Origin of the sequence: Psychrobacillus sp. NPDC058041 (assembly GCF_042885655.1) — a bacterium.
Taxonomy (GTDB): Bacteria; Bacillota; Bacilli; order Bacillales_A; family Planococcaceae; genus Psychrobacillus.
The window spans coordinates 400,425-515,388 of sequence record NZ_JBHVRO010000003.1 but is presented as its reverse complement, the minus strand read 5'-3'; the positions used below and the strand labels follow the sequence as shown (position 1 = coordinate 515,388).

Genomic DNA, 114,964 nt, shown 5'->3' with positions numbered 1-114,964 from the left:
AAGCAAATTAAAGATAGTGATCCATTCAACGAGTTGTTGCTTTCCGTTCCGGCGCTCGCTTTCCGCGGGCATGGCTTGAGCCTCCTCGTTCGCTTCGCTACCTGCTGGGTCTCAAGGCTCATGCACCTGCCGCTTCGCTTTCGATGCAGAAAAACATCTGCTATTCCCGCAGGAGTCGAGCACCTGCACTCCAAGCAACAATGAACACTAAAAAAGGGGACTTATCAATAATCACCTTTTAAATAAATTACTTTATTTGGATTTTCTCTCCTGCGCAAAGCTCGTCGCAGAAATTAATTTCTTTACGCTCAGTCCAGGGTCTTGATTTGCTTGCTAATCCCCTAGGAGTCGCCGCCTTCCGCTTCAATCAGCGGGGTAAATAAGAAAGGGAATATGCTTTGTATAAATAATGAAATGGTACTTTCTTTTGTTTATCAATTGGGCTAGTGGAAGTAGAGAAAAATAGGAAGAAGCAATTGATAAAGAAGCGAAGCCGCGTCCGAAATTGTATCTTCGGACGCCTTTAAAGAGTAGGAAAGAGTTTTATCTCTCATTATCAAAATCTAATACACCATGTGCATTCATATTCCAAGAAAGCGACGGACAAACATTTGCCGCAAGATTACCGAAAAAATGGATCGTGAAGTGACGCAGTCACTTCACGATCCACTACTCTAACGATAATGATGTAGCCTATGTTTCGTCCAAAGCTTTCTGGAAACAGTAAAGACAAGATGCACTTGAAGTAAGCGTCCGCCTGCAGTGGAAATCAACCTTTTATTAATATAGTATCTTATTCTAAAAAAAAACACCTTATTCTACGGGGAATGGTAGAATAAGGTGTTTATACTTCACTTCCTTGTTATCGCTCAAGGGTTTTGTTTTTATTTAGATCGCCGTAAAAATCCTTCTACTTCTTTGTGCTTCGTTTTAATTGTTACTGTTTTAATCGCTCTTTGTTTGGTTCCCCGAATCTAATTCTGAAGTTTTCTGAACTTACTTCCTTCTAAGCTCGTTCATCAACTTTAAATAATATTTATTTGTTAATGTAATAATAATTCACTTAAATGAGAATACACATAGAGTTTTATTAGAAATTGATGAGAGTTTTTATTCCCATGTAACGGAAAGAATTTTGCCTGAAATAGCATGCACTTGAATAGTAGCTTTACTTTTCTTTGTTTTGGAAGCTTCTTTGGAATCAGTTTCTGGTAAAGATGCTTTCATAACGACTAAATAGTAACCACCTTCATTTGTTTTAACAAATGAACTATTTTCTACTGTACCTTTGACCTGTTGGATAGCGGTTTTAATTGCTTGTTCTTCTGTAATTAGAATAGTTGATGTTTTTTCGTTTTTTGATTCAGTATCTGTTTTCTTTGTATCAGATTGAATTGTTAACGTTTTGGCAGGTGGTGTTTGTGATTCTTCTACTTTTACTTCATCGGTTTTGGATGATTCTATTTGTGTAGATTCTTCTTTAACAGATTCTGTTTTAACAGTTTCTGTTTTTGCTACCTCACCCTTAGCCACTTCTTCTTTTGGCTTTTCTTCTTTCGTTTTATCCGTTTTTGTTTCTTCTGCCTTAGATTGTTCTAATTTTAATACATCTTTAATAGCAAATTTTATAATTTCTTTAATTTGCTTTTCATCCTTATCATCAGCTGTTTTCTCTTCCAATTTTGATTGTATAGATTTTAATCCTTTAGGAGAGACAACTACAGTAGATTTTGTTGTTTTAGTCGTATCTGATTCTATACTTAAGTTTTGTGGTTTCTCGGTAATAATGATTTTCGCTGGAGGTTTTACAATTTCTACTATAGCTGTGGTTTTAATTTCATCATTAGTTTCCAATAACGGTTGTTCCGAAATTTCTAGTGTATTTTCCTCGTCAACCTTTGCCGACTTTTCTGTTTTGTTACTTGGTTTATCGTCGACAAATTCATCTGTCTGTTCTAGTGAATATACATCTCCAGTGACTGGATTCATTTCTACTAAATAATATACTCCACTCTTTGTAATAACAGCCTTGTAAACATCTTGTTTCATCGTTACACCAGCAACTTCGGCATCATACATTTGCTCGAGGTGGGAGCGAAAATCATTTTCAGATATCGACTGAGGATTATGTGTAATATTCAATACAATTCCAATTACCAATGCAACGATTATTACAATAAAAATTGAAAGAATTCCTTTTTGTTTGAAAAATTTCATTCACGCTTTCCCTCCCCCAAAAACATCATACTTCACGAACATTAAAAATTGCTGAGAATTTGATTATTTGGAATAAAAATGTGGATGGTTGTGCCAAATCCCACTACACTTTCAATTGAGAGCTCTACAGATATTCTATTCGCTATATCTTTAGCTATTGCCATACCAAGGCCAGTCCCACCTGTTTTTCTATTTCTATCTTCATCTACTCGGTAGAAACGATCATAGATATGTTCCAAATCTTTTTTAGGTATTCCATTTCCGTAATCCATAATAGATATTTTTGTTCCATTTTCATTTTCTAAAATGGTCGCTTTAATTTCTTTGTCACTGTATTTTCGAGCATTATCCAATACGATGAAAAGTAATTGTCTTAATTGTTCTAAATCTGTTTTTGCAAGGATGGGGCCTTCTCCTTTTAATAAGAACTTTCTATTATATGCAGTGCGCATTGATTGCAAAGTAGTTTCCACCAGTTCAAATACATCCACTTGCTCAGTGGGTCGAATAGATTGTTCATTACTCTTAGCTAATAGAAGCATTTGAGAAATCATTTCTTTCATTCTACTAGTTTCGCTAATAATTGCTTGAACAGATTCTTTAGCAATTTCTGTATGACTAAATCCATGTCGAGAAAGTAATTTCGCATAACTTTCAATAACAGTTAATGGCGTTTTTAATTCGTGGGAAGCATCCGAAACAAATTGTTCTTGTTTGTTATAGTTTTGTTCCAGTTTCTCCATCATTTCATTAAAAGCAATTCCCATTTGTGTCATTTCATCTTTTCTTTTTGCTGGTACGTTTATTTTTTTGTATTTCCCGGAAAGTCGACTTTGAGACATTGTATTTATTAGCTTTTTAATTGGTCCAGTTATGATTTTGCCAAGCATAATACTAGATATTGTCATAAGGAACATTCCTATTAATGTAACACCAATTAATATAAGTCTGAGAAAATTTAGATTTTTGTCCACTTCAACAAGAAGTTTCATTGTCTCCACTTCATTAACTTCCCCATCAGCCCAAATGACAGGTTTACTTATTGATAATATAGGCATCCCTTGAATAGTTCCTATTGAATACCGCTCGTCCTCATTAAACTTTGGCAGATAATCATTCACATCTTCTATCGACTGAACAAATAATTTCAATTCCCCCTTACTATTATTTACCCTTATAGCGCCTTTAGAAGGAATATACGTCCGTAGAATGGTAGCAGCATCATCTTCTAAATCCATTTTACTTAATGCCTTAATTAACTCATCGGTTTCAGTATTTAGTTGGTTATATTCTGTATCATATGCCATTTTTTCAAAAATAAAATAAACACCAATATTCATCAAGCTTAAAATAAGAAAGGAAAGAAAGGTTGAGAATAGGTGAATTTTCGTTTTAAGCTTCATTCCTCTGCTCCTTCAAAACATAACCAACCCCTCGGATAGTTTGTATAAGAGAAGTTTTCTGATTTTCTTCAATTTTTTTCCGAACATATCGTATGTATACATCCACTACATTTGTATCCCCATAATAATCAAATCCCCATACAGCATCTAATAGCTGTTCCCTCGTTAATACCTGGTTAGGGTGTTTCATTAAATAAAGCAATAAGTCATACTCGCGTGGAGTTAAATTAATCGATTGCCCATCCCTACGTATCTCCCGTGTTTGCTCATTTAACATGAGAGATTCGAAAATATGCACTTTTTCATCCTTCGTTACAAGAATTGGAGTGGATTTAGCAAACCGAATAGAAGAACGAACACGTGCGAGAAGCTCCTCAATTTCAAATGGTTTCGTCACATAATCATTCGCACCAAGATCGAGTCCTATTACCTTATCTTCTAAATCACTTTTAGCAGTCAACAAAATAACAGGCGTATCAGATTCTGTCGCCCTAATTCTTCTTAAAACATCCAGTCCATTAAGACCAGGTAGCATCAAATCTAACAATATCAAATCCCACTTCTTTTCCCGATATTTAATGAGGCCATCTGTACCGGTGTATGCAATTTCCACATCGTATCCTTCGAACTCCAGCTCCAGTTGCAATACGCGAGCAATATTCTCCTCATCTTCAATTATTAAAACCTGCTCCTTCATCCGAATCCCCCTCTTTTCTCCTATTCTATCACACAAACAACGACTAGCTTATATCGAAAATCGCAACTAGTGATTGTTAAAAGAATGGTTATTGGGGGGTCTTGGAGCCTTAGAGACTCTCAGACTCAGAGTCTTTTTCTTGGTTCGACAAGTTAGTACAAATTTTTGAGTTTCAAAATTTTATTTTGAGTGTTTTTTACATTGTAGAATTGTCTTTTGGAGCGTATTTGATTATCAAAAGTAAATTTTCGCAGGTAAATGCAAATTGTGACAATTGTGCTATTTTTACTTTTGTTATATGGTGAATGAAATATGTTGGAGGTGTAGTTAAAATGGGGAGAATGAGAAGGATTTGGCAACCTGAAATTTTTTATCATGTGACACTGAGAGGTAATAACCGCCAAAATATATTTTTAAATGATAGTGATTTTGCTTTGTTTTTCCGTGCACTTCATTATACTTATTCAAAGCATTCTTTTACTATGATTGCTTACTGCATTATGAATAATCATTATCACCTTTTACTCCGCTCACCAGAAATTCCTTTGTCAAATATAATGGTGTTAGTAAACAAAAGATATTCAGAGTATTTTAAAAGAAAATATAATTATTATGGGCAACTTTATGAGCCTCGTTATTTTGCAAGCATGGTTTCGGACCCAATTAGTCTCCTTAATGTGAGTAGCTATATTCACCAAAATCCAATTAATACTTCTAGTTTCATTGCCGATAAAATGGAGAACTATAGTTTTAGTTCTTATTCATACTATTTTCAACAAATTAAATCACCACATCCATTCCTTGATACAAATTTTCTTCCTTCTATCATTAAGACTTATCCTGAAATAAAAGAAAGGGATTACTGCACTTACTGCCAAAACTACCGTATGCAAACTGAAGAAGAAAGGTCCTCCCATTGTCAAATAGTCTTGACATAAGAGAGGACCATATTTTTAAATTATGATTTCGGAATTTTCCATAATAGAAAGAACTCGATTAGCTACTTTACATTCTTCCACAAAAGCATTGAAAATCGGACGGATAGTTGCTATCGGCCCTTCCATCATTTCCGGATGCCATTGTACAGCTATGACAAAGCGTTCTTCTTCCCATTCAATCGCTTCAACAATCCCATCTGGAGCTGTCATAGTCGCCTTAAATCCTTTGCCTAACTCCTTGACTGCTTGATGGTGAAAGCTGTTTACGCCAATTTCATCCGTTTTGTATATATTGAAGAGCGTAGATTCTTTCTCAACTTTAACAGGATGAAACGGATAATGTCTTAGCGCTTTAGGTACAGAATGATTAATTCCTTCAGGCTTTTGGGACTCTAAATCTTGATAAAGAGTTCCACCTGTTGCAACGTTTAGCAATTGCATTCCTCGACATATTCCAAGGACAGGTAATGCTGTTTCAAATAAAACTTTTTTAGCAAGCTTTAATTCATGATCGTCGCGTCTTGGCTCAATTAATCCTAAACCAAATCGAGGGTATTCACCGTAATAATTTGGATCAATATCCGAACCACCAGAAAATAAAATACCGTCTAACTTTTGCAAAAGTGGTGTTAATGTTTCTATATCCTCGGTTATCGGTAGAATTACTGGCACCCCTCCAGCACGTTCTATTGCAACTATATAATCATCAGCAAGTAATTGCCATTCCTGCTGCACCGCTCCAATTCCTACTTCCATGCCTATTGCATCGTCCGATAAATAATTTGCACATATACCGATAAGCGGTTTCATTTTCCATTCCCCCAAAATTACTATGTTTTAAGCACACTATTACTAAATCCATCACTCACTATTTGTGAGCACTGCTAAAGAATATCAGAAGTCTATATTCCAATCAAATTAATTGCCGATTGCGAATAATGACGGCAATATTGAGAAATTTACACAAGAGCTTGTTCAAAAAAATATTAGATATTCAAATGATCAATACCTCATAACCTAATGACTCAAGTAACCTTTATAGCTCAACTACCCATCCGAATGGATCTGGTAAAGTTCCCTTTTGAATACCAGTTAATGTATTATAAAGCTTCTTGGATAGCTCTCCAGTTTCACCGTTGTTCACGTAAAATAATTCGCCTTTCCAGTTAAATTCACCAATCGGAGAAATAACTGCAGCAGTACCTGTTCCAAAAGCTTCATTTAACTTTCCTGTACGATAGGCTTCTCGTATTTCTTCCATTGAAACTTTCCGCTCCGTTATCGTAACATCCCAATGTTTCAACAATTGAATAATAGATTTACGAGTAATTCCATCTAAAATACTACCATTTAAAGCTGGAGTAACTACTTCCCCATCAATTTTGAAGAACACATTCATGCTTCCTACTTCTTCAATATATTTACGTTCAATACCGTCTAACCATAAAACTTGAGCGTACCCTTCGTGATCCGCAGTTTCCTGTGCTTTTAAGCTTGAAGCGTAGTTACCAGCGGTTTTTGCAGTACCAGTACCTCCTGCAACAGCACGAACATAATTGCTTTCCACAAGAATCTTTACAGGATGAATACCTTCTTTATAGTAAGATCCAACTGGTGACATTATTATGATGAAACTATAAGTAAGAGCGGTTGAAACACCTAAATGTGCCTCAGTTGCAATCATGAACGGTCGAATATATAAAGAGGTACCAGGTTCAGCAGGAATCCATTCTTTATCCACTTCTATTAAAGCTTTCAACGCTTCAAGTGCTTTTTCCTCATCTATTTTTGGCATGCTCATACGTTCGCATGAATTATTCATTCGCTTCATATTCTCTTCTGGGCGAAATAAACGAACGATGCCTTCATCTGATAAATAAGCTTTCATTCCTTCAAAAACAGTTTGCCCATAATGCAAAATAGTTGCAGATGGATCTAGCGTTATCGGTTGATAAGGGACAATTCGTTGATCATGCCAGCCTATCCCTTCCGTATAATCTGCTATAAACATATGATCGGTAAAAGTTCTTCCAAATATTAATTGCTCTGCTGGCAGTTTTTCTTTTTTATTTTCGCTTTTTGTAATTTGAATTTTTAGACTATTCATGACGTACTTTTCCCCTATCAATAAATATTATTATTGCAGCTTATTTTGTGTGCAATATATTATATGCAATTATACTACTTTTTAAAAAATTAGAAATACCTTTTCCAAATTATTTTGATAAAATTTAGGTTCTTTTTTGGAACGAAATGGATTTCTCATTTCTCGAAACTATTATAAAATCCGACTTTAGTAATAAGAGAATTCTCATATTTTTATAACAATTGGCCGTTTTCTACCGATATACCAAGTATATAGAAAAATACCATTAGATAGGAGGCACTTTATTTGTTTAAGTATTCAACATACATACTAACCATTATTGTATTATTGTTCACAAGCTTCTCCGTTTCTACTCCCGCAAATGCTTCTACGATAGTAAATGGAATGTTCGTGGATGTTACTTATGAAGAAGTTGTGCAAAGTGACAAAACAACCGAAAAAAAATTAGCAAAAATTACGTTGTTAAATGATAATGGTAAAACTATTACATTAAATATTGATAAATATACGCCACTTTTTATTAATTCTACTTCTACAACTATCGATGCATTTAAAGAAGGAATGTGGGTACAAGCATCGGTTGATTTACGAAAAGTAACAGAACTTCGTGGGTTTGCAGACATTGCACAAGGAAATTCAAATGCAATAGGGGAAAATATAACTGGAACTGTAAATGAAATTGATAGTAATGGTAAGTTTATCGCGATTAATTTAAAGGATAAGCAATCGAAGAGATTTTATTTGGACCAAGATACTCAAGTTTTTAAAGATACAAAACTTGTAGATTTAAGCGTATTGTTTGTAGGAGATCGCGTTAAACTTAATCTTACAGATTACGATTCTGATACACTTTCATCCATTGAAGTAATTGTTGAAGGGATTCAAGTGGAACATATATACAAAGGAACAATTCAACAAATTGATGCGACTCAAAAAAAGCTCGTTTTAAAAGATGAGAAAGTTTTTCAAAATTGGGACTGGCAACTGGTAAATCCAGTTTCAAAGGGAATTACGTCGAAACCATTTACAGCTAAAACTCCTATTTATGTAGGTAATAAAATAATCGATCCCTCTCAATTACGTTCTTATGTAAACAATGAAGTTTACTATGTAACGATTAAACAACTAGGTATAGAAGTAATTCAAAAAATAATTATTAAGCAATCGAACGAACGAACCATCCATGATAAATTAAATTCGGTTGATACATCTGCACAAAAGATTAGACTTTCTAGTAATGGAAGTATTTCTTATCATAAAGGTACTATCATTATTCGCAATGGTCGTTTAGTTGATCCTAGTGCACTAGCACAAAGTGGTGATGCATATGTAATCACGAACGGCGGAAGTTCATCTCAATTTGCAAATATTATTCAAATCACAAATGACGGATTCCAAAGTCCTAGCTTGTCGAACCATGAAGTATTCTTTGGACAGATTAGTAACGTTGGTACTAACCGAATATTACTCACGAATGCAAGCAGATTATTAAATAATTATTGGTACTCTGCTCCAAATTCTACTATATTAAATATTAGTAATGATACTGTGGTTGTCGAGGATTATAATAGTTCCACTCAGAACTTTACGTATAGCACGAACAAATATGCTTATTTCTATGTGAAGGATAATCATGTGGTAGCTGCTCACATTATTGGAAGTGGTAGTCCAGCTCCTTTTGTTTCAGTTGGACGTCTACAATCTAAGGCATATTCCTCTATTTATTTGAAAGATGCTAGTCAATGGAATAACGGAAATTGGACAAATAATAATCCAACAAATTATTTCGACGTTAGCCAAGCTACTTTTATTAAAGAAGGTAAAGTAATTTCTATTGATATGGTAAATAATAATGATCGACTATTTATTATTCACGAATCATATTCAACAGCTCGTATTATTTTAGTAGATTAATTTAAAATGTGGGCATGTGAATAATTCGTTTACATGCCCTTCATTATTATAATAAAAACAGAAAGAGGTTAAGACTACCCAAATGAATATTTTATTTAAAGACTATATAAAAAGACTTTCTATATTAATAGCAACTATTTTATTAGTAATTACTCTTGTAACTCCATCCGCATATGCGAAAGTACCTGATTTTAATGGTGGAATTCTAGATGAATATATGTACGAAGAAGTATTTTTTCTAGCAGGCTATCCTGTTAAATTTACAGGTAAAGCGACAATCACAGAAAAAGAAAACAAAAATCAATTGACATCTACTTATAAATTTACATTAACAAGTGAAACAGGAGATAAACTAACACGCAACGTTGTATACGTTTCAGACTTAAAAAATTATGAAAAAAAAGGACAAACAACTTCTAACACAGTCGTAAAAAGTTATACAGAAAAAGTAACGATGGCTGATAAAAGTACATATACACTAGATGACTATCAATTTTCACAAGGCTCTGTTATCGATAATCGACCTGCTACTGATTACTATTCTGGCAATGTAATTGCTCGTAAGATTTATCTTAAAAATTACAAAGATGGTAAGACAACAAAAACTGACAAAATTACTGTTTATATGGCTGGTCGAGATGTTGGATATAAAAACTTTTGGGGTTCTACCGACACTCAGTTTGTAGATTATGAAATACAAACTCCAGAAGGAACTGCATTTGTAACGAGTAAAGTATCTGACAGTAAATCTAGAGTGTTAGAATATGAACCTCATACTCCATCCCTTTCTAGCTTTGTTGGTGGACATGCAGTAATCAGCTCTTCCAATATGATTTCGGAATATACGTATAACATTCCTTTCCGTAATCTCCATGATTATGGCCCGACTATTGGAAACTTTTATTTAAATAAAGAAAAAACACCTAAAATAGAGCGTCTCATATTTCCAAAATTCCGTGACATAGCGAATCACTGGTCAAAACCTAATATAGAAAAACTATATTCACTTGGAATTTTCGATGAATCAAGCAACTTCTTTTCACCTGACGCAGCAATGAAAAAAGATCAGTTTACGATAAGTGTTGCACGAGCAGTTGATTTACGTGTACTAGAAGAAAAACCAACTAAGAAAAATACTGTGAAAAAAGCGTTATTTGAAGACCTAGATCCAAAAGACCCTAACTATGTATATATTGAAAGTGCATTAAACAAAGGCATTGTCAGCCCAGTCAATGCAAAGAAATTTGGTGCAAAAGATTCCATCACACGAGCACAAGCTGCAACTATTATAGTTCGTTCTTTAGGATTAGAGGGTCGTGCTCCAAGTCCTGGATACAAAACAAAATTTATCGATGATAACAAAATTCCGAAAGAAGCAAAAGATAGCATCTATGTCGCAAGTGAGCTTGGACTAATTGAGCCTGACAAGAAGAACCGTATTAACGCAAACGAAGTATTAACTAGAGGAAAAGCTTCACAACTTCTTGTGCGTTACTTAAACTTCTTAGAATCAGACCTAAAACAAAACTACCGCGATGACATGCTATACTTCGACTAAAACAAAATCACCTCCGATACCCAAAAAGTATCGGAGGTGATTTTTTATGTTACAGAATCGTTACTCTAAGATAGATTTCATTATTTCCTTCGTCCTCAAACGTAAATAATATGCAGCATTATCAATGGATTCTTCTTGTGAAATAGTACTATCTGCAACACTCACAAGCTTATAAAAGTAAGGAGATAATTGCGGAATACTCTCTTGCTCAATGAAACCTGATATTAAAATAACTGGAATGCCTTGGTCTTTTGCAGCATTTGCGATTCCGATAGGGGCCTTGCCAGAAAGTGTTTGAAAATCTGACTTCCCTTCCCCTGTAAAAATGAAATCTGCATCTATTATTTGTCTGTGAAAGTCGATTGCTTCCATGACAACTTCAATACCTGGTTTTAATTCAACCGGAAAAAATGCTAGAAAAGCCCCGCCTAACCCTCCTGCTGCACCTGCTCCAGGTTGATTATGAAGCGAAATACCAGTTAGACTTTCCACTTTATTTGCTAAATTTAGTAGATTTCGATCTAACTTTTCTACTAAATCAGGCGTGACTCCTTTTTGTGGTCCGAAAATAGCAGTAGCACCTGTTGGTCCGATAAACGGATTGTCCACATCACAAGCGATTATAAAATGCGATTCCAGTAACCGATTATCAAAATTTTTGAGGTCAATCTCTACTAAATCTTTTAATGCATCTGCCCCTTTTGCAATTTCTTCTCCAAATTCGTTTCGAAATTTCATTCCCAACGCTTGAAGCATACCTGTTCCACCATCATTCGTTGCACTCCCACCAATACCAACGACAAACTTACGATACCCATTATCCAATGCATGTGTAATTAGCTCACCAGTTCCAAATGTAGATGCAACTAGCGGATTTTTTTCATGTTCCTTTAACAGCGTTAAGCCAGATGCTTTCGCTATCTCAATGACACATGTTTCTCCATCCCCAAGAACACCGTACTCCACACGTATTTTCCGACCGACTGGATCATGCACATCGAGATATACTGTTTGTCCATTTGTAGCACTAATAAGTGGCTCGAGTGTACCTTCTCCACCATCTGCTACCGGTAATAGTAAAGTCTCAATCGTGGAGTCAATTTCTTTAATTCCTGCAGAAATTTCTTGAGCTGCCTCTGTTGCTGTTAATGAACCTTTGAAAGAATCAGGACTAACAATGATTTTCACGTAAACACCTCCTTTAAGTTAAGCGCTTACATATAAGTATAGTGATTATTTTAAAAATTTACATTATACTTAATGTATAAAAGCACTGTATTAAGTAGTCCTGTAGAAAATTCTCATGTTGCGAAGAGCTTAACATTGATCAAAGTTATTGAAAAGTTGAAAGATTATAAAAAACCGTTTCAGCACAATGCCGAAACGGTTTTATCATTTAAATTTATTTTCTTGCTACAGCTACTTTTGCTACTTTTTTAGCTCCAACATATTTTGAACCCCAGTAATATGGGTCATTTAATTTATCAACTCTAACACCTTTTGATGTAGAAGCATGAATAAATTTTCCACTGCCTATGTACATTCCAACATGGGATACGCCTTTACCTGTTGTGTTAAAGAAAACTAAGTCTCCCACGGCTAAATTAGATTTTTTCACGGATGTTCCTGTGCTGTACATTCCAGCTGCTGTTCTTGGTAAATAAACTCCGTGTTGTTTGTAAACATACCCTACGAATCCTGAACAGTCAAATCCTGCCTTCGTTGTTCCACCAGTACGATAATTAATTCCTACTAGACTTTTCGCACTCGATACGATTTGAGTCGATGCTACAGAGCTTGCTGCTTCTGTATTTCCTGCAAATGTTCCCGCGGCTAAAATTACAGTTAAACTAAAGATAGTAATGATTTTTTTAAACAAAGAAGTCAAATCTCATGTTCCTCCAAAAGCTTTAAATTCGAAAAACGTTCTTACAAAAATTGTTTGAAAATTTCTCTACACCCATACTAACACGAACTAAACCGAAGTGATTTTACAGTTGTGTAACAATTCTATTACATAAAACGTCTAATACCACTACAGAAATGTTACTGGTGCCAGGCACCAAAACTAACGTGAATGTTTAAACAATCGTGTTTGTTTGTACAAAAGAGAAAATTTCTACTAGACATATAGTTTCGGTGCCTGGTATCTATAAAAGCTCTATAGATCTATGGAAATAAAAAAGAATTTATTAAAACAAAAAAGGACCTCATCTCAGTCAAAAGTGACTTTAGAAAAGATCCTGTTCTATTAATGTATGCCATGTGAGACCATGGCATCTGCTACTTTTAAAAATCCAGCAATATTTGCACCTACTACTAGATTTCCTGGATATCCAAAACTATTTGCCGCATCATGGCAACTTGCATAAATATTCTTCATAATACTCTTTAACTTTTCATCTACTTCTTCTACCGTCCAAGAAAGACGCATACTGTTCTGTGACATTTCCATTGCTGAAACTGCCACTCCCCCTGCATTCGCTGCTTTTGCTGGACCAAATAATACTCCATTTGTTTGAAACGCAAGAACCGCTTCCTCGGTACAGGGCATATTTGCTCCTTCCCCGACAGCCTTTACTCCATTTCCAATAAGCAATGCAGCATCTTTCTCATCTAGTTCATTTTGCGTTGCACAAGGTAAAGCAATATCACAAGGGATGGTCCAAATGCCTGTGCAGCCTTCATGATACGTGGATTGTTTATGAAATTTTGTATACTCCTGAATTCTTTTATTATCTAATTCTTTCAACTGAATAACAGTTTGGACGTCAATTCCGTTTGGATCATAAATATATCCGTTAGAATCACTACAAGCCAATACTTTTGAACCGAGCTCAATTGCTTTTTCCATAGCATAAGTAGCCACATTACCCGAGCCTGAAACAATAACTGTTTTTCCTGCGAAGCTACTACCTGCTTCCTTCAGCATTTCTTCCACAAAATAAACACACCCATATCCAGTCGCTTCTTTTCTTCCTAAGCTACCTCCATGATTTGGATCTTTACCTGTGAATACTCCCGCCTCATAACCACCTTTTAACCGGTTATACTGCCCAAACATATAGCCGATTTCTCTCTTACCAACACCAATATCCCCTGCCGGAACGTCCATATCAGCACCAATATATTTACTCAATTCTGTTATAAAACTTTGTGTAAAACGCATAATCTCGCGCTCCGACTTACCTTTAGGATCGAAATCGGAGCCACCCTTTCCTCCACCAATTGGCTGACCGGTCAAGGCATTTTTAAATGTCTGTTCAAAAGCAAGAAACTTTACAATACTGCTATTTACAGTAGGATGAAAACGAATTCCACCTTTATATGGGCCAAGACTATTATTAAATTGAACACGGAAACCACGGTTCACTTGTACTTTCCCAGTATCATCTTCCCAAGCTACACGAAAAGTAATCACTCGGTCGGGCTCCGTAATACGTTCTAAAATTCCGTTATGAATAAATGTAGGATGTTTTAAAAATACTGGACGAAGGGAATCAAAAATTTCACGAGTCGCCTGCAAAAATTCTTTCTCGCCTGGATTGCGTTTCTTCACCAATTCATAGACTTCATGCACATAATCATTTGCTCTGTTTCTTTGTTCCATATCTCTTTGCGATTTCATCTTTATTCTCCCCCCATCTTTTTAAATACCGAAAAAGTAGCATTCTAATCATAAGCTAATCAGTAGTAGCTCCTGCGCAAGCTAGTCGCAGGAAAAGACGTTGCTCCTGCGGTTACTCGTCGCAGGAAAAGACGTTGCTCCTGCGCAGGCTCGTCGCAGAAGAGATGCGCTCCTCAGATTTAGTAAATTGTTACTAGTAAAAAGCATGAATGTAGAATTACCTAGCCCTCTAATCTTAATAACTTTATCCATTATCTCGAAAATTCAAAAAACTTTCAACATAAATATAAAAAGTTTGTTATAAATATGCACTACTAACAATAAATATTCTTTCCTTCACAAAAAAGACAACCTTCCATAAAAGAAACAATTATTACAGTTGTGTTACTGGTGCCAGGCACCAATAACACAACTGTAATAATCCCATCGGGTATTTTTATAATATATTTCTAAATATAAAAAAGTGACTCCAAACGTTTTCGCTTTGGAGTCACTTTTTTCATTAATATAGGCTTTTGATTAGTGTTTCTAGCATGACAGGCAATTCGACGAATGCGCTGTCAACATGTAGACGTTCTGTTCTTTGGTGTGCATCTTTTCCGAATGGTCCAACATTTAATACTGGTCCTTTTAACTGGGCCATATCTTCAAATGGAATGCTGTATGTGTCGCCCCATACTGGTGTGTTACTTTCGAATGCAGTCCATCCATTGCCTTCGTCTTCGTAATTGACATAACTTAAATCACAAATACCATTAAAATAGTGAATTTGTTTAACTGTATTGTCGAACGATTGTGCAGATTGTTTCATTAATTCTACCGCTTCTATTACAAGCGGATGGTTGGATGTATTCACTGCTGGGTAATATGGTGGCGCAAATAGGATTACAGTTGCTGGTGCTAGCTCTTGGCACTGAATCATTAGATCATCGACGATTCGTAGAGATTTTTCACGATCGTCCCAATCTTCTTGCTGAAGTGCTGCTTGTTTCAAGCGTTCTACTTCTTCAGTTCCTAATTTTTTATTTGCATATGCAAGTAGTTGTTCGTAGCGAAGAACCTTTACTTGTCCTACACCATTAACTTGTTCGCGTTCACAAATCACTTGATAGTTCTTATTCAACTCATCCATTGCTTCTGTTGCAACTTGTTCGAAAAGATCCATTACTTCATTTGCCGTACGCTTCAACAAAAACACATTATATAGAGCCACTGCACGATAAGGAGTTTGTGTTGAATACGACATTTTTAAATCTTTTTGTTGCAATGAAACAGGAAGTGGCGTACTTTCACCAAGATCCGTCTCGCGGAATAAAGTATTCCACTCCATACGCTGTGTCAAATAAGATGCAATATAGTTCGCCGTCATCCCTTTCATCGGCTCTCCAACATGCGTTTCTTTTCCGTAAAATAAAGCAGCCGGCATAATCTTCCCAATAGTTCCGGAATAGATATATTCATCAATATCCGTTGGACTTTGTGAGAAACATGGCTCGCTATTTAAGAATAATTTATAGGTTAAACCAAATTCCTCGCGTAAACGAACTAGCTGCGTAACTGCTGCGCGCATTCCTGCTGAGTTCACTTCCTCATCCGGCACAGTTGTTAGAATAAGATTGATTGGCCATTGTTCTACACTAGCTCTTTCAACTAGCTGCATATGAAGTGCTAATCCCATTTTCATATCCATAGTACCACGGCCAAATAAATACTTTCCTGTTTCCAAATCGATTCGAGCAGACTCAGGTAAATCATCTGGATTTTCTAAAAGTTTTTTCGTCAATTCCTCTGGAAAATATGCAAGCGGTTCTAAAACACCGTACTCTTCTGTTTGAACTGTATCAAAATGACTAATAAGTACGACGGTCTCCGTCGCCTCAGGATGTTTATATAAAGCAGTGACAGCATGTCTTCCAAGACCTGCATCATGCAACTGCAAGTGGCTCGGATGCTCACTAAAATATTTTAACTCTTTTAATTTATCGATCACTTTCGGAGCAAACTTTGTTTCACCTTCCGTTAGTGTAATACTATCCCAACTAACGAGTTCACATAATAATGCTCGAAGTTTTTCAGGCGTTTCCCAAAATAATTGATTCATGTTGAATTTCTCCCTCACAAAGTTCTAGTGCCAGACACTGACACTGTTCTTAACTATCGTAGTTGAGTCCGATTTGTGTCGCGCCTGGCACCTATATATTTCTTATACTGACTTATTATTCTTTTTTCCTAATCTCAACTTATAGAATAGCATACACGCTATAAAAAACCCTACTCCATAGTAAAGTCCTATTCTTTGTTCTGGATCGAAAGCTAAAAATACTAAAATCATTAAACAAAATCCTATACACACAATTGGTACTAAAGGATAAAATGGAACCTTATATTTTAATTCTTCTAATTTTCCACCAGCTTTTATAAATTTTTTGCGGAACATTAACTGAGAAGTAGCAATGCCCATCCAAGAAATAGTAACAGCAATACCTGCGATAGACATTAATAATACGAATACTGCATCCGCTTCCATAACACTAGTTAATAAAGAAAATAAAGAGAATACCATAGTGAAAATTAACGCATTTAATGGTACTTTTCGTTTAGAAAGTTTACCAAATAATTTTGGTGCCATTCCTTCTTTTGCCATCGACCATAATAGTCGAGTAGATGCATATAAACATGAATTCCCAACTGACAAAATTGCCGTTAAAATTACAAAGTTCATAATGCTACCTGCAAACGGAATTCCTGCTAAATTCATTAAAGTAACAAATGGGCTTTCTAGCAAACCAAGTTCCGAAGCCGGAAAAATTGCAGACAATACGATAATTGATGCAATATAAAACACGACGATTCTTATTAAAATTGTGCGAATAGCTTTTGGAATATTCTTTTGAGGATCTTCGGTTTCCCCTGCAGCAATCCCTACCATCTCCGAACCTTGGTAAGAGAAGATAACGTTCATCATCGTCACAAAAACGATTGCAATTCCCGCTGGAAACAATCCAGAAGGTGCCAAGTTGGTAAGTGCTGGTGTCGCTCTATCTTCCAGTGGAATAAGACCGAAAATAGCTCCCACTCCAATTATGATAAACAAAATTACCGCAACTACTTTAATACCTGCTAACCAAAACTCTGTTTCCGCAAACGCTTTTGTCGATAGAGCATTTAACGAAAATAATAAAACCATAAACAAAGCACACCATATCCAAACAGGAACATCAGGAAACCAATGCTTCATGAGTATCCCGGCGGCAGTAAACTCTACCCCTGCAGTAGCAGCAGAACCGACAAAGTACATCCATCCAAGTGAAAATCCTGCAGACGGACTAATAAAACGAGTTGCATATGTTTGGAAAGAGCCAGTTACTGGCATATAAACGGCAAGTTCTCCCAAACAAATCATAACCATATATAAGATTAATCCTCCAAATAAGTAACCAACTATGGCACCACCTGGACCCGCTTGATTAATCGTATATCCTGCATTTAAAAATAGGCCAGTCCCAATTACTCCTCCAAGAGAAAGCATAAATAAATGGCGGCTCTTCATCGATCTTTTTAATAAATCTCCTTGCACTACTTGATCCCCAATATTTGACATAACACTTTCCCCCATCTATCCCAGGCACCTACAAACAATATTCAGAATAGTCTCGAATTTGTGTGGGTGCCTGGCACCTGTAATATATTAGAATCTTAGTGACAAGCAGCTTAGGCCGCCGTCTTGTTTTCGAACTTCAGACATATCTAATTCGATTGTTTCAAAGCCAGCTTCATTGATTTTGCGTTTCGTTTCGCTATATCCTTGTGGAATAATTACATAGTCGTTCACACGGATACAGTTTGCAGAGTACTCATCTTCTTTGCCAATAACAATTTTTTCGTATGAATCAAAAGCAGGATGATCTACAAATTCGCCTGCAACTACCATTTTATTGTTACCTAAATAAGCAATACCTGTTTTTAAGTGGAAGAATTTTTTAAGTGGAATAATTGTTGCTTCAAATCCTTCGCTTTCAAGAATTTCTTTTAGTTGACGAGCGCCTTCTTCATTTGTACGTTCAGAAATTCCAATATAGAAACAATCTTCTGCTTGAAGAATATCTCCTCCATCAAGTGTTCCAGGTGCTTTAATATAGTGAAACTTCTTATAAAAGTCTTTTAAAACGCTTTCAATTTCAACAATTTCACCGTTACGAGAGTCTGCGCCAGGATTTGTAATAACAGCAAAATCAGATGTAAGAACCGCTGCATCTTCTACAAATGTGGAATCTGGAAACTCTTCACTTGGAGAAAGTAGCGTTACTTCTACTCCACATTTTTTCAAAGTTTCAACGTATGCCTCGTGTTGCACTAATAATTTATCGTAATCTGGTGTCCCTAAATCTGATGTAGTTAACCCTCCTACATAGCTCTTTCCTGGTGTTTTTGCGATAACATTTTTAAATATACTCATTTTCATTTTCCTCCTTTAGTTTCTTACAACTGGACATGTTAAGCATGTTGGTCCACCTGTACCTAATACACTGATTTCTTGACCTTTATATTCATAAACTGTCGCTCCAGCCTCTAGCAGCTGTTGCTTAGTTGAATCATTTCCCTCAACGATGACACAAACTCGTGGTGAAAGCGCTAACACATTACATCCAAGCGTGTCATACTCTGCCTTTGGTACTTCAACTAATTGAATTCCTCGTTCGATTAATAATTGGCGGAAGAATACTGGCATTAATGGTGAATGTACTACTGCCAAATCTTTATCAACCATGCTAATGAAAGACATAAGATGTAGACATTCTGCCTCGCCTTGATCGTGTGGAAGTTGCACAACGATAAACTCATCTACATATGGTGCTGTTATTTCTTTTAATTGGCGAATCGCTTCGTCATTTGTACGATAACCGCGGCCAACTACAAGTGTTTTATCATCTAACCAAACGATATCTCCACCGTCAGATACTGCTTCACCCGTTAACTCTCCAATAACTGGAATCTCTTTTTCTTGTAAAAACTCTTTATAAACCAAAGCTTCAGGTTGTCTTAACTTTTTGCCAGATTTTAAAATGATGGCTCCGGCTGGTGTGAATTTAACTGGGTCATGCGCGTAGATAGAATCTAATCCGACAGTATCTGCCGCTGGAAGATAATCAATTTGAGGTACATGCTTTTCTAAAATCTCGATGAATCCTTTATACTCACGAACCGCCTCGTCAAAATTGGGTTCTTGTAAGTAGTTAAATACTTTCCATTGATCAGACAAATGTGCTTGACTAATAAAAGCTTCATTTGGATGTTTGACAATTACTCGGTCTAACTTTTTAAACATAGATGAATTATATGTCATTTCAATTCTCCTTTTCCGTTGAGTGGAAAACGTTTCCGAATATCGGAAAGTCTATATGTAAAATATAATTGCAATGTGTTACAATGTCAATATATTTAGAATCTTATTTTTTAATTATATCAAAATAGTAAATTAACTTTCCATTTGATAAAAGGAGGCCTATTAGATGCAATCTATCATCCGAGCGATGACTGTTGCGAAAGTGTTAGCAACACATGCGACAGAAAAAGGTGTAACAATTTCAGATCTTTCTAAACTGTGTGAACTTCCACTCAGCACAATGCACAGATTACTTCAAGCAATGATAAAACAAGGAATGGTAGAACAAGATGAACAAACGAAAACTTACAAACTAGGTGTAATTTGGTTGGAGTATGGTCTACAAGTATATGATTCGGTGGATTATATTAGCAAAATTAGACCGGAGATTGAACTATTGTCTAAAGAAGTGGAGGAAAGCGTTTATTTAAGTAAGCCTCTAGGGACGGAATCAATTATTGTAGAAAGAATTGATAGTCTGAACAACCCAATTCGAATTTATGACCAGATGGGTTTACGCATACCAATGAATATTGGAGCTGCCAATAAATCGATGCTAGCAGCTATGCCATCAGCCAAAGCAGAAGGCATACTGTCACAACTCATATCAGCAGACCAAATAACTGAAATGAAAAAAACATTCGATCAAATAAAAAGACAAGGATACGCAACAAGCCACTCCGAAAGAACAGAAGGCACATCCTCAGTAGCAGTGTCTATCAAAGATAGCTTCGGTCAAGTAATTGGAGCTATAAGTATAGGAGTCGTTAGCTTCAACCTATCCGAAGAAAGACTAGAGTTTCTAGCTAAAAAAGCTATAGAAACAGGAAACCGAATCTCACAAAAACTAGTATCCAGCCATTAACAAAAGCCCTTTGACACAACTCAAAGGGCTTTTCTCTACAAAAAAAGTGTTACAAATATATTACCGGTGCCTGGCACCTGTAACATATTTGTAACACTGATTTATGAAATCTTCATGGAAGTTATTTCCCTACGCTAGCCCATTCTTTTTCTAACCAGTCGATGCCTCTTTCGCCTTCGTATGCATCGTACACGTCGATTCGCATTCTTTTTAATTTTGTTGCGAATTCTTCAAATGTATGGTCTTTCGGTAAACTCTTCTTCACTCGTAAGAAAACTTTATTAGCCCCTTTAACGACTTCGAATTTTTTTTGAGCTGGTAATTGAACATTTTCTCCAAACTCTATAAGAATGCGATATGCAGCTTCTTGAATTTTGTAAACAGGATCATTTGCTAATCTTGTTTTCAAAATATCAATTACTTGGCTTGTATTATAACTTCCAAGCTCTTCCACAGCTTCATAACGAGCTCTCCAGCTTGCTGTGCGGTTTACCGCTTTTTTAAGTTCCTCATAATTCTCTGGCAGTTCATCTTTAATAATTTTTTTACTCAAAAATTCCAAACTCCTTTTACTTCAATTTATATGAGATGATCGATTTATCAATTTAGTTGGTTTATCTGTAGAAATCATTTCTTCTCTTTCTACATTATATACTACAAACCTCATATCTCCTATTTTGTATAGGTCATTTCCATTAGAGTTATGGCTCTTGCTACGGATGTTTGTCCCTCTCCCTCTGGAACTATTTGAAGTCAAGGTGTTTTTGGTTTTGATAATGAAAGATAATATCCTGTCCTACTCTTTTAAAAGCGGACGAAGATACAATTTCGTCCGCTGCTTCGCTTCTTTATCCATCGATACGAAACAACTTGTCATTCTTATTTGTCCAGTTGATTGGAGCGAAAGGCGGCGGGCTCCTAGGGGATTAGCCAGCAAGATGCTTCCACTTTCGAAAGTTTCGATATCAGTGGAAATCAACCTCTTCATGGTATAGAAATTTATATAATTTCTGGTCATTAAAATAATACTATTTTCTTACACTACCCCTATACTCATTTCAGCATAGATTTGATTAGAGTTTGTCTTTTTGAACTGAATGAAAACTGGTGTTTTTTGAATTCTTTGGTGATTCTTCAAATACTCGAAAAGTTCACTATATTTTACGGGGAACTGCACTTCAAAGTCATCAATTACTCTAACCATAAGTAAGTTATCTACACTAAAATAACTTTGAAAATTTATTTCCTCTTCTTTTGGTAAAGAAAAATAATTTTCATCAATTGGTAAAAACAATTCAACGGACATAACTTCATCTTTTGGATCACTAATAGAAAAGAAAATTGAACCTGTAGGATGATAACCATTACTAGTTAAGATCATATGGAAACTTTTAATCGCACTATCAATTTCCTTGGGTAATAAGGCATAAAGTTTGGATGCAACATTTCGATAGGAGATTTGATGGTTTTTTGCAATCATTATTCATCACCCTGTTCTTTAATAGGAACATAAAAATCAGCAATATAATCATCGTAAACTTCTAGTAAAACGCAATAGTACTTCTTATCCAGCTCTATTTGATGAAAGTTAGCATAATTTTCAAACGTTTCATAAGCACTATAAAAATCTATATCTTGTTGTCTCAGAAGTAGTGCTCTTTCTAGGATTAAGGAATCTTGAAAGCTAAAGTTACTTTCCTCTGTAAGATGAAGTGTGCTATTTATTGGTAAGTAGTATGTAAACTTCCCTGTTTTTCCTTCTGCTGAATTTGGAGAAAAAGAAAAAAATAGCGGTCCATTCTTGTATACATCTTTATTTACAATAGTATCCTCCATTATAGTAATACCTTCTTGCCAATCCTCTTTCTTCTGAACGACTTCATATGTTAAAACGTTATTAAAAACCAAAGAACACATATCTATTCCCATCTTCAAACTCACCCTTTCTAAAGTGATTTCTTTCTATATAAGTATCTAAGCTTGTTTAAAGAGTTTTTAAAACAAATTTAATTATGCAAATATCACTAGTACCCTGCACAATCCAATAAAACTAAAATGTAATTATAACCAATTACTACCTTATATGATTTTATATTTCAAAAGCTCAATTTCGAACAAGGTAGAAAACGATATATAATCCAAAATCTACAGCTTCTAGTAAATAGCTTTACATTCATTATCTAGATGTATTTGAAAACTATATTTCAAATTAAATCTTTTCTAAATTTACACCCGAGAAAAATATGGAAATAAAACTTCCTAACTTTTCCTTATATTAATACATAACATGACCACCTCTCCTCGTCAAAAAAAGAAGGTAATGAAGAAATAAATCTCAGTACTATTAACCCACGGACTATTGTCACTTTCTTAAAATACCTAAAACTATCTAATATATTTTTTACTTAAAAAATTGAAACCCTCTCATTTATATCAAAAAAATATAATAAAAAAAATAAAACCATTTATTTAGATTCATTTTTTTCGAAATATCCCTCATAAACATCTTGGTATAAAGATACTTGAAATCACTATAAACATCTCGTTCTTTCTACCTCTCTATTAAATGAACATTTCAGGTGCCTGACACCAGTAACACTTTTGACATATAAATATCTGACAATAAAAAAATACCTTCCACAGATTTCTCTATGTAAAGGTACGAGTCCAATACTATTTTTTTTGAATACCTGTAAAATAGATCTCAACTAGCACTTCTGCTAAATCAACTGGTTTACTTTTTTTCGTCAAAATCTCATTTAACGTTAATCGTTCAATAGAACCAACAAGGCTTTCTGCTACTAAGTCCATTGGATACGCATCAGAAAAATAGCCCATCCTTTGCTCCTCTTTTAAATTTTCCGTAATTTGTTTCACCATATTTTCTTTCAATTCTTTAGCTGAATCAGCTTCAACAAATCCAATTTTCGTTAACAAGGGATTCTCCTCAAAAAAAGTAAAAATACGAGTTAATCCTAAACATATTTGAAGTTTAAGCGAATGTGTTTCTAAGTTTTCCTCTAAAAGACTAGCTGAAGTTAAATTTATTAACTGCAATTGAAAAAACTCTGTTATTTCTAGAAAAATAGCCTCTTTACTTTCAAAATACAAATAAAAAGTAGGCTGCGTTACCTTAGCTTTATTGACAATATCACTAATCTTTGTAGAGTGATATCCACACTCCGCAAACTGCTCAACCGCTTTCTCTAATAGCAATTGCTTAGTCACTTCTCCGTCAGAGTCCACTTTCCTACCTCTTGGCATATCTATCAAACACCTCTACTTACCCCATAATGTCACAAACTATAACACAAGTATAAAATACCGAAAGAATAATGTATATTACCTTCACAACCAACCTATTACAAAAGTGTTTCAGGTGCCTGGCACCAGTAACACTTTTGTAATATTCAACTTCATAGCACAATTTTAATTCCCTCAGAAAAAATGCCCCAACACCCATAAGTGCTGGAACAAGTGCATTTCTCTAGTTATCTGTTCTTTCATCAGATGGTGAAATGTCGTCAAAAGAATACAAATCATCTGTCGCTGAGATATTATAGCCTTTATTCAAAGCCCCGTCTCTCCCCGAATTCGTAACCACCATTACGTTCCTTAGAAGAAAACCTATTACAAGAATTATGGAAATCAGGAAACAAAGAGCAACAACATGCACTAGCACATATGTTAGTAAACATGGTTAGTGAATAAATCTTATCAATACAATAAGAACCGCACCTTCAGTGAAGGAGCGGTTCTTTTTTTCAATTTATTTACTTAATATATTCTTTTCCAAACTATCAATAGCATGTTTCACACTACCAAATGTATGAAACGAAGTAAAGTCTATCCCAGCTCGAACAATTACCATTGAAAGATTTGGACGAATACCTGTAAACATAACATGAATTCCTAGCAATTCAAGTACATTATGAATAGTAAAAATGTGTTGAGCAATTTCCGTATCAATCATAAGTATTCCAGAAAAATCAATAATTAAATGATCGATTTCAAAATCAGGCATCGTTGGTACGACATAATCTAACAAATGTTGGACTCGCTCATAATTTATATCGCCAACTAATGGTAAAATCGCTATTCCCTTTTGTATTGGAACAATAGGTGCTGATAATTTGTTTATTTCTTTCTTCCGTTCACTCATTAATTCATCTCGATAAGTCTCGTAAGCAATCATCGTTTCTGCCATACTTACATCCATCAAGTAACAAATTCGATTATTTATTTTGACAACTTCCTCGGTTGAGAGACCAAGTTCTATCGATATTTTTGTAATATATTCTAAATACATTAAACGATTTTTGGCATATGGTTTAATTATTTTAGAGAACTGAGTAAAAACAGCTGCTTGTTGTTCACCGTTTTTTTTACTCCATTTAATTAATTCCTCTGCAGCAGTATCATTTGTTTCATTAAATGAATTTGCGAGTAGTTCTAAAAAATCTACATTATTTTTAATAGATTGCTCAAGCATTTCATTCGTAACTTGATAGTTAACATGCTCGATTGCTAAATCAATCATTTCACGGGCAATTTTCTCTGCATTTTCAATTAAATATTGTCCTACTTTTTTTATTCCATCCACTTTTTCTCCCCCTAGAAAGATTCCACAGCTTTTGTTAGATCTTTTTTTGTAATTTTCCAATGAGATGCATTCCAAACCGCTTTCCCATTCGAAATCAAAAATGCTTGAGGTGATTCATGCTTTATACCTAAATCCGTTCCAACTTCATTAGACACCGCTCTACTTTCAATTACTTTTACTAAAAAGGTTTTAATCGGAGAATCAAAAGAACTGAACTCTCCGTATGCATGCGCACTCACCGGACAAGTTGTACTATGTTTAAACACCAAAATTGGCTCTTTATTCGATTGTTCCAAAATATCCTTCCATTGACTAACTGATGTTATCTCTTCATAAACTGTCATCCAAAAACCCCTCCTAAATAATCTACTTTAAATCTATATACCCTATTATACCTTATATACCATCCCCATATATTATTACAAGATTATTACTGGTGCCAGGCACCAGTAATAATCTTGTAATAAAAAGCCCTCACAAGTCATGAGACTTATGAGGGGTGGAATTTTTCCTTGCTTTTCTTTCATCATTTTCTATTTTGGCAGAAACTAAACCAATCGCTATGCCTAGAAGGGCACCTGCTCCTACTTCAACCGGTTGATGACCCAGTAGTTCTTCCAATTCCTCTTCATTCTTAACGTATTCCAAACTTGGAAATTCACCTGAGAGTTTTGTTATCTTATCTTCTAAATCATTCACCAGGTGAGCAATTTCACCAGTATGCCTTCTAATACCTTGCGCATCGTACATGACGATTGTACCGAACACTACAGCAAGTGCGGTTTCAGTGTGGCGTGTTCCTCTTTTTGCCGCTACATAAGAGGCAATTGCCGCAACGCCTGCAGAGTGCGAGCTTGGCATCCCACCTGTTGTTAACGCTTGTTTTACATCCCAATTACCTGTTAATTTTTTATACGTCAAAATTTTTAGGCCTTGAGCAATCCCTATTGCAGACAATGCCGTTACGATCCCTCTATTCATCCTCTTCATGCGACATCCTCCAGTAGAAAAAGGTATTTTCTTATATACGATGCCCCTTTGAAGAGATAATTAATCGGAAAAGACCGAAAAGAATTTAAACCTTTTTATTTAATAAAACAGGAGCAAAAATATAGTCCCCTCTTTGGACAGGCTCTCCAATTTGAACTGGTATCCTCTCCGTAAAAATTGGTCCATCGACAATTACCGTATGAAATTCCCCGCTTTCTCCACACGAATCAATGCCTTCTGCTTCTAGTTCTTCAATTAACGCTCTTGTAAAACGTTTACCTACGTATTTTGCCGGCATCATCTTTGTATTCACCACAACAATCCAAGCCTCAAATCCAGCATCCAATAATTCTTCTACAATTGCCCGACGAGGTATTTTCCACAAAGGATGTACAGAAACGATATCCGATTTTTCACAAGTAGTCTTTACCCACTCTAAATGATCCTCGATGTCAATATCTCCGAATACTCCATGCGTAATCCCTTCTTCCCTACACTCATTCATCGCTTCGTTAAACTGAACCTCATATGTACTCCAACTCGCCTCTTTTATTAATAAAGGCATACCAAGTCGTTCTGCTTGTGCCTTCACTACCTCTAGAGGAAGGGCATGCGATTTGGAAACCTCTCCATCTTCTTCAAACATCGTCAACAACTTTTTAGGAATCATCCCTAATTTCAATGCACGGTAATAAGCCATCGCTGAATCCTTCCCACCACTCCAAGAAGAAACGAATGAAACATTTTTCAAGATTGATCACACTCCTTTTTAAAATCCTATAAAATATTCACCTTACTTCAAAATTAACATGAATGAAAAACAAAAGATATGTAAAAGCTAGCTGATAGCCAGGTTATACCATTTTTTTGTAATTTAAATATACCTTCATTAATTGAAAACTCTATACAAATATTGATTTAACTATTATCCCAGACTGTTCGGACGATACCATATTAAAGTTGATTCCACATTTTGATTTTATAAGGTTTTATAAATTGGATGACAACTATTAGCAATTAAAACAGGAAGTACCTAATAAGATAAGGAGGACCAATTATGCACGGCCAATTTAGAAAAAGATATACTAAAACAACAATGGAACAGAAAGTGTATGCAGTAAAAGAAGTTATTGATAATGGACGTGGACGCAAAGAGTTAGCTCACGAATTAAATGTGAGTGTTAATTCAATCACAACTTGGATAAGAAAGTATAAGGAATGCGGAGTAAATGGTTTCTCCTCTTTCTCAAGGGATGAAATAGAACGATTAAAAGAAATTGAATTAAAATATTATGAACAATTAAAAGAAATGGAAAATCTCAAAAACCCTCCAACCTTTACCCACCTAAGAAAATTATCTTAGAGGTAATATTAGCAAAACTCTCTATGTCAACTTAATGACTTAGGGAGTTTTTCTATCCAAAAGAATAAATCCCCTACAAACTACGTATAATCCAACAACTATTTCTGCATACTGTAACAGTCACTAAAATGAAAGGAAGTTCAAATCATAGAAACAAAGCAAATACTTTTTTCATATACAAAACCAACTAAAGCAGCTACAATTCTTCTAATTTTAGCCATCCTCGATAGCATCTTCACGGACTTCGGCATCCGAAACAATCACATCACTGAAGCAAACCCCATCATGCGAGTTATATACGAATCTAGCATACTCGGATTTTATGCAATAAAAATCTTCCTACCACTTCTTTTAATATACATTACAACAAAACTACATCTAAAAAAAATCATACAATTGCTAATCGGCGCAACCCTACTCATCTACACATATTTACTCGCACAGCATATTTACTGGCTTTCACTCATTATAAGCAAATAAAATAAAACTATATGACAAAGTTGTTACTGGTGCCAGGCACCGGTAACAACTTTGTAACAATCCATTAACTTCCTTTTTTCTCTTCCTGCTCCCATCGTTTCAATGAAGAGAAAGGGTCGTATGCCCATTCAATTCTTCCGTTAAATTTGTACATTCCGTAATGTAAGTGAGGTGGAAATTTTCCTGCAGTTCCTTTTTTTCCATAACCCGAACTTCCAACGTAGCCAATTATCGCTCCAGGTGCCAGAATATCTCCTTCTTTAATCCCTTTTTTATAACTGGATAAGTGGGCATAATAATGATAGGTATTATGAATGTCGCGAATACCAATTCGCCATCCCCCGTAATCGTTCCAACCCATTGTTTCTACAATCCCATAGGATGTTGACTTCACTGGAACTCCGTAAGAGGCAAATAAATCTGTTCCTTCGTGTATTCTGCGTCCACCCCAGCCTCTTGACTCGCCCCAAGTACTTTTATAACTAAAATCACGGAGAATATCTAAAGGAAAAGCGTGCTTATCCAAATTTATTGTTTCAAATTGTTTATAGATTTTAGCAATTGTTATGATCTGATTAACAGCTTCATCCCGCTGGTAATACTCTTTTAACGCCCTTTTGAAATCTTTTTCAGTAGGACCGAAGCTACTTAAATACTCTGACATGGTATACATGACATCATCATCATTTTTGCGATCAGCAAATCCGTCTTCATTTCCATCGGCTCCATTTCCCTCAAAGAAGACGATGGAAATTAAATTGGTATCATCATTTTTAGGATTAAGTAAGCCTGTCCAATAATTATCGGAAAATTGGACGGCAACCACACCGTCCCTCTTAGGAATATCATTACGTACTTGTTGAATATTTCGTTCGTATTGATCGACAGCAGCCAGGTAATACCAAGGTAGCGTAATACCTGAGTATTTTAAATAGTAATCCATTCGCTTTTCTAAAACCTGTTCTCTCGAAGGTTCCTCAGCGGCGGAAACGTTTGAGCAAACAAGAAAGAAAAATGCACTAATGAAGCAAATGAGTGATATCAAACGCCGCATTCAAAATGCCTCCTTTTTTTAATACTTAAAGTAGCTTTCCCATTTAAATTTGTTTCATGAATTAAAATTTTTTAATTAACTTCTAAAGATTTTAAAAAAAAAAGGCTGAATGAGATTATTTAAACACAAACCGAGACCATATAAAAAAACGACTGCTAATTAACAGTCGCTTCTAACTATAAACATCAAATTCAATTATTTAAAGGCAAGCATCTATAAATGCCCTAAAAATAGCAGCTGATTCCGAATCCTTTTTTAATAACAAATATTCGGGATGCCATTGCACTCCCAAAACAAACCTATGTTTCTTACTTTCAATTGCCTCGACAATGCCATCACTTGATACAGCACTTACTTCAAAATCATTCGGAACTCCTCGATTTGCCTGATGATGATAGCTATTTACTTTGAATTGTTTAGTTTGTACAATTTCATGTAAAATGGAGCCCTTCGTTACTTGAACATAGTGCGAAGCATGCCAACGCGGAGCTTTTTGGCTATGTTGTAAAAGTTTACATTTAATTTGCGAATAAATATCTTGAAACATATCACCACCAACGGCAATATTTAGAATTTGTGCACCCCTACATATTCCTAAAATCGGTTTATTCAGCTCCAACATTTTTAGTATCAAAGCTATTTCAAAAGCATCTCGCTCAGGTGTGATTTCCCCAAGACCTTGTTGTGGCTCTTCTCCGAATAAAGTAGGATCTATATCCCCGCCACCAGTTAAAAGCAACCCATCTATCATTTCAGCAATTCTATCAATTCCATCGTACACCATATTGGGGAGCACAAGAGGTACTCCTCCAAATTTCGCAATCGCACGCATATTCTCCGTTGGAACAGTCAGAACATCCTCTTTCAAACTGGAAGAAACACCAATAATCGGTCGCAAACAAATCCCCCTATCCTATCCCATCTATTACAGTCATATTACAAATTTGTTACTGGTGCCAGGCACCTGTAATATACTTCACCACGAACAACATATTTATCTTCAGAAATTTCGCTCTTTCCATAATTCCATTGGATTTGACATTCCTTCTTCAATTTCCATATGACGCATCTGGAATATTCGATCGCCTGCTGGTTTTTGCAGTTCCTCATAAATCGTTGCTGACTTTCCGAGCCCAGCTGCTTTTGCATCTTCCAAGGTTGCACAGTAATAAGCTTTTTCAATTCCAGCAAACATCATTGCACTGTAGCACATTGCACAAGGTGCACCACTCGCATATATTATAGATCCAGATAAATCATTAGTTCGTAATTTTTCCTGTGCTCGACGAATCGCAAGCAACTCAGCATGTCCGCTTACGTCATGCTTAATGTGCAACTCATTTACACCCTCTGAGACAACTTCCCCATCTTTCACTAGTACCGCTCCAAATGGTTGGCCTCCACTTTGTACATTTTCGACCGCTAATTCAACCGCTCTTTTCATAAATTTATCCATAATCAGCATTCCTCCTCTTTGAAAATATTTTAGCATATACGAGTATGCAATCGATAATCTAATAAAATGAGCGAACCATTATTAAAATATGGACTACCAAGAATACCATTCATGAAACACCGAATCATTTATCCATAAAATAGCAGTTCAAGACCAATTAAAGTGAACCCGCAATCAATTTACTTGAACCCGAGACTAAATCACCCAATTCCGCAATCAATTCTACTGAACCCGAGACCAAATGCTAAAAATTATTTCAGTTCCAAATAAAAAAGCCAAGAACCACCTGAATTTATAAAAATCCAATTAGTTCTTAGCCATCTATATTTACTTATTCTGCGTTGCGCATTTCATCCAACACTCGGTTAACACGTTTTTCTAGCATTTTCATACCGCTTCCGCCAGCTTGGAAATGGCGGAGTTGTCCGTCTTTATCGAAAACGTAATAAGCTGGAACGTATTGATTTTCAAAAACGTCTGTTAGCTTTAACTCGCTATCAACAAAAATTGGTTGTGTAATATTATGTTCCGCAGCTACTTTTTTAATTTCCTCAAGATCTACATCTTTTTCAGAACGTGGCATATGAACAGCGACAACATTTAGTTCGTCTTTATACTGGTCACGGAACTCGTTCACATTTGGCATTGCTTCTTTACAAAGTCCACAGCTGATTGACCAGAAATGAATTAATGTTGGTTTTTCGCCGACTAGCTCACTAGTGGTTACTTCTCCATTTAACCAGGCAGTAGCGCCAGTTAATTCAGGCATTGGTGTACGTAATTTCATTTCAGAACTTCTCCTTTTCCATATGTAAAAAATTCTCCATGAACTAGTAAATACATGGAGAACTTTTTAAATTCAATTCAAATAAAACTGAGCATATTTATGTTCGAGATTTTATGCTTGATAGCTTCTTAATAAAATCTGCGGTATCTGCTGTAAGTATATTATATTAATCAAATTCAAGTACCTTGATTAAATTATAGTGTTTTTTGACCTGGACGCCAGTTCGCTGGGCACAGACCACCTGTTTGAAGTGCTTGAAGTACGCGAAGTGTTTCATCTACGTCGCGACCGATGTTATTATGGAATACTGTTTGGTACTGCATTTCGCCTTCAGGATTGATGATGAAAAGTCCGCGAAGTGCGATCCCTTCTTCTTCGATTAACACACCATATTCACGTGCAACTGCATGATTTGTATCAGCAGCTAGAGGATATTTTAATTCGCCTAAACCATTGTCTTGGCGAGCTGTGTTAATCCAAGCTAAATGCGTATGAATTGTATCTGTAGATACCCCAATAACTTCTGCATCTAAATCTTCAAACTCATCATAACGATCAGACATCGCCGTGATTTCAGTTGGACAAACAAAAGTAAAATCCATTGGATAAAAGAATAAAACTGTCCATTTATCTTCATTCATTATTTCTTCTAAACTTACTTTACCAAATGACTTGTCCGCTAAAACTGCGTCCATTGTAAAACGTGGTGCTTGTTTACCTACCATGCGCTCTGCCATGTATAATCCCTCCAAAATGATAATTAGTATTATTTACTCACAATTTAAAGGATAGCAAAATCTCCCTTACAAATCAATTTATCCAACTCGAATTTTGTCGCAAATTGCCGTCATATGTCAAGGTAATCATTACATAAATATTACTGGTGCCAGGCACCTGTAATACAACTGCAATAATAGAAGACTCTACTCTCTACTAAAAAATCACGGACGAAGATGCAATTCAGCCCTATTACCACACATCGAATAAATTTAATTATAATCTCATATATTAAAAGATCGCCTTTGTATGGGAGGAATAGTGATGGGTTATTACGTAAAAGTAGAAAAAGGTGTGAATATTTACGTCGAGGATATTAATCCAGCTTCGACTAAAACAATTTTCTTCATACATGGATGGCCCGCAAACCATCAGATGTTCGAGTATCAGTTCGATCATCTCCCCGCAAAGGGCTATCGTTGCATAGGGATAGATATTCGTGGATTTGGCAAATCAAATCGACCTTGGGATGGATATTCTTATGACCGATTGGCAGATGATATCCGCATCATTATTGATACATTAGGATTAGAGAATATTACGCTTGCAGGACACTCAATGGGTGGTGCTATATCTATACGATATATGGCTCGTCATAATGGATACAAAGTTGCAAAACTTGCGCTTATTGGGGCAGCAGCGCCTATTTTCACACAGCGACCAAATTTTCCATACGGATTAACAATAGGAGAAGTCAATAAACTAATTGAAGCTACTTACTCCGATCGCCCTAAAATGTTAAGCGATTTTGGAGATACTTTTTTCGCTCGCTATTTATCCAAAAGCTTTATCGATTGGTTCCATGGGCTTGGGTTAATCGCATCAGGTAACGCTACTGCAAAGTGTTTAGTTTCCTTGCGTGACGAGGATCTCCGAAACGATTTACCCCAAATACAAGTTCCTACAGCTATTATGCATGGAAAACAGGATAAAATATGTCCGTTTATTTTAGGAGAATTAATGCATCAAAGTATACAAAACTCCATTTTAATACCTTTTGAATACAGCGGCCATGGGTTATTTTATTGCGAGAAAGACAAGTTTAATCAAGAACTCGTAAGTTTTATTGGCTAAAAAAACATTACAAGATTATTACTGGTGCCAGGCACCAGTAATAATCTTGTAACATAGAAAAATCCGCTCAGCTTATACGCTTTGGCGGCTATTTTTTATATGAATTGTGAATTTAAGTTATTTTAACTTCTTCTAATATATCTTCGATTAGCACTGGCAGATATTCATTCAAATCTTTAAATTTAAAACCTAAGTTTCTTGCTCGTTTATTGCTAATTAACCACGTCTGAGAAATGTTGTACGGCGAAGCATTGTTTTCATTCGATGTAGCAGTAATTATCGCAGATGTTTGCGCCTTCTCTTCTATTGTAGCAATCATGTCCCCAATTTTTACTTTTCCGTCAGATGTCGCATTAATAGGGCCCGTGAATTCGGAAAGTCCAATCCATGCTAGGAAATGCCCTGCTTCTTCTTCCGATATGAAATCCATACTGGCTTCTGGATTTACTAAATGGATTTCCTCATTATTCACTATTTTCTCTATATGAAATTTAAGACGTTCGGTATAATCATTTAAACCTAAAACAATTGGAAATCTAACTGCTACTACTGGAAATGGAGCTTTCTGAAAAAATACTGCTTCTGCTTGTCGTTTTCCTTCCATATACGAAAATTCCTCTTTTGGTCCTTCAATGATTGGATAGTTGGTTGGAATAAAGTCATCTTCCACATATCCTACTTCTCCATTTCCTTCGTCGTATACAGACTTAGAAGAAGTAAAAACGTATTTCAACGTCTTATCCTTGAACACTTCAATTGCATCTATTGCTTCCTTTGAAGAATAACAGATTTGGTCAAAGATAATATCCCATTTTTCGTTTTTAAAGCGTTCCTTACTTTCAACTAAATTTAATCGATCACATACGATTCTATTCACTCTTGTTGAAAAAGAATCCACTGTTTTTCCTCTTGTGGCAATCGTTACCTCAAATCCTTTATCCAATAATGCTTCCACTAGATGCACGCCAAAAAATCTTGTTCCCCCTAAAACTAAAGCTTTTCTCATTTCTTCATCTCCTTTTATTAATCATAAAAGATAAAACAATAATACGCTATTTTTTCCCAATGCTATTTGTTTAGAACATTATTTTTAGTTCAATAAAAAAGGAACCGCCTACTTAAGACAGCCCCCAACTCCATTTACATAAAAACACACTCAATCGTGAGTTTCTACTTTAATACCTATTAATCTGATCTGCTGTATTTATTTTCAATGTTAATCCGTATTCATTCGTAACTCCTTCAACTGATTCAATACTCAATGCTCCAGAGAGCTTTCCATCTTTCCCTTTATTAAGCATTATTCCTGAGCCAAACCTTATATTAAATCCATTTTTCACTGTTGTGAAATACGTATCATTTTGACTGTTTGTGAATTTGACTTTTGTTCCATCGGAATCTTTTAATACAATAGAAGCTTGCTTCGAAATTATTGCTTGATCTTGTGTCAAAATCGACCCATTATTATATTTTAATGGGGCAATTGTAAATGTAATTTCTTCATTTGATAAATTCTCATCTTTACTCATGCCGTCACTAATCCAAGCAATCTCAAATGGTCCTTCAATTACCCTTAGCGTTATAGCATTGCCGCTATTATAAGGGGGCATAGATATACCGGCGATTTGTTGAACAATCGAATAGTCTGTCAATGTATTTGCATCTACGTTTGTCGTAAATGTCCAAGTTCCGTTCGTATTCACCTTTGTTTTTCCTAGTGAAACTCCTGCATTTTTGAAGAAGAATAGATCATAATTTGGTTGCCCTGTTCCGAACAACTCGATTTTACTGCCATTCATTCGATACCCCATAGTTCCCGGTTTATAAGTAAACTTGGAATTCAGGTTAATAGACGATATATTCATATTATAGAAGATATTAAAGGAAGAAGTAGAGGTTGGATGGTATGTTCCGTTGATAATGTTTCCTATGTTTAGAGTAGCTTTAAATGAATCAAATGAAATTGGAGTTCCATCAATTTGATAAACATCTCCGTAACCTTTCAATTTGTATTTTATTCCATCAGTCGTTACGAAGTAGCCAAAATTTGAGTCTATAAAGCGCACATTTTTATTAGAAAATAAACCTGCATTTGCGGGTACATAGAAATTGAAAGAACTAGAAGTTTGAGTTTCTACTACTTTATTTTTCTCCATTTTATTAAAGGTAATCAATTTATCAAGTGCAGGGCTAGTTAGATCTTTTGCTGTGAATACAATTGTTACCATACCATTCTTGTCAGGTGTCACATTAACAGAGTTTGCTCCTGCTGTATTATTTGCCGCTCCATTCACCGAAACTAACTTTAATCCCACGGGAATATCAACACGAACTGTAGCAGTAGATGGCTTGCCATTCGACTCTTTAAATATAGCCGCTAATGTAATTACTTCAGATGTTTCTCTATGTTGAACAGTCCTATCTCCAACATAGATTGGGATAACATTCCCTGGAATAGTAAAAGAGAAGGTGTTTGTTTTATATTTCAACGTATAAGTCGTGCCAGGTATTTGAATAGAAGTCGTTAAAGTGATAGTTAATCCATCTTTACTTAAAGTAGCATTCGTAACAGTCAAACCATTATTAATGGAGAAATCAGAAGTTTTAATTGAAGAAACGGGTTTATTCAGCTTTATCGTCAATGTCGTGTTATTAACTATAGAACTCGATACAATTTGAAAAGGTAAAGATGTATTTACATTTTCTATTCTAAATTGAAGTGCCTTACCCCAGATCAATACATTTGACCTCAGAATCGCTTGTGCTTCGTATACTTTCTTTGCTGCCTCCGTATAATTTCCCCTTCTAACATCTTCCTCTGCCCCCTTCGCCAACATATGAACAGTTACATCGTTTTTTAATTCATTTATTAACTTCTCTGCTGGTCCTTTTACAGCATTTCGAATTCTATCACGTGTAGATTGGCCGTACACTCTATCTAATAATATCGTTTGTTTACGAAACTCCGCAGTCATTTCGTGATAAGCCTTTTCCACTTGATCTAAGTTATTTGAATAGACTGCCGCAGAAAGAGAATTTGTTTTTGCATGGATTTTTGAACTAGCGGTAATCGCATCCAGATACCCTTGAGCCCTTTGTATTTGAACTTTTGGATCAACGAGTCTTGCTTCGTACTTCAACTTATCTGAGAAATTCACTCCACTTAATCCTGCTTCGACTTTTGCAATTGCCATTTTTGCATCATTAAATTGCTCCCATGGCTGCGTCACCCCGTCCGCTGAACCCTCGACAGAAATTGCCCATTTTAATACGTTACTAGCATTTTGAGCATCGACCATTAATTGCTCCATATTTGAAGCAGCATCACCTTTTTTACTTGGTGAAACAGCTACAAATGCAGATGTCGCAATAATGGATGAAACCGCTATTTTAATAACTTTATTCTTCATTCGAAATCCATTCCTCCTTCTTAACAAGCTCACCATTCTCAATATATGCCTTTTTTAATCATTTATATGAGCAGTCTGCTTATTATTGAAGTAGCCAATGCAATTTGGCTGAATTGGTCATGAAGATATAAACTCACTTAATTTAAGAACAATCTTTTTTATCTAATCAAACTAGAAAACATGCTTCCTCCAACAAGGGTTTAATTCAGGAAAATAATGTGTGAAATTGATACCAGTTTATATTCCATTAATTCATTTTCTTTTAATAGAATAGAGCCACAAAAAAATGCTCCTAGCATGATTAACATGTCTAGGAGCATTTTTTTATTTTTTGAAGAGTACTACGTTTGAATCTTGTACAATATATTCTTTGTCGCTAACTTGGTACATACCTGGAACATAGCGATACACTCTATATTGTTCACCTTTTTTCAAGACTCTTGGTAGTTTAGTTGTTTTATCAATTGATTGCCAAATGACTGTATCTTTTAGAATAGTCACTTTTCCAATTTGACCTGGAGTTAACTCTAGGCCTTTCCAAATTTGTATTGGACGTTTGTTGGCTGGCAATTGGTTTTTAGCAAGCATTTCTTTAGATGGTGTTTCGTATAAAATTGCTGCTGTTCGTTCCAACCAGATGTCTCCACCTAGCCCAAGCATTGGAGAAATGACTTGTTTAACCGGTAAATTTTGTCCTTTTACTGCTTCTCCTACTTTTTTCAAGCGGTTATTTTCTAATACATATACTGGAGTTGTCTTGTTCACTTGAAGACAGCCAGATTTAGCATTCTCGTCGCATAAATTCGGTTGAACTGGTGGTGTTGGCGTTGTTGTTGGTGGTGTATATCCTCCACCGCTACCAGGACCTGGATCTACTGCAGGTTCTGTCACTTTTATATTTACCGTCACTTCATTTCCACCGTAAGAAATTGTAACTTTCGTTGAGCCTTTTGCTTTAGCTGTTATTAAGCCGTTCGTAACAGATGCAACGTTATCATCTTTCACTACATACGTAGCTTTATTTGTTACATCTTCTTCTGTCATTTTACTTTGTTTTGGAGTTGTTACTGCTTTAACTTTCATTTGGCTTGTCGTTCCTTTTGTTAGAGAATAGTCCAGTTTGTCTGTAGAAAGTGTAACTTCTGATTCCGAGACACCAAAAGCTTTTATAACAGTTTGATCTATGCGATTCCCTAAATCATCCCATGCGCTCGCACGAAGAGAGACAAAGGTTCCACTCTTACTAGCGTTGCTAATGTTGGCTCTCCAGCCTTCCCCTTCACGAACCAATTCTGCCTTTTCCCAAGTCTTTCCTTCGTTAAACGAAACTTCAAGTGAAGCACCTACAATTTTTCCATTTCCAGATGCATAATCTATCTGCGACGCACTCAGTCCCAGTTTAATCGTGTCCCCTGCGACTGCATTCCCTTTCATGTCCGTATCCACTTTGTAATCAAGTGAAATCATTGGAAGGAATGATTCGAATTCTTCTTGCATTTCAGTCCAAATCGTCCACTCAGTATGTGTGCTAACTGATGTGTTCCATCGCTCCGGATCGCGAGTTACATCATTCACCAAACGAAATTTAGTGTTTTCTTCCGGAGCATCCCACAATACAATAATCTGATCGCTTGACGTTTCAACTAAGTCAGACTCTTGATAAAGTTTCAGTGTTTGCTTTCCAGTACTGGAAAGATCCCACCCCGTGTTTCCATCGCCTGAATCAGCCCAAGAAGGAACATTGAAAATCAGGTCATTTTCAAAACGGACAGGCACCCAAAAACCTTCACCGAAGCGAGGACGTACAACTGGTGCAAACCATTTCTCATCCAAGCGTTGACCCTGCTGATAAATCATCGCTGGTTGCCGCACTTCCCATTCGTTAACCACTCGGGCCTGATGGTACCAAATTGTTTCTTCTGGAGCTGACACCCACTCTATGCGAACAGATGGGAGTGACAATTGATAATTGAAACCTACTCCATTTTCGCTGTAGGATGGAATATCCCAGCGGAATTCTTCTCCTGACGCCGAACGATCCGAGTAGTATTGTGCATTGATTTTCACTAGCTCATTCGCTGTAGGAGAATAGCTTAAATCCTCTGGAATGGCGTTATGATGGTTATCGATTAGATCATATACGTATGGTGTGTTTGGTGTCCCTTCAATGTTTAAAATTAAATTCCCATTTTTGGCAAGTTTGATAAGCTCTATCCCTTCTGTTCCACTAACAGAAGCGACAGCTATAGGATTACTATCCAAAAAGTCTTCTATTCCAACCCATTCTAGAAACTCTGTAGGTTTATCGTTCACTACAATTAATAGTTTTGCACCTGCTGCATATGCTGCTGCAGCGCGTTCAGAACCATTGATCACATTACTGCGCTGTACAATCACTGCCTTATCTTTCACATCTAGGTTTTTATAATCTTCCGGAGTCCCTTGTACTGCGTAAACAGCAGTCAACTGATGCTTTCCTTCTAACGGCTCACTTCCTGGCAGAGTTAGGGTATCTAGCTCCAGTTCATCGACGTTAATGGACAATACAGGTTTGATCAGGCGCCAGCGTGTGTTCAAATGAAATTCACCAGTTTTAACGGTTTCTGTTGGTTCCGCATACATTTTATCTATCCATTCTGGTAACAAATACCTTCCAGTTATAGTATTTGTTTCACTGAAACTGCGGTAATATTCCAGTTTCCTAAACTTCGCTTCGGTCTTTTCCGGAACGCTCGCTGTAATTTCTACTGCATTCCGTGCATCAAGTTCGACAATTTCTGGACCATCAACAATAACTACTTCAGGGTTACCTAGCATTGCTACTCCTGCGTGATCCGTGTCTGTATCAACATCCATCATACTCATAACTGAATAAGTTCCCGGTGGAAGTCGTAATTCCGTTGTCCCTTGCACATTCAAGAATCCTGGATAGTTGTTCGGACCAACTATCGAAACAACAGTTTCTGCTGGATTTCCATCACGATTTGTTGCATTGATTGTGAGAGAAAACCTCTCTTCTTCCTTGCCCATGACCATTGCCGTATGAGCAACTATTTGTCCGTCCACCATGGCAGTAAGTTGTCCTTGATAACGACTTCCTACTGCAGCTTCTTTCGGGTCAACTGTTACTGTAACTTCAGCACTTTCATTAGCAGGTACGGTAACTTGATCCGCTGAAAGCTGTAAAAGTTCTTCCGATGCTATACCATTATTATCTATAAAGGTTGCTGAGAGATCCAACGTAACAGGTTGATCACTTACATTGGTATATGAAACAGTCTTCTCAACAAGAGTTTCCTCATCATGCGGCCATTGGAAGAAACCAAAGTCTAAGGAACCTTTCGCATATATAGTACTGGATATGGCAGCTGCGACATCTAGACGACCCGCCCCACCCTCATACGGTTTAATATAGTCAAGCATCTTCGTCGTACTCATTAGGGCACTTTTCAGTTGATCTCCTGTCCAATCTGGATAGCGCTGTGCAAGAATGGCCGCTGCTCCCGCTACATGGGGAGTAGCCATAGAAGTACCGCTAAGACTAAGATATGAACCGTCTCCTTGACTTGCATATTGAGAACGGGCCGCTATTATATCTGAGCCGGGTGCGACAAGATCAGGTTTTAATCCTGAATCCATAAAACGGGGTCCCTTTGTAGAAAACCAAGAAAGACTATCAGATTTGTCAACAGATCCTACTGTAAGTGCTGCATCTGCAGCTCCTGGTGAACCAATGCCTTCCATACCAGAGTTTCCAGCGGCGATAACAAACAATGCACCGGTCTCTTCACTCAAATTATTTACAGCCTGAGACAGCGGGTCTGTTCCATCACTTGGCTTAGGGTCACCTAAACTCATATTAACCACCTTCGCATTTTCGGCAGCCCACTCCATCCCATCGATTATCCAGGAATCTTGACCATAACCAGATGAACTAAGAACTTTCCCTACAATTAGGTGTGCCCCTGGAGCCACCCCCTTATTAAGTCCATTAGAAGCAGCACCTGTTCCAAGTACTGTGGATGCCACATGTGTACCATGACCATGATAGTCGCGTGCATCTTCTTCTGGAACGAAGCTCTCAATCTTATCAATCTGGTTAACTAGATCGGGATGGTCTGAATCGATGCCGGTATCGAGAACAGCTACCGTTATACCCTCTCCATCAAAACCTGATTCCCATGCATCTGGTGCACCAACCTGTGGTACACTTTCAGCGAGGTTCACTTCGACACGACCATCCAGCCAAACTTTTTTAATACCGCCAGTCTTTCGAGAATCTGCAGCTGCATTCTCCGTAATATCATCCCAGAATGCTCTAGTCTGTTCTTTCTCTGTTGATACTGCAACCCCGTCAATACTTTCCAAAATATGCGTCCGTTCAGATCCTGCAAGAGTAGCAGGTAGAGCTAACTCAAAACGAGCATTTTTTGGAGTATACTGTACGATCACTGGTAAGGTGGATTGATTTTCATCATTGTAACCGTACTCAAGGAGAGCTGTGATGTTGAACAAATCTTTATCCAAAAAATCCGAAACTACATATGACATCGCCTCATCAGGAATAACATACGTATCCTTGCCAAGAGTCATAATACTTGTTCCACCACCGGCTCCATTGGCAGGTTCGACACTAATAACGCTCTTTCCACCTTCAATATATGTCACTGTTACAACATCGCCTGTAATCAGCGTAATGACATGGTTTCCTGAACTAGTCTTAGAGCTTTCGCCTATATATTTTGAATCTATTACATCGAATGCTTTTTGATTGTCCGAAAATGGATCGTTTGCAAAAGCTTGAAGCGTAGGAAAGGTTAACATTGCAGTTGCCATCAATGTGGCTATTAACTTCTTAAATTTATAATTTCCCATCAATTATTCTCCTATTCAATTTTAATATGAATATAAGTACATGATTATTGCGAATTTAGGTATAGTCTTTGAGTGATGTCCTTGTTGTAAATAACTTCGATTTTATTAAGGATACTTATATAAAAATAGAAATGACTTAATTTACTTCACCTCCTTGAAATTTGGTTTAACTACTTTTTAAATAAAAAAGTGAATATTCACAAATAATTGTCAATTATTTGTGATAATCTTAGAGTAGCTTTCTCTATCTTTACTGACAATTGGGGTTTTATCATGATCACAAGTCAAATCAACCTAGTAGAAAATTGAAAAAAAAACGAACAAAAACACGTTTTTTGTTGATTTTTTTTATAAAGTTCAATCAAATAGAAATTAGAGTTGGGGTCAACGTTTGTCATGTGGGATAAGAGAATACTATTGCGGAAATGCCAAGGAGCTGGTTACTATTATTCAAGGAAAAATCATTAAATTTCACCGAGAGATTCAAGGCTTAAGCCAATCGGATTTAGGAGAAGGCATTTGTTCTAAAACGCATATAAGCAAAATTGAGCGAGGCATTACAGAAGTTTCAAAGGATACAATAGAGGTATTAGCTAAGAGGCTTTGTATAGACATGCAGGCAGAAATTGAAACCTACTTGAGCTTAGAGGGGCTATTAAAAGAATGGCATGAGTCTATTATTTTAAAACTAAACTCAAAAGCTAAAAGAATAAAGGAGCAATTGGAGGGCATTATTCTATTGCAAATACCTGATTTCTATCGATCTAATACATTAATACTTACCAGGTATTATTTATTAATTGGGGAAGGTACTCTTGCTGAGGTACTCATCAAAGAAATCGATAGTTGGCAAGACCTTACTCCGTACGATAAAAACATGCTATTACATATTAAAGGAGAATTTTTCATCAACTATCACCAGGAACATTATAAAGCAATTTCATATTTAAAATTAATAGATATTACCTATTACAACAATCCTGAATATTATTACCATTTAGCTGTAGCCTATCATTGCATGGATTCTCGTGTTTTAGCCTATTATTACGCTAATAAAGCACTTACTTTTTTTACAAAAACACATAGTTTTACTCGAATAATTGAAACAGAGATGTTAATGCTGATTCAAGTTGAACAAGAGGAACATTTTGACCCAAAAGATTCAGGGTACCCTAGATTAATTGAGATGGCGGACAATTATGGGTTAACCGAACAAAAAGCCAAGCTACTTTACAATTATGCCTACCAGCAATTTCGCAACGGCTCTTATGACAAAGCTTTAGAGTATTATAGACAGTCCTTGGAAATACGTAAACCAACTAATTCACAATATTTAATGTCTCTTGAGGGATATTTAAATGCCTCCACAAAACTAGGGTTGGCATCTGACAAGGAACTGCTACATTTAGCCAAAAAAGGTTATTCTCTAGCGAATAAACTAAACGAACCAATGCTAAAACACTTTTTTCAGTTGCATATATTTAAGATTAAAAATCACAGAGAACAGTATTACCACTACCTAGAGACTAAGGTTTACCCGATTTTCAAGGATATGGGCTATGGACTTGCAGCGGAGGTTTATGAGATAAAATTATTTGATTATTATATGGAAAAAGGAGATATGGAATTAGCAAATAAATACGCATTACCTATTCTGGAAAAGTACCGAAAAAACAACGAACTTGTTTAAATGCCGAAAGTCATTCACTCAATTTAGACGAAATTATAAAAACCTCTTAAATCTCGAAAGATTTAAGAGGTTTTTTTCATGCTACTCAATTGTCAGAATTGTGTGGGTGCCTGGCACCATTATTATTTTTTGAAGAGGACTACGTTTGAATCTTGTACAATATATTCTTTGTCGCTAACTTGGTACATACCTGGAACATAGCGATACACTCTATATTGTTCACCTTTTTTCAAGACTCTTGGTAGTTTAGTTGTTTTATCAATTGATTGCCAAATGACTGTGTCTTTTAGAATAGTCACTTTTCCAATTTGACCTGGAGTTAACTCTAGGCCTTTCCAAATTTGTATTGGACGTTTGTTGGCTGGCAATTCGTTTTTAGCAAGCATTTCTTTAGATGGTGTTTCGTAAGAAACTGCTGCTGTTCGTTCTAACCAGACGTCTCCACCTAGACCAAGCATTGGAGAAATAGCTTGTTTAACAGGTAAATTTTGACCTTTTACTGCTTCTCCTACTTTTTTCAAGCGGTTATTTTCTAATACATACACTGGAGTTGTCTTATTCACTTGAAGACAATCCGCTTTACTTACACATGAATTTTGTGCAAAATACTTCGCTGCGCCCTCCAGGTACAAGACTGTAAAAGTAGAGAATTTATTGACTGTAAATTGAACACCTTGTGTCCCTTTGTCAAATGCTCCTAACTTTCCTTGTACAACTTCTTTAGTTCCATCGCTATGTTCTATGAAAATAGCTAAGTTATTTATTTGCTCTTGTGTTGCATTTGTTGGAATTGGTAATGTGATTGTGACCGAACGATTTTGCATATTTGTATCAATTTCCATCGGACGACCTAACACAGTTACTTTTTTATTCCCAGTGATTTGGGTTACTAATTTTTCTTTTTTAGCTCGTCCCTCAACTTCATTTTTCTGTACTTGCTCTTTTAATGGAACAACATGGAAGAATAGGTCTGCTCCAAAATTTTGCATCGAAGTTTGTGGAATAAACAGATGCAAATTATCCGAAAAGATTTCTAGATTTGTTTTTCCGTTAGCTAGTGTACCCACTGCTTCTTTTGGAACAGTTACACTTACTTCGCTGACTTTGTCTTCCTTATCTGGAATAACCATTCTTGCAGTATCTTGATGTTGTTCTTTTAATTTTGCTACTGTTTCTTTCACAGTATCCGTTGTTAAAGTTAATTCATCTTTTACAGTACCATTAGGTTCTGTAGTACGCTTAATCGGCGTTTGTGGGAAAGATGTTCCACTGTCTTTATCCACTTTGATATCTTCTACTTTTCCATTACCTTGATTTCCATTACCTTGATTTCCACCACCTTGGTTTCCACCACCTTGATTTCCACCACCAGGATTTTTCACTGTAACACTAACAACTACCTCTTTTTGTTCAAATGCAATGGTAATGTTAGTTGTTCCTTGTACTTTTGCAGTCACTAATCCCTTTGTAACAGAAGCGACATTTGCTTTTTCTACTGTATATATTGCTTCATTTGTTACGTCTTTTTCAGTTGATTTTCCATCATTTGTTGTAGTGATTTGTTTAACATGAAGTTGAACTGTATCACCTTTTGTCATTTCAATTGATTTTTTATCAACACTTATTTCTACTACTGGATTACCATTGTCCGTTCCAGGAGTCGCTTTCAACTCTTTCGTATCTCGGACACGAATTCGTGAGCCACCTGAAAACTCCCCAGATAAGCCTACAGCCTCTAAAGTGTCGCCAACGTTCAATTGGGGCACAGGAATTCCTTGATTTTCAATGTATCCATCTGTAAAGACTAATAAATTACCTGTTCCATCATTGATTACATAAGAAGTGTCATCATATTTCGAAGTCACTTTTCCTTTTACTTTAACAAGCAGACCTTGATTCGCTGCTGACGTCGCTGTTCCAGTTGTTACATCTTTCGGAGCAACTGCAGCACCTGTTCCTGTCTTAATAACATCAATATCAAATTTACCAAACTCAATTTCTTTGTTATTTTCAAATGTTTTAATATGACCGTAAATACGAACTGTATCACCTAATTTTAATGAGCCTGCAGGAACTTCATTGAAGGCCATGATACCACCAGTTGCATCTTGAACATAGAACGCATCGAAGAATACACCTGCTGCGGTTGTCACTGTTCCTTCAATAACAACTGGCGTCTCGTCTGCAAGTTTTCGAGCATCTTCAATTTTCGTGGTTTTCGTATCACGATGAGCTAGCCAGTTAACTGCATTCAAGATAAACTGAGGATTTCCTTTTGGCTCAAATGATTCATCCATTTGTTTATCATTGAACGTATTCATACCTGACACAATAATACGTCCCTTAGCACCAATTTCATCAGAAACGATTAATGGAATAGCTGAACCTCCGTGATCATCAGACACATCGTCGTATACGAAGCTACCATTTTTCACATTTCCTTGATACGTTGTTTCATTTCCTGTAACTAGAAACTTCAGCTTCCCACTTTTTGTTAATGCTGTATTTCCTGCTCCTTGTAAGCTTGATCCACTGTAGTAATCAATAAACGGCACACGGTCCGTCACATAGTTATCTACAAGCCCTGGATAAGCGCGAACTGCATAAGGACTTACAGCAGGGTCACTCCAAAAGTTCCCTTTCTTACTTAAATCGAACACACCGTCATGACTCATTCTGATTTGTGTACCGATTTCTGTAAGCGTCCCATTATGAAGTGTTGAGTCTGTTGAACCGTTGTTACTTTTTCCAGCAAATAAGACAGAGCCACCTGCTTTCACAAAATCGCCTACTACTTTTTGCTCATCAGCTGTTAAAGCCGTTTTTGGTTGAGTGATGACTAGAATTGTTACGTCTGACAATACATCAGATGTAATGACTGCTTTATTTTGCTCGACTTTATATCCTTCTTTTTGAAGTAATAGAGTAAAGGCTTTTAAATTATCTCCGTATGTGGAGGTATCACCTGTTGAGTTTTCATTGCCATGCTTTGCATCAATTAGTACTTTTAAACCCAATGGTTGCTTAACTTTTACTGGTAATATTAATGATACATCTCCTAGATTTGCACCATCTTTGGATGTAACGCTCGCGATTAACTGGTGGTCACCTGTAACCGGTTTGTCCCATTTAATAGATGCTACTCCTGTTCCTTTTGAAAGAATGGAGTTGATAACCGCTGAACCTAGTTTATGTGCTTCATCTTGTACATCAACATAAAGGTCGACATTCAAATTGTTGACTGTTTGTGTACCGAAGTTTCCAACTGTAACTTTTGCAGTAGCTGGGTTACCATCGATTACAACATCTCCAACAATATCAATGCTATTCACTTTTACATCGACTGATTCTTCTTTTGACCAAATTGGAGCTGAATAAATACGTTCCCCATCAGCTTGTGTAACACGGACAACAAACCATTGCTGACCACTTGTAACTGTGTAAGATGGTTTCCACGTAAAATCTACCGTCATTGGAGAATACGAAGCTACCACTTTTCCACCATTTGAAATAAGTTCAACATTCTTTACACGATCATCCGATTTGTAAGTGTTGGATAAATAATCGTAACCATTTGTTTTAGATTCTGCCACTGGATCTTTACCATTTATTGTGAAGTTCAATGTTTTACTATCCACAGTAGAACCCATATAGAATCCGTTTGCCAATACATCTAATTGGAAATTAGGATCTTCTGACATGTACACTCGCATATTCGCCATTGAATGTAATAATGACTCTTGCGTTAAATCATCTGCAACAATTACAGTACGTGCATTCGTTTTACCCCATGTACCATCATGATTATCTTCTCCGTACGTTGGAGCTACATGCCAACCTAAATCAAGTGCAGAGAATAATTTCCCTTCTGCATTTGCATAGCCGTAACTACCAGAACCATTTCCTACTTCTAGCATCGTAAATAACTTATCTACGTTTTTATCGTATGGCTTAAAGTTATTAAACGCATCTTTTGACATATCCGGGTGGTTAAACTGGGCTACAATATCGTCATATGTTAATACCCATGCATAATACTTGCTTAGATCTTGATATTGTTTACCGTTAATATTACGATCGATGAAATTATCTGTTCCAAATACATTCGAGTGCCCCCATGTAGTAGAAGTCATTTCAAACGCTGGGAATACAACATATTCACCGTCTTTTGTATATTGTTTCGCTAAATCCTTCGTTAGCTTCCAATCGTCCCCACCTTTACGTTCTTGTTGCCCTTTATGATCGACCGTATCTTGACCTAATAATTCAGGGTCAATGTCATGTGAGTGATCAGAAAATGCGAAGTAATCATAGCCGTATTTCTTTCCAGCTTTTAATGCATCTTCTGGGCTACCTTTAGCATCATGTGAAATAACTGTGTGGTTATGCGTTGTACCACGGTAGTGATGACCACCTGTGAAACGAGGTACGACTTCGAACGTCCATTCTTTCGAGCTAACGTTTCCTTTCGTATCAGCTGCTGTTACTTTTACCGTATGGATACCTAAATCTAAGTCATTAGTCGGTGTGTATTTTACTTGTGTGTTTGATACAGTTGCATCTTTAGTTACGTCTTGATTATCTACTAAGATCTTAATAGATTTATTATCTACTCCACTTGGATCTTCCATAACAACTGAAATTTCAGGACGTGGACTTTCAACTTTTGCTGTATTAGAAGGTATTTCTGCTGCGAATGTTGGACCTTCTGCATCATCAACAAATACTACTTTAAAAGGCACATCACTTGAGCCTGCAAATCTAATATTTTCTCCCGCTTTTGCTTCGATGTAATACTCGAAATCTGTATTGTTTAACGTACTTGAAAGGAGTGACGCTGTATATCTTCCTTGTCCGTCACCAGCCATTGGTAACTGAGTATACTCGGTGCTCCCAACATTTCGGTAATAAAGCGTAACGGATTCAGCTCCATCTGCGAATGCTTCAAACGAAATAGTTGTATCTTTGAAAGCCTCTTTCATTTGATTGTGTGATATTCCAAGAATTGAAGCAATATCCTTTACATCACGAATGTTTAATTGATAGCCATTTTTTGGATTTACATTAGTTGAATATTGACCAACAATGCCTGTGAATGAATAGCTTTTATTCACGACAATATCTTTTTCCATATCGATTTTCGTAGTGGTCATAACACGCAACAATGTTGTTTTTGCGTTTTCATCTGCAACCGTGACATTGTAGCCAGCACCAGATAAAGATGAGCTCGTTACTTTCCCACTGATCGTAGCTAAGCTACCTTCCAATGGCTCGATTGTTGCGAAATCATTCATATCTGTAACGGTAATATTTTTCGGAGTAGGAAGTGTTTCGCCTTCTGATAGTTTTTCAACATTAGTCGGTTCAAACTCCGTTAAACCGTTGTACTCAAGGACTTTTCCAGAAACGCGTAGCTTATCTCCACGTTTAATGTTTAATTTATGGTCAAAGCTTCCGAAAATATTAATCCCTGCAGTTGCATCTTGAATATAATAGTTATTCTTTTGCGTACCTAGGATTCCGTTATCAATCGTCATAATTCCTTCAATCGTAAAATATTTATTCAGATTGATGGGATGACCGTTTGAGTCGGATTGACGAACTGTGCTAATATCGGTAATTATTTCATTTGATGGCTTTGTAACAGAGGCCGTCGCACTTTCAAGCATAATTCCTTTAGCAGTATAGTTTTGTTGCGTTACGTAAACTGTGTCTGGAGCATTATTGACTGACACTGTAAAGTTTCCTTTTGAGTCTGCAATAACTGGTTGTGCACTCAACCGATTTGTTTTATCACTATCCGCATAAACGAAAATTCTTGCATTTGAAAGTGCAGCGGTTGTTCCGTTTACCGTACCAACTTTACTCTTGTCCACATTGTAGCTTAATTTATCTTGCATAAGTGCTGCAGTTGGTTTCGCTACATCGACCGCTGAAGCTGCGCTTTCTGGCTTATCAGCATCTGTTGCTGTTATATATAAAGTAGGAAGTGAAACTAATGCATCGAATGTCGTTACAAACGAGCCATCTGCTTTCGCTGTTGTTGTACCAAGAGCACCTACTCCTGTCGTTGAAGTTCCATAAAATGTGACAACTGCATTATTTGGAACTGTTCCTTCAGTAGCCATCACTGTAACGTTTGTTCCTGATTGTTGATAGAAAACTCGGTCAACAATTGGTTGTACACTTTCGTTCAACTCGAACTTTTCAGTTGGACTTGCTGAGTTGCGTGGAGTTGGAGCTGTGTTTACAAAGTCCTTACTATTATCATCAGAATCCCAACCATTTCCTTTTCCAGGGCTAGGGACCATACCTGCATATGGACGACGTTGAGCACTTAGTGTTGCACTAAGATCTGCACCTGTTGAACCTGTTCCTTCAAATGCATTGGCTGCCTTTCCGTATCCAACAAAATCTACAACGTTTGCCGGTTTGCTCCCACTAAGTGGACTAGTTGTGTTTGCTAAGGCTACTTTTCCAGCTGCCGCAGCCATAGCTATTCCACCAATTACGTCACCATCTGGTAAAGCTTTACCATTTGCTCCACCTGCTTCATGAATCAAATAATATCCATGTGCCTTAATAGTTCCGGATAATTCTGTTACAGAGGTACCAAAATTTCCTGTAGAACTTGCATACTGAACAGACCAGTTATCTAAAGAGACATCCTCATCCGTCGGATTGTATAATTCTATAAAATCGTTTAAGAATACTGCCCCAGTATTCCCTCCAGCACCATACACTTGACTAATAACAACATGTCCAGCAATTTGTGCTTCTGCCTTTTGTATTAAACTAGAAGGTAAAATCGTACTTAAAAGAAGTACGATGATTAATAAAATGCTTGTAGTGCGTTTTTTTCCCTTCATTCTCGTTTGCATAAATCTCCTCTTTCCCCTTTTTGCTGGATTTATTGTGCTTGAACTTTATCAAGCTATTGCTATTTTACAACGCTTTTTAGTCTTTGAAAAGTGATTATTGTCAGAAGTCCGACTTTTAATAATCTTTACAAAAAGTTAATAAATTCATGGATTTTCAAATGATATAAAAACTGTTAGGATAAAAAAGTCTACTTTATTCTTGAATAGCACTAGGAGGAATTATTTTGATAATAAAAACTGGTACAAGTAGTCGAAAAAAGCTTACATTTTTTTCACTCATCATTTTTCTATTATTCATGACTGTAGCACCACTTTCTACATTCGCCCATCCGTATAGTGCTAGCTATACAGATTTGAAAATAACCGCTGAGAAAACGGAAATGACGTTTATTATCGATACGCAGTCGATCATTGAACTAATGGAAGATGTAGATTTAAACAAAGACGGCAAACTAGAAAAAAGTGAACTGGATGAAAACGAGCACCATTTAGAAGAACTTGTTACCGAATCACTTGCACTTGATAAGGGTGCACATGAAATGACACCTACTCTTGAAAAGATGGAGCTAGTGGAAAAAGATAATAAGCAATTTCTTAAATTGACTTTTACATTTGAAGGCTTCTTGTCAGGGGATACAATTATTTTAACGGACGGCTTTTATGTGAATGATTCGAATACAAACTACGTTAACCTTGTAACAGTTGCATTTGGAGACCAAAAAACAGAAGCTGTTTTACAAGGTAGTGAACGAAGTTGGACAATGCTCCTTGCTGAGGAACAAATTCCACAGGGCGAAGGAAATGTAAGTACACCTACTCCTGTTCACAAATCTAATTCTTCTTGGTTTTCATTTTTCAAATTAGGAATGCTTCACATACTAACAGGTTACGATCATCTTTTATTTTTAATTGCATTACTTTTAAGAAAACAAACATTGAAGCAATATATTGGAATTGTCACTGCATTCACGGTTGCGCATAGTATTACACTAAGCTTATCGGTGTTGGATATCGTAAATCTACCATCATTATTTGTAGAATCTGTCATTGCATTAAGTATTGTTTATGTCGCATTGGAAAACATCTTCCGCAAGAAAATTCAACACCGTTGGGGTATTACCTTCGCGTTTGGGCTAATTCACGGTTTAGGATTTGCAGATTTATTAAAAGAAATGGCTTTACCAAAAAGTCACTTAGCAATTGCTCTAGTTAGTTTCAATGTTGGTATTGAAGTCATTCAACTTTCAATTGTCTTGATATGCCTACCTATACTATTCTATTTACACAAACAGAAAAACTCGTTGAAATTGGTACAAGTTCTTTCTGCGGTAATTGTAATAGCCGGTGCATACTTCTTAGTTAACCAATTACTTTAATTGAAAACCGTTTTTCTACAAAAAATCTCCTTCAGGCTCAAACGAGCTGAAGGAGATTTTTTAATTCTATAAATAGCATTATTAAATATTACCAATATATTACGGTGCCTGGCACAAGTAATGTATTGGTAATAAAAAGGCGCTCCTAGGTCAATTAATTTCGCTAGGAACGCCTCTTTTAATGATAATAATTTTATTTATTTTTTGATTAGTACTACGTTTGAATCTTGCACGATATATTGATTGTCAGTTGTTTGGTACATACCTGGAACAAAGCGATATACACGGTATTGTTCACCTTTTTTCAAGATTCTTGGTAGTTTTGTTGTTTTGTCAATGGATTCCCAAATAACTGTGTCTTCTAAAACAGTAACTTTACCAACTTGACCTGGAGCTAGCTCGAGGCCTTTCCACATTTGTTTTGGACGTTTGTTCTCTGGTAATTGGTTTTTAGCAAGCATTTCTTTTGATGGTGTTTCATAAGAAATTGCCGCTGTTCTTTCCACCCAGATGTTTCCTCCTAATCCAAGCATCGGAGAAATTTCTTGTTTAATAGAAGCATTTTGTCCTTTTACTACTTCTCCTACTTTTTTCAAGCGATTATTTTCTAATACGTACAAAGGTGTTGTTTTGTTCACTTGAAGACAGCTCGTTTTACTGTCGTCACATGAAATTGGTTGAGCTGGAGTTGTTGGGTTAGTTGGTGCTGGACCAACTGAACCTGATCCAGAATCTGAACCACCACCGCCACCTGGATTAACAACCACTACTTTTGTCTTTTTAATAGTAATAGTTTGTGAAGAAATATGACCAACTAAATCTTCCACTTCAAAAGTAAATTCATTATCGCCATCTACAAGGGCAAGATCAAGATCTAAGTTTTTATTAAATCCGTTCATCGCATAAGGCTCAGAAAGTTCACGAGAGTATCTTTCATCTCCATTCACTAACAAACGAATTTGATCGAAGTTATCCCCAATATTTACACTAACTTTCACAGTGTCTTTTGTTGTACTACTTGGGTAATTATTCTTAACAGAAATGGTTGGAACTTGAGTATCGACAAATATTTTACGTGTAATCTGCATTTCATTACCAAATTCGTCGATTGCTGCTACTCTTATATCTTTCACTCCGTCTTCTAAAGTCAAAGTATGAGAGAAGTTCACTCCATCAAATTCTGCTTCTTCACCGTTTACTGTAACAGAAACAATATTTGAATCGTCTTCTATATAACCGTTTACTTCAACTTCACTCGTATTATAAGCATCATGGAACTCTGGGCTCGTGATAAAAATGACAGGATGCGTTGTTTCTTCTTCTCCACTTGTAATTGCAAACTTATAATCGGTAGAGTTTTGTGCTGCGTCCACAACTTTTACTGTAACACGGTCTTTATTTATTAAAGGTGTATCAATCACAAATTCATTTGTGTCAACAGAAAGTGTACTTGATATTAATTGTCCATTAACATATACTTCCCAATAATCTGCTCCAGTACCGCCTTCATTATCTTTAAAGTCAGAAACTGATACTTTATTTGTTTCTTGGTCAAATGTAACTTCAGCTGTTGGTGCAATAGTATCTACTTTTACTGGGAATTTGATAGATTGCCAGTTGGCACCTTCAAAATCAATTACAGCACTTACTTGGATGAAGTAATCCCCATCAGCAGCAAGTTTGTTATTAATCTTTCCATCCCAAGCATAATTTGAACTATACGTGTAAGGTGGAATTTTTGCAGAATCAATATAGTGTTTTGTACGATCTTTTGCGGTACGTATTGTACGAACCACTTTTCCTGTACTATCTAATACTTGTACTTTTAACTCTTTCGCATTACGGAATAGGGAGAATACTGGGATAGCTTTGTCACGAACTCCATCCCCGTTTGGAGAGAAACCAAAACGAGTTGAGTCAAAATTTCCTCCACCATCAATAAAGTTTCCTTGTTCATCTGCTAATGCAGTGTATCCCCAATATGACATGTCGTCCCATGCAAAGTAATCAAAGATTGGAGCTTCATCCCATTTGCCGTTGAATCCGAAGAACGGAACAGTTAATGGAACGTTGCCAGTAATAGCTTCATTCGAATCAGTCAATGTAACAAAACCGTCAACGAAGAAACCGTTTGTGAAATATTCCTTTAGCTCTTCAAGGTCTGCTATATCAATTTCTACATCAAATGTCTTGGTACTATTTGCTGGAATTACTAATTTATCTAATGTTTTTATTGAAACATCGTTAGTTACAACAATCGAACCAATTTGATTCGGTACAGTCACCATTACACCACTTGCTTTTGCAACGTTATCCGTTTGTACTGCAACCTTGACATCATACGTTTTCTCATTTTTAGAAAAGTTCTTTGCTTCTAATGTGAAGGAAATTTTGTTATTTTGAATTTCTTTAAGCGCAACTTTTCCTTCACCCGTTGCCTTATTAGTAACGACAACATCTGTAGAAAGTGCATTCGCAAGTTGCATTAATCCAGCACCTTGACGACGAGGTGATACAAATTCACCTTTTTTAAACTCTACAGGTTTCGATGTATTCATTAATAAGTTCTTCGCCATTTGAACTCTGTTATATCCTGTTAATTTAAATTCTTTATTCACACGTTCTAAGATTAGTGCCGTACCTCCAGAAACATGTGGTGCTGCCATAGAAGTACCACTCATTAAACCATATTTATCGTTATTTAATGTTGAGAAAATGTTTCCACCTGGAGCTGTAATTTCCGGCTTGAAATCTAGGTTTGGAGTAGGACCCCAAGAAGTGAAATCACTCATTTTTCCAGCATTTGTATTCGGAGTTTCAACAAAATTCCCTTCAAATGAAACAGTAACAGCTTTACCACTATCTAATGCTGCTTTTAATTTCAATCCATCTGTTTGAAGTGCAAACATATAAGGAATTTTAATCGTAGGATCCGTTGCCATATTAATTGTTCCCGATGCGTTATTATAAATAATAACCCCTATTGCACCTGCAGCTTGTGCATTTTTTCCTTTAGTAACAAAATCAATAGTACCACGACTAATTAAAGCAATTTTGCCTTTGAAATCTTTCCCTACAAAGTCTTGAGGATTTCCAATACCTGCGTCCAATATTGCAGTAGGTTTTGCTAGAGTTTTCATTGGATCTGCATCATTTGCTAGTAAATACATTGCATTACCAGCTTTTACTTTATCAAATTGATAATCGAAACTATATGCAGTGATTACACTATTTTCAAATGAAGCAACACCAAAAGAATTATAAGATACACTCGGAGCTCCCGTTAGCCCATAATCTTGATTTTCAGCATACGGATAAAATGTTCCAGAACCGAACATATTTGAGTTACCAGCTGAAATTGCAACTAGAACTCCATTATCGGTTGCTCTTTTTACTGCTTGTTGCTCTGGATTACTTGCATCCACAAAACCTGCAGTCGAGCCTAAAGACATATTTAGGACATCCGCTCCAAGTTTAATCGCATCATCAATAGCTTTAACATAAATGTCTCCAAAAGTTGATGGATATCCAGGATCATTACCGAAAACTTTTAACGCTAAAAGTTGTGCTTCCGGTGCAACTCCTTTTATTCCACCGTTTTGTTCATTACCATTTGCTCCTACAGTACCAGCTACGTGCATACCGTGCATAGAAGCATCAGGTCCAAGGTCTAATATTTGGTTATTACCGTCCATATAGTTATAACCAAACGGCACTTTTGCTGTATAAAATTGGCCATTTTCAATTGTTCCATCAGCTAATAGCTGATTTACTTTTGCTTGTGTAATTATCCCTTTTGAATTATCTGTTAAGATCATGTCTTTATGACTTGGGTCGATACCGGTATCGATAATACCTACTACCATACCTTCGCCTTTGACTCCGTATTCATTCCAAGCGCGTTGTGCTTGTACCAATTCTTTTGAATAAATCATCTCTGGTTTTTCAGTTGGGCGATCGTATTCAGTAGACTCATAGACAGCTTTTACACCTGGAAGAGATGCTATTTGATCTACATATTTCGCTTCAACCTCAGCAGAAAAACCATTGAAGACAGTTGTAAAACTTTCTAAGTATTCAATGGTTGGTGCTTCTTGTGTAATAGTACTTTGTACATCAACTTGTTCTTTTGTAACAGTTGCTTCTAAACTCTTACGATCTGAAGAGTTTAATTCCTTATAAAGTACACCTTTTTTTGTTGCTTTTTCAATTGTTGGAGCATTATTAAGCTCTACAATAATCCGAACTTTTTCGTCTGGATTTTCTGGATCTACTAATCTTTCTGGAATATTATGTTCAGGTTTTTGTAATTGAAGTGTAGACAAGTTAATCTTACTCTTCGCATTAGAAACCGTCCCCATTCCGAATGCAACGTTACTAAATGACAACATAAAGATTAATGCCATAAGTAAAATTCTTCTAAATTTCAACAAATTATTTCCCCCTTATATTCTAGTTCACTCCATTAGATGTAAAATAATCCAAATAGCGTGGCAATATTGAATTTAACATATTATCAGATTATTTTAAATATATTTTTTACATTTAAATATTACAATTATATTACAAGAGATTAAAACTTATAAACCTAAAAAAAGTTAATTATTTGAAAATGTAATAGATTACACAAAATATATTTAAGAGTACTGGCACCACTTTATACAGAATCTATTCTTTTCTACTCATTTTCCATCCTTTTTTTAACAGAACTAGTATCTGTTTCGAAAAAACAAATCGCTCCTAGTCATAATTAATATGACTAGGAGCGATTCGTTAATTATTTTTTGATGAATTTTACATTTGAGTCTTGCACGATATAGTGTTGATCACTAACTTGATACATGCCTGGAACATATCGATACACTCGATATTGTTCGCCCTTCTTCAAGACTCTTGGTAGCTTCGTTGTTTTGTCAATGGATTCCCAAACAACAGTGTCTTCAAGAATAGTAACTTTACCAATTTGACCTGGACGTAATTCAAGACCTTTCCAGATTTGTTTTGGACGTTCTTGCTCCGGCAATTGGTTTTTAGCAATCATATCTTTCGATGGTGTTTCGTAAGAAATGGCTGCCGTTCTTTCTAACCAGATGTTTCCGCCTAGTCCAAGCATTGGAGAAATTTCTTGTTTAACAGGTAAATTTTGTCCTTTGGCTGCTTCACCTACTTTTTTCAAGCGATTATCTTCTAATATATACATAGGTGTTGCTTTATTCACTTGAAGACAACTAGATTTAGCATTCTCGTCACATAAATTTGGTAGAGATGGTGTCGTTGGTGTTGTTGGTGGTGTATATCCGCCTCCGCCACCAGGACCTGGATATACAGCAGGGTCTGTTACAGTTACTTTTACTTCCACTGTGTTCTTACCATGTGTAATCTTAATGGTAGTCGTTCCTTTTGCATTTGCTTTAACTAATCCTTTTACAACTGTTGCCACTTTTGAATCGGCAACGTCGTACGTTGCTTCTGCAGTTACGTCTTTTACTGTTGGTTCCCCAACTTTTGGTGTTGACGTTTCTTTCACTGCCAGTTGAATTCCCTTGCCAGTTGTTAATTTAATGTCTTGTTTATCTACTTCTAAAGTAACTACTGGAGGATCTACTTCTGTATTTTTTACAGTTACGTTTACACTCGCTTCAATTTCACCAAGTGTAATCTTAATAGTTGTTGTTCCTTCTGCTTTTGCTGTTACTAAACCGTCTTCTACCGAAGCGATCTCTTTATCCGCTACTTCATAGCTTGCTTCTTTTGTTACATCTTCTAGTACTGGTTCTCCCTCTTCTGGAGTTGTTACTTTTGTAACTGTAAGTTGCTCAGTAGCTCCTGTTGTTAATGAAAGTTCCGTTTTATTTACCGATAGTGTCACACCTGGTTCTGGAGTACCTGGATCTACTTCTTCCTCTTTTACCGTTACTTCGACTACAACATCTTTACCACCGTAATTTATTGTGATTGTTGTTGAGCCTTCTGCTACTGCAGTAACTAAACCTTTGGATACTGTTACAATATTTTCATCATCTACTTTATACTCTGCATCACCTGTTACGTCTACTACTGTTGGTTCTTCATCATCCGAAGTCGTTACTTCTGTAACTTTTAGTTGCGCAGTATCACCTGTTGTTAATGCAAGTTTTGTTTGGTCAACAGCCAGTGTCACTATAGGTTCTGTTACTTCTTTTTCATAAATTAACGCTTCGCCAACATTGCCCGCTTCATCTCTAATCACTACTTTCACAGAATCAGTTTGCTTCGTTACAGGGAATGAGAACGATCCGTCTTGTGCCAAATCGAAGTTCACAGCTGCTGCCGTTTCACCTTTTTGTGTTGTAACATAAGAAGCGTGTAGTTTTTCATTTAAATCAAAATCCATATCATATAAAGCTAATTCTTCGTTATAACGGATATATTTGTCTGTTACTTTCCCTGTTGCTACTCCATCTTTAACAGAGCCTGCAATTTCCGGTTTCGTTGTTTTAACGACAATCGGTCCAACGTAGGCACCAAGAGGTCCAGTAGTTGAATTTGCCGAAAAGTCAATCGTATATAAACCATCTGGAATCGTTGTTGCAGGTGCACTGCCCCATGGTTTATACTGCCCAGCAACAGTTAGCGTATAGGAACCTTTTGCAAGTGAAGAAGCAGCGTGTAGGTAACCAATGTAGCCATCTTCGTATTCTCCACCATCAGGATTCATGATATCCCATATTTCGATATAGTTGGTTGCTACATTGCCGGTCAGCGTGAATGAAAGCACAGCTGAATCTTTCACACCGTCTCCGTTAAAGGATAGATCTGTTTCCGTTATTTTCATATTAGTAATTTCTATTGGAACTACGGTAGTTAAGTCAGCTGCAAATGGCAATGAAATTTCGGATCCTCCACCGTTAATACGGATATATCCTAGTATTTCTGACCCTTTTGGAGCCGTAGCTTTTGAAGCAGTTAACGTAACATTTAACATTTGTTGACCAGATAATGTGAATGTCGGTTTGTCAACAGTCACTTTGGCATTACCAAATGTCTTGGTAGTATCCACTGTCACATTATAATCTCCACCGCTACCCTTCAAATCTTTTACAAGAATTTGTTTCGTAACAGAAATATTTTGTGTTACTGGTTGTGGACCGAATGTAACAGTTCCTTTTAAGTTATCTACAATTGTACCTTTGCTATCTAAAACTGCTTTATCAAGTGCATAAGCAAGAACATTTGGTCGAGCTGCTGCATACGCGTCTACACGTCCAGCACCTTGCGCAAATACATCATATTTTGCTGTATTAAGAAGTTTCGCTGTATTAGAAAGTGCTACTTTTACATCGAATGCATTCCAACTAGGGTTTGCTTGTTTAACAAGCGCTGCGATCCCAGTGATATGCGGTGTAGCCATCGATGTTCCCGTTTTGCGGTCATATGCCTCATTGTAAACAGCATTTGGGAAATCTGCTTTGTACATTGGAATTGTTGACATAATATTCGTACCAGGTGCACTTACATCTGGCTTGATATCGAAGTTTGGAGTAGTCGGTCCACGAGAACTTGAATCGTTTACATCATCCCCAAGTGTTTTAGTAGATTTAAAATTACCAAACGAAACTTTTCCTGTTCCATTTTTTAATGCTGCTCTAATTGCATCTCCATCTGTTTGGGACATATCAAATGTTGGAACAAATTCGAATGAGTCACCAAGGAATACTCCTGATGCATTTGGGGCATTCGTACCACCAGCAAAGTTATGGATAATAGTCGCTACTGCTCCATTCGCTTTTGCATACGCAATTTTATCGACAAATGCAATACTACCTCGTGAAATCAGTGCAACTTTTCCCTTTACATCGAGTCCAACATAATCTTTTGCTTCTCCGTTTCCAGGAACTGCAACTACGTCAAATTCGCCTTGAAGTTGTGTTGCTAAATCTTTCCCAAAAGTTGTGCCCATCAATTGCAGTTGTTTAGTAAGATTATAGGCACCAACCGTAACTTTTACTTCTCCGTTGTACATTGTTTCTGGGTTCGTTGTGTTTCCAACTGCAATTCCTAAACGCGATGTAGCAGGAGGAGAAATTGTCCCTCGATTAGGCCCATCGTTACCAGTTGCAAGTACACCAATTGTTCCAGCCATCATTGCGTTGTTGATCGCAAAGGCTCCTGCATCGGTTTCAGAGTTTGATCCCCCACCTAGAGATAAGTTGATAACATCCATCTTTTCAATTACAGCGGTGTCAATCGCTTTTACGATACCTGAAGAAGACCCACTTCCATATGCTCCAAGTACGCGATAAGCATATAGATCTACTTTAGGTGCAATCCCTTTAATACCGTATCCATTCGCACCAATTGCTGCGATTGTACCTGCAACATGCGTGCCGTGAGAAGTGTAGAACGCACTACCTTTCTCATTAAATTCAGGTGTTCCAGCTGGACGTTCCACTGGTGAAGTTTCCGAAGCATCATTGTCAGCACGGTTTCTTGTATAGACAGATGAGTTCGGGATAAAGTTCTTTCCACCTTTAAATATTCCCGCAAACTCTGGGTGATCTTTATCAATTCCAGTATCAAGTACAGCTACTTTAATCCCTTGTCCTTGAATTCCTTCATTCCAAAGCTTTTCAATGCCAAGGAAAGAAATACTAGTATTCATTTTCGCATCTACTTGTCCAGCTTTATCAATTTTAGTCTGTTCAGTTGAGCTAGAGTCTTCTAAAGCATACATGATTGTATCTGGCTCAATTAAGGTAACCCCTTTAATATCCAATAATTTTTGAAGGTCATCAGCTTTAATAGTTGCTGAAAAACCATTCAAAACTGTGTTATACGAGAAACCTTCTTTAAAAGAAATCTTTTTATTACTCATTTCTTTTTTAATAAATGCCTGTTGTGCATTTACGGTATCTCTTACCTTTTTCTCCTCGCCGCTAGAAAACGATTTTCCCGCTAGTTCCTTAATCCCTTTTTCAAGTGCTACTGGTTTCTCAGACAAATGAACAATTACAGCTACTTCATCATTTCCTGAAAACTTTTTTAAATCTTCGTGAAGCCTTGGCCCACTATTCAATACATTTAATTGATCTTCAATAGCTGCTTTCACTTGTAATTGGCTCTCGCTTTGAGTGTTCGCTTTAAAAGGTAAAGGCTGCTGTTCGTTTGCAGACGCCGAGAATGGCGATAACAACGACAGAACCATCACAAAAGCTAGTATGCTACTGGAGAACTTCGTAAACTTTAATTTCTTCAAATCTCTTTTCCCCTTCCCCTAATTTAGTCAGTAGTGAAATAACCAATATCCAACAGCTAAATAGTTAAAAATATTAAATATAAAAGTTATTAATATTGGCTTTCATATAAAGTTATGTTCATTCTCATCTAATTATTACTAGTTTCGTAATATTTATATGTTTTTGAGATTGTTTAAAATAATATTCATCTCAATCCGCATAATTTCAACTTTAATGTACATATTTTCATGTTTCATAATTTACTTTTTTAAATCTTATATATATTTTTTTAACTTTCAGATAATAAAATTTGAATATATATCGCATAATTATACTTTCACCAATGAAGAACACTTTCCAATTGTTTGGTGAAAAGACAAATCGCTCCTAGTCATAAAATCAATATGACTAGGAGCGATTCGTTAATTATTTTTTGATGAATTTCACGTTTGAACCTTGTACGATATAGTGGTGATCGTTAATTTCGTACATGCCTGGAACGTAGCGGTATACTCGGTATTGTTCGCCTTTCTTCAAGACTCTTGGTAGTTTTGTTGTTTTGTCAATGGATTCCCAAACGACGGTGTCTTCAAGAACGGTAACTTTACCAATTTGACCTGGACGTAACTCAAGACCTTTCCAGATTTGTTTTGGACGTTCTTGCTCCGGCAATTGGTTTTTAGCAATCATTTCTTTAGATGGTGTTTCGTAAAAAATGGCTTCTGTTCGCTCTACCCAAATGTCACCACCTAGACCAAGCATAGGAGAAATTTCTTGTTTCACAGCTGCATTTTGCCCTTTTGCTAATTCCCCTACTTTTTTCAAGCGATTATCTTCTAATATATACATTGGTGTTGCTTTATTCACTTGAAGACAGCTAGATTTAGCATTTTCGTCACATAAATTTGGTAGAGATGGTGTCGTTGGTGTTGTAGGGGTCGATGATCCTCCACCACCCCCAGTACCTGGATTCACTACTGGATCTGTTACAGTTACCTTTACTTCCACTTGGTTTTTACCATGCGTAATTGTAATAGTAGTTGTTCCTTTTGCTTTTGCATTGACTAAGCCTTTTACAACTGTAACTATTTTTTCATCAGCAACTTGGTAGGTTGCTTCTGCCGTTACGTCTTTTACTGTCGTTTCCCCTTCTGCAGGTTTGGAAGTTTCAGTCACTTTCAGTTGATTTGTACGGCCAGTTGTTAATTTCAGTTCTTGATTATCTACAGTTAATGTCACTACTGGTTCCGGATTCGGAATTACTTCTTCATCTGTTACAGTTACGTTTACAATCGCTTCGTATTCCCCATAGGTAATTGTAATGGTAGTTGTTCCCGCTGCTACTGCGGTTACTAAACCGTCTTCTACCGTAGCGATATTTTCATTTGCTACTTCATAGTTAGCTTCTTTTGTTATGTCTTTCTCTGTCGAATCGCCATTACCAGAAGTAGTCACTTCTGTTACAGTAAGCTGTTCAGTATCCCCTACTGTTAATTTTACTTCCGTATTATTTACCGTTAATGAAATTTCATCTGGGATAGGTACTTCTGAAACTACTACGTGAACCTGTTGAATCAATTCATTATTATATTTTACCTCGATGACTGCATCACCTGCTGCTACCGCAGTTACAACACCATTTTCTACTTTCGCAATGGCATTATTCGAACTCACGAATGTCGCTTGAGCAGTCACATCATTATCAGATGTTGTGCCATCTAACTTTGTTGTTTTTTCCGTAACTGTTAGATTCGCTTGATCCCCAACTTGAAGTCCAAGTTTATCTGTATTTACTGAATAAGAAACGGTATTTTTCGCGAGTATTGTATATTTGTACTCCGCTTTATTACTTGCCGCATCGGATATGTTGATTACGACCGAGTTTTCCCCTTCAGTTAAGTTTGCAAGATCGATGGAGAATACACCATCTTGTTCAATAGTAACTGGTCCGTCACCAATTTTTTCGCCTTTTGCGTTAAGTGCTTCGTACGATACTGACAGTTTTTCATTTACATCAAATTTATATCCAATAGCAACTAGTTCTTTAATAAATTTAATGTAATCATCCACAATTGTTCCATTAAACTGATACTCGGATTTAAGAGTTTCATGGGATTCCGCTGTGTCGATTTTTGCTAGTGTACTTTTCACGAATAATGGCTCTGGATCTGCATCGCCATACCATGTGCTACCACTAGTATTTGATGCATAAATGGCTAGCGAATAAGCTCCGTCAGGCATATTTACAATTTCATCACTACCATTTGTATATTTTCCATCAATCGGGTAAGAAATTGGCCCACTTGTAAACGAACCTGCTTTATTGAAGACTGTTCCAATTTCATCTCCATTGTTTAATAGGTCTGATAGTTCTACGGAGATTTCTCCATATCTAGTGGTCCCAGTCCCTCCTAATACCCCTGATACGGATGATGATTTTTTTGTACTTTCACTATTAAATGATAAGTCATAGTTTGCTACTTTAACACTGGATACACCAACAGCTTTTACGTTATTTGGCGTGAATTCTGCTGCAAAAGGTAATGAAATTTCTTTTCCATTTCCTCTAATATAAATATAACCAAGAATTTCAGCTGATGCAGACACCGCTGTTTTTGGTGCTTTCAATGTTACATCGATCATTTCCGAACCTTTCAATGTGAAGGTTGGTTTATTTACAGTAACTGTTGCCCCAGTGAATGCTTTTGTAACTTGCACATCAACCGTATAGTCCCCGCCAAGTTTTGCAACGTCTTCTACACGAATTTGTTTTGTTACAGAAATGTCTTTTTCAGATATCTCACTTAACTTTCCAAATCTTACTGTTCCTTTTTCGTGTTCCATCACTTTTCTCTGAATTATATTACTATCCAGTGCATAAGCAAGAACTGTTGGGAAAGCAGCTTCATAAGGTTGAACACGTCCTGGCCCTTGTGCAAAAACGTCATACGAAGTCGTACTTAACAGTTTTGCAGTATTTGATAAAGCTACTTTCACATCAAATGGCGACCAAGTTGGATTCGCTTGAAGAATTAACGCACTAATAGCTGCAATATGTGGCGTCGCCATAGAAGTACCTGTTTTTCTTGCAAATGCTCCGCTATAATCTGCTCCTGGAACGTCTTTTCCATACATAGGTATCGTGGACATTATATTCGTACCTGGTGCCACTACATCTGGTTTTATATCGAAATCTGGATTTGTCGGTCCTCGTGAGCTTGACGAGCTCAACGTGTCTCCACCAGATACTGTATTCTTAAAATTGCTAAATGAAATTTTTCCCGGTTTTGAAGCAAGCGCAGCTCTTAGTAAAGTTCCTTCGGGTAAGGACATATCAAATGTCGTAATAAAGGCAAATCCAGAACCCTGATTAGAATTTATCAATCCAGTACCTGCATTATTATGAATAATAACTGCAATAGCTCCAGCTTTATTGGCTGCATCAATTTTTTCAGCGAATGTTGTATCCCCACGGGAAACAAGTACAACTTTCCCTTTAACGTCAAGACCTTCATAATCTTTAGGTGCTCCAACATTTGGAACTGCTACAAGATCATACTCACCAGTAAGTTGTTCACCTGGTTTGTCACCAAATTTATATGCCATATAATTAAGGTCATACGACTTGTCGTATGATTCCGCTTTTATGGATAATGTTGCTCCTGTTTCGGTTATGGATGGATTAGTCGAGTTCCCTACTCCAATACCTAGTGCAGCTGTTGCTGGGCTACCAATTGATCCACGAGCAGATCCTGAGTTTCCTGTCGCCACAGCCGCCACTGTTCCAGCTAGCATAGCATTGTTAATTGCGAATGCGTCAGCTGTAACCGAACTCATAGAAGGTCCACCTAGAGATAAATTGATTACATCCATTCCTTCTTGTACTGCCGCTTCGATTCCTCTAATAACCCAAGATGTGTACCCGCTTCCATAAGCACCCAAAACACGGTAAACATGTAATTCTACTTCTGGAGAAAGACCACTAATTCTATATTCATTTGCTCCAATTCCTGCAATCGTTCCCGATACATGAGTACCATGAGAAGTAGCGAATGTGCTACCATTTTGTGTCAGGGGAGTATTTGGATTATTTGGATCCCGATCTAATGGAGCTGTTTCATATGGATCATTGTCATCACGTGGACGCGCATAGTCACCATCATGAGGAACAAAGTTTTTCCCACCTTTATATACACCAGCGAATTCAGGGTGCTTGTAATCAATTCCAGTGTCGACTACTCCAACTTTAATCCCTTTCCCTTTGAATCCTTTTGCCCATACTTTTTCAATACCTAGAAAAGAAATACTTGTATTATTTGCTTCACCAATATTCCCATTTATTGCATCAGCATTAGCAGATTCTTCATTGTCGAGTGCAAATCTTATTTCGTCTGGCTCTATTAAAGTGACACCATCGATTTCAAGAATCTTTTCTAAGTCACTTGCCTTTACTCTTGCTCCAAAACCATTCAAGACAGTATGGAAAGAATAACCTTCTTTATATGAAATATTTTTTGCATTCATTTCTTTTTCTACAGACTTTTGCTGAGAGATTACTTTCTTTTCCACAGAAGCTGCATCAGAGCTCGTGAATTTTTTCCCAGCTAACTCTACAATACCTTTTTCAAGAGCTACTGGTCTTTCTGATAAATGAATGATAACTGGTATTTCTTTGTCACCTTTTAACCCTTTCAAATCTTCGTGAAGGGTTGCCTCACCATTTAATAAACTTAATTGTTCATCAATAGCTGCTTTTGCAAGTAAACTACTCTTGCTTTGACTATTCGGTAATGATGTATTTTCGTTTGCAAATACCGTAAACGGTGAAAGCAAAGATAACACCATTACAAAAACAAGAATACTGCTGAAAAACTTCATAAACTTTAATCTTTTCAAATCTCATTTCCCCTTTCCCCTAATTGCGTACAGTGCAGTTTTGTGCGCAATTACCAACTTATAAAAATTTTATTAGCACTAAAATATTGAATATTCTATTTATTAAATTAATCGAAATATTGATTTATTTAATCAAGATATACTTCTACTTTTTAGTACGGTATCTAAAATTTTTGAAAGTTAGTTGTCATATAAAGTTATGTCTGTCCATATCTAATTATCACTAGTGTTGTATTAAAATAATTCATTTTTTTAGGAATCAATTTCATAATTCAAATGAACACCTATAAATGCAAATAGCTTTAAAGATTTCTTACAAATTATTCAATTTTCCCTTGCAGGTAAAAGGATTCTGCGGGGCGAGGCCAGGCTTCCTCGTCGATTCGGTCCAATTAACAAAAAGTCAATGTTCAAATACTATTAATTAAATTGATTCAATTTACTAAACTATTTCCCTAGCTCCTGAACCATTCTATTTTCTACTCGTAAAATACAAAAAAGCTGCCCTCTATTAGGACAGCTCAAACTGCTTACAAACTCATCTACAAGTCATATTTTAAAAATACCCCGCAAACGCTCCATATCCAAAATAGACCGACAGAAGGGACAATGTAGCAAATACTAAATACTCTATTGCACCACCAGTTCTCGTAGTGAGTGGCAAGCGCACGGTTACTTTTAATGGATATAGCAATTTAATGCCGTTTTTAGTAGCCATGTCCAAAATGAAATGACTAATGATTCCAACTAAAACTCCTGCTACTACTGATTCATTTATTACTAATGAGTTTAACAAAACACCCATTAATAATAAAAACAACAAACTATGAGTAAAAGATCGATGCCCAAAAAGAATATGTACCATTTTAGATACAAATGGAAACTTACGGCCGATTGTGCTACCTCCGTGGCAAATATCCGGAATTAATGCACCTATGACTCCTGCTCCAACTAAAATAACTGGATCATAATTTGAGATTTGTGCAAAAGCAAGACTTGCTGCAATACCGCCTACGATGTGTGTTTTTCCTGTCATGCTTTAAGTTCTCCTTTTCTGTGATTCCTCTATCTACTCTACACTATTAACAACTATTCTTTCTATATTGCTTCCGAAGCTACCCTAAACACACTACATTACGGTTACTATATTTCCATTCATTACCAGCATCTTGTCTTCTTGAATATGTTTTTAATTATTATTCACCATTTCAGAATTTTAAATATAATAGTTTTAAATACCTATCGAGTAAATTGAATATAGTTATAAAGTTTTCATTTTATTTAAAGATTACCTAAAAATATGATAGTATTAGTTAAAAGAATTATCTCAACAAAATATGAACACAAAATAATCAAAAAGCTAGCAATGAGATAGCTAAGTTTACTGTACTTCTAGCTTTTAATTTAAAGGAGAAAAAATTGAAAAAGGTTGCAATAAATATTAAAGTCATTTTAATTCTACTGGTCGTTTTCTCGATCATAGACATTTTTGATAATAGTTTAATAGAACTTTTAGCCGTAAAACATGATGAATTAATAAACTTAGTACTTGATACAGTTTTTTCTTTCATTGAATTGGGCTTAACATTTTACGCTCTTTATTTAGGTCAAAAAGCAATAGTTAAAGCAAAAGAAGAAGAAAAACAGTATCGCCGCCTTACTGACTTATTCCCCGAAGCTATAATAATACATAGAGATTCAAGTATCATATATGCAAATCAAGCGAGCGCTGCATTAATTGGTGCAGAAAGCCCTAATGAATTAATTGGACAAAACTGGGAGGATCTAATCCAATTCCATTCCTCTAACCCAAATCCAATTTCTTTATCAAATATGAAAAGTAGGAAAGACTCTATCGTAAATCAGTCCTTTAAGGCAAAAAGATTAGATGGTAAAATAATTGATTTAGAAATCAATACTACCAAAATTGAATATAAAGGCAGTCCTGCTAGAGAAGTAATCGCTAGAGACGTAACTTGCAGAAATGCGCAAGAGCATGAAGTAAAAGAACTTGCTTATCATGATGAGTTAACGAAACTCCCAAATAGAAGATCTTTCGTAAATAAATTAGAACAATTATGGGAAGATTTTAATGAAACCAATAGTAATTTTGCAGTTATGTTTTTGGATTTGGACGGTTTTAAGGGTGTTAACGACAAACTTGGACACGATGCAGGAGATAAACTATTGATAGAGGTTAGTAACCTTTTGAGTAGTAATGTCCGAGAAGATGACTTCGTTTCGAGATTGGGTGGGGATGAATTTACTATTCTATTACCTAATTCAAATAAACAAGACTGTATAAATGTAGCGGAAAGGATAATACAGGCTTTTCAAAATCCTTTCCTCATTTCGAATCAGGAAATCCAAATATCGCCTAGTATTGGAATTGCCCAGTGTCCTCAAAATGGTGCAGATAAAACGGAACTATTAAAACAAGCAGATTCTAATATGTACGAAGTAAAAGTAAGCGGAAAAAACTCATATCGTTTCGCAGACTAACTAGATAGAAATCTAGCAATTCTACACAATATTACAGGAGTGTTACTGGTGCCAGGCACTAGTAACACTCCTGTAATAATTTGAGCATATTTCCCATAACTTTTTTTACCAAGACTAAACCAATTTTAATATAAAGATGTTTGACTCCTTTTGTATGTGGGTAAACTATAACAATAAACTATAGGGAGTGATGAGCATGCTTAAAGGAACTAAACGATCTTTCTTATTGGGTGGCATAACTGCCTTCGCTATTATGTTTTTCAAGAAAATCGAAAACAGAGAGAAAGCAAAAACGTCATTAAAAAACACTAAAACGAAAGCTAATTCTTACATGCATTCGCAAAAGCATAAACCGACACAAATGACGAAAGCCGGGTTCTCTGATCCCCACGATCCAGACGATAATCGTATGGTTGAAGAAGGTTCGATGACAAGCGTTCAATATTATAATGAAAACGTACAAGATAGCAACTCAAAATCAGAGGCAAAACAAGCTTTCCCAAAATCGCAACAAAAGAAACTTCCTAAAAAGGAAGAGTCTTTTCCCGAAGAAAATAACCAATCCCCAGCAAAACAAGAGAATACAAATCATTCTCCTACAAACTAAATAAAGCCTGCAACTAGCCAATCTAGTTGCAGGCTTTATTTACGGCATTCATCAATTAGTTATTTTTAATCTCCGCTCCAGCGCTACCCAGTCACTGGCTGAAGTGGGGGGAATTTGCGTTATGCGCACTTGCTCTTGCGATTCACACACTTTATCTTGCTATTCGCGCACTTTATCTTGCGATTCGCACACTCGATTTTGCGATTCACACTGGATCTTGCGATTCACGCACTTGATCTTGCCGTTCGCACTTGATCTTGCGATATTCGACACGCGATACGTGGCATTGAAATTGTGAAATTCGACATAATTTACATTATGCGACGTTGACCTCTCGATTCACACACTTGATCCTGCGGTAAGCTTCGAAAAATCAACTTGGTGAAATACGATATAAATAAAAAAGCGAGATACTCAACCATTAAATAGTTGATTACCTCACAATTTCCACGATGACTGGATCGATTATTTAATTTACTAGTCACTCATTACTTCACTCGTTGCTGTAATTTCAATTCCATTTAGCGCCTGAGTAGCTAATCGATCTGCTTCACCATTGGATTTCCGCGGAACCAGTTCATATTCCGGTTGCAAACCAAGCTCCTTCATTTTCGTGTCAATTTTGTCGGCCCAATTAAACAAGTCCTTTTCAATTACTGGCCATTCCTCGCGTAAATGATTAATCACAACTTGCGAATCACCAATAAATCGAACGGGCAAATGATGCACGCCCAACAGCTCAAGCTCAGTTAAACACAAATAAAATGCCGCATATTCTGCCTCATTATTTGATATGAGACCAGTAGCAGGCGCATTTCGTCGAAGCCTGTAAGATTTCCCATTTTGCTCATAATAAATGACACAACCTAAACCCGAGCTACTTGTAGAACGGTCAAATCCTCCGTCAAAATAGACAGTGACATTATGCGGTTCAGTTTCTATTCCTTTCAAGTAACTCTTTAACTCTTTGACTGTCCACGTGCTATCATACTGGTCATTAAATATGACGCTTTTTACACGGCCAGTCCTTTCCATGTCTTCCGCAAATAGTAGAGCCTTTGCAGCCGGCATTTCCTCAGAATGGAAGGTAGTTTCCGCTCCTTTAGACGTTTTGTAAATCCATTCAATCCGAATCTTCATCTCCAGTCCTCCTTATATTAGTAAGTCTGTAGAAAAAATCTCCTTCTTATTCAGCTTTCTGTGTTGTCACAATTCTCTACAATTTTGAAAAACCCTTTTGAGAATGAAATAAATATTCATATTCTACAACAAAAAAACAGCCGATGATTTCGTAAATAAAATATATAACATTCAATACCCAGACATTTCAGAGATCATATAATACCCATACTCATCCAAGACAATCGAATACTCCCTGTCTATCCTGTAGGTATCACGCCTCCCTCCAGCATTAATTAGATCGAATACTTCATTTGTACTTACGATGGCGTGATCGTCTTTGATCTCTAGCCCAGTAACTTTAGTGGAAGTTAGCTTTAACTTTATGTCTTTACCCATTATGTCCTTAATGTAGTCGTCCATTTTCTGATAAGCGGCACTATCAGGCTTCAACATGTCCTCTATAAAAGTAAAATCCTCGTATTCAACAGCCGTTTCAAAGCTACATCTAAACTCTTGAACAAAGTTTGTCAAACTAAACTCTTCTAAATAAAATTTATCTCCAATAGCGTTATCAGCTTTTTCATAATCATGCGTTACACTTTCTTCATGTGGCATAATTTTTAGCACTTGTTCAGGTGACATCGGGTATTTCGCCCATTTAATGAGCAAAGGAAGCATTGTCGGTATCGGCATTGAAAAACTAATCGATTCATCATCAATCAGTGAAGCAGTATTGATACCAATTACTTTACCTGTTTTTACATCCATTAAAGGACCTCCGCTACTTCCAGGTGAAATTTGAGCATCGATTTGATAAAGACTATCATAGTAGTAACCAGTTTCAACAACATCAATGCTCCTACTACGCCCCGTCACATATCCAATGGATGCCGAGTTTTCAAACCCTTGAGGTGTTCCAAAGGCAATAACCTCCGAACCAACATCCAAAAAATAGTTTCCCTTCTCCAATGGCTTTTCTCCTATATAATCATCCACTTGTATCAATGCTATGTCATAGAATCTGGAAATCCCAATCACTTGTCCAGTTGTTTCATGTCCCAACCAATCGCGTACAGTCACTTCCGTATTACCATCCAACACATGTGCATTCGTTACAACCCTTCCCTTACCATCAAATAAAAAGCCAGAACCAAAACCATCTTCGGTAAATATAGAAAACACACGAGATTGTGATTCCTTAATAATCTGTACTTTATCCTTCTTACTACCCTCATCAACTGGATTTTTCGACACAGCTTCAGCCACATTACTCAAAGCTGATTTACCTACTCCATCCAATACACTATAAAACAGACAACCTATTCCTACTAAAATAACCAACGATACATTTAGCACTGCATTAAACTTATATCTCGAACGATTCTCTTTGAAACGAAGCCCACAATTAGAGCAAAAATTAGCACCTTCCTCATTCTTCCAACCACACTGATCACAATACATCCACAAACCCCTCACATATATCTTCTTGAATCTATCATACTATTCTTAATTGAAAGAGTAATTAATTATTTTATGCCAACTTAAAATTAAATATTGCAGAAAATGAAGTTTCAATAACTCCTAGTTTCCTCTCAAAAGAACATTATTAATAAAAAAATAGCAGCCGAAGATACAATTTCGGCTGCTAGTATTTTTTAATTGTTCTTTTATTTATCTTTCCCTGGGCTCACTACTTCAACTTCGATTGTTACTACATGTCCTCCGTATCTAACTGTAATTGTAGTAGATTTATTTGCACCTTTTGCTTTTACTAAACCTCTTGATACGGACGCTGTATTATTATTCGCTACTTCATACGTAGCTAATTTCGTAACATCTTTTTCTGTAACTTTTCCATCTGCTGTCGTTGTCACTTCTTTAATCGTAACCTGAGCTTCTTCAGAAGGTTTTAATTTTAGTTGTGGTTTATCAACAGTAAGCGTTACAACTGGTTCAACAACAACAGGTTTTGTAACTTTTACGTTAACAGTAACTTCATTGCCACCATAAGAAATGGTCACGGTAGTTGAACCTTCTGATAATGCAGTTACTAATCCATTACTAACTGTTGCAATATTTTCATCTGCCACTACATACGTAGCCTTTGCCGTTACGTCTTCGTTTGTTGACTCGCCATTAGCTGGCTTTGTAGTTTCTGTAACAGCAAGTTGAGTTGTTTCTCCAGTTGATAATTTAAGATCCGTTTGGTCAACAGAAAGTGTCACGACAGGTGCCGCTTCTTCTTTCTTATAAATCAATGCTTCTCCAACATTACCTGCTGCATCTGTAATCACTACAGTTACCGAATCTGTTTCAGCAGTTACCGGGAATGAGAATGATCCATCCTGTGCTAATTTGAATTCAACCGCCTTAGCTTTTTCACCGTTTTGTGTCGTTATATAAGAAGCATGAAGTTTATCATTTAAGTCATAATCCAAACCATACAAATATAATTCTTCGTTATAGTCGATATATTTATCGTTTACTTGTCCAGTTGCTAGTTCACCATCAACAGCACCTATAATTTCTGGTTTCGTTGATTTAACGACAATCGGACCTACATAATCACTAATCACTCCTGAAGCTGTTGATGCTGTGTAGTCGATCGTATATAAACCATCTGGTATTGTTGTTGCTGGTGCACTACCCCATGGTTTGTATTGTCCAGTTATATTCAGCGTATAGGATCCTTTCCCAAGTGAAGAACCTGCGTGTAAATACCCAATATAGCCGTCTCCATATTCTCCACCCTCAGGATTCATAATATCCCAAAGTTCGATATAGTTTGTTGTCACATCACCCGTCAACGTAAATGCAAGCACCGCAGAATCTTTCACTCCATCTCCGTTAAAGGAAAGGTCTGTTTCCGATATGCTCATATTTTTTATTTCTGTTTTAGCCACTCCACTAAAGTCTGCTGCGAATGGTAATGAAATATCAGAACCTCCACCATTAATATGGATATATCCTAGTAATTCTGATCCATTTGGAGCTGTAGCTTTGGAAGCTGTTAATGTAACATTTAACAGTTGCTCTCCAGCTAATGTGAATGTTGGTTGATCAACTGTCAGTTTTGCATCACCGAATGATTTTTTAACATCAACCGTTACTTTATAATCTCCTCCTAGACCCTTCACATCTTTCACGAGGATTTGTTTCGTTACGGAAATATTTTCTTTCAATGATTGCGGACCAAATGTAACTGTTCCCTTTAAGTTTTCGACAATTGCACCAGTTCCATCAAGAACAGCATTGTCAATTGCATAAGCAAGTATATTTGGGTGGGCTGCTGCATATGCATCTACACGTCCCGCTCCTTGAGAGAAGACATCGTATTTCGCTGTATTAAGAATTTTTGCAGTATTAGAAAGTGCAACCTTCACATCAAATGCATTCCATGTAGGATTTGCTTGTTTGACAAGCGCCGCTATCCCTGCAATATGTGGTGTAGCCATAGATGTTCCAGTCTTGCGGTCATATGCTTTATCATATTTCACATTTGGAAAATCTGCTTTATACATTGGAATTGTTGACATAATATTTGTACCAGGTGCAGTTACATCTGGTTTAATATCAAAGTTCGGTGTAGATGGACCACGTGAACTGGAATCATTTACATCATCTCCGACAGTACTTGAAGAGCCGAAGTTTCCGAACGTAATTTTACCTGCTCCATCTTTTAATGCTGCACGAATTGCATCCCCATCTGTTTGTGACATATCAAACGTTGGAATGAAATCAAATGAATCGCCTAGGAATGTTCCAGACGCATTCGGAGCATTTGTACCACCTGCGAAATTGTGGATGATAGCTGCCACTGCTCCATTAGCTTTTGCATTAGCAATTTTATCTACAAACGCAATACTACCGCGTGAAATCAATGCTACTTTCCCTTTCACATCAATTCCGTTATAATCTATTGCCTCCCCAAGTCCTGGTACCGCTACTAAGTCGAACTCACCTTCCAGTTGTTTTGCCACACTTGTCCCGAAAGTAGTTCCCATTAATTTTAATTGTTTAGAAAGATTGTAAGAACCAACTGATACATTCACTTTTCCGTCGTACATTGTTTCAGGGTTCGTTGTATTTCCTACCGCTATTCCTAATCGAGCAGTCGCTGGTGTTCCCATTGTTCCACGATTTGGACCAGAGTTACCTGTTGCAATAACTGAAATAGTACCTGCTAACATAGCATTGTTAATAGCAAAGGAACCAGCATCTGTTTCTGTATTTGACCCTCCACCTAAAGATAGATTAATAACATCCATTCCTTCAATAACTGCAGTATCAATTGCTTTAACAATCCCAGAAGTAGCTCCACTTCCATATGCACCAAGTACACGGTAAGCATAGAGATCTACTTTTGGTGCTATCCCTTTAATGCCATATTCGTTTGCACCGATTGCAGCAATTGTTCCTGCAACATGTGTACCATGAGAAGTGTAGAACGCACTACCTTTCTCATTAAATTCAGGTGTATTTACTGGACGTTCCACTGGCGAAGTTTCCGAAGCATCATCGTCCGCACGAGTTTTTGTATACGTCGAAGAGTTCGGAATGAAGTTCTTTCCACCTTTATATACACCTTGGAACTCTGGATGATTAGCATCAATTCCTGTATCTAGTACAGCAACTTTAATACCTTGTCCTTCAATCCCTTCATTCCAAAGTTTTTCAATTCCTAAGAATGAGATACTTGTATTCATTGCTGCATCTACTTGTTCTTCTTTTACAATTTTAGCTGGTGAATCCTCTAAGGCGTACACTGTCACATCAGGCTCAATTAATGTAACTCCTTCGATTTCTAGTAACTTTGAAAGATCATCTGCCTTTACTGTTACAGCAAATCCATTAAGGACTGTATCATAAGAGTAACCTTCTTTAAACGATATCTTTTTATTCTTCATCTCTTTTTTAATCATCGCTTGTTGCGCTTTAACATTAGCTTTCACTTTAGTCGATTGTGCTTTCGAGAGTGATTTACCCTTTAATTTTTCAATGCCTTGTTCAAGTGCAACTGGCTTTTCTGACAAATGTACGATTACCGCAACTTGCTCATTGCCCGAAACCTTTTTTAAATCTTCGTGAAGCCTAGCCTCGCCACCCAACAAATTTAATTGTTCGACAATAGCAGCTTTCGCTAGTAAATCACTCTCACTTTGGGTTCCCGTTTTAAACGGTAATGACTGATCCCCATTTGCTAGAGCTGTAAATGGTGATAGAAGAGAAAGCACCATGACAAAAGCAAGAATGCTACTAAAAAATTTTGTGAATCTCATTTTCTTCAAATCTCATTTCCCCTTTACCATTTTTTTCGCACTAAGTTGTACGACGTTACCAACTTATCATAATTATGCTAATTTTAAAATAAGAAAATATTAAATTATCAAATTAATCCGAAATATTTGAATAATTGATTATTAATGACTAAAACAATACCAATTTATGTTAACTATGTAATAACCATGTATTGTATTTTTTTCTATTTTAATTTAAAACTATAACACTACAAGATAATTAAAAAGTCTTGTAGTCTGGCCTCCATTATTCTAACTTTTCGTTCTTTCTATGAGTAAAATACTAAATTGCAAAAAAAGCAGCCGAAGATAAAAATCTCGGCTGCTAGCTTATTAATTTACTTTAATTTTGGTAACACAAATGCATATCGGTGAAACACTACTTCATCCGCTTGTTCTGCAAAAGACTTAGCTTGCTCAGGAGAACAATAAATGGCTCCATATAAATTCTTCGGTTCTAATTCACTAGAGAGTTCATAATCTATTACAATAATTAAAGCTTCTTTATCTTTACTAAGTTTTTGAACCATTCTTTTCGTGTGAATTGTAACACCCATAATTATATGAAATTTCAACATTAAGTTCTCTCCCTACCGACGCAATCTATAAATTCGAATATGCTATTCGTATTATAGCAAATAAATTACGTAGTTGGTCTTTTACTTACAATTAATGTGGATACCTCTTATCAATCAGACATTTTAATAAAACCAAATGATTCCCAAGGTTTTATTTGATCTAAGAGGAAGAGCTCCTCTGAAATTACTTTAGCTACAACATTTGTGCACCCTACATTTGGCATAGCCTTTAAAGCTACTTGCAACTCTCCTTTATAACGAATATCCAAATCGTTATCAATCGTTACATCCCCTGGCTCTATATTATTTGTATCATGAGCTGGGAAAGTTTCATTTTTATATTTAACGCGAGATTGTGTACTCCGAATAACATACTCAGATACATCCCCGCGATTAAAATGCAATTCATGAAAAATCACTTTTTCTTCCAACTCGTTCATGTGTGGAGATGTCACTACCGTTAACTCTAGTTTATTTCGATTTAATCTACCTAAAGCTTTCAACTCATCCTCAGATGCGTACATATTACCGATGATTAAATCATCGATAAATCCTGTATGCCATAAATCCTTTGCTTGAACTACTATTGGTAAGTGACGATGTTCCTCCAATGTAGGTAAACCATTAAGCGTTTCTTCCCAAGGTCCGAATGTTGCATGATTGGAGGAGATCATTGCAGTCGTGCGAATTCGATTATCTTTATAGAGCTTGGAGGTTGTTAATAAATGTTGTCTTGAAAGCCCTGTATATTCTCTTGGGTAAAAATTATGGCAGCCGATAATGTTGTTTCGATTTGGTATATAGGACAAAATATTTTCTACATATTTTGTCCCGCTACTAATATTTAATTCTATTTTCAAATTAGATGCATCCAATGACATGAATGCCTCTTCTTGACCTGAAAATCCCATATCCAGACGTAAGGCATCTAAATAGTAATGTTCCTTAAAATAACCAATATCTCGATATGTTAAACCTAGTTCCTCAAATACTTCCGGTGCGACATCTGCTGATATATCAAAGCCAAGCTGCTCTGCAAATTGATTGATTTGTTGAAGCTTTTTCCTTTGCTCATCATTTTTAATAGATAATAAGCAAGTAAAAATACGGTCAAAGCCATTATCCGAAGCTAGTTGAATATATTCTTTCATCTCTTCTATCGTGCTATGTTGAGGATAAATTGATATTCCTAGTCTTCTCATTCAAACCCTCCGTGTATCTACTGTTCCGCTGTTGCTTATTTTGCTTCCTTCATTTTTGCAGTACGATTAGCCATAGCAACAAATGGTAAGTAAATACAAACAGAAAGCGCGATTAACACGAAGCTTAGTACTGCTCCTTGCCAAGACTGCGTAACTAAGAAACCATTAATAATAGGCGGCGTTGTCCAAGGAGCTGCAATTGTTGCTGCGGGTACCATTCCCCATTTCGTTACAAAATAAGCAATCGTTACATTAACCATAGGGGTAAGAATAAAAGGAATAAATAATATCGGATTTAAAACAATTGGTAAACCGAATAGCAATGGCTCATTAATATTAAATATTCCAGGTGCCGCAGATAATTTCCCGACTGTACTATATTGCTTATTCTTTCTGGCCATGATGAATATAGCAATAACTAGTGCAATTGTTGTACCAGCTCCACCCATGTTAACAAAAGCATCAAAGAATGGCTTATTAATAATATAAGGTGCTACTTCTCCAGCAGAAATTGCACTAACATTGGCATCAATTGCTTGTAAGTTAATCGACTGCATGAATGGATCAATAATATTGCCACCATGAATACCAAGTGTCCATAAAAATGCTGGTATAAAAGCAAGGATAAGTGCTGCTGCCCATGTATTTGTTAAGCCCATAAACGGCTCTTGAACTGTCGAATAAAATGATCCAATAATATCAGGAATAGTAAATCCTGCTGAAATAATTGTACGAATTAACGCAAATACGCCAACAGTAATAATGGCTGGTAGTAAAGCGGCGAATGATTTTGCAACCGCAGGTGGTACACTATCTGGCATCTTTATCAAGAGTTTGTTCTTACCAGATAAACGAGAGAACACTTCGGAAGATAATAAAGCAATAATAATGGCTACAAAAATTCCGCCCGTTCCAGTTGTTAACCCCGATAAGCCGCCTTCACCAAAAGTACCAAATGTCAAATAACTCGATAAACTGATAACCCCTGCAGACAGACCATCTTTGTCATAACTTTTTGCTAAGTGATACGCTATCGAGAAGGCTAACAAAAGGGAGATTATCCCGAATGTTGCACCCCACACATTTCCTCCCCATTGCGTCCAAGTTCCATGCTCCCAAATAGAATCTAGAGCTTTTTGATAAAACTTGATCGGTAGGTTGTTTATTAATACTGCGAGTGACCCAAGAATAGTAAGTGGCATTACGGTGATAAAACCATCTCGTATTGCTACTAGATGCCGTTGATTACCTATTCGTGAAGCTACCGGAACAAACTTCTCCTCTAAAAAACGGAACATTCCATCTCTCCTTTTTATTTTTTTGTTATATGTCAAACACCACTTAAAATGATGTTATTCCCCTAGCAATCGTTCATATAGTTCAATCAATTCATTTGTTAAATCGCGAAAAGTAATTGCATTCATTAAGTGATCCTGTGCGTGTATTAGCATCATGGTTGTTTCAACCTTTTCACCTTTAGCCTCTTGTGTCAGTAATGCGGTTTGAGAATGGTGTGCTTCTACCAGTGACTGATTTGCTATTTCAATCTTTTTCTTAGCTGCATTGATTTCACCTTTCTTTGCAAGCTGAATTGCTTCCATACAGTCACTTTTTGTGTTTCCGCTATGCAATATTAACCCCATAATGGATTGCATCAGTGTTAAGTTCTCCATTTGACATACTCCTTATCCAATTAACCCTATTGCTTGCTTTAAGACATTTGCGCCGTTCATCATTCCGTAGTCGGACATGTTGATGACCTCTATAGGGATATTCTTTTCCTTATATTTCTTTTCGTAGGTACCTTTTAAATAGCGTACTTGTGGACCAAGTAGCAATACGTCTACGTTTTTGCTTAGTAAAGTTCTATCTACTTCACTTTCTGAAATAGCAAAAATATCTGCCTCTATATTTTGCTCCTTCGCTGCTTTTTGCATTTTTGCTACAAGTAGGCTGGTACTCATCCCTGCTACGCAAACTAACATAATACTTTTCAGTTTTTCCCCCCCTCTGTTCATTAACTTTCTATCACAGAATTCCACACGATGAAAATGCAATTATGGGTATAAATAAGATATGATTTATTTTTATTAAACTTTCCTCAATTGTTACTATGTTTTCATTTTTATTTATTCGAAATCACGTTAGAATCATAGAGAGGTATTTTTAGGGAATCTAAAGGGTTTCTATTGTGGATTTAACATTCTTCCCCAAGCCTTTCTGAATTAATTACTTCGGATACCTTCCTCATTGCTTCCTCAGCATCAGCACCTTCTGCTGAGATAGTAATAACTGATCCAGGTCCGATTCCTTGTGACATTACCCCCATTATAGATTTCAAGTTTACGGATTTACCTTTATAAGAAAGCTGAACGTTCGATGTAAATGCGGAGACAGCTGAAACTAATAAGGTAGATGGCCTAGCATGTAGCCCTTCAGAATTGGTTATTTTAAAACTTTTTTCCATCCATAAAACCTCCTAGATATTTTTAAATTGTTCTTGTAGCTTTTTGGAAAGAGATTTACTCACTTTGTAATCTCGCTTATTACTTTCAGTAACTGCTTAATTTTGTTTTATATCTGACTACTTTTTATCTATCAACCCACTTCTCTTTTTGAATAGATAACCATTTAAATACCTAAAATTCCTTTTGCAGAGTTTCAAAGTATTTTTATAGAAGTATGTTAATGTTGATTGACTTATGAATTGTTGTTAATATCTCGCTTTAATTTCTAGCCTCCTCGTCGCTCCGTTCCTGTGAGGTGAGGAAATTCCACTGCCCTCTTACCTTTTACGGAGTCTCGCATAGATGTTTTCTGAAAACAAAAATCGTTGAAGTAGCATGGAACATAAATAAAAAAGCAAAAGGTTTCGAGAATGTATATATCCCCGAAACCTTTTGTCTTTATTTTGAAATAGAAGTTTTATGTTTTTTCCTAACATTTATTAATTATTTTTTCTTCCAGAACCAAAACCAATTAAGTAGCCATCTAAATCTTTAACCGCAAATTCTTTCCATACACCCCAGTCTTGTTCAGAAATAGTAGGCCCATAAGCAATCTCTGCTCCGTTGGTCGTTAATTCTTCCAATAATAAATCTAGCCCGTCGTGGTCATGAACATAGGCATATACATTCCAGGTACCTTTGTTTGGACAGACATCCTCTTTATTATTTGCTTGAATTAATTTAAGCCCTAGCCCAAAATCATCTCGTACTGCCCACACATCATTTACTTCACAACCTAAAACATCGCGGTAGTACTGCTGCGACTTCTCTAAGTCTGAAACTAGTAATACAGTGAGTGAATTCTCGATTTTTGCTTTTACAGTTTCCATCCTTAAACTCCCCCCATTGATAAAAATTTTATTAGGTAATCTAATTACCTATCTCTAAAATCCTATTCAACAAAACCATGCATTCTAATATGATTATTATCTAAGTCTGTAAAGTAAAATTCATAGTAGCTTTCGACAGGATTTTCAAGTTTCTCTACAAATACCCCTTTTTCCGTTAGAATTCGATATGCCTCCAAAATGTCATCACTTTGAAGGTCCAATGTCACACTTTGTGGAAGAGCATTTTCTTTATTTGCCTTAAATCGATCACTGAGTGCCAATTTCGTTTTTTCATTAATCGAAAAGAAATAAGCAACATCAATATTATTTGTTGGTGCGATTCCTAAAATTTCACTGTACTACTCAACTGCACGGTTGAGATTCTTTACATAATACCAAATGACTACATTACCGTTAATAAGGTTGTTTTTGTTCTGATTATAAACGCTTTAACCTCCCTTAAAAATTTGATATGGATAATTATTCTTTATGTTTGTATGTATTTCCTTCTTTCGTTTTAAAATTGCTAAACCATTTTTTATACATCAGATATTAGTTTCTTAAGACTGTTTATAAAAAAAACAACGGAGGAAAAGTAATTGATTACTTCCCTCCGCTATTCCTTTTCTAATAACATCTTAATAGAAATGTCTATAATCCCATCTGATAGTAAACCACTGATAACTTAGACATTTGTTCCCAAATATCAGCTAACAAGCTAACACTGGGACATGTTTTATATCTCTAACCTTTGGCTATCAACGGATAGCTCGTGGGATAGTCCCACACACTCTTCTTGAAAACGCATATTCCAGTATCCTGACTCGTCTTCCTTACAAATGGCTTCTCGCGTTTCAAATAAACCTGTTGGTGTGAAATAATAGGCACTTACTCGCTCTATATCACAATCTGCATCAAAGTAACGATAAACCATTAATACATTGGACATTTGAAGCCTATTTTTTTGAATAACTAAGTCGTTTAGTTCATCAATTCTCTCCTTTGAGGATATATATTGAATTCCTATTACATTATGTGGAACAAAACCCTCTTCGGCATCGGAAAAGAGTTTCTCAATTGTTTCCTCGTCTTTGCTCCAAATATATTCTCTTTCTAAGTGAAGTGCAGGATATAAGAAATTCTCCGCATCAAATCGTTTATCCCACTTCCACCATGATAAGTCCATTGGTCTGGAACATCCTAGTAATTTATCAAATTTAGAGTCCTCCACAAACACATCAAAACCTAGCATTTCGCCTAGATTAGCAAAATAATCTACTTCTCTTTTTGTAAACATAGAACGATTATGCAAGGAAGACAAATTTAATCTTCGATAATTTCGAACGTATCCATCAAAAAATTGCATGAGATTGAAATATTGCTTCTTCATAAGTCTTTTTTCCTTCTTTCTTATAATCTTCAAACTTCCAAGTATAAAATTATTTAAATCTACTAATTTTTAATTTATAAGTTTGACCTAGGAAAACTAATCACTCTATCGTCGGCCCGTTCTAATAAGACATTAATATAATTCATCCACTTTATAATATTCTCCAAAAAAGGTTAAAAACCTCTATTTAATAGTTAATCATTATGTCATTAGAACTTAATTTATCTGTTAAAAACTCATTCAACGAATCTTATGAACCGCTGAATGAGTTAACCTTCCAATTGCGGAATAAATAACAATTCCTACAATCGCCCCTGTACTATCTATGAATACATCCTTCAGCTGCGCACCTCTACCCACTACAAATAACTGATGCACTTCATCAGTCATCGCATAGAGAACACAAATAAGTAAAGTCGCTCCCATTCCTTTATTTTTTCCAATCCCGCTTAACTTCAAGGAGTTCATGATCAGTAAACCTAGCACCAAATAAATAAAGAAATGAGCATTTTTTCTGACCTGGTGATGAAAATTTTCCATAATAAAATCCGCATTAGGTACCACTTTTTCTACCGTTTTTTCAATTAACTCTGCTATTCCAGTACTCAACTCACTAGATACAGCGGCTGGTTGGTGTGAAAGATAAAATATTAAACACATCCATAAAATAACGGCTAACCAAGAAAGCTTTTTACGCATATGATTATTTTCCTTTACTCTCTCAATGTACTAATAATATTATATCAAATAAAACCCAATATTTCTCTATTTTATAAAACAACATTCACAGGTTCATTTCAAATTAGTTAATATTCACTATTTCAATAATGTTGTGGACTAAAGAATGGCTACAATATTACTGGAGGAGTTTCGAGGATTTGGTGATTTGTTTGCTTTCTAACCTTATAAAGAAAGCTGCCGAAAATACAATAACGGCAGCTCAGAAGAAATTAAATTAAAAAACAAATTATCCATTTATGCATATCCTAAAGATTATTTAGAGTAAATCTAGTATATTTGAAATGCAAAAGGTATTTTAATCACAATTAATTAAGCAAATAGTACTTTTTATAACTATCCCCTTTTACTCATAGGTACTATAACTTAATTCACTTGAACGGAGGAAAAGTCAAATAGTCCTAAGTATATTTTAAAAATTGCCGAATAAGTAACCAATTTAATCTAAGTACTGTTTTTTATTTTGCTCGATGGCTTGAATATAAAAAGGAAGTTCTAGGAATTTGAAGAAAAACAATGCTTGTTGGTATACATCTTTGATTTCTATAAAGGGAGCAGCTTTTTTTTCTAAACATTGTCCCTTATAGTACAAAAACTTTCCAACTAAAAAGAAAAAAGAAGTTTCTTTAGATTTTTTTATTCCTTGATTAGCTGTTTCAAGCGCACTTTCAATGTCATTTAGATCATACAATGTCTTACATTTATTAAATAAAACCGTAATTAGGATTTCATAAATTTTGTAATCACTATAATTTTTACGCATATGCTCTTTCAGGATTTTATTATAGTAATATAAGCTTTTTTGACTTTCACCATTCTCACCGAATACATTTGCAATCGTATTATTGATTTTTATATGTAAGAAACGAAATTGGATGGTCGTTTGGTTTGAAAAGCTTAAAATATTTTTTAAGCTAGTAATGCATTCCTCGGGAGATATTATTTTTAAGTAGTAGTTAGCTGTATGTGAAACGTACTCTAGGTAAAAATTTAACCATATATTATCTGTAGCAATTTTATTTTTGTTAATAATCGAAATAACTTTTTTGTAATTATGCTCTTTTAAGTGAAATTCAATATCTTTTATCAAACTTTCACTTTCTAAAACATTTTTATGAAATAACATTTCGATAAAATATTCTATTGGTACTTGTAGCTTTATTGCAATTTTTAATAAAGTATCTATCGCTGGATATACTTCTCCTGCTTCAATTCGGCTAATCGTCGACTGAGTACAAATATTTTTTGCGAGCTCTTTTTGGGACATCCCCAATTCAGTTCTAAGTTTACTTATTTCTAAACCTAAGTATTTCATTTCCAAAAAAATCACCCCATATTATAGAAAAAGGACGGTAAAAAAACATGAAAAAATTGTCTATTATCTTATTAATCGTATTAGCAGTAGCGCTTTATCCGAATGTGAGTAAGGAGTCGGCTAAATCAATTAACAAAAACCCAATTACTACGCTAGATCTTCCGTACACTAACTAAATTATTCAAAAATCCAATAAAATTACCGATCCTTTAATTTTATTGGATTTTCCTAATAGTGCAAGGGCTAAACTTAATTATACAAGGAGAAAGACAATGAAATCTAAACACACCGCAGATAACGAAGCTCGATTAATTTCACTAGAGTCGGATCTTGGATATGTAATTGAGCGAAACCAATTAGAATTGTATTATCAACCTAAAGTGTTTGCTGAAACTAATCAAATTGTTGGCGGTGAAGCTCTTCTAAGATGGAATCATCCTGAATGGGGAATTATTAGCCCGAATGATTTTATTCCTATTGCAGAGAAAACAGGTTTTATTAATGAGATAGGAAAATGGGTTAAAAAGACCGCATGTAAGCAAAACAAAGCTTGGCAAGATGCTGGACTTCCGAAAATTCCAATCTCCATAAACTTGGCTGCTACTCGCTTTTTAGAAAGTGATCTAATTTCACATGCGATGGATACATTAAAAGAAACGAAACTAGAATCTCAATATTTAGAAATAGAAATAACAGAAACATTTCTTTTAGAAAATGAAAAAGTAGTTTTCTCCGTATTAGATGAACTTAGGAATTTAGGCATTAAAATTGCACTAGACGATTTTGGTACTGGTTATTCCTCGCTATCATCGCTAAATCGATTTAAAGGTAAAATAGATATACTTAAAATTGATCGTTCTTTCATTCAAGACTTAAGTAGTTCACATGAAGAGGACTCCAACTTTATAGTAAAAATGATTATCCAACTATCTCATCAATTGAAAATGAGTGTTATTGCTGAGGGAGTTGAAACCAACGAACAGCTTACTATGTTACAAAAATATAATTGCAATATGATTCAAGGTTATTTGTACTCTAAACCTATTCCCGCAATCGAGTTTGCTAAACTTCTAAAGAAAGACAAATTAGATCCTCTTGAATATAGTAATTAGACGAAAAATCACGTTTTGTTGATAATCGAATAATTTAAACGTACATATATCGGTTCTTAACATTATTTGTTTTTTCGTCTAAACTTGGCTTTATCTCCTTTATTACAATCTCCTTATATACTTCTAAATTCAAGAACATTGAATTTAATTATCTTTTCAACTTCTTTCAGTTAATTATCCCTTAGTCATTCTGTGTCTCAATTTTGTATGTGCCGTTGGGCCGCTTGTTAAATTCAACCATTTATTATCCTATTAGTCACTTCCTATTACATACATTATAGTACCTTATAATCTATATATTACCAAAGTAAGATGCTATGATAATAACTTACAAATTAAAGGAGGGTACTATTTCATGAAGAATTTTTTAAAAATCCTATTTGCAACGGTCATTTTTGCTTCCTTTCCAATTGCTAATGGAGTTTCCGCAAATGCAGCTACATTCGGAAAAATTATGTGGGGAAAGACAGAATTAAAGATTGGTCAAATTGGTAAAGTTACGGTTTTACAAGATACCACTTTAGTAAAACTGGAATCTAATGGATCCCTAACACCCATTCGTACTTTGAAAAAAGGAGATGAATATAGGGTATATACCTACAAATCCAATTTTAATGGATTGTATGGTGTCGGATCAGGAAGCTTTGTGCAAAAAAATACAAAGATTAAATACGAAACACCTTCTAAGAAAAAATTAGAAATACTAACTCTTCAAAAGCTTTTCCAAGAAGCAAGACTAAAACAATATAGTATTACACAAGGCACTTATACAAAACAAGATATACTTACACTTTTTAATACTAATTTCACAGATGAGTTTACTTCACAATTTATATCTAGTAGCATGTTGAAAAAAGAAATCAATGGTGTAACACATTATTACTTCCCAACAAATACGGATCATATTAACACTAGTCTTTTTGTAGAAAATAGCTTTAGTTGGACAGAACAAACAATCATCACATACGATCAAACAACTACTATAGATAAGGATAACAAAAAAGGTATTCACGATTATGTAAAAATCAGCGAATACCAAAAAGGGAATGATCTCGTAAAACCTCATACCTATACGATCGTATTATTAAAATTGGAGAATGGAAGCTATAAAATTGTAGACATTCAAAAACAATTTGGTACATCGAAGTAAAATTGGAGATGCTCCAATTTTAGTTATGTTTCTTTATACCCTCCATTACAGCAGCTGAAAATACATTTTCAGCTGTTTTTTTGTGTTATCTCATTTAAAGACCACAGCTTTGCAGTTACTAGATTTTATTTTTTCTGAGACTAGAATGTTTTAGAACAACAAATAAAATAGTCCGCCAAAGATGGATATGGAAAGAAAAATTTCACTATAGATTTGTGTGTCTTTATGCACCTCCCCTATGGCCAATCCAACCACTGGACTCAGGAATAAATTATCTGTGCCTTATTTAGAAATTTATACATTAGCGGAATATCTGCGCTATTCTCTAAGCTCTCAAAACCCAGTCTTTTATAAAAGTCTGTCTCCTTGAGGTCATTTGTTATTAGCATTACCAATTCTACGTTTAAAATCGCTAGTTGCTGCATCATTTTTTCTACAAACGCTTTTCCTAGCCCTTTTCTTTGCCACTCTTCAATAATATTAATAAAGTGACCAGTAGCTACTAATCCGTGAATACTTTCTATTGCACATATGTTCTCTAAGTTTATCAATGCATTATATAAATTATATGAGATACAATCTGCATCAAAACAAGCTTCCGAATACGAGCTCCTAACAGGGTTAAAAAAATAGATTGATGCTTCCCCAATAGTTATTGCCTGTTCCACTCCTTCCGGGTAAATGCTACACGTGGCATGAACATTAAATAAAGAAGTCCCTTCCTCCATATTTAAACTAAAATCAACATAAACATTTGTATCTTTCAATGAATATTCCTCCTGTTTAATGAAAAAAGGATAACTTTTAAAGTAGAATTAGTTATTTCCTCCCCATTAGCGTTTATAGCATTTTCCAATACTTAGTACCCATTGTATTAGACATAAAGTAATATTAATAGTAATAAATCTTGAAAAAATTTAACTGTGATGATAATAAATTACCATAACAATTGCTAATTTCATTAATTTATAGGAGCAAATAGAATAAACTTTAATAATTTTAGCAACTCGTTGTAACTAAATGAGCTATGTCGAAAGGAAGGTTACATGTATTTAGTAGTATTAGGATCTTTCAACTCATAAAAAAAAGGCATTGCAGAGATTTCTCACTACAATGCCTTCTTATTCTCGTTTCTAATTTTTTTATACTTTCGATGATACTTTGACACAGGGACTAAGGAAGTCTCATTGGTTAATTATCAGATATTTTTTAATAATAAAGGGACTATTTCTCTTCCCCTACTCTACATTAAGAAACTTGCATAGTATGCCTACATTTTGGATAATTGCCACAACCATAAAATAAACCGAATTTCCCTTTCTTCATAGTCAGTTCTCCACCACATTTTGGACAGATATTTTTATAATGTTTTTCTTCTCTGTCTCTACCTTTTCCTTACGATTCTTTTTTATAGCTTGTACATGCTGCTTCTTGACTTGTTTTTTTTCTTTTTCGTCTTTAATTAGTAATTTCTCAAGGCCACGGTTGATTTTTTGTAATTCAATGCTACTTATTCTATGTAAGTTCTTTTCTTGAATTACTTCAAGCAATTGTGGAAATTGTATGACTCTAGCAGATTTAAACTCATTTTTGAATTTGAAGGTAGATTGTTTAGAAAATGCAATAATTGAATAGATAAATTCGAAGTTCTCTATTGGGATTTGATTTTTTATTGCTTGTATGTGACCATAATTTTGCCAAATAGGGTTGAACAGTTTTTCTTTCCGTTTATATATCACCTGAGTCCAATATCTTTGTTTTTCATCTCCGAATATCCAACCTTCATAATGTTTAGTCTCGATTACAAAAATACCAAACGGAGAGGTAACGACATGATCTACCTGGGTTGTTCCCCCAGCACCATTTGGCACATATAGATCATGATATATAGAATAATTCGAACCTAAATTACTTAATAATTTGTTTACCTTCCATTCTCCTACCGCACCTTTTATCGTTGGATACTTTACTTTCACTAAAATCATTGCAGCTATTATTAATATAGGCAATAGAATAGGAATCCAAGTAAGTAGTACAAATAAAACAATAGAACCCACTGCTATTAAATGTCTCTTTTTCATTTTAAGCATATTAGTTCACTCCTTTTACGTTCCATCCTATAAGATAGTATTCTCCAAAAAAGGACAATCACCTCTATTTTTATAGTTCATTTTTATCAGTTCTTAAGACACAAATCATTTTCCCTACAACAAAAAAACACCGAATATGCAAATTCGGTGGCTTATCTCTATTAATTTCTACAATAAGTTGCTGGTCACAAATCTGTTCCTAACACTTAGGATTAGCTTAGTTTCGGTAACAATACTTCTATGCTAGTTCCGACATTAACTTGGCTTGAAATCTGAATAGAACCTTTGTGTGCTTCTATAATACTAAGGCTTATAGTCATTCCTAGACCAATTCCTTTTTCTTTTAAGCTATAGAACGGGTCACTAATGTGTTGTAAATCACTTTCTTCCATTCCACAGCCATTATCCTCGATTTTAACGGCAAAATATTTCTCATTCTTCTCGTATATGGAGATATTGACTTCCCCATTTGTTGAGATTGCTTCTAAAGCGTTTTTCACTATATTTATAAACACTTGTTTTAATTTACTTTCATTGCAGTATGTATTGAATTGTTCTAGGTCCGTAACGTTTATTTTCGTTTTTTGTTGGGATGCTTCTATTGAAAACAATTGAACTACTTCTCTTACAATTGTATTTATGTTTTTATTAGCAAAGATAATGTCTGTTGGTTTTGCAATCATTAATAGTTCGTTCACAATGCTATTAATTCGATCAATTTCATTCACTAACAGGTCAATATGCTGATCGAGTTTAATGGTGTTCTCTTGTCCCATTTGCAAATATCCTTTCATAATTGCAAGAGGATTTCGTATTTCATGAGCTATACCTGCAGATAGTTCACCTAATGCAGACATTTTTTCGGATTGTCTTAACTTGCTCTCTGTTTCTTTTAAACTGGTTATATCTCTTCCAATAACGACCAATCCTTTTCTGGAACCATCATTATTAAAAATAGGCACTTTAAATGCATCGAAAATTTTATTGGAACCATCTCTCAAAGGAATTGTTTCTTCGCATCGACTTACCTTTCCAGCCTTCCACGCATCTTCGTCCGTATCGATACAATAAATCAAAGCATCGTGATAAAAATCTGTATGTTTTGCCATCTCTTTATCTGTTTTACCTTTATAGTCGATGCCTTCAAGTTCGAATAACTGAGCACCAAATTTATTTATTTGAAGCCACTTTCCTTCCCCATCTTTAAATGAAATGAAGTCTGGCATCGTATCAATTAACAAAGAAAGTTTCTCTTTTTCTTCTTCAATTTGCTTGGAATCCCTTAAGTTCTTTATTAAAACAAATAAAAGAATAGCTGTAAGGAGAACGAACAAAAAATCATTGAATTTCTCCAGAAAGACAATTTTTTCATCCGAAAAGTTAGAAATGCTTAAGAAATAATCAGTACCAATAACCCAAATAGGTCCTATTATTACATATAAAAACGGTATTATTCGGAAAAAATCAGTTTTGCTTTTCATTGTTCTGGCCCCTTAATGCGATTGGTAATCTAATTATGTTTAGTTATATTGTCACATATAACCCTAGATTCAGCAACATAATACAAGTGAGTATTATATCGATATAAATTGTTAAAATATTCCTTCGTTTATTACCTTCATAGATATATAGTAGGCTCGAATTTTAAAGAGTAAAAAAGTACCAACCCAAAAAAAGGTTAGCGCTTTTTACATATGCTTAAAACAAATGGTTAATAATCGGAAACTCTGTTGGGACGTGTTTTAATTTATCCTAGCAATCTGGAGAAATCCCTTGCTTTTCACACATTAGTGTTTATAACAAAACTTGTCGCGCTACCTCTTTTTGTTCAATAAGTTCTATAAAAAGGAGCTTTAATTCCTCCTTGGATCGACGCGCCTATTTTTCCACCTAGTGAAATTTAATTCTTGCTAGTGGTAACTGTTTTTAATATAATTAAACTTAAAAACTAATTATTTAGAATTTTTTTATTATTAATAGTTAGTAGTTTTAATCACGTTGATTGTAGCGCTAGGCGATGCCTGAAGCAGAAATCAACCTCGTTCGGATTTTATGATTGAATATTCTATTATGAAATTGATTCTAAAAAATATAAATAAGTAAAGGATGTTTTAAAGTGTTTATTCACAAATTGCTAGAGCGTCTCGGGAATGATAAAGTTAGCCAAAATGAAAACGAATTGTTCCGTCATAGCCATGATGAATCTTTTCATCCACCAGTAGAGCCAGATGTCGTCTGCTTTCCCACAGGACGAGAAGATATTGAAGTGATTCTGCAGGTAGCACGCGAGCATAAAGTACCTGTAACACCATTTGGTGCAGGGTCTGGTTTAGAAGGACAAGCAATTCCAATTCAAAAAGGTATTTCTATTAACTTTGAAAATATGAATAATGTCATAGAGTTTTCACCCGAAGATTTAATAATTACCGTACAACCAGGTATTACACGATTACAGTTAAATAAGTTCGTAAATCGACATGGCTTAATGTTTCCAATCGATCCAGGTGCAGATGCAACGATTGGGGGAATGGTAGCTACTAATGCGAGCGGTACGACAGCAGTTCGCTATGGATCTATGAGAGATCAGCTACTCAATTTAGAAGTTGTTTTGGCTGATGGAACAGTAATTCATACAGGCTCACTTGCAAAAAAGTCATCTTCTGGCTACCATTTGACAGGTCTATTTGCTGGATCCGAAGGTACATTGGGCGTTATCACTGAAATTACCTTACGACTTCATGGGATTCCAGAACATACGATAGCAGCACGATGTACATTTAATACACCAAAAGAATGTGCTGAAGCCGCTCAGGCCATTTTACTAAGCGGGATTCCAGTCATGCGCATGGAGCTCGTTGATGCAGATAGTATTGCACAAGTGAATGCATATGGGGACTATAATCTTCCAGTTGCTCATTCCCTATTTTTTGAATTTGCAGGCATGATGACCTCGGTTAAGGAAGAAGCAAAGCTTGTAGAACAATTAATGCGCGAACTAGATTGTGACAACTGGGATGTCGCAAGTGGATCTAAAGAGCGGATGGAACTTTGGAAAGCACGCCATGAAATGTCCTATGCATACCAACATGTAAAAGGAATGGCCAATACAGGAGCAGATGTATGCGTTCCAATATCGAAGCTACCAGAACTTATCGTATATGCGCGTGAACTAATTGATGAAACCGGATTGACAGGAGGGGTGCTGGGGCACGTCGGCGATGGAAATTTCCATACAATTGTTCTTTATGATCCAAACGTGGAAGGCGAGTTTGAAAAAGCAGATTATACAAACGAAGCACTCGCAATAAAAGCAATCGAAGTTGGTGGAACATGTACAGGCGAGCATGGTGTCGGACTTGGTAAGAGAAAATTCCAGGAAAGAGAACATGGTGCAGCAGTTTCCATTATGAAACAAATGAAGCAAATATTCGATCCAGAAAGATTATTAAATCCCGGAAAAATATTTTTCGAAAATTAATCAATCATAAAAAGATCTGTTAGTAGTTTTTGCTAACAGATCTTTTTGCATTTGCATTACCAAAATAAAGGAAAATAAATTAGTGAGGAATTTTTTTTAAAATGACTATTTATGAAACCTTACACTTTCTTGCCAGTAAAAAGACAGAAATGTTGTTAACTCAACATTTCTGTCTTTTACTTTTTTAGCGAATATGCTTTATTGTCTAGACTAACTCAACAGTTACTAACGTCGATTCATATTCTGTTATTGCCTCATCTAACATTTGTAAACCTTCGTCAATTTGTTCTTTTGTCACAACTAATGGCGGAATCATTCTGATTACATCTCCATGGTTTCCACAGAGATAGAATAACACTCCTTTTTTTAGAGCCAGATCCAAGATCTTTAATAAACCTTCTCCATTAGGTTTACCTGTTTCAGGATTAATAACTTCAATACCTATCATTAATCCAACAGCACGAATATCCCCAAGTACGCTATGTCGTGCTTTTATTTTTTCAAGTTGTTGGACTGCATAACTTCCCATTTTTCTAGTGTTTTCAAGAAGGTTTTCTTCTTTCATAATTTCCAAAGTGGTCAATGCAACCGAGCATGCAATTGGATTGCCACCAAATGTAGTGCCGTGACTACCAAGTGGCCATTGCTTCATCAGTTCACTAGACGCAACTGTTGCGCTAAGCGGAAGACCTGATGCAATTCCTTTTGCTATTGCCATAATGTCTGGAGTAACATCGAATGTTTGCGCAGCAAACCATTCGCCTGTACGACCGAATCCAGTTTGCACTTCATCAAAAATTAGTAAAATTTGATGGCGATCACAAATTTCTCGTACTTTCTTTAACCAACCTTTAGGTGGAACAACATAGCCTCCCTCTCCAAGAACAGGTTCTAAAATAACACAAGCTACTTCTTCAGGTGTTACTTGATGATTAAATAATGTTGTAAAGTCAGATTCCAATTTATTGATTACGTAAGTTTCAGGATCAACCCCTGGTGGGCATCCTTTAACATTTGCATAAGGTATTTGATATGTAAGCCCTGATGGTTGCATAAATTTACGATATTTACTTTTGGACGTTGTTACACTTAATGCACCTAATGAACGACCGTGAAACCCACCAGTAAATGAAACTACATAAGGTCGCTTCGTTACATACTTAGCAAGTTTAAGAGCACCTTCAATTGCTTCTGTTCCGCTATTTGCAAAGAAGAAGCAATCAAGATCTCCAGGCATAATTTCTGCAAGTTCATCTGCTAACTTCAAGATAGATTCATACATGATTACACCAGAAGGGCCATGTACTAAACCATCTGCAGCATCTTTTATCGCTTGAACAACTTTCGGATGACGATGACCGACATTTGTTACAGCAATACCAGATGTAAAATCTAGGTATCTCTTTCCATCTACTCCGAAGTAGTAACACCCTTCCTCTTTCACAACCGGTAGATTTGGGTGATCCTTAGCCATACTCGGAGCTAACCGATTTGGCATGTTTTTTAGTAGATGATCCCATTTGTTTTCCATAAAATTGACCTCCATAATCGAATTGCGACACCTAAATTAACTAGTCGGGGAGAGAATATCTATTTAATAGATTTCAAACTTTCTTCCCGAATAAGAGATAATAATTCCTCTTTGTAATTTCCGAATTTCACTGTGCTTTTCATATTGAAATCCCTTGGTCGTTCCAATGTAATCGGAATCTTTTTCTTTAATCGTCCAGGTCTTGCTGTCATTACATAAACGGAGTCTGCTAAAAAGATAGATTCATCAACATCATGTGTAATAAACAAAATTGTTTTTTTAGACTCCTCCCATGCTTTTAGTAATACTTCTTGCATGATAGTTCTAGTTTGGGCATCTAGAGCACCAAAAGGTTCATCCATTATTAATATTTTAGGGTCGTTGGCCAATGCACGAGCAATAGCAACTCTTTGTTTCATTCCTCCAGACAACTGGATAGGGTAATGTTTCTCAAACCCTGCTAAACCTATTAATTGTAAGTAGTGTCTTGCAAGATCATCCTGCTCTTTTTGAGGAACACCTTTTAACTTTAAACCAAATGTAATATTATCTTTAACATTTAACCATGGATACAAAGTGTAAGATTGAAAGACCATTCCACGATCAGGACCAGGTCCATTAATTTCTTGCCCATCTAAGAGAACCTGACCTGAAGTTGACTCTTCTAAGCCCGCTACAATGCGTAATATGGTTGATTTTCCGCAACCAGAAGGTCCTAAAATGGTTACAAATTCTCCATCTTCTACAGTAAAAGAAGTCTTTTCGAGTGCTACTGTTTCTCCAGACTTGGTTTTAAATATTTTGCCGACGTCTTTAATTTCTAACTTTGGTGTGATGATCTTAGGAATAGCAATTCCTTGTGTTTTCAAGTCGGAACTTTCTGTTGTCATGTCTAGTTTCTGTGATACCATATTAAAAACCATCCTTTCTCATCCAAGAAAACGAAGCTCGGTAAATGGATTTAAACATGATATCAGTAATAAGCCCCAATAAACCTATTATCAATATGCCTACGATAATTTTATCTGGTTGCAGAAAACGAGAGGCTTGCATAATCATATGTCCCAAACCGCTGGATGCTCCCACAATCTCTGCTACTACTAAATAAGTCCAAGCCCATCCGAAAGTAATACGAAGTGTGTCCACAATTCCTGGTAAAGAAGCAGGGAGAATCACTTTTGTGAAAATTTGGGCATTCTTAGCTCCTAATGTATAGGAGACATCTATCAGATCGTTTTGTACATTCTTTGTAACATCCATCACCATAAGAGTTAGTTGAAAAAACGTTCCTAAGAAAATAACAGACATTTTTTCTGTCTCACCAAGCCCAATCCATAATATTAATAACGGGATAAATGCTGAAGCAGGCATATAGCGGATAAAACCAATAATTGGTTCAAAAGCGCCTTCCATAATTCGTAACGATCCCATAAGTATTCCTAAAGGTATCCCGATTAACGCAGCAACTAGAAATCCAGTAAATACTCTTGAAAAGCTGATGCCGATATCAGAAAAGATCTCTCCGCTTACAAACAACTTTGTGGCTGTTGCTAACACTGTCGTTGGGGTAGGTAAAAATAATGAATTAACTAACCCGCTATAACTTAAGAGTGACCATAATCCAAGAACAACAAGAAACGTGATGAAACCAACTGAAGTATAAATTTTCTTTGGTATTTCTTTTTTAGGAGTAAACCACTTTTTTGCCATCAAAACCCCTCCATTCTATACATCTTTGTGGAATAGTGTCGTTAACGTTTACTTTAAACGTTAACGACACCTCTACTCCTTATTTTAGAAAGCTAGGATCGATTAGATCTTCTGCTTTAACGTCTTTCTCAATCACTTTTTGATCTTTGTAAAACTGAATAGCATTTTCTGTCGATTTATAAATAGATCCTTTTTTACCATCTAGACCAAATAAGTTGTCATTGTCTTCTTTTGCTAAAAATTTCAATCCAGTTTCAGTTGCTTCAAACTCTGCTAAGTCAATACTAAGGCCTTTTGCCATTATTTCATTTGCTTCTTTTTTATTATTCTTCCAATAATCCATCGCTTCGCCCATTGCTTTTACAAATGCTTTAATATCTTCAGGGCGGTTTTTGATAACATCTTCTTTAAAAGAAATAGTGTCGGTGATAATTCCAGGTAAATCTTTAGTTGTTAACAATACTTTCCCGTTTGCTTGTGCTCCTTTAGTTAACCAAGGTTCCCAAGTAACAGCTGCATCTACTTGTCCAGCTGCAAACGCCGCACCTGCATCACCTGCTGACATTTGTATGACTGTTACGTCCTTTTCAGTTAGTCCACCTTGAGCTAAAGCAGTTAATGCAAGCAGTTGACTTGTCGAACCTACTTCAAAGGCCATTTTCTTCCCTTTTAAATCTTCTACACTATTAATATCATTTTTTACAAGAATTCCATCGCCGCCATAAGAATCGTCCAATAACCAAACAACTTTAACTGGAATACCAGCACCAGCAAGCGTTATTTGTACGTCTAGCGCAGTTGCCATACCATCCACTTTACCGCCAGCTAAAGCTGCTTTACGCTCCCCTAATCCTTCTACAATAGAAAGTTCAACATCTACCCCATTTTTTTCAAAAAAACCTTTTTCCTTAGCTAAAAAGAGCGGACCATATCCAGTCCAAGTCGGAAGTGTCACTTTTAACGGCTTTGATACTGTCTCGTTTACAGCGATTTTACTTTCCTCCTTACCACAAGCCGCCAACACGATTAGTAATAGAAGTGAACATACAACCAATGACCATTTCTTCAATCTAATTCCCCCAATTATTTTGAATGTAAAAGTGCTTATTCCATTTTGTTCCTTTAAATTTTCGACCTCTTCTTTATCGCCCCCTCTCTAAGCCAATTTGATATTATTCGATTTCCTTGTCTAAAGATGTAGAATACTTTTTTAACTTACGGACGACAGAAGGTTGACTAATTCCTAATACATGAGCCATTTCCGTAGTAGTCTTGTAACGCTTTTGTGTATTCAATAGTACTTTCTTTTCAACAAATTCCAATATATGAGGTAAGCTTTGCCCGTCCAATTCAATACCAATTTGTTCCCCTTCTAAAGGTTGGTATTGTAGTGGCAAATCTTGAAGAGTGATTAAACTCGTATCACTCTCAATTACAATTCGCTCAATTACGTTTTTTAACTCACGGAAGTTTCCTTTCCATTCAAGTTGAAGGAGATGGATATAGACATCATCCGCTAGTTTCTTGTTGTATTTATATTTCACATTTAACTCTTGTAAATAAAGAGAAATAGCTTTTTCAAGATCTTCTGGTCTTTCACGTAATGGTTTCAACTCAATGGATGCAATATGAAGTAAGTAGAAAAGATCTTCTCGGAATTTTCCTTGATGGACGAGTTCTTCCAATGGTATTTCACTAATGGCAATAATTCTAGTAGTTGTTTGCTTGTTTAAAAGGGTAAAAAGGATTGCTTGGGCAGCTATTGACAGTTGGTCAATTTCCTTTAATACGAGAGAACCACCCGATGAAAGAGAGAGATAACCTTGAGATTTAGCGTCTAGTTGACCAGTGAAAGCGTTTTCTAAAATGGAGTCCGGTATAGAGCCACAATTAACTTCAATGAAAGAACCTTCACTGTAATTGCTTTGTGCATGAATAAACTTAGCTAAGGATGTTTTTCCAACGCCATGTTCACCTTGAATGACAATCGGTACATCAAGACGTGCCACTTTAAGGGCTGTTTTTATGGCACGTGCTGAAGAGTGGCTTTCCATAATAGTTCCATCAATTTGAATATGCTGATCTCGTAAGTGGGCAAGTTCCTCTTTTACTTTGGACATTTCAGTTTCTAAATCTTGCAAGTACTCTTTCATAACGATTAGTTCAGAAAGTTCGTAAGAATAACTAATAACAAATTCGACTTCGCGCTGTTCATTAAAAAGTGGTATACCTGTTATCAATACTTTTCTTCCAGATGGTGTCATTTGAACTGTCACAATTTTTTTCTTCTTTTCGACAACTTCAGGTGTAATAGCTGGTGAGAAAATACCCTGAGCTTGTAAGTCTAAAACCGATTTCCCTAAAAGTTCAGAAGGGGTCATACCATAATGTTCACCACTAATTTGGGTAACTTTAATTATTTTTCCTTCACGTGAAGTTATAATGATATCTTCGTCATAGGTATCAATAATTTCTTCCACGCTATTTGGAAGAAAATGCATAGACCTCATACTTGCCCTCCTTTATTCATTCTTGTATAAGACTATACAATATTGAATAATCCAATTGCAAGTAAAATTTAAATTATTCTAATAATTTAAATAAAAAATATTTCTTTTAATAAAATTGGAGAAAAAATGAATCGAAATAAAAAAGAACTTGATTACAATAAATGTAATCAAGTTCTTTTTTTTAAAATCTATTGTTCAAAGACAAAAAGTCGAGAACTATGAAACGTTCAAACCCAGCATTCTACAGTTCAAAATGACAAACCATAAATGTAAAAGTAATAAACTGTAAATACCCAATTTTACCATCGGTTTCCTGAAATCGGAATAATAAAAAGACTTTATCCAAATTATCAGAATAAAATAGTTGTTATAAATAGAATCTACTTCGCATACACAAAAACCATACTTTCTATACATAAATAGACCCAATCCAATAAAAGTACCGAGTCTATTCGTATAGATTTATTGAGAATTTACTTTTTTGTAAATGTGAATATACCTCCTACACTTTAATCAGTGGTGGAGGTATTATTGGTTGTAAAGAATCTTGAATTGTAGTCAATTGTCAGAATAGTTTAGAATCGTTTTTGTCACAGGGACGCGTTAACGTTTTTTTGACGTGTTTTAATTTATCCTAGCAATCTTAACACTACGCTTAGTTTTAGTAGACCAGATGACGACTGGAATAAGCATTAATGACAGTAGACCTCCAGCAAGTGAGAGGGTTGCGTAACTAGTTTGTGCTGCAACAATTCCAGAAAGTACACCTCCAGAAGCACCAGCAAGTGCAACCAAGACATCTACCGTTCCTTGAGTCTTTGCGCGAGTGGATGGCTGCGTAGAATCCACGATAAGGGCTGTGCTACTAATCATACCAAAGTTCCACCCTAGGCCGAGCAGAGAAAGTGCGATAATAAGTACTACCAAGGAATCTCCTGGAGCCATAGCTGCAACAATACCAGCAGCAAGTAAAGTAGCGCCTGAAGCAATTGTCATGACAACCCTCCCTAACTTGTCAACAAGCATGCCCGTCAACAGTGAAGGTAAATACATAGCAGCAATATGGAAACCGATCACCATCCCAATATCATTTAAATCATGACCGTGATGCCCCATATGCACAGGCGTCATCGTCATAATCCCAACCATAACAATCTGGGTAATAACCATGACAGTTGCACCCAAAAAGATACCTCTCTGGTTTACAGGCATAAGGTCGGAATTTATTTCTAAAGAATCGGTAGCACTCGCTTCCTTTAGATTGGTCATAGCTTTAGAAACGTTCAAAGGATCCGGACGCAATAAAATCAGAAGCACCAACCCGGCAATTATATAAGCGGCAGCCCCCAATATAAATGGTCCAGCTAGTGCAGGTACACCTATTGAGACTGCAAACTTCCCCATCACCCCAACCAAGTTTGGACCTGCAAAAGCACCGAAAGTAGTGGAAACCATTGCAATACTTATAGCTGTTCCTCTCTGTTTCGAAGTTGCCAAATCCGTCCCCGCATAGCGAGCTTGTAAGTTTGTAGCCGAGCCTGCTCCATAAATCAGCAGTGAAGCAAAAAGAAAGAAAATATTATCACTTAATGCGGCAATCACTACGCCGATTGCCCCAACTCCTCCAGCTAAAAATCCTGTCGCGAGTCCTGAGCGGCGACCGTACCGTTGTGACAACTTACCAACTATTAATGCTGCTCCCGCAGATCCTAACGTTAACAGTGCAACTGGAACTCCAGCAAAGCTGTCTGTACCGAGCATATCCTTTGCGAGAAGAGCCCCAACCGTAATACCTGCTGCAAGTCCTGCTCCTCCAAAAATTTGTGAAATGACCACAATCCATAAAGTCCGTCGGTACAGATTCTGAAGCTTTTCGGGTGAATCTATGTATTTCTGTACCAAATCCGACTGGTTTTCATTGCCATCTGATTCGTTCTGTTTTTGTGACATAAGTATCTCCTTTTTCAAAAAAATTTTGTAGAGCATCTACAAACGTTGCAGCCCATAATGTAATGTATAGATGAGTTCAGTTTTAATGAAATACGATCTATAGGCATTCAATTACGCTCTTAATGCTCTGTTTCATAATAATGTTGTTCACTCAATCTCTCTATTCTATAAATAGAGTCGTATTTTTATAATAACAAAAATTCCAGGGACACGTTTTTAATGTACTATAGTATATGCTCCAAAGACGTCCCCTTGAACGACGATATCGCCATTTTCTGCTGAGTAGAAATCTACGATTGTTGAATCTGGAAGTATTTTTTGTGCCTTTGCTCCAGTTGTTTTGGCAAACGACTGCTTATCCGATTCATCTAATCCTTTCCAAGCATTTTCTTCAAGATAGATATCTACTTGATAGTAAGAACCAGTATGTTCGACTGACACTTCAGTAATTAGACCATTTGAGTTATCAACTAATCCTTGTAGTTTTACGTTTATGTCGTCTACCATTTCTTCTTCTGCGTCTCCATATACGACAGGTAATGCGAATGTTGACCAGTTGATAGCATATATAATACCTCCCACTATAATGATCCCAACGAATATCCCCAAAATCTTACTTTTCACTGCATTTCCTCCAAAAAATAATGAATTTAATTACTCAATACTTAAATTACTCTTTAAAGACCAAAAATTTGTACTATTAAATTCTACTGTATTCTTATTGAATAGGTAACCTTTTTTTGGGGGAGAGAAGTTTTGTTATATCCGCAGATGCATATTTTTAAGTGGGCATTATTTGTCGCTTTTTTTCTGACAAGGTCACGACGTTACCTTACTATCTCTAGCTTTAACCTTTACAGGAAGAGATACTTCTGTCCCTCTCCTCCCAACACAGGGAAGCTTTTTTAGAGCACTAAAAAACAAGGTGCATAAAACACCTTGTTTTTTATTCTATATGACAGTATCTTTATTTGAATTGCAGTTAATTATCAGAATTGTTTCTATCACAGGGACGAGCTTTAGCAGTGACGCATTTTTGCTAGAGCTTGCTCTACTTCTTCTAATACAGTAATATTTCTTACTAACGCTTTTTGAACACTTGTCAATGCTTCATATGCTGCACGTGCCTCTTTTATTTGTGCTTCATGTACAACATTTACATCAACTGCTGCTGGAAGTTCTCCGATTAAAAATATCACAACACTTGCTGCTTGTTCATTTATTGCTTTATCTTTAACTACTTCAAAAGCTTTCTCTGCATTAGTTAGTCTAGTAATATCGACCATTGCTTTTTGAGCGGTTGTTAACTTTTCATATGCTGCTCGTGCCGCGTAGATGGCTACTCCATCACTGACATTTACTTTTGATGATATTGGAAGAGCATTTATCAATATAGTCACCATTCTTGCAGCTGCATTATTTGAAGAGGTTCCATCATCGGCATCTGTGTTCTTTTTATCATTCTCACTAGGAGTTACAAAATTGGGAGGAAAGATGACTAATCCAGCTGCCTTACTAGCACTCTCCATTTCTTTTATTAGCTCCCTAATCATAGGAAAGGAATCTACTGTTGGTAACTTCTCTATTAACGGAATTATAGTTTTTAATGTTTTATTCGCTTCTTTTGTATTACCTAGAGCCGTTAGAGTTTCGGCTTCTTTTACTTTCTTATAAATTGTTACAGGAACATTTAATTGATCTAGTTTCAAGTTGGCTGGTTTTTTATACTGTTCTATTAGTAAATCCCTTGTAACTTTTCCTGTAAAACGGTAAAGAATATCCGTGCGGGTATTAAGTTGTACGGATAATTTTTGATATGCTCTTTCAAGTTCCACCCAATCTTTTTCAGATTCAGCTTGTTTTATCTCGTTCATGATAGGGTTCAGGTATTTATCAACATAATTGAATGCATCAATATAAGGTATGAGTCCTTTTGTTAATTTTTCATTATACAAAGTATCTAACTCTTTTAGTATCGCTTCCTTGTTTGACCTATCTGACTTTATAACCAAACTTCTGGCATTTTGGTAGTGTTCTTTCGCCATTTTCAACACTTGATATAGTTCTCGACTTGAAACAATTCTTCCGTTCTCCGCCGGTTTAACATAGGCATTTGCTGCTTCATTCATGTTAATTTTCGCTCTATCAATCGTTTCTTGTAAGGAATTATTAGCGAAACTTACATTTGAATTAGTTAGTAAGGATGCCACTAACACTACTGCTACAACAGACTTCTTCAACTTTTTCTTTTTCATGACTCACCTCCAAAGTAATTATCATGATTAAAGCTTTTGCCTACTTACCTTACTTTATAACCAAGAATATCCTTTATCAACACAATTAGAACGACAATTCACAACATTAAAATAATAAAAGTCACATTACCGCTTTTCCCATCTTTTTTTAGAATGAATAAAATTGATTGATTGCCAACAATCTATCCATTTTTTTGTCGTAATCTTTAATATTGCATCTAAAAAAGGCATTACCTCGTCTAAATTTTGTCGTTAATTTTTTCTACTAGTCAATTGGTTATCTTAGATATTTAAAACAAAATAGTAATCTATATAAAAAGAAAAGCCTCTCAATCTATTTCTCGATCAAGAGACTTTCCCTGTCTTAGTTAATATAACTTTGTTTCAAATTCTACTATTAGTACAAAATTTGCTCCTAGTCATGAAAAACATGTCTAGGAGCGAATTTGTACTAAGCTTTTTCATTTTTTAATCAGGACAACATTTGAAGTTGTATATGACACCAGGACGCTTTTCATTCAATTCTGGCGGATTTCCTTTTTTTGATCATGTATGCTAGATAGTATATAAAAGTGAATTGTTTCTGACACAGGGACGCGTCCCTCATGAAAAATACCTCCTACATTTTGTACAACCAAGTGTAGGAGGTATTATTTGTTATAATGAATCTAGAATTATAGCCAATTGTCAGAGTCGTGTAGAATTGTTTCTATCACAGGGACCGTTATTATTTTTATTGATTTGCAGTGCTTGCAGTGTACCCTGGATTTTTATACCATCTATTGTTTGCGTCATTAACGTATGCTTGAGCCGCATGATTGGCTGCAGTTTCTAAATTTTTCTTAGCCATATCTACTTCATGGTCAACAGTGTTATTAATGTCTGTTACAGCTTTATTGATAAATTCATTCTTAGCTTCTCCAATTCTCCAGGAAAGGTTATTATATCCTTCTTGAATTTCCCTATTACCTCTTGGAACTGCAGTATTGTTAATAAATTCATAAATTTGTCCATCAGCCTCAGTTAGTTGTCTATTAACTTCACCTGCAATATTACCCTGTTGAGTATTTGAGGTTGCTTGTACTTCCAAGCCTGCCCATCCAGCCATTTTAGTAATTACTGGCTGAGTTACATCTCTCAAAAAGTCACCAAACCACTGATTATTTGCTGCAGCTGCTGCACCTGTACCACCTGCTAATAAACTTACCGATAATGCCCCAACAATTACTTTACCTTTTACGCTGCTAAATAATTTCATGAATAATTCCTCTTTTCGCTTTTGTTTTTTTATAAAAAGAGTACATTGTACTCTGTTCTACCCACTATTCTTCATTGTCAATTCTCATCGACTTCAATTGAATATTCTGTTTCAGTCGTTACTGGTTCTAAAAGGTTATCCTCTTCATTTACTGTTTCATTTTTGTTTTCATTATTGAGTTCACTTTCTTCGTTGCCATCGATATCATTCTTAGGTTTAAGGGCTTCTTCAATTGCAGCTTTACCTTGCTCGATTTCAAGATTTGTTTTATTTGTAATATCTAACTTACTGGCTTCGCTTTCTTTTTCCATAGAAGCCTGCAATTCAGCTACTAATAAATTATAGTAATCTTCTAATTCTCTTTCTGCTCTTGCTTCTTCTTGCTCTTTCCAAAGAATCAGCTCTAAAGAAACATCTTCTCGTGTTTCTTGCACTAATGCAGCTATTTGATCTGCATAATATTCACCTCTCTTTTGGACATGTTCTTCTACATCCAAAAGAATAGGGTTAAGTATAGAAAACATCATATCTTTAATGTAGTCGGTAGGGCTTTTTTCATTTGCTAAAGCTGTACCACCAACTGTCAAACATATTACTATTGCAATTAAGGTAATAACCTCTTTCAAAGGAGTTTTTATATGCCCTCCCCCTTTCACTTTTAACTAATGTTAATTGAAGATTGGGTAACAATTTAATCAGATTCAAAATGGAATCTCTAATGAAAATTTCCTTACTTGCTCTGCTCTTCACCGTTTTTCGAACTACTTTCAGTATAGGTATATGGACATTAACAATCCTCACTCTTTTGGGTGATTTTCAGAAACCGTTTGTCTACTATGGTTTTCTACTTTAGTTTAAAGTCTGTATACTTTCGTACCAGAGCTATTCTAGTTTTCAGGTACCGCATTATCCTATTTGTTAAGATAGATGTCGCCTTTTTAACTTGAAAGTCAAACAATTTAATCGCTCCACTACTTTATACATTCAATTCTAGGAGGTATTATTGTTTATGAGGAATCTGGAATTGCAGTAAATTATTAAAATAGACTGGATTTTTTTCACAAGAAACCGTTTTAAGGAGTGATACATTTCAGTGGATATAAAAGAAATATTTAGTTTAATAATGAGAGAGGTATTTCCTGCTTTTGTAGGGGCAATTGTTGGTCTTTTCATAAGTCTGATATTTGATGATAGTTTAAGAAGCATGAAACGGAATATAAAAAGAAAATATAAACGACTTTTTAGTGAAAAGAATGAGAATAAGTCTGATTTTTTTAGTATTGGCAATGTCCCAACTAGTTTTTTTGTCATTGACGGCGATGGTCAATCTGTGTTTAAGCCAAGCAATATTGAGTGTAGAGTAACTACTGATTCGATACAATTGCCACCTGAACTTGAAGTACTAAAACAAGAGTTTGCAGCAAAAGAACGAGAAAAGGAATTAAATGGTCTAGATTTCAAATGGAATGGACCCTTATTTGGATTAGAACGATATAGAAATAGCAGAAAAAACGGAAAGGAAGAAATGTCTGTATTATTTAACTTCTTTAATACAGATTATTATACCTTCCTTGCAACTAACATGCAGTTAAATAGAAAACTGAACAATACAGGGAAAACAATTGATGAAACATATATTCCAAGAAATCAATTGGAAAAATTACAGCCGATTCTAGCTAACGGATTTGGAGTGGTCCTAGTGATTATTACATCCGATGAAAATATTATATTGACTACGCGAACAGTTAATAGCGGTCCTCGAAAAAGTCAATTGGATATAAGTGTTGTTGAAGGGGTCCACCCTGTATTAGACCGTCACTCTGAAAATGATGGACCAGATTTATACAACACTGCTATTCGAGGAGCTTACGAAGAATTAGGAGTTAGTATTGATCGGAGCACCATAAATTTCCTTGGCTATGGAATTGATTTAGATTTTTATCAATGGAATATAATTGGCTATGCTCAAGTTGCTGAAACTGCTAAAGAAATTCGAGAGATTAGAAGTAGAGGCACCTCAGGTAAATGGGAAAACACTTTACTTACTTTCAAAAACTTCACAACAAAAGATCTTGCTGAAACAATTACTACTGAAGCTATCTGGTCTACGGCAAAAGTTGCACTTTATTGGACGGGGGTCAGGGAACTAGGTAAAAAGAAAATAGATCGCTCTTTGTCTAAAGTAATGAAAATGTAAGAGTCCGATAGTCACATATGCAAGCATAGACTATTGAAAATGTAAGTTTTCATGGCGTCATTCATTGCAAAAAATGTAATAACTTGATGTATCCTTCTTAATTCTTAGCTGTTTTATGTATAGTTAGTTAAAGAATCACCAGATTTTATCCATTCTCTTTGACTATTTTCATGTAATTGATTAACTGTAGTCTATTTACAAAATAGAGCAGAATTGTTTTGTATCTATTTAACATTGTAGGGACACATTTTTGAACATAAAAATAAATAAATAAATAAATAAATAGGAGGTAATAATCATGGCAAGGGGAGATCAATATTTAGCTTTAAAATTTTTTTTGATTAATAATGGACAAGATGAAATTACTCTGGATTTTAAGGATATAGAAGAAATTATTCAACATAAATTACCTATTTCTGCATCTAAACACGCTGAATCATGGTGGTCAAATAATTATGACCATTCTCAAGCTATCTCATGGATGGACGCAAATTATTATACAGATTATGTTACAGAGTCATATAAAAAAGAAATAATTGTATTTAAAAAGAACATTTAGATGATTAGAATAGAAGAATAGTAGCTGAAGAAATCATTTCGGCTGCCTTCTCCTTTTCTAGAACATGAATAGTCAATTAAAACCTTCATGTGCATCCTACTGCGGGATTTAATTACAGGGACATGTCAGTAAAAACAAATACCTCCTACACTTTATTCATTCAAGTGTAGAAGGTATTTTTGGTTATACTAAATCTAGAATTGTAGTCTATCAGAATTCTTTCAAACATAGGAACGCTGTTTAAGCGTTTTTTTGTATTTTTTCATGTCAAGGACAGACTTTGATGTTGAGCCAAATTATAAAATTGCTTTTATTCCTTTTCTTTTAACCTTTGTCTTTCATCACAAAATTTTCGATACACCGCATCTGACTTGCCTTCCAATCTTTCTTCTTGAAAAACATTTTCATAAATTTTAATCATATAAGAAAACCAAAAGACGTCAACTACTGCAGTGTCGACAAAAAACAAGATGCACTAAACATCTTGTTTTTTTGTGTCATATTTCCTACATAATTGCTCCTTTTTTTGGAATTGCATAAAATTATCAGAATAGTATGGAATTGTTTTTTACATATCTCTTTTAGGGACGTACTTCAACGCGTTCAGTTCTATTCGTTATGTGATGTTTTTTACATGCGTTTCTTTTATACTAAATTACCTATTAACAAATTGGTAAAATAGACTTATAATAAGGTAAAATATAACGACAAAAAGGATAGAAATAAACTGAAAGGAATTTCAGAAATATTATTTATTCCTAAAATCAATTATGTTCAATAAAATAACCTCTTTATAAAAACTTAGAAAAGAAAGGGATTTTTCTAGTGTTGAAAATTGTTATATTGCTGATGTTAGTACTTATAATAGTATGTTATAAATTAAACTCAATGCGTGTTGAGTTACAACAAGTAAAACATTTAAATCCGATGTTACAAACAGTGGATAATTCAAAAGATATCCTTTATTTCTGTGAAGTAAAACCAAAGTTAAAGTATCGATATTTAAGCCCTGTAGTAGAAAATTTTTTAGGTATTAATTCATTAGAAGAACATCTTAAAAATCCAGATTATTTCTATGAGATAATCCATCCTGATGATTATGGTATCGCTGCGGAAAAACTATCTGGTAAGATTGATTATAGTAAACCTATCGTAGTTAGATTGAGAAATAACGAAGGTAAATACATATGGTTTGAAGAATACGCTGCACCTATTTACGAAAATGGTGAACTCGTTGCTATACAAGGAGTTTTTAGAAATATTGATGATAGGATTTTACTGCAACAACAACTGGAATATAAGGTTACTCACGATGCATTAACAGATGTTTATAATCGTGAACACTTTGAAAGTCAGCTTCAGAAATACAATGAGAAAGTAGATGTTTCAATAGCCATTATCATATGCGATCTAGACGAATTAAAAATGATAAATGATCATTATGGACATAAGGTTGGAGACAATCTAATAAAGGAATCTGCAAAATTATTAATGCAATGTGCAAGTGAAGAGGTTGAGGTTGCAAGAATTGGGGGAGATGAATTCGCAATTACACTGATTAATTCAGACCCCCTACAAGTAGAAACGTTTTTGGTCGAAGTGCAAAATAGAATAGATTATTTCAACGAAACAACTGATTCATTTAATATAAAAATATCTAAAGGATATGCTTATCATTTTTCATCAATTGGTAAAATGGAGCAATTGTTTGTAGAAGCCGATAGCAAAATGTATAAGGAAAAAAATAAAAAGGTGACTAGTAGATTAAAACAATTGGAACAGACGCTGATCTACTAAACAAGGATCAGCATCTATTTCATTTTTTCAATATTTGCTCATAAGCCATTTTAATCATTTCTTTCACCATACTATTGCCAATCTTTATACCTATTTTTCCTGCCTATTCAGAAGTAAGTTTGCCATTATATCCACTAATCAATTGGATACCTAGTTCACCTGGTTTTTGTATTTTACATTATCAAGGTTAATCGAATCTACAACATAGTCTTGCTATTTCATAACTCGAGCTTTTAGCATTTCTAATTCTTCTCAAGCAGAGGTTCTTATAGGGACGCATCACTCATATTATTTGCCGTTTACACTTGAAAACGAACAATTCAAACTTATACTTGAATTAACATTTGAGTACATTAAAAAGACCACTTGATGTTGTTGCATCAGTGGTCAAATATAATATCTGATTCCCTCAAGGAAATTGGCTATTAATAGGTCGTAACCCATCAGAGCCCTCAACTCAAGGATTGGATTATTTTTTACGGTTAAATGACAGAATAATACTACTAATGTTACAAAAGCTACTAACAACATTAATGCTTCGAACACTGACACTGGCATCACCCTTTTTCTGTTTCCAAAGTGATATTGTGGCGAATAGCAGCCGTTTTGATCCACCGACTAGAAATACTTTCCTTTTTTACTCATCTATATCAACATACACTAATGAGTATTAAGACGCAGTATGTCCCTACTGCATGGCAATTTTAGAACTGGCTTTCTTGACCTCAGATTTCAAATAAGGTGACATTGCAAGGAATCCTCCAAAAGCAAATAAAGCTCTGTTTGCATTAATATCACCACTTACCAGTGCATTTATAAAGAAAAATAGAAATCCTGATATCAAGGCGATTTGTAAGCTATCCAAGTATCGATTTGCTCTTTTATATTGAATAACAGAGTGATACAAAACAAATGTCAAAAATACCATTAACCACAGCACCCCAATTAATCCTAATTCAGATATAAACTCTAAAAATATATTGTGAGCATAGACGCCCTCTGTCCCTATATAAAACTGTCCAAACTTTCCAATACCCCCGCCAAAGATTATATTTTCTTTAAACATCTCAATAGCTGATTGTATTCGATCAACCCTTCCGAGAGTAGAAGCACCGCCACCATTATCTTCAAATAATACTTTGAAACGATAAACAATTGTCTGAAAGTATCCTTTAGAAAACAAGAATGGAATGACTATTATAAAAACCGCAGCAAGAGTTAAACCTGCTATAGAATTTTTCTTAATCAATACATCACTCTTCTTAATTACAAAAGAATTTATTAATGCATAGATACCAATAGCCCCTATTGCAATCAAAGGAATCCTACTACCTGTAGAAATAAGAGTAACTGAAACAATGATAAGAAAAGGAAGTACGAACAATTTCACTTTCTTTTTTGCAGTTAGGTAGAAATAAGCAAGAGCTATGAATCCAATTCCAGTTGTCCTTGCTAACCCTTGATAGTTTCCGTTATTAAATCCAACAAATAGTCCAGTTCTATTAATAATCATTGGAAAAGCAAACAAAGATAGTACTATAGAAAGGATTGATACAGAAAGTAACACCTTTTGAATCGACTCTTTATTTTTTATTATAATAAACGGCAATAAAAAAGTTGGCATAGTGAGAAATACAAATTTGATAACTTTCTCGATTGATGAATCTGTTAAACCTGTAATCATTGTGCTAGTCAACATTAAAAATAATAATGAAATCACCAACGCCCCAGGAATAATTAATGATTTCTTTATTACTGGTCTCTTGATAATGCCCCATACTACCTTTAAAAGGACTAGTCCCAGAAATATAGCCGCAAGGTCGAAAGGAGCGTTTAAACTTTCTTTAAAAGCTCCAGAAAATAAGAACATAATATACAAAAATTCTACAGAAAACACAACTTTCACTCTAAAAATTACAACCACCCCATCTTCTTCCAAAATTATAGAAGATAAGCTCGAAAATTCCAAGACTTTAAATAATTCTATGCAAAGGATAATACTCCGAGCGGATTTTTTTATTTGTTGACAGCAATTATATATCCAGTTGCACCCCCCCAGAGGGCTGCCTCACAATAGTAATTTCTTTATCTTTTATTTTATCTAATAATATTTTTTTCATATTAACCTTCCTCATTTTTTTAATACTAATAGAAAAATGTACACTTGAAATAAAAATTTATATAAGGCTGATAAAAGCACAGCAATTGTAAATCCTCTTAAACCAAACGAACCAGTTAAATAATAAGCTAAACTGATATAAAAAATTAAATTAGATGAACTCATATAAATTTGCCACTTCAATTTGTTATAACGCAAGTTAAAAGGACCAAAAATTGAAGATAAGATTGATAAAATTGCAGTAGCCGAAGTAAAATAGATAATATTTAAAGATTCCTCTGCCAAAATTGGATAAAATATTTGTAAAAAAACCGGGCTAATTAAAATAGTTGTACAATATCCAATTAGCCCTATAATACTTACTAATAAAATTCCTTTTAAAAACACTTTTTGATTAATTCTATCAATCTTTGCAATATAACTTAATATTACACTATTAATTGGATTGATAAACATTGAAATGATTTTCCCTAATATACTAGCTGCATAATAAATAGAAACATATTTAGGACCTAAAAGTGGCAATAAAATTATTTTATCTGCATAATTCGATAAATTACTTAGCAGTCCAGAGCCATATAAAATGATAAATTCTTTAAACGTTCTATTAAAGATTCTCGTTTTATTATATGGTTCATTTAACAAATTAGTAGTAAATATTAAATACACAAGGCTAGATACCAAACCCGTTAGATAAATAAATTCCCATAATCCTGTTACATAGAAAAGACAGGTCCCTATAAAGTATCCTATACTCAATAAAATATTATTATGTAAAATTGACTGAAAATTAAGATTAATTCGGTAACTAACTACCAAATATTCCTTTATGATTGTAATAATTACTATTAATACTAATAATATTATGTTTAAAAATTGAATGCCTTCTAAACTTATAGAAACTAGTAATAAACATAGTGAACTAATAAAAGAAGAACCTAATAATAATAGATTAAAATCGCCAGTGATTTCTTGTTTAATATATTCCCCATTACGTAACAATCGAATATTATTTAATGAGTTTCCAACAGGAAAACCTATTACTGTTATAATACTAATCACGGTTATCAAAATACCAAAATTATCCGAACCAACCATCTTTGCTGTTATAGGCAAAGAAAATAATTGTAGAACTAGTAAAGGTAAAGCACTTGACATTATATTTAAAATTGAATCCAGCAAAAATTTCTGTTTATTCATAATCAACAAACTTTCCTCTTATATTAAGATATACTATTTTGGAAACTTTACCTCTAACTAGTTTTTGCTTGTAATCTAAACTATTTTTTTCAATTAACAGGATTGCTATCATTATCCAAAAAAATTTCTTCAATTATCTATTCTTAATAGCATTATATAAATTTATATATTCTTTAGAAATATCCTCCCAATCAAATACCTTAGAATTTAAAACACATGCCTTTGATATTCTGCCATAATCTCCAACTATAGCTAAAATTCGTTCAGCAATATCTATTTCATCCAAACTATTTACAGAATAACCTACCTTGCCATCTATAAACTGTTTATCAAACCCTTGCATTTTTGAATAAATTACAGGTACTCCTTGACTCATTGCTTCAGCGTATACCAAGCCAAATGTTTCTTTAATTGAAGGCATTACAAAAATATCTGCACTTCGAAAATATTCTTTTAAATTTTCTTTGCTTTGTTGTCCCACAAATTTAATAAATTTGTACTTTCTGAGTTTCTTATAAACATTTTTGTCCTCTATTTTACCAATAATAGTATACTCAATGTTATAACCTTCATTAATTAATTTTTGAGAGGCTTTAGCTACTGTTAGTTGATTCTTATTTATATTTATTGCTCCCACTGTAAGTAAATTAGTTTTTTCCTTAATTAACACTCTTTCTTTGAGGTAAGTATTCGTTAACCAAAAATTATCAATTCCATTTGGTAAAACAATTGATTTTTTCATAATAATATCACGATACTTTTTTGGTATGTATTTATTAATCAACAGATCACGATATGTAGGACTTAAAAATATTATTTTTTCAGAGTTGAGCATTACTTCTATACCTAATCTTCTAAGGTGAAACATTCTCTTAAAGAAGAAATTTACATCAGTATTACGAACTGCAACTAAATAAGGTATTGCATACTTCTTCTTAATTTTCATACAAGCATAGCCGCTCGAAAAAATAAAATGGGCATGTAGTGCATCAGGCTTGATTTTCTTCACATTTTTTTTTAGATTATTAAATATTTTTCTCTGCTTTAAAAAATAGAAATACCTATCTTTTTGTTTATAACATTTAACTTGATAAACATTTTTTTCTTTCGGTTTATCTTTTTCGCTGTGTTTTGAAGGTATAAACATATGGGAATCAATCGACTTTAGTAGCAATTTTTGATGTAAATTTCTATATATAGTTGAATTAAAATAATCATTTGAAAGATGTAATATTCGCATCAGATTTCTCCTTTCATATTCAACAATAATTCATTCTATTCTTTATTCCGAAGGTAGACTATCCCTTTTAATCTCAAATTTATGTAATCAAAATCATTAGTCACTTTTATTCAGTAATCTTTATATTCACTCTCCACATTTTATAAAATGCTGTAATTGCTTGAGCTTTTTTTTCTTCTGCATTATCTATTACATATCCACATTTATACATATTTATTAAATCGTATCAAAAACATAAGTATGTAGATCTCCCGCTAGCAAAATACTCGAATATTTTGTTGAGACTCGCACCGTATTTCTTAGACTATCCTTTCAAGGGGGATTTCTAAACTTAAAATTTACTCTACAATTTAATCCAGATTACTTTTAGAATACGAGAATATATAACTCCAGAATAAGCAGTTGAGAGTGATAAACTACTATCAAACCTTTGTTAAGATTATAACCAATAATCTACTAGCCCTCTCAATCTGGTGGAGAACTGGGTATTGCCTTAGTTGAATGTAGTAGGAACGTCATCGATGTCATCGATGCTAACTTTACTTCTTTATGATTTTTTGTAAAATCGACTTAATTTGTTCTTCAACTATTTGATTTGTAGCAGAAATACTGTTTGTTCAAATAAATAAAAAACATAAAACTTTTTATAAATTTTAATTACCAATGACATACAAATATAATCTAAAAATTTCATTTTTTCCTTCTTAGCAATAACTCTTTCAAATAGATTCATTAGATTCAGTTATTCAATCTTCGATTTTTAGATATATTAACTAAAAACTTTCCAAGTTCCCCCATAAAATCAACTGGTGAAGCAATTACCATTTTTACAGCACTTAAGAGTGCAAGAAAATAATTATTATTACGCTTATATGCAATTACTAGAACTGCATAATGTCTAAAACGAATAAACATCCTTTCCCGTTTAGCAAATATATGAAAATACTTCTTCTTGAAATTATATAAAGTATTCTCCCCGTCAATCTTATTTCTTCCGTGAGAAATTCCACCATTATTGTGTCTGTATGCTATAACATCACAGTCGTCTAGATAGCAGATTTTTAAATCATTTTCTATAGATTTAAGCATTAGATAAAATTCTTGCCCCATCTTAGCATCTTCAAATCCTCCGATTTCTTTGAGCTTAGCTGCTTTATACATAAAAGTTGGAGTACCAGTAAGATGCCTCATAATATGATGCTTTAGTAAAGTTACATTGTCGAATTTTTTCAATCTACTATATTCCCTATAATCAACAATTACTTTATTTTCATTAACCAATTTCAAGTCTGTAAATGACATATCACAATCATTCTCTACCATAAACTCTAATTGTTTTTCTACTTTTCTTGGCAAGTATTCATCATCATCATCTAAAAATGTAATATATTCACCAGAAGCAGCATTTATCCCATTATTTCTAGCCAATGAGCCCCCGATATTTTTCGAGTTCATAATGTAGGTTAAATTGGGATCATCAATGTATTTTTTCATATAATTCATAACGTGTTTTCTGTAATCAGAATCTGGTGGATTATCGTCAACTATAACTACCTCAGTATTCTTATAGGTTTGTTTTTTTATTGAGCTAATAGCTCTTGAAAGATATTTAACTTCACGCTTATATGTCGGAATAATTACACTAACTCTTTTACCTAATATACTCATTTTGAAATTGCCTCCTTACTATTAACAACTACCTCTTAATTCCAGTCCCACCTTCAACAACTCCATCACTCTTCATAACACTAACAACAGTCCCAAAAAAACACCTAGCATCCATCCAAAAACTAATCCTCCTAACATACTCTCCATCTAGACTGGCCTTCACTTCAATAGGAAGCTCATCTCGTCCATTAATCTGAGCCCAACCTGTCAATCCAGGTAGCACATCATTAGCTCTATATTTATCACGTTCTTCAATCAAATCATACTGATTCCACAACGCTGGTCTTGGTCCAATAATACTCATCTGCCCAACAAAGATATTCCAAATCTGTGGAAGCTCATCAAGCGATGTTTTTCTTAAGAACTTACCCAACTTAGTAATATACTGCTCTGGGCTTGCTAATAAATGAGTTGGAGTGTCCTTAGGTGTATCTTTTCTCATCGTTCTGAATTTTAATATATAAAAATGAGTCTTATGAATTCCTATTCTTTTTTGTTTAAAGAGGATAGGACCTTCTGATTCCAATTTAATCGCAAAAATTAAAATAAAGAATACTGGTGATAGAACAATCAGTCCTAATAAAGAAAGAATGATATCTATCAATCTTTTAATTTTCATATACATCTCTGTTTCACCCCATGATTTCTTTAGTTGCTTAGTACTTAATTGGATTTGCAAACCACCTATCAAACCAACTACTAAACTACTAAAAAAAACAAAGCCCATCCAAATGGGCTTTGAACTAATTCCCCTAAACCACCAACCGACTCGTCATCAACCCATCCAAATACTCCAACAACTCATCCCTCAAACTATCATCCTGCAAAGCCATCTCTATAGTAGTCTTAATAAACCCCAACTTCTCACCAACATCATATCGCTTACCTTCAAAATCATAAGCAAACACTCGCTGGATTTGATTTAGCTTCTGAATCGCATCCGTTAACTGGATTTCTCCGCCTGCTCCTATGTTTTGCTCCTCTAAAAATAGAAAGATTTCTGGAGTTAATATATAACGACCCATAATTGCTAAATTAGAAGGTGCAGTACCTTGCGCTGGCTTTTCGACAAAGTTTTCGACTTGATATCTTCTACCATCCCTGCTCTTAGGCTCCAAAATCCCATAACGATGCGTCTCTTCATCTAGAACTGACTGCACGCCAATCACAGATGAAAGCGTTTCCTCGTATTGGTTCATTAGTTGTTTTAAGCAAGGCGTCTCACTTTGCACAATGTCATCCCCTAAAAGCACAGCAAAAGGCTCGTCGCCAATGAACTTTCTCGCACACCATACAGCATGTCCAAGTCCTCTTGGTTCCTTTTGTCGGATGTAGTGAATTTCTACTTTAGAAGATTCTTTTACTTTTTCTAGCAAGTCATACTTCTCTTTTTGCATAAGATTCTCTTCTAATTC

Annotated in this window: 86 protein-coding genes and 1 pseudogene; 20 read left to right on the top strand and 67 right to left on the bottom strand. The window is 35.4% G+C overall.

Annotated features, from left to right (window positions below):
* Positions 1-204 (top strand): hypothetical protein (locus tag ACFVR1_RS07440; protein ID WP_387582407.1); only part of this gene is annotated, 204 nt, incomplete at its 5' end.
* A gap of 906 nt (positions 205-1,110) precedes the next feature.
* Here ACFVR1_RS07440 and ACFVR1_RS07435 read toward each other — a convergent pair.
* Genes ACFVR1_RS07435 through ACFVR1_RS07425 form a run of 3 tightly spaced genes read right to left on the bottom strand, consistent with a single transcriptional unit; the run spans position 1,111 to position 4,317 of the window.
* Positions 1,111-2,217 carry a PepSY domain-containing protein gene (locus ACFVR1_RS07435; RefSeq protein ID WP_387582404.1) on the bottom strand — a complete coding sequence of 369 codons (1,107 nt, stop codon included), beginning with the start codon at positions 2,215-2,217 and terminating at the stop codon, positions 1,111-1,113.
* Between the two features lie 41 nt (positions 2,218-2,258).
* Positions 2,259-3,620 (bottom strand): sensor histidine kinase, encoded by a 1,362-nt coding sequence (locus ACFVR1_RS07430; RefSeq protein ID WP_387582401.1) that lies wholly within the window; start codon positions 3,618-3,620, stop codon positions 2,259-2,261.
* Entirely contained in the window at positions 3,610-4,317 is a 708-nt protein-coding gene (locus ACFVR1_RS07425; RefSeq protein ID WP_387582399.1) for a response regulator transcription factor, read from the bottom strand. The genes ACFVR1_RS07430 and ACFVR1_RS07425 overlap by 11 nt, the downstream gene beginning before the upstream one ends.
* A gap of 332 nt (positions 4,318-4,649) precedes the next feature.
* Between ACFVR1_RS07425 and ACFVR1_RS07420 the strand changes: the two genes are divergently transcribed.
* Positions 4,650-5,255, top strand: coding sequence for a transposase (locus ACFVR1_RS07420; RefSeq protein ID WP_387582396.1), 606 nt, complete (start codon positions 4,650-4,652; stop codon positions 5,253-5,255).
* A gap of 15 nt (positions 5,256-5,270) precedes the next feature.
* Here ACFVR1_RS07420 and ACFVR1_RS07415 read toward each other — a convergent pair whose 3' ends face one another.
* On the bottom strand, positions 5,271-6,065 hold the full coding sequence (locus ACFVR1_RS07415) for a gamma-glutamyl-gamma-aminobutyrate hydrolase family protein (protein WP_387582393.1): 795 nt from the start codon (positions 6,063-6,065) through the stop codon (positions 5,271-5,273).
* A 226-nt stretch (positions 6,066-6,291) separates the two neighbouring features.
* Entirely contained in the window at positions 6,292-7,362 is a 1,071-nt protein-coding gene (locus ACFVR1_RS07410; RefSeq protein WP_387582390.1) for a branched-chain amino acid aminotransferase, read from the bottom strand.
* 285 nt (positions 7,363-7,647) lie between these two features.
* Here ACFVR1_RS07410 and ACFVR1_RS07405 point away from each other — a divergent pair, with 285 nt between their 5' ends.
* Positions 7,648-9,276 carry a hypothetical protein gene (locus ACFVR1_RS07405; protein ID WP_387582387.1) on the top strand — a complete coding sequence of 543 codons (1,629 nt, stop codon included), beginning with the start codon at positions 7,648-7,650 and terminating at the stop codon, positions 9,274-9,276.
* An 82-nt stretch (positions 9,277-9,358) separates the two neighbouring features.
* Positions 9,359-10,834, top strand: a complete 1,476-nt coding sequence (locus tag ACFVR1_RS07400; protein ID WP_387582384.1) for an S-layer homology domain-containing protein — start codon at positions 9,359-9,361, stop codon at positions 10,832-10,834.
* 60 nt (positions 10,835-10,894) lie between these two features.
* Here the strand turns inward: ACFVR1_RS07400 and ACFVR1_RS07395 are convergent, their stop codons facing one another.
* From ACFVR1_RS07395 to ACFVR1_RS07365, 7 genes are all read right to left on the bottom strand, one after another.
* Complete coding sequence (locus tag ACFVR1_RS07395; RefSeq protein WP_387582381.1) at positions 10,895-12,022, bottom strand: glycerate kinase; 1,128 nt, start codon at positions 12,020-12,022, stop codon at positions 10,895-10,897.
* A gap of 214 nt (positions 12,023-12,236) precedes the next feature.
* Entirely contained in the window at positions 12,237-12,722 is a 486-nt protein-coding gene (locus ACFVR1_RS07390; protein WP_387582379.1) for a C40 family peptidase, read from the bottom strand.
* A gap of 363 nt (positions 12,723-13,085) precedes the next feature.
* Positions 13,086-14,462 (bottom strand): NADP-specific glutamate dehydrogenase, encoded by a 1,377-nt coding sequence (gene gdhA, locus ACFVR1_RS07385; protein ID WP_387582376.1) that lies wholly within the window; start codon positions 14,460-14,462, stop codon positions 13,086-13,088.
* Between the two features lie 502 nt (positions 14,463-14,964).
* Positions 14,965-16,563: a M20/M25/M40 family metallo-hydrolase gene (locus ACFVR1_RS07380; protein WP_387582374.1), complete on the bottom strand. Its 1,599-nt coding sequence runs from the start codon at positions 16,561-16,563 to the stop codon at positions 14,965-14,967.
* A gap of 102 nt (positions 16,564-16,665) precedes the next feature.
* On the bottom strand, positions 16,666-18,063 hold the full coding sequence (locus ACFVR1_RS07375) for an amino acid permease (protein WP_387582372.1): 1,398 nt from the start codon (positions 18,061-18,063) through the stop codon (positions 16,666-16,668).
* A gap of 87 nt (positions 18,064-18,150) precedes the next feature.
* Positions 18,151-18,918, bottom strand: coding sequence for a dimethylarginine dimethylaminohydrolase family protein (locus ACFVR1_RS07370; protein ID WP_387582370.1), 768 nt, complete (start codon positions 18,916-18,918; stop codon positions 18,151-18,153).
* A gap of 15 nt (positions 18,919-18,933) precedes the next feature.
* Positions 18,934-19,806, bottom strand: coding sequence for a dimethylarginine dimethylaminohydrolase family protein (locus ACFVR1_RS07365; protein WP_387582367.1), 873 nt, complete (start codon positions 19,804-19,806; stop codon positions 18,934-18,936).
* A 166-nt stretch (positions 19,807-19,972) separates the two neighbouring features.
* On the opposite strand from ACFVR1_RS07365, the gene ACFVR1_RS07360 reads away from it, so the two are divergent.
* Positions 19,973-20,710, top strand: a complete 738-nt coding sequence (locus tag ACFVR1_RS07360) for an IclR family transcriptional regulator (protein WP_387582364.1) — start codon at positions 19,973-19,975, stop codon at positions 20,708-20,710.
* 121 nt (positions 20,711-20,831) lie between these two features.
* On the opposite strand, the gene ACFVR1_RS07355 is transcribed toward ACFVR1_RS07360, so the two are convergent.
* From ACFVR1_RS07355 to ACFVR1_RS07340, 4 genes are all read right to left on the bottom strand, one after another.
* Positions 20,832-21,263 (bottom strand): HEAT repeat domain-containing protein, encoded by a 432-nt coding sequence (locus ACFVR1_RS07355; protein ID WP_387582362.1) that lies wholly within the window; start codon positions 21,261-21,263, stop codon positions 20,832-20,834.
* 483 nt (positions 21,264-21,746) lie between these two features.
* Complete coding sequence (locus ACFVR1_RS07350; protein ID WP_387582359.1) at positions 21,747-22,190, bottom strand: DUF5085 family protein; 444 nt, start codon at positions 22,188-22,190, stop codon at positions 21,747-21,749.
* Positions 22,190-22,639, bottom strand: a complete 450-nt coding sequence (locus ACFVR1_RS07345) for a DUF5085 family protein (RefSeq protein WP_387582357.1) — start codon at positions 22,637-22,639, stop codon at positions 22,190-22,192. The genes ACFVR1_RS07350 and ACFVR1_RS07345 overlap by 1 nt, the downstream gene beginning before the upstream one ends.
* A gap of 744 nt (positions 22,640-23,383) precedes the next feature.
* Entirely contained in the window at positions 23,384-23,956 is a 573-nt protein-coding gene (locus tag ACFVR1_RS07340; protein ID WP_387582355.1) for a TetR/AcrR family transcriptional regulator, read from the bottom strand.
* A 363-nt stretch (positions 23,957-24,319) separates the two neighbouring features.
* Here ACFVR1_RS07340 and ACFVR1_RS07335 point away from each other — a divergent pair.
* Positions 24,320-24,421 (top strand): annotated as a pseudogene (locus tag ACFVR1_RS07335) (DUF3243 family protein); the annotation flags it as partial.
* A gap of 58 nt (positions 24,422-24,479) precedes the next feature.
* Here the strand turns inward: ACFVR1_RS07335 and ACFVR1_RS07330 are convergent.
* From ACFVR1_RS07330 to ACFVR1_RS07315, 4 genes are all read right to left on the bottom strand, one after another.
* The gene (locus tag ACFVR1_RS07330) at positions 24,480-25,313 is read right to left on the bottom strand and encodes an STAS domain-containing protein (protein WP_387582353.1); all 834 of its coding nucleotides are present in this window, start codon (positions 25,311-25,313) and stop codon (positions 24,480-24,482) included.
* An 11-nt stretch (positions 25,314-25,324) separates the two neighbouring features.
* On the bottom strand, positions 25,325-25,657 hold the full coding sequence (gene ytxJ, locus ACFVR1_RS07325) for a bacillithiol system redox-active protein YtxJ (RefSeq protein WP_387582350.1): 333 nt from the start codon (positions 25,655-25,657) through the stop codon (positions 25,325-25,327).
* Between the two features lie 130 nt (positions 25,658-25,787).
* The gene (locus tag ACFVR1_RS07320) at positions 25,788-26,303 is read right to left on the bottom strand and encodes a divergent PAP2 family protein (protein ID WP_387582348.1); all 516 of its coding nucleotides are present in this window, start codon (positions 26,301-26,303) and stop codon (positions 25,788-25,790) included.
* 85 nt (positions 26,304-26,388) lie between these two features.
* A complete protein-coding gene (locus ACFVR1_RS07315; protein ID WP_387582346.1) occupies positions 26,389-27,054 on the bottom strand; it encodes a Dph6-related ATP pyrophosphatase in 666 nt (221 codons plus the stop codon).
* 306 nt (positions 27,055-27,360) lie between these two features.
* On the opposite strand from ACFVR1_RS07315, the gene ACFVR1_RS07310 reads away from it, so the two are divergent.
* Positions 27,361-27,666 (top strand): transposase, encoded by a 306-nt coding sequence (locus tag ACFVR1_RS07310; protein ID WP_387582344.1) that lies wholly within the window; start codon positions 27,361-27,363, stop codon positions 27,664-27,666.
* A gap of 144 nt (positions 27,667-27,810) precedes the next feature.
* Entirely contained in the window at positions 27,811-28,146 is a 336-nt protein-coding gene (locus ACFVR1_RS07305; RefSeq protein WP_387582452.1) for a DUF5658 family protein, read from the top strand.
* Positions 28,147-28,210: 64 nt separating this feature from the next.
* On the opposite strand, the gene ACFVR1_RS07300 is transcribed toward ACFVR1_RS07305, so the two are convergent.
* The 5 genes from ACFVR1_RS07300 to ACFVR1_RS07280 all read right to left on the bottom strand — a co-directional run bounded on the left by ACFVR1_RS07300 (position 28,211) and on the right by ACFVR1_RS07280 (position 32,180).
* A complete protein-coding gene (locus tag ACFVR1_RS07300; RefSeq protein WP_387582342.1) occupies positions 28,211-29,200 on the bottom strand; it encodes a M23 family metallopeptidase in 990 nt (329 codons plus the stop codon).
* 199 nt (positions 29,201-29,399) lie between these two features.
* Positions 29,400-30,098, bottom strand: coding sequence for a gamma-glutamyl-gamma-aminobutyrate hydrolase family protein (locus ACFVR1_RS07295; protein WP_387582339.1), 699 nt, complete (start codon positions 30,096-30,098; stop codon positions 29,400-29,402).
* Positions 30,099-30,200: 102 nt separating this feature from the next.
* The gene (locus ACFVR1_RS07290; RefSeq protein ID WP_387582336.1) at positions 30,201-30,656 is read right to left on the bottom strand and encodes a nucleoside deaminase; all 456 of its coding nucleotides are present in this window, start codon (positions 30,654-30,656) and stop codon (positions 30,201-30,203) included.
* 331 nt (positions 30,657-30,987) lie between these two features.
* Positions 30,988-31,443 (bottom strand): TlpA family protein disulfide reductase, encoded by a 456-nt coding sequence (locus ACFVR1_RS07285; protein ID WP_387582334.1) that lies wholly within the window; start codon positions 31,441-31,443, stop codon positions 30,988-30,990.
* Between the two features lie 194 nt (positions 31,444-31,637).
* Positions 31,638-32,180: a peroxiredoxin gene (locus ACFVR1_RS07280; RefSeq protein WP_387582332.1), complete on the bottom strand. Its 543-nt coding sequence runs from the start codon at positions 32,178-32,180 to the stop codon at positions 31,638-31,640.
* A 304-nt stretch (positions 32,181-32,484) separates the two neighbouring features.
* On the opposite strand from ACFVR1_RS07280, the gene ACFVR1_RS07275 reads away from it, so the two are divergent.
* Entirely contained in the window at positions 32,485-33,294 is an 810-nt protein-coding gene (locus ACFVR1_RS07275) for an alpha/beta fold hydrolase (RefSeq protein WP_387582330.1), read from the top strand.
* Between the two features lie 112 nt (positions 33,295-33,406).
* On the opposite strand, the gene ACFVR1_RS07270 is transcribed toward ACFVR1_RS07275, so the two are convergent.
* The 3 genes from ACFVR1_RS07270 to ACFVR1_RS07260 form a co-directional block, all read right to left on the bottom strand.
* Positions 33,407-34,300: an NAD-dependent epimerase/dehydratase family protein gene (locus tag ACFVR1_RS07270; protein WP_387582327.1), complete on the bottom strand. Its 894-nt coding sequence runs from the start codon at positions 34,298-34,300 to the stop codon at positions 33,407-33,409.
* 169 nt (positions 34,301-34,469) lie between these two features.
* Entirely contained in the window at positions 34,470-36,704 is a 2,235-nt protein-coding gene (locus ACFVR1_RS07265; RefSeq protein WP_387582325.1) for a hypothetical protein, read from the bottom strand.
* A 324-nt stretch (positions 36,705-37,028) separates the two neighbouring features.
* Positions 37,029-41,579, bottom strand: coding sequence for a S8 family serine peptidase (locus tag ACFVR1_RS07260; RefSeq protein ID WP_387582322.1), 4,551 nt, complete (start codon positions 41,577-41,579; stop codon positions 37,029-37,031).
* A gap of 391 nt (positions 41,580-41,970) precedes the next feature.
* Here ACFVR1_RS07260 and ACFVR1_RS07255 point away from each other — a divergent pair, with 391 nt between their 5' ends.
* Positions 41,971-43,269: a helix-turn-helix domain-containing protein gene (locus ACFVR1_RS07255; protein WP_387582319.1), complete on the top strand. Its 1,299-nt coding sequence runs from the start codon at positions 41,971-41,973 to the stop codon at positions 43,267-43,269.
* Positions 43,270-43,391: 122 nt separating this feature from the next.
* On the opposite strand, the gene ACFVR1_RS07250 is transcribed toward ACFVR1_RS07255, so the two are convergent.
* Entirely contained in the window at positions 43,392-50,150 is a 6,759-nt protein-coding gene (locus ACFVR1_RS07250) for a lamin tail domain-containing protein (protein ID WP_387582316.1), read from the bottom strand.
* A 224-nt stretch (positions 50,151-50,374) separates the two neighbouring features.
* On the opposite strand from ACFVR1_RS07250, the gene ACFVR1_RS07245 reads away from it, so the two are divergent.
* A complete protein-coding gene (locus ACFVR1_RS07245) occupies positions 50,375-51,526 on the top strand; it encodes a HupE/UreJ family protein (RefSeq protein ID WP_387582314.1) in 1,152 nt (383 codons plus the stop codon).
* Between the two features lie 197 nt (positions 51,527-51,723).
* Here ACFVR1_RS07245 and ACFVR1_RS07240 read toward each other — a convergent pair whose 3' ends face one another.
* The 4 genes from ACFVR1_RS07240 to ACFVR1_RS07225 form a co-directional block, all read right to left on the bottom strand.
* Positions 51,724-55,959 carry a S8 family serine peptidase gene (locus tag ACFVR1_RS07240; RefSeq protein ID WP_387582311.1) on the bottom strand — a complete coding sequence of 1,412 codons (4,236 nt, stop codon included), beginning with the start codon at positions 55,957-55,959 and terminating at the stop codon, positions 51,724-51,726.
* 344 nt (positions 55,960-56,303) lie between these two features.
* Positions 56,304-60,761, bottom strand: coding sequence for a S8 family serine peptidase (locus ACFVR1_RS07235; protein ID WP_387582309.1), 4,458 nt, complete (start codon positions 60,759-60,761; stop codon positions 56,304-56,306).
* A gap of 406 nt (positions 60,762-61,167) precedes the next feature.
* Positions 61,168-65,637: a S8 family serine peptidase gene (locus ACFVR1_RS07230; RefSeq protein ID WP_387582307.1), complete on the bottom strand. Its 4,470-nt coding sequence runs from the start codon at positions 65,635-65,637 to the stop codon at positions 61,168-61,170.
* A gap of 556 nt (positions 65,638-66,193) precedes the next feature.
* Entirely contained in the window at positions 66,194-66,673 is a 480-nt protein-coding gene (locus tag ACFVR1_RS07225; RefSeq protein WP_387582304.1) for a metal-dependent hydrolase, read from the bottom strand.
* A gap of 383 nt (positions 66,674-67,056) precedes the next feature.
* Here ACFVR1_RS07225 and ACFVR1_RS07220 point away from each other — a divergent pair, with 383 nt between their 5' ends.
* Together ACFVR1_RS07220 and ACFVR1_RS07215 are read left to right on the top strand one after the other, a co-directional pair.
* Positions 67,057-68,139, top strand: a complete 1,083-nt coding sequence (locus ACFVR1_RS07220) for a diguanylate cyclase domain-containing protein (protein WP_387582301.1) — start codon at positions 67,057-67,059, stop codon at positions 68,137-68,139.
* A 196-nt stretch (positions 68,140-68,335) separates the two neighbouring features.
* Complete coding sequence (locus tag ACFVR1_RS07215; protein ID WP_387582299.1) at positions 68,336-68,746, top strand: hypothetical protein; 411 nt, start codon at positions 68,336-68,338, stop codon at positions 68,744-68,746.
* Between the two features lie 477 nt (positions 68,747-69,223).
* On the opposite strand, the gene ACFVR1_RS07210 is transcribed toward ACFVR1_RS07215, so the two are convergent.
* From ACFVR1_RS07210 to ACFVR1_RS07145, 14 genes are all read right to left on the bottom strand, one after another.
* A complete protein-coding gene (locus ACFVR1_RS07210) occupies positions 69,224-69,886 on the bottom strand; it encodes a ribonuclease H family protein (protein ID WP_387582297.1) in 663 nt (220 codons plus the stop codon).
* A gap of 171 nt (positions 69,887-70,057) precedes the next feature.
* A complete protein-coding gene (locus tag ACFVR1_RS07205; RefSeq protein ID WP_387582294.1) occupies positions 70,058-71,329 on the bottom strand; it encodes a trypsin-like peptidase domain-containing protein in 1,272 nt (423 codons plus the stop codon).
* A 206-nt stretch (positions 71,330-71,535) separates the two neighbouring features.
* Positions 71,536-75,147: a S8 family serine peptidase gene (locus tag ACFVR1_RS07200; RefSeq protein ID WP_387582449.1), complete on the bottom strand. Its 3,612-nt coding sequence runs from the start codon at positions 75,145-75,147 to the stop codon at positions 71,536-71,538.
* Positions 75,148-75,503: 356 nt separating this feature from the next.
* Positions 75,504-75,743: a hypothetical protein gene (locus ACFVR1_RS07195; protein ID WP_387582291.1), complete on the bottom strand. Its 240-nt coding sequence runs from the start codon at positions 75,741-75,743 to the stop codon at positions 75,504-75,506.
* A 110-nt stretch (positions 75,744-75,853) separates the two neighbouring features.
* Positions 75,854-76,945, bottom strand: a complete 1,092-nt coding sequence (locus tag ACFVR1_RS07190; protein WP_387582288.1) for a DUF871 domain-containing protein — start codon at positions 76,943-76,945, stop codon at positions 75,854-75,856.
* Between the two features lie 35 nt (positions 76,946-76,980).
* Positions 76,981-78,243 carry a PTS sugar transporter subunit IIC gene (locus ACFVR1_RS07185; protein ID WP_387582285.1) on the bottom strand — a complete coding sequence of 421 codons (1,263 nt, stop codon included), beginning with the start codon at positions 78,241-78,243 and terminating at the stop codon, positions 76,981-76,983.
* 54 nt (positions 78,244-78,297) lie between these two features.
* Positions 78,298-78,618 (bottom strand): PTS sugar transporter subunit IIA, encoded by a 321-nt coding sequence (locus ACFVR1_RS07180; protein WP_387582282.1) that lies wholly within the window; start codon positions 78,616-78,618, stop codon positions 78,298-78,300.
* A 12-nt stretch (positions 78,619-78,630) separates the two neighbouring features.
* On the bottom strand, positions 78,631-78,942 hold the full coding sequence (locus ACFVR1_RS07175) for a PTS sugar transporter subunit IIB (protein ID WP_387582446.1): 312 nt from the start codon (positions 78,940-78,942) through the stop codon (positions 78,631-78,633).
* 200 nt (positions 78,943-79,142) lie between these two features.
* Entirely contained in the window at positions 79,143-79,412 is a 270-nt protein-coding gene (locus tag ACFVR1_RS07170; protein ID WP_387582279.1) for a phosphocarrier protein HPr, read from the bottom strand.
* Positions 79,413-79,892: 480 nt separating this feature from the next.
* The gene (locus ACFVR1_RS07165; protein WP_387582276.1) at positions 79,893-80,282 is read right to left on the bottom strand and encodes a VOC family protein; all 390 of its coding nucleotides are present in this window, start codon (positions 80,280-80,282) and stop codon (positions 79,893-79,895) included.
* A 62-nt stretch (positions 80,283-80,344) separates the two neighbouring features.
* Positions 80,345-80,632 (bottom strand): VOC family protein, encoded by a 288-nt coding sequence (locus ACFVR1_RS07160; RefSeq protein ID WP_387582444.1) that lies wholly within the window; start codon positions 80,630-80,632, stop codon positions 80,345-80,347.
* A 386-nt stretch (positions 80,633-81,018) separates the two neighbouring features.
* Complete coding sequence (locus ACFVR1_RS07155; protein ID WP_387582273.1) at positions 81,019-81,672, bottom strand: hypothetical protein; 654 nt, start codon at positions 81,670-81,672, stop codon at positions 81,019-81,021.
* A 240-nt stretch (positions 81,673-81,912) separates the two neighbouring features.
* Positions 81,913-82,371, bottom strand: a complete 459-nt coding sequence (locus tag ACFVR1_RS07150) for a VanZ family protein (protein ID WP_387582270.1) — start codon at positions 82,369-82,371, stop codon at positions 81,913-81,915.
* Positions 82,372-82,849: 478 nt separating this feature from the next.
* Positions 82,850-83,725, bottom strand: coding sequence for a helix-turn-helix domain-containing protein (locus ACFVR1_RS07145; protein ID WP_387582442.1), 876 nt, complete (start codon positions 83,723-83,725; stop codon positions 82,850-82,852).
* 47 nt (positions 83,726-83,772) lie between these two features.
* On the opposite strand from ACFVR1_RS07145, the gene ACFVR1_RS07140 reads away from it, so the two are divergent.
* From ACFVR1_RS07140 to ACFVR1_RS07130, 3 genes are all read left to right on the top strand, one after another.
* Positions 83,773-83,901 (top strand): hypothetical protein, encoded by a 129-nt coding sequence (locus tag ACFVR1_RS07140; RefSeq protein ID WP_387582267.1) that lies wholly within the window; start codon positions 83,773-83,775, stop codon positions 83,899-83,901.
* 96 nt (positions 83,902-83,997) lie between these two features.
* Complete coding sequence (locus ACFVR1_RS07135) at positions 83,998-84,837, top strand: putative bifunctional diguanylate cyclase/phosphodiesterase (RefSeq protein ID WP_387582265.1); 840 nt, start codon at positions 83,998-84,000, stop codon at positions 84,835-84,837.
* Between the two features lie 355 nt (positions 84,838-85,192).
* Positions 85,193-85,987: a hypothetical protein gene (locus tag ACFVR1_RS07130; protein WP_387582262.1), complete on the top strand. Its 795-nt coding sequence runs from the start codon at positions 85,193-85,195 to the stop codon at positions 85,985-85,987.
* A gap of 260 nt (positions 85,988-86,247) precedes the next feature.
* On the opposite strand, the gene ACFVR1_RS07125 is transcribed toward ACFVR1_RS07130, so the two are convergent.
* From ACFVR1_RS07125 to ACFVR1_RS07110, 4 genes are all read right to left on the bottom strand, one after another.
* Entirely contained in the window at positions 86,248-86,754 is a 507-nt protein-coding gene (locus ACFVR1_RS07125) for a GNAT family N-acetyltransferase (RefSeq protein ID WP_387582259.1), read from the bottom strand.
* Positions 86,755-87,235: 481 nt separating this feature from the next.
* The gene (locus tag ACFVR1_RS07120; protein ID WP_387582439.1) at positions 87,236-87,313 is read right to left on the bottom strand and encodes a topoisomerase DNA-binding C4 zinc finger domain-containing protein; all 78 of its coding nucleotides are present in this window, start codon (positions 87,311-87,313) and stop codon (positions 87,236-87,238) included.
* 2 nt (positions 87,314-87,315) lie between these two features.
* Entirely contained in the window at positions 87,316-88,077 is a 762-nt protein-coding gene (locus ACFVR1_RS07115; RefSeq protein WP_387582256.1) for a nuclease-related domain-containing protein, read from the bottom strand.
* A 212-nt stretch (positions 88,078-88,289) separates the two neighbouring features.
* Positions 88,290-89,558, bottom strand: coding sequence for an ATP-binding protein (locus tag ACFVR1_RS07110; RefSeq protein WP_387582253.1), 1,269 nt, complete (start codon positions 89,556-89,558; stop codon positions 88,290-88,292).
* A gap of 635 nt (positions 89,559-90,193) precedes the next feature.
* Between ACFVR1_RS07110 and ACFVR1_RS07105 the strand changes: the two genes are divergently transcribed.
* Positions 90,194-91,555 (top strand): FAD-binding oxidoreductase, encoded by a 1,362-nt coding sequence (locus ACFVR1_RS07105; RefSeq protein WP_387582250.1) that lies wholly within the window; start codon positions 90,194-90,196, stop codon positions 91,553-91,555.
* 205 nt (positions 91,556-91,760) lie between these two features.
* Here ACFVR1_RS07105 and ACFVR1_RS07100 read toward each other — a convergent pair whose 3' ends face one another.
* The 10 genes from ACFVR1_RS07100 to ACFVR1_RS07055 form a co-directional block, all read right to left on the bottom strand.
* Entirely contained in the window at positions 91,761-93,086 is a 1,326-nt protein-coding gene (locus tag ACFVR1_RS07100) for an aspartate aminotransferase family protein (RefSeq protein WP_387582247.1), read from the bottom strand.
* 59 nt (positions 93,087-93,145) lie between these two features.
* A complete protein-coding gene (locus ACFVR1_RS07095; protein ID WP_387582437.1) occupies positions 93,146-93,976 on the bottom strand; it encodes an ABC transporter ATP-binding protein in 831 nt (276 codons plus the stop codon).
* 22 nt (positions 93,977-93,998) lie between these two features.
* Entirely contained in the window at positions 93,999-94,796 is a 798-nt protein-coding gene (locus tag ACFVR1_RS07090) for an ABC transporter permease (RefSeq protein ID WP_387582244.1), read from the bottom strand.
* 79 nt (positions 94,797-94,875) lie between these two features.
* Positions 94,876-95,865 carry an ABC transporter substrate-binding protein gene (locus ACFVR1_RS07085; RefSeq protein WP_387582241.1) on the bottom strand — a complete coding sequence of 330 codons (990 nt, stop codon included), beginning with the start codon at positions 95,863-95,865 and terminating at the stop codon, positions 94,876-94,878.
* 103 nt (positions 95,866-95,968) lie between these two features.
* On the bottom strand, positions 95,969-97,306 hold the full coding sequence (locus ACFVR1_RS07080; protein ID WP_387582238.1) for a sigma 54-interacting transcriptional regulator: 1,338 nt from the start codon (positions 97,304-97,306) through the stop codon (positions 95,969-95,971).
* Between the two features lie 624 nt (positions 97,307-97,930).
* Positions 97,931-99,256: an MFS transporter gene (locus tag ACFVR1_RS07075; protein ID WP_387582235.1), complete on the bottom strand. Its 1,326-nt coding sequence runs from the start codon at positions 99,254-99,256 to the stop codon at positions 97,931-97,933.
* Positions 99,257-99,472: 216 nt separating this feature from the next.
* The gene (locus ACFVR1_RS07070; protein WP_387582232.1) at positions 99,473-99,880 is read right to left on the bottom strand and encodes a hypothetical protein; all 408 of its coding nucleotides are present in this window, start codon (positions 99,878-99,880) and stop codon (positions 99,473-99,475) included.
* A 395-nt stretch (positions 99,881-100,275) separates the two neighbouring features.
* Complete coding sequence (locus ACFVR1_RS07065) at positions 100,276-101,511, bottom strand: hypothetical protein (protein ID WP_387582229.1); 1,236 nt, start codon at positions 101,509-101,511, stop codon at positions 100,276-100,278.
* A gap of 733 nt (positions 101,512-102,244) precedes the next feature.
* Positions 102,245-102,769, bottom strand: coding sequence for a hypothetical protein (locus tag ACFVR1_RS07060; RefSeq protein WP_387582226.1), 525 nt, complete (start codon positions 102,767-102,769; stop codon positions 102,245-102,247).
* Positions 102,770-102,846: 77 nt separating this feature from the next.
* Complete coding sequence (locus ACFVR1_RS07055) at positions 102,847-103,395, bottom strand: hypothetical protein (RefSeq protein ID WP_387582223.1); 549 nt, start codon at positions 103,393-103,395, stop codon at positions 102,847-102,849.
* Positions 103,396-103,862: 467 nt separating this feature from the next.
* Here ACFVR1_RS07055 and ACFVR1_RS07050 point away from each other — a divergent pair, with 467 nt between their 5' ends.
* The 3 genes from ACFVR1_RS07050 (at position 103,863) to ACFVR1_RS07040 (ending at position 107,322) form a co-directional block, all read left to right on the top strand.
* The gene (locus tag ACFVR1_RS07050) at positions 103,863-104,966 is read left to right on the top strand and encodes an NUDIX hydrolase (protein WP_387582220.1); all 1,104 of its coding nucleotides are present in this window, start codon (positions 103,863-103,865) and stop codon (positions 104,964-104,966) included.
* 298 nt (positions 104,967-105,264) lie between these two features.
* A complete protein-coding gene (locus tag ACFVR1_RS07045) occupies positions 105,265-105,525 on the top strand; it encodes a DUF7662 domain-containing protein (protein WP_387582217.1) in 261 nt (86 codons plus the stop codon).
* Positions 105,526-106,350: 825 nt separating this feature from the next.
* Positions 106,351-107,322 (top strand): sensor domain-containing diguanylate cyclase, encoded by a 972-nt coding sequence (locus ACFVR1_RS07040; RefSeq protein WP_387582214.1) that lies wholly within the window; start codon positions 106,351-106,353, stop codon positions 107,320-107,322.
* Positions 107,323-108,010: 688 nt separating this feature from the next.
* Here ACFVR1_RS07040 and ACFVR1_RS07035 read toward each other — a convergent pair.
* From ACFVR1_RS07035 to ACFVR1_RS07010, 6 genes are all read right to left on the bottom strand, one after another.
* Positions 108,011-109,246, bottom strand: a complete 1,236-nt coding sequence (locus ACFVR1_RS07035) for an O-antigen ligase family protein (RefSeq protein WP_387582211.1) — start codon at positions 109,244-109,246, stop codon at positions 108,011-108,013.
* A gap of 207 nt (positions 109,247-109,453) precedes the next feature.
* On the bottom strand, positions 109,454-110,647 hold the full coding sequence (locus ACFVR1_RS07030; RefSeq protein ID WP_387582208.1) for a lipopolysaccharide biosynthesis protein: 1,194 nt from the start codon (positions 110,645-110,647) through the stop codon (positions 109,454-109,456).
* A 127-nt stretch (positions 110,648-110,774) separates the two neighbouring features.
* Positions 110,775-111,881 (bottom strand): glycosyltransferase family 4 protein, encoded by a 1,107-nt coding sequence (locus tag ACFVR1_RS07025; protein ID WP_387582205.1) that lies wholly within the window; start codon positions 111,879-111,881, stop codon positions 110,775-110,777.
* 738 nt (positions 111,882-112,619) lie between these two features.
* Complete coding sequence (locus ACFVR1_RS07020) at positions 112,620-113,549, bottom strand: glycosyltransferase family 2 protein (protein ID WP_387582202.1); 930 nt, start codon at positions 113,547-113,549, stop codon at positions 112,620-112,622.
* 28 nt (positions 113,550-113,577) lie between these two features.
* Positions 113,578-114,174 carry a sugar transferase gene (locus ACFVR1_RS07015; protein ID WP_387582199.1) on the bottom strand — a complete coding sequence of 199 codons (597 nt, stop codon included), beginning with the start codon at positions 114,172-114,174 and terminating at the stop codon, positions 113,578-113,580.
* Positions 114,175-114,301: 127 nt separating this feature from the next.
* Positions 114,302-114,964: UTP--glucose-1-phosphate uridylyltransferase (locus tag ACFVR1_RS07010; protein WP_387582196.1), on the bottom strand; the 663-nt coding region annotated here is incomplete at its 5' end.

What these genes read in the sequence shown, in the direction of transcription:
- ACFVR1_RS07435 (WP_387582404.1), bottom strand. Translation starts at nt 2,217, where the DNA reads ATGAAATTTTTCAAACAAAAAGGAATTCTTTCAATTTTTATTGTAATA.
- ACFVR1_RS07430 (WP_387582401.1), bottom strand. Translation starts at nt 3,620, where the DNA reads ATGAAGCTTAAAACGAAAATTCACCTATTCTCAACCTTTCTTTCCTTT.
- ACFVR1_RS07425 (WP_387582399.1), bottom strand. Translation starts at nt 4,317, where the DNA reads ATGAAGGAGCAGGTTTTAATAATTGAAGATGAGGAGAATATTGCTCGC.
- ACFVR1_RS07420 (WP_387582396.1), top strand. Translation starts at nt 4,650, where the DNA reads ATGGGGAGAATGAGAAGGATTTGGCAACCTGAAATTTTTTATCATGTG.
- ACFVR1_RS07415 (WP_387582393.1), bottom strand. Translation starts at nt 6,065, where the DNA reads ATGAAACCGCTTATCGGTATATGTGCAAATTATTTATCGGACGATGCA.
- ACFVR1_RS07410 (WP_387582390.1), bottom strand. Translation starts at nt 7,362, where the DNA reads ATGAATAGTCTAAAAATTCAAATTACAAAAAGCGAAAATAAAAAAGAA.
- ACFVR1_RS07400 (WP_387582384.1), top strand. Translation starts at nt 9,359, where the DNA reads ATGAATATTTTATTTAAAGACTATATAAAAAGACTTTCTATATTAATA.
- gdhA (WP_387582376.1), bottom strand. Translation starts at nt 14,462, where the DNA reads ATGAAATCGCAAAGAGATATGGAACAAAGAAACAGAGCAAATGATTAT.
- ACFVR1_RS07380 (WP_387582374.1), bottom strand. Translation starts at nt 16,563, where the DNA reads ATGAATCAATTATTTTGGGAAACGCCTGAAAAACTTCGAGCATTATTA.
- ACFVR1_RS07375 (WP_387582372.1), bottom strand. Translation starts at nt 18,063, where the DNA reads ATGTCAAATATTGGGGATCAAGTAGTGCAAGGAGATTTATTAAAAAGA.
- ACFVR1_RS07370 (WP_387582370.1), bottom strand. Translation starts at nt 18,918, where the DNA reads ATGAGTATATTTAAAAATGTTATCGCAAAAACACCAGGAAAGAGCTAT.
- ACFVR1_RS07365 (WP_387582367.1), bottom strand. Translation starts at nt 19,806, where the DNA reads ATGACATATAATTCATCTATGTTTAAAAAGTTAGACCGAGTAATTGTC.
- ACFVR1_RS07360 (WP_387582364.1), top strand. Translation starts at nt 19,973, where the DNA reads ATGCAATCTATCATCCGAGCGATGACTGTTGCGAAAGTGTTAGCAACA.
- ACFVR1_RS07350 (WP_387582359.1), bottom strand. Translation starts at nt 22,190, where the DNA reads ATGATTGCAAAAAACCATCAAATCTCCTATCGAAATGTTGCATCCAAA.
- ACFVR1_RS07345 (WP_387582357.1), bottom strand. Translation starts at nt 22,639, where the DNA reads ATGGGAATAGATATGTGTTCTTTGGTTTTTAATAACGTTTTAACATAT.
- ytxJ (WP_387582350.1), bottom strand. Translation starts at nt 25,657, where the DNA reads ATGACAGTTTATGAAGAGATAACATCAGTTAGTCAATGGAAGGATATT.
- ACFVR1_RS07320 (WP_387582348.1), bottom strand. Translation starts at nt 26,303, where the DNA reads ATGAAGAGGATGAATAGAGGGATCGTAACGGCATTGTCTGCAATAGGG.
- ACFVR1_RS07310 (WP_387582344.1), top strand. Translation starts at nt 27,361, where the DNA reads ATGCACGGCCAATTTAGAAAAAGATATACTAAAACAACAATGGAACAG.
- ACFVR1_RS07300 (WP_387582342.1), bottom strand. Translation starts at nt 29,200, where the DNA reads ATGCGGCGTTTGATATCACTCATTTGCTTCATTAGTGCATTTTTCTTT.
- ACFVR1_RS07290 (WP_387582336.1), bottom strand. Translation starts at nt 30,656, where the DNA reads ATGGATAAATTTATGAAAAGAGCGGTTGAATTAGCGGTCGAAAATGTA.
- ACFVR1_RS07285 (WP_387582334.1), bottom strand. Translation starts at nt 31,443, where the DNA reads ATGAAATTACGTACACCAATGCCTGAATTAACTGGCGCTACTGCCTGG.
- ACFVR1_RS07280 (WP_387582332.1), bottom strand. Translation starts at nt 32,180, where the DNA reads ATGGCAGAGCGCATGGTAGGTAAACAAGCACCACGTTTTACAATGGAC.
- ACFVR1_RS07275 (WP_387582330.1), top strand. Translation starts at nt 32,485, where the DNA reads ATGGGTTATTACGTAAAAGTAGAAAAAGGTGTGAATATTTACGTCGAG.
- ACFVR1_RS07270 (WP_387582327.1), bottom strand. Translation starts at nt 34,300, where the DNA reads ATGAGAAAAGCTTTAGTTTTAGGGGGAACAAGATTTTTTGGCGTGCAT.
- ACFVR1_RS07265 (WP_387582325.1), bottom strand. Translation starts at nt 36,704, where the DNA reads ATGAAGAATAAAGTTATTAAAATAGCGGTTTCATCCATTATTGCGACA.
- ACFVR1_RS07260 (WP_387582322.1), bottom strand. Translation starts at nt 41,579, where the DNA reads ATGGGAAATTATAAATTTAAGAAGTTAATAGCCACATTGATGGCAACT.
- ACFVR1_RS07250 (WP_387582316.1), bottom strand. Translation starts at nt 50,150, where the DNA reads ATGCAAACGAGAATGAAGGGAAAAAAACGCACTACAAGCATTTTATTA.
- ACFVR1_RS07225 (WP_387582304.1), bottom strand. Translation starts at nt 66,673, where the DNA reads ATGACAGGAAAAACACACATCGTAGGCGGTATTGCAGCAAGTCTTGCT.
- ACFVR1_RS07215 (WP_387582299.1), top strand. Translation starts at nt 68,336, where the DNA reads ATGCTTAAAGGAACTAAACGATCTTTCTTATTGGGTGGCATAACTGCC.
- ACFVR1_RS07210 (WP_387582297.1), bottom strand. Translation starts at nt 69,886, where the DNA reads ATGAAGATTCGGATTGAATGGATTTACAAAACGTCTAAAGGAGCGGAA.
- ACFVR1_RS07205 (WP_387582294.1), bottom strand. Translation starts at nt 71,329, where the DNA reads ATGTATTGTGATCAGTGTGGTTGGAAGAATGAGGAAGGTGCTAATTTT.
- ACFVR1_RS07200 (WP_387582449.1), bottom strand. Translation starts at nt 75,147, where the DNA reads ATGAGATTCACAAAATTTTTTAGTAGCATTCTTGCTTTTGTCATGGTG.
- ACFVR1_RS07195 (WP_387582291.1), bottom strand. Translation starts at nt 75,743, where the DNA reads ATGTTGAAATTTCATATAATTATGGGTGTTACAATTCACACGAAAAGA.
- ACFVR1_RS07190 (WP_387582288.1), bottom strand. Translation starts at nt 76,945, where the DNA reads ATGAGAAGACTAGGAATATCAATTTATCCTCAACATAGCACGATAGAA.
- ACFVR1_RS07185 (WP_387582285.1), bottom strand. Translation starts at nt 78,243, where the DNA reads ATGTTCCGTTTTTTAGAGGAGAAGTTTGTTCCGGTAGCTTCACGAATA.
- ACFVR1_RS07180 (WP_387582282.1), bottom strand. Translation starts at nt 78,618, where the DNA reads ATGGAGAACTTAACACTGATGCAATCCATTATGGGGTTAATATTGCAT.
- ACFVR1_RS07170 (WP_387582279.1), bottom strand. Translation starts at nt 79,412, where the DNA reads ATGGAAAAAAGTTTTAAAATAACCAATTCTGAAGGGCTACATGCTAGG.
- ACFVR1_RS07165 (WP_387582276.1), bottom strand. Translation starts at nt 80,282, where the DNA reads ATGGAAACTGTAAAAGCAAAAATCGAGAATTCACTCACTGTATTACTA.
- ACFVR1_RS07155 (WP_387582273.1), bottom strand. Translation starts at nt 81,672, where the DNA reads ATGAAGAAGCAATATTTCAATCTCATGCAATTTTTTGATGGATACGTT.
- ACFVR1_RS07150 (WP_387582270.1), bottom strand. Translation starts at nt 82,371, where the DNA reads ATGCGTAAAAAGCTTTCTTGGTTAGCCGTTATTTTATGGATGTGTTTA.
- ACFVR1_RS07145 (WP_387582442.1), bottom strand. Translation starts at nt 83,725, where the DNA reads ATGAAATACTTAGGTTTAGAAATAAGTAAACTTAGAACTGAATTGGGG.
- ACFVR1_RS07140 (WP_387582267.1), top strand. Translation starts at nt 83,773, where the DNA reads ATGAAAAAATTGTCTATTATCTTATTAATCGTATTAGCAGTAGCGCTT.
- ACFVR1_RS07135 (WP_387582265.1), top strand. Translation starts at nt 83,998, where the DNA reads ATGAAATCTAAACACACCGCAGATAACGAAGCTCGATTAATTTCACTA.
- ACFVR1_RS07130 (WP_387582262.1), top strand. Translation starts at nt 85,193, where the DNA reads ATGAAGAATTTTTTAAAAATCCTATTTGCAACGGTCATTTTTGCTTCC.
- ACFVR1_RS07120 (WP_387582439.1), bottom strand. Translation starts at nt 87,313, where the DNA reads ATGAAGAAAGGGAAATTCGGTTTATTTTATGGTTGTGGCAATTATCCA.
- ACFVR1_RS07115 (WP_387582256.1), bottom strand. Translation starts at nt 88,077, where the DNA reads ATGCTTAAAATGAAAAAGAGACATTTAATAGCAGTGGGTTCTATTGTT.
- ACFVR1_RS07110 (WP_387582253.1), bottom strand. Translation starts at nt 89,558, where the DNA reads ATGAAAAGCAAAACTGATTTTTTCCGAATAATACCGTTTTTATATGTA.
- ACFVR1_RS07100 (WP_387582247.1), bottom strand. Translation starts at nt 93,086, where the DNA reads ATGGAAAACAAATGGGATCATCTACTAAAAAACATGCCAAATCGGTTA.
- ACFVR1_RS07095 (WP_387582437.1), bottom strand. Translation starts at nt 93,976, where the DNA reads ATGACAACAGAAAGTTCCGACTTGAAAACACAAGGAATTGCTATTCCT.
- ACFVR1_RS07090 (WP_387582244.1), bottom strand. Translation starts at nt 94,796, where the DNA reads ATGGCAAAAAAGTGGTTTACTCCTAAAAAAGAAATACCAAAGAAAATT.
- ACFVR1_RS07080 (WP_387582238.1), bottom strand. Translation starts at nt 97,306, where the DNA reads ATGAGGTCTATGCATTTTCTTCCAAATAGCGTGGAAGAAATTATTGAT.
- ACFVR1_RS07075 (WP_387582235.1), bottom strand. Translation starts at nt 99,256, where the DNA reads ATGTCACAAAAACAGAACGAATCAGATGGCAATGAAAACCAGTCGGAT.
- ACFVR1_RS07065 (WP_387582229.1), bottom strand. Translation starts at nt 101,511, where the DNA reads ATGAAAAAGAAAAAGTTGAAGAAGTCTGTTGTAGCAGTAGTGTTAGTG.
- ACFVR1_RS07060 (WP_387582226.1), bottom strand. Translation starts at nt 102,769, where the DNA reads ATGAAATTATTTAGCAGCGTAAAAGGTAAAGTAATTGTTGGGGCATTA.
- ACFVR1_RS07045 (WP_387582217.1), top strand. Translation starts at nt 105,265, where the DNA reads ATGGCAAGGGGAGATCAATATTTAGCTTTAAAATTTTTTTTGATTAAT.
- ACFVR1_RS07025 (WP_387582205.1), bottom strand. Translation starts at nt 111,881, where the DNA reads ATGCGAATATTACATCTTTCAAATGATTATTTTAATTCAACTATATAT.
- ACFVR1_RS07020 (WP_387582202.1), bottom strand. Translation starts at nt 113,549, where the DNA reads ATGAGTATATTAGGTAAAAGAGTTAGTGTAATTATTCCGACATATAAG.
- ACFVR1_RS07015 (WP_387582199.1), bottom strand. Translation starts at nt 114,174, where the DNA reads ATGTATATGAAAATTAAAAGATTGATAGATATCATTCTTTCTTTATTA.